This window comes from Sediminibacterium sp. FW305-C-269, assembly GCF_058231045.1.
Genome location: NZ_JBIQXQ010000001.1, coordinates 624,311 through 739,653, shown reverse-complemented (window position 1 = coordinate 739,653; position 115,343 = coordinate 624,311). Strand labels below are relative to the sequence as shown.

Genomic DNA, 115,343 nt, shown 5'->3' with positions numbered 1-115,343 from the left:
TTTCCCGCTGTTTGATGAAATAGGCGTTCTCCGCAAAACGGCAGGCGTCGATGAAAAGCGGGATACCATGTGCCTGGCAGATGCTCCGCACTTCCCGGATATTCTGCATACTCACAGGCTGACCACCACCCGAGTTATTGGTCACGGTGATCACACACAGCGGGATCTTGGCAGCACCTTTCTCCTGTATGAATTTTTGCAGGGCAACCGTATCCATATTGCCTTTGAATGGCGCCGGTATGGATGGATGTTTGCCTTCTTCACAAACCATGTCGATGCCTTCAGCCCCCGAGTATTCAATATTCGCACGGGTGGTATCGAACAGGGTGTTGCTTACCATGTATTTTCCTTTACCACCGAGCAGGCTGAAGAGGATCTTTTCGGCGGCCCTTCCCTGGTGTGTGGGAATGACCAGTGGCAGGCCCGTGATGTCCTGTATCATTTTTTCGAAATGAAAGAAACTGGTGCTGCCGGCATAGGACTCATCGCCCTGCATCATGCCGGCCCATTGGTTACTGCTCATGGCACTGGTGCCGCTGTCGGTAAGCAGGTCTATCAGCACCTGGTCGGCATGAATCAGAAAAGGATTGTAATAAGCCTGCTCCAAAATGGTCACCCTTTCTTCGCGGGTGGTAAAATAGATCGGCTCTACGGATTTGATCCGAAAAGGCTCGATGATCGTTTTCATATGTATCGTTTAGGTGGTATACCTGCGGGAATAACCAGACAGGTATCAATTACCCGCTACAACAAACAGAAGCTGTAAGGCAATAGCGGTGATCCATCAATATTCAGGAGAAAGGCAGTGACATATTTGCGGATGCAATTCACTGCAAAAAGGGGATGCATTCAGGAAGGACGGCTGATGATATTTTTCCAGAGTTGCATAGTGTAAAGTTCCGCAATTTTTGATAATAAAAAATTTTATCTGGCTGTATGGAAGGGTATTGCAGGCTTAAGACTTTTCGGCTGGAAGCCGGGGGATAGGCGTCACTCGGCAGAGCCGAGCGACTGCTCAGAGATGCCTTTGATCTCGGCTGTATAGACGACGACACAAAAAAGCCCGCAAAATATATTTCTGCGGGCTCTATACAGCAAACAAAGATCAGTGTGAATCCCGGGTGACCTGGCTGCCCGAACCTCCTTTCAGGAAATCCATATCGGCCCCCAGGTGTGCCTGCTCCACATGTGTCTGGTAAAGATGCACATATCCGCGGGTCTCCATTTTTTCTTTCAGTTGCCAGCTGGCCCTGCGTTTAGCCAGTTCTTCTTCAGGAACCAGCAGTTCCAGTTTGCGGTTTGCCACATCCAGCCGGATGGTATCCCCGTTCTGCACCAGCGCCAGCGGGCCACCCACGGCTGCTTCGGGAGATACGTGCAGGACCACGGTTCCGAAACCAGTTCCGCTCATTCTTCCATCGGAGATACGGACCAGGTCCGTAACCCCTTTCTCCAGTAATTTTTTGGGCAGGGCCATATTGCCCACTTCGGCCATTCCGGGGTACCCCTTGGGCCCCACGTTCTTTAATACCATGATACTGCTGGCATCTATTTCCAATTCCGGATCATCGATCCGTGCATGGTAGTCTTCGATGTTTTCAAAAACCACCGCTTTACCGGAATGCTGCAGCAGGTTGGTGCTGGCAGCAGAAGGTTTGATGACTGCCCCATCCGGTGCCAGGTTACCTTTGACCACGATGATGCCTGATTCGGGTTTGAACGGGGCAGACAGGGTACTGATGATGGTCCTGTCGTACACTTCGGCCTTGCTGCAGTTCTCACCCATGGTTTTGCCATTCACTGTAATGGCATCGGTATGTATGATCGAAGACATTTCCCTGATCACGGCGGGCAAACCTCCCGAGTAGTAGAGGTCTTCCATATAATTCTCTCCGGAAGGTTGTATGTTGGCGAGTAACGGGATGCCCTGTGAGTGTTTGTCAAAATCATCCAGGCAAAGGTCTACCCCGATCCTTCCCGCAATGGCCAGTAAGTGGATCACAAAATTGGTGGAGCCACCGATGGCCGCATTCACCTTGATGGCATTTTCAAAGGCTTTACGGGTAAGTATCTTAGAAAGCGTAAGGTCTTCTTTCACCATCTCCACAATTCTGCGGCCCGATAACTGGGAGAGCACTTTCCTGCGGGCATCAGCTGCCGGGATAGAAGCATTGTTGGGTAAGGATAATCCGAGTGCCTCTACCATCACAGCCATGGTGGATGCTGTACCCATTACCGCGCAATGACCCTGGGTACGGGCCATGCAGGCTTCTGCCTCTACGAATTCCTCCTGTGTAATCTGACCCAGTTTATGGGCAACATCAAAACGCCATACATCGGATGTGCCAATATCTTTTCCTTTCCAGTGGCCTTTTAACATCGGCCCTCCGGAGATCACCAACGTGGGAATATCCACGCTGCAGGCGCCCATCACCAGAGAAGGGGTGGTCTTATCGCAGCCGCAAAGCAATACCACAGCATCCACCGGGTTGGCCCGGATGGATTCTTCCACATCCATACTCACCAGGTTGCGGTATAACATGGCCGTAGGTTTTACCAGGGTTTCGCCCAACGACATCACCGGAAATTCCACCGGGAAACCGCCAGCTTCCAGCACTCCTTTTTTAACGGCTTCTGCCAGGTCGCGGAAATGCGCATTGCAGGGGGTAAGCTCACTCCAGGTATTACAGATACCTATCACGGGTTTACCTTCAAACATATCCTGGGGTATGCCCTGGTTCTTCATCCAGGCACGGTAAATAAAGCCGTCTTTACCCTTACGGCCAAACCAGTTACGGCTTCTGAGTTGCTGCTCTTTCATGATCGGTATTTCGGAATAGATGGATAAGGGAGAATGATACTATCCTCCGCAGGTTTTCTTCCCGAAAATACTTTTTATTTTCCGGAACCACCGGCTAAGCAGGCTTAAAAGAAGGGCATTAATTGGGTTCCTGCACATGTGTGGGATCTCTCCTGATTACACTACAAGCATAATTACCCGCTACAGAGAGGTTAAGGGTAACGGTATAAAACCCATCCACATTGATGTCGAAATCTTCTCCGTTATAATCAGGTTCAATATACCCTTTATTGTGAATATGCCCAAAGCTGATCGTATTGCCGTCATTGGCCCTGATCCGGAAGGATCCTTTTTTCAAAGGCAGGGTAACCGTCCAGGAAAGGGTGACAGGATTGAACTTCATCACATGATCCACAGAAGCGCTGTCCGGCAACGCCGATCCAAAGATTTCCCAATTCGAGATCTTGGTGTATTGCCAGGTATTGTTATCCGCATTCATCTTAATCCGGTAAACACCCGGACCTTCCCGAAGGGTAAAAAAAGCGCCTCCGAAACCCACTTTATCACTACCGATATAGTAATAGGTCTTTATCGGATCCCATACTTCTGATTTCACCATCAGGAATTGTGGGGTAGGATTACTAAAATTTACAAAACCCTCATACACACCATTACTGGCTTTTGATACGATATGTGGCGCCGTATTCACTTTCCAGTTTTCGTAATTACCCGGTAAATGGATCACATTGGGATAGCTGTAATCCTGGAACCTCAGGTAAGTGGTCACTTTCAGTGCAATGGCGTTCGAGTAAACAGGAAATTTTGAATTGGGCATATCTGCACGAACCCGCAGTTTGATCATATCGGAAAAACCGGCTTCAATCAGTTCTGTCATGTGCTGGTTCAGGTGTTCTACCGTAATATTCAGGCTTCTCTCCCAGGTAGAATCAATGATGGCAGAAGCCATAAAATCGAATTCCACGAGTGAGTACTCCACAGAATACAGGGTTCCGGGGGTAGCTGCCACACCAGTAGGTTCCCAGCTGAGTTGTAAGATACTGTTACTGGCATTGTTCTGCAAAAGGGTCACCTGCGATTGGGAAACATGAAACTCGATGGCATTGTTATTCGTGGCTGTAACATTTACTTCAGGTTCAGGTCGCGTGATTGTTTTCCCGCAGGATAAAAAGAATACAAAAACAGGAAATAAGAAAAGAGGTGCCAGGTAACCAGGTATAATTGCTTTTTTCAGTAATGCGCCTGCCATAATAGATCCCTTGATTTATGGTGTCGTATATAAATAATTTTAAAATAGTGCTTTTATAACAGCATTCGTCCCGTTTTGTTTACCCGGGCTACCTTTCTGGAGGAGTTATCCGGTGTTGAACAAAAAAGCCACTTTGAAGAATCAGGCATATCCCCCAATAGTACCTGCTCTTCTCAGTGGCTGTATCTTCTGCCACCTGCCGGTGGCCCTTGAATTTCAGGTAAATCTAAGGCTGGTTTCGTATTCCTGTGAATAACAGTTGTTATGTTTGTAATTAAAATACAAACGATGACCCAGCTGGAACGTATCCATTTCATCTATACCTTACTGGAAGAAGCTCCACAGACCATTAACCAAATCCATGAGCGGCTGGTGCAGAAAAATGTAGATCTGGGTGCACGTCAGTTATACCTGGACCTCTCCCAGATAGAAAAATACTATCTGCGGAAAGGCGAACAGCTTCTATGCAGCAACGGACAATTCAACCGAAAGACCTACCGATTGGTAAAACCATCTGAAGAGATCAAACTTACTGCCAGGGATATCACTACTTTTCAACTGGCCAGGTCCGGCTCACCCCGGATATTGCAGCAGAACCGGAAAGAATCGATGAGCAAATTCAGGAACGTGTACAAAGAGTTCATCAAGATCAACAGCACATTCTACTCTTTCATGTCCGAAGAGCAGAATACCCGTTCTTTTTTTTACGAATCGGCTTTTGACAATGCTTATGATGACACACTGGATGATATTATCTGGTCGATTGCGAATTACACCATTCTTACCATCAAACAGATCAGCGGCGATGCCACTTCGATTCCTAAAAGACTCCGGTTCCCGATCGCATTCAAACCCTTGCTGCTGATATTTCACCGGGGCAACCATTTTGTTGCGGGTTACGAGAGCGAACGTTCTGTTTTTCTGGCAATCGATATCTCCAAGATCAGGGAGTATTCTCTCACCAAAAAAACCTTCGCTTTCAAAAAACTGGTGGCTTCTTCCAAAGCTGACATACAGAAACGTTTTGGCGTTACGCAGAACATCGATGAGAAGATATATAAGATCGAACTCGAATTCGCCTCACAAACAGGAGAATTTGTCTCTCATTATTTCTGGCACGGCAGTCAGCAGTTCAGGATAATGGACAACGGCAACTGGCTCATGAGCATGGAATGCGGCATCAACCGTGAGTTGCTGGGGTGGATTTTTCAGTGGATGAGCAATGTACGCATCCGGAAGCCCAGGATACTGAATAACCTGTACATGGAACAGTTAGCAAAGATCAATGCAAGCTATGATGAAAGCAGGGTCTTCAGCTATCACAATGTTTTTACAGAACCGTCATAAAAAAGTCATAGATCGGTTTTCCTGTTTTCGTAAAGTGTTTTTCCCGATTGCGGGAGACAGCAGCAGGGTGCGAAAATACCTTCGCATCCTAAAACCAACCTATGTGTAAAAGATTTGTTACCGTATCACTGCTTAGTTTCCTGATTTCCAATGTACAAGCTCAATCTTCGCATATCCCAAAAGATAGTTTTTCACTGAAGCTCAACAACCTGCCTGATATCACCGTGGTAGGTCGTAACAGCAAAAGTGATATTCAGCAGATGCCCGAGATCGTGGGTACTTCTATCTATGCAGGCAAAAAGAACTCGCTGGTGGTACTGGATAATGTACAAGGTAATGTTGTCACCAATAACATGCGCCAGGTGCTGGCCAAAGTGCCCGGCATCCATATCTGGGAAAGCGATCCCAGTGGTATCCAGATCGGTATCGCCGCCCGCGGACTGAGTCCGAACCGCAGCTGGGAGTTCAATGTTCGCCAGAACGGTTATGATATTGCCGCCGATCCTTTCGGATATCCTGAAGCGTATTATAATCCCCAGTTACAGGGGGTACAAAGGGTAGAGATCATTCGCGGACAAGGATCATTGCAGTACGGGCCACAGTTCGGCGGTATGGTAAATTACATTCTCCGCAATGGAAGTGAGATCAATAAACCCTTCGAATTTGAAACGCAACAGACCGTAGGAAGCAATGGCCTGTTCAACTCTTACAATGCCATTGGCGGTAAAAAAGGTAAGATTCATTATTATACCTTCTTTGATCACCGCAACGGTGATGGCTGGAGAGAGAACAGCCGTTATTATACCAATGCGGGTTATGGCACAGTCACCTATTACCTTACACCCAAATTCTCTTTAACCGCCGAAATCATGCGCTCGCATATACGCAGCCAGCAGGCTGGCGGTTTAACAGATGTACAATTCAGTCAGGATGCAAAACAAAGCCTGCGTGCACGTAACTGGTTTGACATCCTGTGGACCACTCCTGCCCTGATTGCCAATTACCAGATCAATGAAACCACCCGCTGGAATACCAAACTGTTTGCCACCATCGGCGACAGGAACAGTGTGGGCTTTACTCCGGCCATCACGGTGAAAGACAGCATCAATGCCGCAACACAGAATTACAATAACCGGGTACTGAATGCAGACAGGTACCGGAACTACGCACTGGAGAGCAGGATCATCACTGATTACCTGTTGGGTAATATGAAGAATACGCTCTCTGCCGGTATCCGTTTATACACAGGAAGCACTTTCCGTCAGTCGAATGGCAAGGGAAGTACCGGTAGCAATTACGATATGCGACCGATAGACACTTATCCTACAGATATCCGTTTCGACTCCCGTAATGCAGCAGCGTTCGCAGAAAATATTTTCCGCATCACTGATAAACTGTTATTGATACCAGGCATCCGTTACGAATGGCTGGAAGGCACTGCAGCAGGGCGCAATGGTTTCACCAGTACCGGAACGCCCATAGAATTACAGAATATCAAAAGAAGCCGCAGCTTTTTGCTGGCAGGCATTGGTAGCGAATTTCATATTGGCAAGGGAACAGAATTGTATGCCAACTATTCACAGGCATACCGGCCCATCCAGTTTGCTAATCTGCAGGCACCACCTTCAACAGATGTGGTAGACCCCAACCTGAGCGATGCCAAAGGATACAATTTTGATCTGGGTTATCGTGGAAAGGTTAAAAGTTTCCTGCAGTTCGATGTAAGCGTCTATTATCTTTCTTACCAGAACCGGATCGGAACCATTACGCCAGCAGGCGCCACTTATCGTCTGATCACCAATGTGGGTAACAGCATCAGCAAAGGTTTCGAAGGCTTTGTGGAATTCAATCCCATCAAAGCATTTACACCCAGCAATACAACAGATATCCTGTTATTCGCTTCCTACAGTTATACCGATGCCCGTTACAGCAACGACCATAAAGATGCGGCCACCAAGGGCAAACAGGTAGAGAACGCACCCAGGAATATCCTTCGTTTTGGTATTTCTGCAGGTTACAAATCATTCCTGCTGACAGGACAGGTAAGTTACAGCGACAAAACATTCAGTGACGCGAACAATACGGTTACCCCAACCGCTAACGCACAGAATGGTTTGATCCCTTCTTATACCATTACCGATATCACCGCTTCTTATAAACTATCGAAAGACCTTTCTATCAAATCAGGCATCAACAACCTGTTCGATACCAGGTATTTTACCCGGAGAGCGGGTGGTTACCCCGGACCCGGTGTGCTGCCGGGAGATGGAAGAACCTTTTTTATCTCTGTTGGAGCGAAACTCTAGATTTGCAAAAAAGAGGCCTTCGGGCCTCTTTTAATTTTCTACCTCTACCACCATTTCAATTTCTACTGCCATATTAAAGGGTAAGGATACCATACCTACCGCGCTGCGTGCATGTTTCCCCACATCGCCGAATACGGCTACCATCAGGTCGGAGAAACCATTGATCACTTTGGGTTGATCGGTAAAACTTTCCGTACCATTTACCATACCCAATACTTTTACGATACGTTTTACTTTACCCAGGTCGCCCACCGCCGCTTTTAAAGTGGCCAACAATGAAATACCGGTGAGTTTGGCTGCCGCGTAACCTTCCTCAATACTCAGGTCCTTACCTAACTTCCCGGTAATATAACCTCCTTTGGTTTTGTCTTCCGGACCGTGTCCCGACAGAAAAACCAGGTTACCGGTACGAACAAACTTCACATAGTTGGCCACAGGGGTACCAACAGCCGGCAAAACGATACCCATTTCCTTCAGCCTGGATTCAGGGGTTTGGGCTTTGGATACCTGTGCTATCAACAGCAGCAAGATGATGGTCAGTGTATTTTTCATATGAGGCGAATTGCGGGATAAGTGGGAATACCATCAGTGTGCTATTCCTGTGCATTTATACATCTTTCTCATCAAATGATAACACCAGCGTGGAAAGAGAGGTCTGCACTTTACGGCAACGCACACCGGCTCTTTCCAGCATCAGCCTAGAAGCTTTCGCCGGATCTGTACTTTCATATTTGTCCGACAGATAGATCACTTCTGTGATCCCCGCCTGGATAATGGCTTTGGTACATTCGTTACAGGGGAATAATGCTGTATAGATCTTGCAACCGCGCAGATCCATTCCAATATTGTTGAGAATGGCATTCAGTTCTGCGTGGCAGACATAAGGATATTTGGTATCCAGGAATTCACCCTGTTTTGACCAGGGGAATTCATCATCGCTGCATCCCAGCGGCAGGCCATTGTAACCGGCACCAACGATCTTGTTCTTATCATTCACGATACAGGCGCCCACCTGTGTACTCGGATCCTTGCTTCTACGGGCCGATAACAGGGCCACACCCATAAAATACTCATCCCAGCTGATATAGTCTTGTCTCTTTTTCAAAATGACAGGTATTGATAACGATGATTACGAATGTAGCATAAAATATCGCTCCTGAAATAGCCAGGTAGTCACAGGATGCCTTTTTTGAAAAGACCGGCAGCATGATCGGCCGCCCTTGCGGTCAATGCCATGTATAGAATGGATGGACTCTGGTTACCGGTGCTTGTCATGCAGGCCCCATCGGTCACAAATACATTCTGGCAATGGTGTAATTGGTTCCACTCGTTAAGCAATGAAGTGGCGGGGTCCTTGCCCATGCGGCAGCCTCCCATTTCGTGTATATCAAGTCCGGGGGGCTGGTGATTGTCGTTAGCCACAATATCATACACCCCCGCCTTCGTAAACATGGCAGTGGTCTGCTCTATGAAATCTTTTACCATTTTATCATCGTTCTCATCATACCCGACCGATACCACCAGCTGCGGGATGCCGTAAGGATCGGTCTTGTCTTTACTCAAACGAACCTGGTTCTCTGCTTTCGGAATGGTCTCTCCCTGCATATAGGCATATACATGCCAGCCGCCTGGTTCCTGCATGGCTTCTTTAAAAGCTGCACCAATGGTCTTCGGGCTGGTAGTGGTATCGAACTTTTCCCGATAGGCACCTGCAAACGTGGTATACCCACCCACAAAATCCGTATCCTTTTTATCCAGATTACGGTAGTTGGCAATAATGGTTTCTGTTGGATTGCGTCCATAAAAATAACGATCCAGATAACCGTCAATACGCCCATTCAGATAGGCGCGGTAATTATGATGACAGATATACTTCCCCAGCAAACCGGAATCATTACCCAGTCCATTGGGGAAACGACCGGAGACCGAGTTCAGCAGGATCAGGTTCGTGTTCAGGGCCGAGGCATTCACAAAAATGATACGGGCGCTGTATTCGGTCACAGCTTTGGTATGTGCATCGATCACGCGAACCGACCTGGCTTTCTGCAGGGTTTCATCGTAGCGGATGGAATGTACCACAGCATCGGTCAGTATGGTCAGGTTCCCTGTTTTAGCAGCCCAGGGTATGGTAGATGATACGGAACTGAAATAACCACCCAGCGGGCATCCGCGCATACAAAGGTTTCGCGATAAACATTGTGCCCGTCCCTGCTCCAGGTGTATCGGTTGTGGTTCTGTGATATGCGCCCAACGGGCATGCACCAGGTGCCTGCCGAATTCCTTGTGCAATACTTCTTTCAGGTGTGCTTCTACACAATTCAATTCAAAAGGTGGCAGAAATTCTCCGTCTGGCATAGAGGCAATACCGTCCCTGTTACCACACACACCAATGAACCGCTCTACATGCGAGTACCAGTCAGCTACATCTTTGTAACGGATGGGCCAGTCGAAACCGTAGCCAAACCGTTGCGGGCCGGTAAATTCATAATCGCTCCAACGCTGGCAGGCTCTTCCCCAGATAAGTGATTTACCGCCCAGCTGGTAACCACGTATCCAATCGAACGGTTTTTCCTGTATATAAGGTTGAATGGCATCTTCTATGAAAAAATGAGCATTGTCCTCTCCAAAACCCGCTGAACGTGTGATCAGCGGATTCTTTTTCCGGAATGCCTGTGTGATGTTTCCCCGATGCGGCAGTTCCCAGGGTGCTTTGTTGGCAGTGGGGTAATCTTTGATATGCTCCACTTTCCTTCCCCGCTCTATCAGCAATGTCCGTAAACCTTTTTCACACAGTTCTTTGGCTGCCCAGCCACCGCTGATGCCTGAGCCGATCACGATCGCATCGTATGTGTTCCCATTGTCTGCCATAACCTGAAAGAAGTGGTTAACACTTCCTGCCAACAAGGTAAAAAAAAACAGGCAAAAAGAATTTTCTGCCTGTTTTATCAAACCAGGAGCCGACTATTATTTATTATCCGACGATCTGATCATCGTTTTTTTCTGGTTGTAATGATCTGCCCGCTGTTCGGCCGTATCGTCCATTTCCGGGCCTTTCAGGATCTTTTTCCAGTCAATGGTGCGCTGGTATTTTTTCATCGCCTTCTCTGTATCAAAGATCCTTTCATCATGTTTCTCCAGCGTATAGGGTGTGTAGTCAGGTTTGCCGGTAAAGAAATCCTGCAGCAGCGATGCCGTTGCATCATACTGGTTCACATAGGGGACACCCAGGATATTATAGATGGTCTTAAGAATAGAACCGAAATTGGCATGCGTGTTACTTACGTAACCGCGTTTTACATACGGACCAGCCATCATCAGCACGGAACGGTGCGCATCTATATGATCCACCCCACCCTGCGGATCATCTTCGGTGATGATCACCAGCATGTTCTTCCAGTAGCGGGTTCTGGAAAGAAAATGCAGGATACGACCCACAGCCAGGTCATTGTCTGCAATAAAGGAATGACGGGAACTATAGCCATCCTCCGGTCTTGCACCAGCAGTATGATCATTCGGCACCTGCATGGTGATCAGTGAGGGCAGTTTTTCTTTTCCCCTGATCCAGCGACGTGTAAACTCGTTCTCAAACTGATCCATCCGGTATTGATCGGGGATATTGGTATTATAACCGGGGTAGCTGGTACTGGTTCTTGTATACAATGCTTTTTGCATAGGCACCATCACACCATGAGCGGCGCCGGTGGCGGTATCGTACCACTCTTCGCGCACATGAGCGGTCTCGTTGGCTTCACCGAAATTGTAGAATGAGATCTTTTTTCTTTCCAGCGCTTCCCATAATCCGCCAATCTCGGCATAGTCTTCCGGGTCCATACTTCCCGTACTTCCGGGGAACCGGCGGCCTGGCGCTTTGGAGAAAATACGGGAAGATTTGCTCACACTCGAATTGGTCTCTACCCATTCATTGGGTATCACTCCCATCATCCAGTGGTGACCATGAATGGATGCATCGCTATCGCAATAAAAATTATCGCTGAAAGCAAACTGTTTAGCCGCTTTGTGGTGATTGGGCGATACCCGGAGGTTTTTGAACCTGGGCCTCAGGCTATCTGGCAGGGTATATTCGCAGTTCACGCCAAACCTGGCCAACGTAGAATCGCCTTTGGCATGGGAAAACTGGCCAAACATTTCATCGTAGGTCCGGTTCTCTTTGGTGATGTATACAATGTATTTTATAGGACTTTCCTTTTCTCCGGGCATAAACGGCAGGGGATTATCGGGATCATTTTGCAATGCGACTTCTTCAAAAGTATTCTGAATAGCTTGCCTGGTATAAGCAGCGAGTGCTTCTTTACCGGGTACTGCGATCTTCTGGAAACTGCCCAGCTGTATATCGCCAATATAGGTTCCCTGCGGGGGTGCTGCAAAGCCGGAACCGCCATTGGGGCCTGCGCCCAGTCCGCGACAGGTGATCACATACAGCTCTTTTTCATCTTCCGATAAGCGGACACGGGTGGGACCCCAGGCTGTAGGTATTAGGCCTTTGGTTTTCCTCGTCTCTACATCGATCACAGCGATGGCATTAAAACCCAGTAAGGCAACATACAGTGTCTTTTCATCTTTACTTAGTGTAATGCCAAATGGTAATAGCCCTCTGAAACGATCGATCCTTTTATCGGTAGTAATGGGTATATGGCCCAATATTGTATGATTTTTGTAATCAATAACAGAGATATTATCATTCGTAGCATTGGTCACATAGGCAAACTGTTTACCTACGGCAATGGAATTAGGACTTGCACCGCCCACCACTTCAGCGTCTTCGATCATTTCTCCCACCTGGTGGCCCGTTTTAAATTTATCGATCACTTTATTGGTAGCAAGATCAATGGTGAATACACTCATAGCTTCTGGGGAAGAGGGGCTTCCTACACCAGGGATTTTTTTCCCATCAATTACCGTTCCGTTAATGGACTCCGGTGTGTTATCACCGTAAGGATGTCTTGCAATCATCAGCGAATCATAATTCTCCCTGGTAGCTCCTGTGATCAGTGGATAAGCATACATACCCACATTGGCCACGAAGGCTGTTTTTTTATCCGAACTGAGCGAGAGTCCAAAAGGCTGACGCCCAACCGGGATAGAAGCCGTAATTTTTTTATCCGTTACATGATACCGAACCATCCTGAAATGTGCACGGTCAAGGATCAACAGTTCATTGCCATTCAATAACAGATCGGAAGTGAAGCTATCTTCAAAATCCTCGGAACCAACTTTCCCGTTCAGTGAAATGGAATCCAACCGTTGTAATCTTTCAATATCATATACGATCACCGCACCATTATCGCCCCCACTCAGGTAAACCGTTCTGGAATCCGATGCAAATGCCACACCCAGAAAGGATCCGTGTGAAAGCGGTGACGGGATCTTTTTATCATAACTCGGAACGCGTGTGTCCTTCAGACTGGCGATATCAATAATGGTGAACACACCATCGTGCAGTGTCACCGCTTTTTTGCCATCAGGAGAAATCGCCATACCGAAGGGATCATGTGTGATGCGGATCAGTTCGCCAGCCGGTGTGAGCAACCGGCCGCTGGGTATTACCGATACCCCTTTTTCATTGATCTTACTATACATATTCCGTCCGGGAACTTGCAGTGTATGCAAGCTTTTCTGCGCCTGTCCGTTATAGGAACCAAGCAGAAAAACAGAGAATAACACAAAAGGGACAGATACAGCAGAACACAGTTTCATATAAATATTGTATTAGTGATCAAATATATTTATCTGCATTGGCATAGACAGTCTGTATGCTGTTGATAAAAAAGAAATAATACAAAAACAACAACACAGCAGACAGTATCCTTTATACTTACTTAATAGTAAGATAACAGTAAGTTAATATTCACACATTCGATTTTGGAACAACTTGCGCCCTCATCAGGGTCTTTAAGAATCCAACCCACAGATTGTTCTTCTATTAACCAAATCAATTTACATGAAACTGCTTAAGCTGGTGCTACTAGCACTACTGTCTATTCCATTTTCACAAGGGACCTATGCACAAACAGCCCCTAAGAGTGAAACCAAAAAACAGGGCAATGTTCAGGTGACTGTATCCGGTACTATCAAAGATGCAGAGACCAATTTGCCCGTAAAAGATGTCACCATCAGTATAGAAGGTAAAAAGGCGCTTGGTACGAGCAAAGAAGATGGTTCTTTCGCCGTATCGGTCCCAACCGGTTCAACCCTTGTTTTTACCATGGTTTCTTTTGCCTCACAACGTTTAACGATTCACGAACAGCTATCTGGAAAAAATATTATGCTGGCAAGAGAATCGAAAGAGCTGGAGAACGTGGTGGTAACCGCATTAGGTATCAGCCGTAAGCAGAAAGCCCTGGGATATTCTGTACAAAGCATCGGTGAAGCCGACCTGAACGATGCGCGTTCCAATAACTGGTCAAGTGCTTTATCCGGTAAAGTGGCCGGATTGAACCTGATCTCTGCCGGTTCCGGTCCGCTCAACTCTACGCGTATCAGCCTTCGGGGTGATGCTTCTATGAACCCGGATGGCAACAATGCCCTGATCGTGGTGGATGGTATTCCCAAAAACAGCACCATGACCAGCTCTGGTGTCAACAACGCATATGGCGCAGGTTCGGGTAATGATATCCCTATCGACTTCGGGAATGGCATTTCCGATATCAACCCCGATGATATTGAAAGCATCACCGTTCTGAAAGGGGCCGGAGCCACTGCCCTGTATGGCAGCCGTGCCGCCAACGGTGCACTGATCATCACTACCAAATCGGGCAATCGGAAAGACAAGGGTATCGGTGTCACCTTCAATTCCAACGCCAGCATCAACACCGTTCTGAAATGGCCCGATTACCAATATGAATATGGACAGGGTACCGGCAAAGCATTGAATACAGCAGGAGAAAAATATTACAGCTACGGCGCTTCTGCCGATGGTGCCAGTACCAGCGGTACTTCCAGTGCTTACGGGCCTAAATTTGATGGCCAGCAATATTTCCAGTACGATCCGGAAAAACAGGGAGCAGGCACCACACGTACCCCATGGGTCCCTTATAAAGACAATATCAAAGGATTCTGGCGCACGGGGTATACCATCACCAATAATATCTCACTGGAAGGTGGTAACGACAAAGGATCTGTTCGTGCTTCACTTACACATAGCAAGAACGAATGGATCATGCCGAACACAGGCTTCGAGAGAATTTCTGCCGCTTTCAGTACCAACTACAGGATCTCTGATAAAATCAAGATCACGGCCAAATTCAATTACACCAACAAACAGAGCGATAACCTGCCCGGTACCGGTTATAATAACCAGTCCATCGCTTATTTCATGATCTTCCAAAACCCGAACGTGGACCTGAACTGGTATCGCGACCGTTGGAAAAGAGGATTTGAGCAGGTTGATCAGATCCACCCGTTCAGTTCATTCATCGATAACCCTTTCCTGATCGCTTATGAGATGACCAACTCAGTGAACAGCAACAATGTGGTAGGTAATATTGCCGCCACCTACCAGGTCACGAAAAAAATAGACCTGATGCTGCGTTCCGGTATCGATCTGACCAGCGAACAGCGCAAACAACAACGACCCTTCAGTACAGCCAACTACCTGAAAGGATATTTCAAACAACAGAATATCGCCGACTATGAAGTGAACTCAGACTTCCTGATCAGCTATCGCGATAAGTTCGGTGCTGATTTTGACTTTACCGCATCTGCTGGTGGTAACGCCATGACACGGAAATACAACCGCCAGGATGCCTATGTGGATGGCTTAGTCATTCCCGGTGTGTACAAGCTCACCAACGGATCCGGTATGCCCATTGTGACTGCCACAGATCGCAACAAACAGGTGAACAGTTTATACGGAATGGCATCACTTAGCTATAAAGGAAAATATTTTATTGACGTGACCGGAAGAAATGACTGGTCCAGCACTCTGCCACTCATGAGCAATTCATTCTTCTATCCATCGGTGAATACCAGTTTCATCCTTAGCGACATTTTCCATTTACCTGCTGCCATCTCTTTTGCCAAAGCCAGGTTCTCGATCGCACAGGTGGGTAACGATACCGATCCCTATAAGACCAAGAAGTATTATGGTACCAGCGAGTTCCCTGCTTCCGGGTCCGTGCCCACCATTTTACCGAATGCCAACTTAAAACCGGAGATCTCCAGCAGTAAGGAATTTGGTTTGGATGTGCGCTTATTCAAAAGCCGTCTGAATTTCGATATCACTTTATACCATAACCTCACTAAGAACCAGATCCTCGAAGTTCCGTTGGATCCTACAACCGGTTATACACGTGCGGTGTTGAATGCAGGTGTGGTAAGAAACAGGGGTATTGAAGTAGTGGTGAGCGGTCAGCCAATCAAGAGCAACCGTTTCAAATGGGTAGCGACCGCTACCTGGTCAAAGAACGAGAACCGTGTTCTGGAACTGGCTGAAGGAATGGATGGCAAACAGGATATTGGCTACGGCGGTAACGCAACCATTCAGGCAAGAGTGGGTGGAACTACCGGCGATATTTACGGGTTTGCCCTGGTTCGTAATAATGAAGGAAAAGTTATTTACGATGCAACGAGCGGATTACCGGTTCGCCCTTCTGACATCTCTTATATTGGCAAAGCTTATGCAGACTGGAAAGGTGGTTTAAAAAATGAATTCACCTACAAAACATTCCGCCTGAGCGTATTGGTGGATGGTCAGTTAGGCGGTATTATCTATTCACAAACGCACCATAAAATGACCGAGCAGGGTAAACTGGTTCATACACTAAACGGAAGAGTCGAAAACTATATCATTGGTGAAGGCGTAGTGTTGGATGCCGCCACGGGCAAATACATCCCGAACACCAAAAAAGTATTACCGGTCGATTACTATACAGAATATTACCGTCGTGCCAACGTAGAAACCAACTCCTTCGATGCCTCTTACCTGAAACTGCGTGAGGTTCGCCTGGAGTACAGTATCCCGGCAACACGTTTAAAGAACAGTGTATTCAAAGGCGCCTCTTTTGCTGTGTATGGCCGCGACCTGTTCATGATCACCAGCTTCCCGATGTTCGATCCGGAAACGGCTTCACTGAATGGTGCTACCCTGTTACCCGGTGTTGAAATGGGTCAGTTGCCTTCTAACAGGACCATGGGTGTTAACCTTACTTTAAAATTCTAATTACTACAATTCGTATGAAACATATTACAAAACTTACCGCGGTTGTTCTCCTGTTCGGCAGCTTACTCAGCTCCTGCACCAAGAATTTTGACGAGATCAACACAGACCCCAACCGTATTGATGCTATCAGTCCGGGAACCCTGATCAATCCCATCATCTATAATGTAGCAGGTTATAACATGCTGCGTTCAGATGATATCACATTTAACCTCATGCAGGTAGCCCTTCCTTTTCCAAGCGCTTCGGGCGGTTTGCACAGGTATGATATTTCAGAAAACGCCGGTAACGGCACCTGGAACACTTACTACCAGTGGCTGAACAATGTGAAAGAAATGTACAACACATCCGTGAAAGCAAGCGATGTGAACTACCAGGCCATCGCCCTTACCCTGAATGCCTGGATGTATTCAAACCTCACAGACTGTTTTGGCGATGTGCCCATGCAGGAAGCCACACAGGGCGATGCAGGTATCCTGCATCCTAAATTCGACACGCAGGAAACCATCTATACCACACTGCTGAAGAACCTCGATTCGGCCAACAACCTGTACAATACCTCCAAATCGATGATCTATGGTACCGAGATCCTGTATGCCAATAATGTGACCAAGTGGAAAAAATTCACGAACTCACTGCGCATGCGCTTACTGCTTCGTCTGTCTAAAAAAGCCAGTGTGAACGCTTATGCACAGCTAAAGACCATGATCGACAACCCGACCAAATATCCGGTGTTCACCAGCAATGATGATGCAGCCGTTTTAAAATTGACCGGCATCACCCCACTCACTTCACCTTGGGGGAGGCCGGTGGATTTTACTTCCTACCGCGCAGCTGGAAAATTTTTCCTCGACAGCCTGAACGCTTTTAACGATCCGCGCAGGGCTAAATTCGCTACGCAGGCAAGAAATGCTGCCGGTTCTGCAAACATTGGTTATATGGGCATTCCAAGCGGCTATACCGGAAGTGAAACACAGTTCAATTACATCCCTTCGAATGTAAACGTATCGCTGGTGACCGCCTCATCCAATTCCGTTACACCTATGATCTGCGTGATCATGCCGTATGCTGAAGTGGAATTCATCAAAGCCGAGGTACAGTTCATGAACAATAACGCTGCTGCTGCCAAAGCCGCTTACGAAGCTGGGGTAAAAGCCGCTATCGAGCAATGGGGCGCTGTAATGCCGGCCGATTATTTCACCAACGCCGCATACGCTTCTGCCACAGCGTATAACGGAACCCTGCATCGCATCATGCTGCAGAAATACTATGCCTTGTTTTTTGTTGATTACCAGCAGTGGTTCGAGTACAGGCGTACTGGAATGCCCGTATTACCCGTCAACGCAGGTATCGTTGGCAAACAAATGCCTACCCGTTTTAAATATCCCATAGCAGTCCGCACCAATAACCCGGATAATTACCAGCTTGCTGTTCAGTCCATCGGCGGCGATCTGAATACGACCAAAGTATGGTGGGAAAAATAAACTGAGTCCTGTTAGTGTTTATTAGTGAAAGCTGTCTCCAAAAGAGGCAGCTTTCTTTTTGCGCAGGCCCGAAATCGTTTTCGCATTTAATTCTGTGCCAGCTCAAAAAGCGTTTTAATTTTAAATTACTCCTTGCTGCCGCATTTATAAAAATGTTCTGTACGCTCACAGTACATCCACACCGATTGCATAACCGTATAAAAAAATTTTATGCCCTTCAAAGCCTTTTCATTGCTGCTGGTCGGCCTGTTACCGATTGCTGCAGCGTATGCGCAGAACAAGACAAAACCCGTTCAACCCCTGCTGGGTTACCGTTCCGTTACCTTACTTACCGTTGAGGGTTATCAATTCAAAGATCTGAACCGTAACGGAAAGCTGGACCCATACGAAGATTGGCGCCTCTCACATGAAGTGCGTGCAAAAGACCTGCTGTCTAAAATGACACTAGAAGAAAAAGCGGGTTTTATGTTAATCAGTACGGCACGGCTAAAGAGCGACAGAGGCGCTTCCATGACAGGCAACAGTGCTTCCTCAACGCCTTCAAGCGACCTGAATGAAGAAGACCAGGTACAGAATAATAATATGTTTACCCGCCGGCCCCTGCAGGAACCTATGATGTCTTCTGTAGGATCTACCAAAGGAGTCACCCAATTTCATCTCCGGCATTTTATTTTCCGTGCCAATGAGAGCGTACGCATTACGGCTGAATGGGCCAACAAATTGCAGGCGCTTTGTGAGAGTGACGGCCTCGGCATACCGGCCATTATTGCCTCTAACCCACGTAACCATATTACCAAAGATGTGGCCATTGGCGCCAGCGTGGGTAGAACTGCTTTTTCAACCTGGCCCGGAGAACTTGGTCTTTCCGCCATGCGTGATCTGAAACTGGTACGCGAATTTGCAGACATTGCCCGGCAGGAATGGGCGGCCGTTGGGTTACGTAAGGGCTACATGTATATGGCCGACCTTAGTACAGAGCCCCGCTGGCAAAGAATTGAAGGAACATTCGGTGAAAATGCAGAATGGGTGGCTAAAATGATCACAGAAATAGTGCTGGGTTTCCAGGGTAAAAAATTGTCAAACAGTTCTGTTGCACTTACCACCAAACATTTTCCCGGCGGCGGGGCAGGTGTTGGCGGGCAAGACCCGCATTTTGAGTGGGGTAAGTACGAACATTTCCCGGGAAAAATGTTTCAGAATAACCTGATCCCTTTTAAGGCGGCCATCAAAGCGGGCACGTCGGCCATCATGCCCTATTATTCCGTTCCGCTGGATACAAAATATGAGAAGATCGCTTATGCCTATAACAAAGCGGTGATCAAAGACCTGTTGCGCGATAGCCTGGGTTTTACCGGCATCATCAACTCAGATACCGGTCCTATTGAAATGATGCCCTGGGGTGCAGAAAACCTGGATATTACCCAACGTTACCAGCGAACACTCGAGGCAGGTGTGAATTTGTATTCGGGCACAGCTGATCCGTCAAAACTGATCGAGACGCTGCGCTCTGGCAAAGTTGACCTGAAACTGGTAGATAATTCTGTATTCCGACTGCTGATGGAAAAATTCAAACTCGGGCTTTTTGAAAATCCCTATGTCGATGTTGAATCTGCAGAAAAACTAGTGGGTAATACAGGGTTCAGACAAAAGGCAGAATTGGCCATGCGCAAGTCCATTGTACTGCTGCGCAATGAGCATAACCTGCTACCACTGAAAGCCAAAACAAAAGTCTATTTCGAATCTTATCTCCAGCAAAGAACGGGGCCTGCTAACAATGTATACCTTCCTGAAGATAACAAACACAACATTGTATTTGTAAAAACACCTGAAGAAGCAGATGTGGTGGTGGTCTGGATTACCCCCGGCTCCAGATCCCTGTTCCAGTCAGATGGCTCTCCCTTATATCTTTCCTTATCAAAAAATTCGGTAGATATTGCGCATATCAACCAGCTCAGTTCCCAAAAACCAACAGTCCTGGCTATCAATTATACCAACCCCTGGGTGATCAGTGAGATCTATAACAAGGATACACAAAAGAACATCAGGGGCGTAATAGCCACATTCGGGACAACTATTGATGCGATTATGGATGTTGTAACCGGCAAATTCAATCCCACAGGTAAAATGCCATTTACCACACCCGTTTCCGAAGAAGTGGTTGACAGCCAATTATCGGATGTACCGGGCTACTTAAAGGGCAGCCATTATGCGCTGTTTAAATTTGATGAAGGAATCAGTTTCAAACGCTGACCATCCATTTCTGACAGCATTTGCAGTATAAATCAGCGTTCAGGCCGATTTCCGTATGAGATGGGTTACTTTTTACTGAATCAGGTATTAAGGGGACACACATCAACCAGACATGATACAGAAAACCTACTTCAAGACAAAAGATTATTGCAAAGTAAAATTTTCATTTGCCATTGAGAACGCTGAAACCATAGAGATCCTTGGTCTGAACAGCGATTGGGAAAATGCGGTTATCATGAGTAAAAAGAAAGACGGCAGCTTTAGCACCGACGTTTCTCTTCCCAAGAACTCACAACATGAATTCAAATACCGCATCAATGCTACCGAATGGATAAATGATCCTACTGCCGACAGCGAAAAACCTAATGTGTTTGGCGGGAGTAATAGTGTGATCTCTTTGTAGGATGCGTTGAATGAGTTGGACTGGTTAAAAGGGTTAAAGGGGTCAAAATAGTTAAAGAAGGTATATGGGTTTGTAAAAGCAGCTTTAACGGTTTAATCATTTTCAACCAGTTTCAGGATAGCTGTATACATCTAACGCTATTTAAGATCAGAGTGGGTAAGTGGCAACTCATTCTTAGGTGAGCAGCAGCCTTTATTTTATCCTTATGCTATTTTAACAGGTTTCGTCCTAAAAGAGCCCCCATTTGCCGCTTCCGCAATCGATTGCGGCGCCTGCTTCATGAAAAATTCCGGATAGCCCGTTCCTTATATATCAGGAATGTCTATATTGTCTTGGTAAGCACTTATGCCTGCCCATGAGGACATTTCAGCAATATTATGCAGAAAACCAATGGCATGGATCCAACCATCCGGCCAATGTTGACAGCGCCGCCTGCCAGCTGGTACTGGTTTTTGGATCGGGGGAACTAGTGACCAGGCTGGACCTTTTTTCTCATATCCGTTCACAATACCCCAATGCAGAGATCGTATCCTGCTCTACTGCAGGAGAGATCCTGGATGATACGGTCTTCGATAAGACCCTTTCCGTTACCGCCATCCAGTTCGAAAAAACCCGTGTCCGAACAGCAGAGGTACAGGTAAACCGCAACAGCAGTAGTCTCGAGACCGGCCGGTCACTCATGAAAGAACTGGACGCAGAGGATCTCGTATCCATATTCGTATTATCAGAAAGCAGTTTTATCAATGGTGGCGAATTGGTAAGAGGTTTTAATGAGAACAATCCCAGGCAAATACCCGTTACCGGCGGATTGGCCGGCGATGCGGAACGCTTTCAGAAAACACAGGTAGGTTTAAATGCTGCAGCCACAGAAGGGAAAGTGGTAGCCATCGGTTTATATAGCCGGCACCTTCTGGTAGCACATAGTTCTTTTGGCGGATGGGACGAATTCGGCCGCGAACGCATCATCACCCGTTCTGAAAACAATATTTTATACGAAATAGATAACCGAAACGCACTTGATCTGTACAAGGAATACCTGGGCCCTTATGCGGAGGAGCTTCCCGGCGCCGCTTTGTTCTTCCCGCTGTCCATGCAGGTAGAGAGCAAGGGTTACAGCCTGGTGCGAACCATCCTCTCCATCAACGAGGAGAACAAAAGCATGATCTTCGCCGGCAACCTGCCCGAAGGAAGCAAAGTGCATTTGATGAAAGCTAATTTCGACAAAATCATCAATGCTTCTTCTGAAGCTGCTACCAGCGTATTGACAACAGCTATCAAGAAAACACCGGAATTGTCCATCCTTGTGAGCTGTGTGGGTCGCAAACGCATCCTGCAGGAACGGACAGCGGAAGAGATCAAAGCCGCCCGAAAAGCGTTGGGACCTGCATGCACGATCACCGGTTTCTACTCCTATGGTGAGATCGCACCCTTTGGTCAGAACAACAACTGCGAACTGCATAACCAGACCATGACCATCACCACCCTCACCGAACTGTAACAATAAATGAGTAACAGTCAGTTGTGCTGATAAATACCTGGCGGCATTCTCATTCATACCATTTTACGACCGCTTATCTTTATCCATAGGGTTGTATTCTGGATCATTTTCCTATTTTCGTTTCCGCAACGACACCACCACATTACAAACTGTCGTTTCTATTTATCAATTCTACGCCGATGAACAGCTAAGCAGAGCTTAGGCAGACATACTTGAATGTTTAGGCTCACCATTCCCCGGTTTCCGTAATGGGCATACATTACTATTGGCAATTCTATTTCTTGTTTTAATTCATTACGTAATGACTGTTGATACAACTACGCATAAGGGCAAAAAGTCTGTCTGGTCTTATCTCAAAGAATCACTCAGAAGCGAACACCAGGATTTTACCAAGGGCAGCATCCGTAAAGCCATTTTCATGCTGGCCATTCCCATGATACTCGAAATGTGCATGGAATCGGTATTTGCCGTCGTGGATATATTTTTCGTGGGTAAACTGGGGCCAAATGCAGCAGCCGCGGTCGGGCTTACTGAATCCTTTTTAACTATTATCTATTCTGTGGCTATCGGTTTAAGTATGGGGGCTACTGCCATGGTTGCCCGCCGTGTAGGCGAGAAACATTACGATGCCGCCGCCAAAGCAGGTGCACAAGCCGCCCTGCTTGCGTTCATAATAACCGTCCTGATCAGTATTACCGGTTTCTTTTTTGCAGAAGAGATACTGGAGCTGATGGGTGCAGATGCGGCTATCGTAGCCATTGGCCACACTTATACCCGCATCATGCTGGCAGGTAATATCGTGATCATGCTGTTATTCCTCATCAATGGTATTTTCCGTGGTGCGGGCGATGCAGCTATCGCCATGCGCAGTTTATGGCTGGCTAATATCTGTAACATCATCCTATGCCCTGTGCTGATCCATTTTTACGGGTTACCCGGTGCCGCTATCGCCACTACCATTGGTCGGGGAATTGGCGTATGTTATCAGGTGTACCATCTGTTCAAAGGAAAAGGCATTATCAAGATCCATTTACGGCATTTTGTGCCCGACTTCTCTTTGCTGAGATCTATTTTCAGCATTGCGTCCACCGCCACCCTGCAGTTCCTGATCGGATCTGCCAGCTGGATTGCCATGGCCCGTATCATTTCAGGTTTTGGCAGCGACGCTATTGCAGGTTATACCATCGCCATCCGTTTGCTCATCTTCTTCCTGATGCCTGCCTGGGGTCTCAGTAATGCTGCCGCCACGTTGGTGGGTCAGAACCTGGGTGCCCAACAGCCTGAACGCGCAGAAAAATCTGTCTGGAAGACAGCGCAGTACAATGCCATTTTTATGGGCATCGTATCTATTCTGTTCCTGACTTCTGCCGAATTTTTTGTGTCGCTGATCAATACAGATCCCGCCGTAGTAAAAACAGCCGTTCAGGCTTTGCGTATTGTAAGTCTGGGTTATGTTTTTTATGGCGTGGGGATGGTCATGATCAACGCGTTCAATGGCGCCGGTGACAGCAGAACACCCACCTGGATCAACCTGTTCTGGTTCTGGATCTTCCAGATACCTTTTGCCTGGCTGTTGGCCAAAGTGTGGAATATGGGTCCTACCGGCGTATTCATTGCTATCGTGGTAACGGAGACCTGCATCACCACTACCAGCGTGATCCTGTTCAAAAGAGGCAGATGGAAGCTGGTTAAGATATAGCGTTGACGGATGGGTGGATCTTTTCACCGCGGAGGCGCGGAGTGCAGGGAGATAACGCAGAGAGAAGCGTCTGCCAATGATTAAAACCAGCCTCGTCGCCGGAATACGAATACCATCCATACAGGAACGATCAGCATCAATCCTACGGCGATGAAGAATCCGTATTGGTGGTGCAGGTAAGGTATGCGGTCAAAATTCATCCCGAAGATGCCGCCGATAACGGTGGCTGGCGCCAGCAGGCAGGTCACAACAGCCATCACTTTCATCACTTCGTTCATCTTCAGGTTTACGTTACTAAGGTAGAGATCCTGGAGGTTCATCATCATATCGCGGTAGTTCTCGGCCAGATCATTTGCCTGTACAATATGATCGTACACATCTTTGAAATACTTGGTGGTCCGTTCTTCCAGCAGATCGCTGTCGCTTCGGATAAACCCGTTGATGAGCTCCCGCACCGGGCTTACATTCCGTTTCAATACGATCAGTTCTTTCCGAAGGTTATTGATCTCGGCCAACGCGCGGGTATTGCTGCTGCGGATGATCTTTTCCTCCAGCAATTCGATATGTTCTCCCAGTTTCTCCATCACCACATAATAATTATCCACGATCATATCGAGCAGCGCATAACAGAGATAGTCTGCATTACTGATCCGCAGTTTACTGTTGGTGATCCTTAATTTTTCCCGGATGGGATCAAACACATCACGGCTGGCATCTTCCTGGAACGATAACACAAAATCCCTGCCCAACACAATACTGATCTGCTCCGTTTCCACTGCTCCTGTTCGCTCATTGAAGTACAACATGTTCAGCAAACAGGAAAGCACCGGGTCCATTTCGTCCATCTTGGGACGCTGCCCCACGCTCAGGATATCCTCCTGTATCAGTACGTGTACCGAAAAATGATTACAGACCGCTTCCACATCTGCCTTGCGGATGCCATCAATATTGATCCAGGTGGTGTGATGGTTGTCTTTAAAAGGGAAACAATCCGTGATGCCTGTAAAGGAATGTTCATGTAAATGCCCCTGCGAATAATCGAACACGCTGACCTTACTCTCTTTGGCTTCTTCCCGCTGCGGAACCACGGTGGGATTCACCTGGAAAATATCCCTTGTCCGACGGGTATTAAACAGCGACGACAGCTTAAAATATTTGAGATACTTATTTTGTGACATACAGGGAAGGTACAAATTATCGATGAGTGGATGAGTGGGTGAGTGGATGAGTGAATGGGAATCAATTTTTTTAACTGCTCACAAACAAAACATTCACTCATCCACTCACCCACTCATTCACTCATTAATTATCTTCGCTCTATGCCGATCCTTCCACAAACCAGTTTCAAAGCTCCGTTCGGGCAATTCAATGGCCACCTGCAGACGATTATCCCAAGCCTGTTCCGGAAAGTGGATTTTACTTACCGGGAAAGGGAAAGACTGGAACTGCCGGATGGCGATTTCGTTGATCTTGACTGGCACCGGACCGGCAATAACAAACTGGTAATCATTACCCACGGACTGGAAGGCGACTCCACACGCCACTACGTGACCGGTATGGCCAAACTTTTTTCTCAGAATGGATTTGATGCACTGGGCTGGAACTGCCGCAGCTGCAGCGGTGAACTGAACCGGCTGCCAAGATTCTACCATCATGGCGATGCAGGTGACCTCGGGCTGGTGATCGGGCACTGTATCCGGAAATATGATTATGAAGAGATCGTATTGGTCGGGTTCAGCATGGGTGGCAGCCTGAGTTTGCGCGCCGTTGCAGAATTCCCGGATCAGGTACCCAACCAGGTAAAAAAAGTGATCGGCTTTTCCGTACCCTGCGACCTGCTGAGCAGCGTTAAGATATTGTCGCAGTCGACAAATAAAATATACAGCTCCCGTTTCCTGCGCAAACTGGGCGAAAAGATCAAAGCCAAATCAAAGATTTACCCGGATATTATCAGTTATGAAGGATATGAGAAAATCAAACACTTCGCCGATTTCGACAACCGTTACACCGCACCATTGCATGGGTTCACTGATGCATTTGATTTCTACAGTAAAGCAAGTGTAAAACCCTTATTGAAAAACATACGGATACCCTCCTTGATCGTTCAGGCCAAAAACGACAGTTTCCTCACACCGGAATGTATGTGTGAAGAGATCATCACCGAACACCCTTTTCTTTTCCTGGAAACGCCTGAACAAGGTGGACATTGTGGTTTCATGGTCCGGGGGTCTGCTGCCTATAGCTGGGCCGAAATAAGGGCGCTGGATTGGGCGTTGCATTAATCAATCCCATTCACTTGTCGCGGCCATTCATTGCTGCAATGGTCATTCGTATATCACCGTAACTGATATCATCCGGTAAATTGTCTTTGATCTGTTTTAAACCCAGTCGTCCAAACTGGCTGGCTGCCGTTTCTATCAGCTCCTGTTTATCAGAAGAAACAAAATCGTTCACATCCAGCTCGCCGGTAGTAATGTAATGGCTGAGATGTGTTTCCACCGTAGTGACAGCCAGCTGTCTTTCCTCAGCGATATCCTGTACAGATTTGCCAGACCGGTACATTTCATAACTGATCCGTTTGGTATCTGATACACGCTCACGGTTGACTGGTGCCCGTTTTGTTTTGGCGGGTTGTTTCAGCTCTATCCGGCTGGCTATTTTATGTGCGATGCAGTAGTCCTGTACTTTTTCAAGAAAAGCCTGCCCGTACTTCTCAATTTTGAACGCACCAAAACCGGAGATCTTTGGCAGATCGGTGCGAACAATGGGTAAATAAGTTGCCAGGTCAAGTAAACTGCTGTCACTGAAGATCAGGTAAGCCGGCACATTCTCCTCATGAGCAATCCGGTTGCGCAATTTTTTCAGTTCTTCGAACAAAGGTTTTTCGTAATCGTGCTGTTGGTAAATCACAGGTTCTTTGGCAATCGTAACCTGTACAGGTGCCGACAGGAACACTTTTTCTCCTTTGAACAAAACAGCATTACTTTTTTCTGTCAGTTTCAATACAGGATATTCTCCTTCTGATTGCTGCAGGTAACCGTAGTACAACAACTCCTTCACATAATGCAACCAGGCTTCTTTTGGCTGGTCTTTACCAACACCATATACCGATAATTTCTTATGCTCTTCACGGATCTTTTCGCCATGGCTTCCCTTCAGTATGTCCACCACATAACGCATACCGAAAGACTGGTTCAGCCTGTATACAGTGCTCAGTATCTTTTGAGCAATCACTGTCTGCTCCTGCAGTTCTGGTTTGTTCAGGCAGTTATCGCAGCTACCGCAATAATCAGGTGCCTGTTCGCCAAAATAAGCCAGCAGGTATTTTCTGCGGCAGCCGCGGGTTTCGCAAAGCTGTACCATCTGATCGAGTTTTTTCAACAGGATCTGCGTCTGTTCCGGATTGTTCTCCACCTGCGCAAAACCTCTGAGCTTTATCACATCACCCGTACTGTAGAACAATATGGCTTCACTGGGTAAACCATCCCGACCTGCGCGGCCGGTTTCCTGATAATACCCTTCGATATTTTTGGGCAGATCGGCATGCACCACAAAACGCACATTACTTTTATTGATGCCCATACCAAAGGCAATGGTGGCCACCATGATGCGGATATCATCTTTCAGGAACAGATCCTGCCGCTCATCGCGGGTGGTTTTGTCTAGCCCTGCATGATAAGCCGCCGCATTAAAACCATCTGCACGCAGGTTCTGCGCCAGGTTTTCTGTTGCCATTCGACTTAAACAGTAAATAATACCACTGTCGCCCTCATGTTCTTTCAGGTACTCCACCAATACCTCGTGGTATCCTTTCTTGGGTTTGATGTGATACGAAATATTGGGACGGTTAAAACTGTTCTCAAATACCTGGTAATCTGTTACCTGTAATTGCTCAATGATATCTTTCTTGGTAAGCGCATCTGCAGTTGCTGTTAATGCAATGACAGGAACAGCGGGAAACTGCTGTTTCAGCTGAGACAATACCCGGTATTCCGGCCTGAAATCATGTCCCCACTGACTGATACAGTGAGCCTCATCTATGGCAAACAAAGAAACCTTACAATCCTGCAGAAAACGCAAAAAGGAAACTTCGCCACCTACCAGTCGCTCCGGCGCTACATACAGCAACTTTAATTCGTTACGCTGCAGTTGTTTCAATATGAACGACTGCTCACCACTACTTTGGGTACTGTTTAAAAAAGCAGCTTTTACGCCACTCAATACCAGTGCATCCACCTGGTCTTTCATTAAAGCGATCAGCGGACTGACCACAATAGTCACGCCCGGCAAACAGAGGGCGGGTACCTGGTAACAAAGACTTTTGCCCCCACCGGTGGGCATCAGTACGATGGCATCTTTCCCCCCAAGCAGCTGCTGTATGACGGATTCCTGGTTATGCCTGAATTCAGTATAACCAAAAACAGACTCCAGCACTTGCCGGGGTGTGGTAATCAAGCAGGTATGAGATGCGTCTGTTTTCATCGGGCTGCAAGATAACATGCAATTGCAGCAATCCATTAGGCATTTATACGCTAAAAAAAAGGGTGTTTTCCCCATTGCATCTGTTCCGGCTATTCTGTTCTTTTACAGTAGCATCCAATATGCCCCGCAGACATCATTACCGTTTCACCAAAAAGCCTGTATCCTATGAAAAACCAATATGTATCCAAGGGGAAGGGGTGGCTCAAAGACTATCCCGACTTCCGCGACCAAACGCCTTTTACTTCAGAACTAACTGTAAAGCAGATCGAACGAGGCATCAGACAACCCGTAAAGAAAATACTGGAAGTACTGGTCCAGGGCAAAACCAGAAAAAAATCGGCCCATACATTTCCTCCTAAAACAGACCTGCGCCAATGGTGTTCACCTATTGAGGACCAGGGGCAGCTGGGCTCCTGTACCGCACATGCTTCTATCGGCCTGTACGAATATTTTGAACGAAGGGCTTTCGGCAAACATATCGATGGGTCGCGGCTGTTTCAGTACAAGGCTACACGTAACCTCTTAAAACAAAAAGAAGACAACGGTGCCTACCTGCGCACAGCTATGGCTTCGATGGCTTTGTTCGGGGTAGTGCCTGAAAAATACTGGCCCTATGATGAAAGCAAAGTGAATGAGGAACCCGGTGCATTTCTGTATTCCTATGCGCAGAACTTCCAGGCCATTTCGTATTACCGGCTCGATGCGGTAGGTGTAACACAGCCGCAACTGCTCAACAGCATCAAAGATCACCTGAGTAAGGGACTGCCTTCCATGTTTGGTTTTACCTGTTATACATCACTCAACCATGCTGAAAATGGAAAGATACCCTTTCCGGACGCCAAAGAAGATACCGATGGCGGTCATGCTGTGATGGCTGTTGGCTATGACGATGGCCTGAAGATCAGTAATCCGCTCAACAAAAACGTAGTTACCGCCGGTGCCTTTCTTATCCGTAATTCCTGGGGAACCAGCTGGGGTGAAGAAGGTTATGGCTGGTTACCTTATGAATATGTACTGAAAGGCATCGCTGATGACTGGTGGACCATGACCAAAGCCGAATGGGTCGATACACACCAGTTTGGTTTATGATACAATACCCCCCTGCCGCTGCAACCGGCATCAAACAAAACGGCTTCCAGTTGGAAGCCGTTTGTGTTAACTGTATTCTGCAAGGTTTACAATTCTCTGATCCAGATATTCCGGTAACTCATGGGGTTACCGCCGTCCATGCCATGATCCTGCAATACCAACGGCTCCTTGTCTTTGTGCGCCGAATATTGGGGTTGGCCGATCCATTCGGTATGTCCTTTGATCTCTACGTTGTTTTGTACCAATACGCCATTGTGTAATACGGTGATGCGTGCCGGCGACTGCAGTTTACCATCCGAGAAAAAACGTGGGGCCGTGAAGATCACATCATAACTCTGCCATTCGCCGGGTTTACGGCAGGCATTCACCAGGGGTGCATACTGTTTATACATGCTGCCCGCCTGTCCGTTCACATATGTGGGGTTATTGTAAGAATCCAGAACCTGTAACTCATATTGTCCCATCAAAAAGATACCGCTGTTACCGCGCGACTGGCTGGCTCCCGCAATGGCAGCGGGTGAGCGCCATTCAATATGTAACTGGCAATCGCCAAAGCCCTGTTTGGTAGCGATATTGCCGGATCCTTTTACTACGGTCAGCGCCCCGTCTTTATCTATCTTCCAGCCAGGCGCTCCTCCTTTTTCTTTTTGCCATTGTGCCACATCTTTCCCGTTGTACAATACAATGGCATCAGAAGGTGCGTCAGCAGCGGTTCTACCCGGCGTTACCAGTTTGGGAACAGGCTCCCAGAATTCTGTTTTAGCAGCTTCCTTTACCAGACTGTCCTGGTTGATCTTTTTTTGTGCTTGTACGCTGCCGGTAACCACCAGTAGCGCAGCAGATAAAATAAGGGATCTTTTCATGTAGCTAATCTATAGATAAATAGCCGGATAATCTGAACTGTGGGTCATTCTCCGGCAAAGAATTTTGCTTTTATACTTTAGGAAGGTGATAGCCGTTATGATATTGTTTTGTCAGGTATTTCTGGTTGATCGCCTCATCCTTGAATCTTTGTTTGGCGGCGTCCCAGAACAGTTTCTGCCCGCTGCGGTAAGCGATATTGCCCATCTGCGAAAAACAAGCGATATCAGAACCGGCCTGGATCGGACAATGGAGGTCTGCTAGTTTCCGCGATTTCACCACATCCACAAAATTGACCCAATGTTTCTCCAGCCCGTTATCCACCGATTTATGGAAAGGTTCTGCCACTTTATTCGCATTTTTCTTTTCTTCCAGCACTTCCCACCCGTTGCGGTTCAGCACCAGTGTTCCGTTGTTACCGATGAAAGCAATACCATGATCCTTTCCATAATTACCGTTACCGATACCCACCGCATGATCCCACACGATATTGAAGCCGTCGAATTCGTACATGGTCATCAGTGTATCCGGCGTTTCATCCGCAGAGTCGGGTTTGGCAAATTTGCCACCCACTGCAGAGATCGCTTTGGGGTCGGCCACTTTCATGCCGATCAGTGCATAATCAAGCAGGTGAACACCCCAGTCGGTCATCAGACCACCTGCATAATCCCAGAACCAGCGGAAGGTAAAATGAAAGCGGTTCGGATTGAACGGCACTGTTGGTGCGGGCCCCAGCCATGAACGATAATCCACTCCCGCAGGAACCGGGCTATTGGGCTTTTTCTCTAGGGGTTGTTTCCAGTCAAGATAACACCAGACTTTCACAGTACGTATCATGCCCAGTTTTCCGCTGTGTACGTAATCAATCGCATCGCGGAAATGTTGCTGACTTCTCTGCCATTGGCCTGCCTGTACCACTTTGTTGTACCGTTTCTGTGCATTCACCATGGCACGGCATTCGCCGATGGAATTACCAACGGGTTTTTCAACATAGACATCTTTACCTGCTTCGCAGGCATGGATCATCTGCAACGCATGCCAGTGATCGGGCGTGCCAATGATCACGGCATCAATATCCTTATTCTCGAGCAGCTTACGATAATCGCTGTATACTTTTACTTTGGCACTGTCTACATTGATCTTGGCCATATCCGCCTTGCGCCTATCGATCACATTCGCATCTACATCGCAAACACCTACCAGGTTCACACCGGGTACTTTAACAGCGGCCGTTACATTTGACCAGCCCATCCCATTAATACCAATAGCGGCCACATTCAGTTGATCGCTAGGAGCGACTGTATTTTTAAAATAGGCAAATGTGGAATGGGAGAATGCGGAACCCAGCAGTCCGCCACCTGCTACCAAAGCGGAGTTCTGTAAAAATTTTCTTCTCGAAGACATCTGTCAGCATAATTATTTGAACAGAAAAATTAAGCAGTTTTCAGCAGAATGTATATCGGGGATGAGAAACAGTTTACGAAATCGATATCGGAAAATCGCTGGAAATAACGGCAACTCCGTAAGAAACGGATCCGGCCGGAGCTGGTTTTGCCAGAATAAGCAAAATGGATTACTGAACGGTGCCGGATGACGGTTTGTTTATTGAAAGGGGTGGTTGTTTCTTTCGGTCTCTGATGAGCAGCATCACAAAAGCATATAAGATCGAGTGATATATTTCGGGTGAAACAATCGTTATTCTTGGTTTTTCCATAATAATGGGGTAAGGAAACGCATTCCTGCAGGTAACAAGTTACACAAAAAGACAGGAGACGTATAATCATACGTCAATAATTTTCGCTATTGCATTGACCTTGTTGTTTCATGACCAACAAGGAAAAAATACTGATCCGTTTTGCCTTGCATCTTACCAGGTTGCGAAAGGAAAAAGGACTCAGCATCCGCCAGCTGGCTGCTGTATCCGGACTGGAATACAGCCAGATACAACGGATAGAAAAAGGTAAAGTGAACTTTGCTTTTTCTACACTGGTAGCACTGGCGCAGGGTTTAGAGATGGATCTGAACGAATTACTGGCTGAATACAGAATTCCGAGAAACTGATCATTTGCTGAAATACCGTGTTTTAACGGTTGTTCCTGTATCCTTTGTTGTATATCTTATCGCTGCGTTTACCGCTAAAAAAACCTCACCCCCAGGTATAAATTCCTAATACAAACCAAAATCAATTGTCGAACTTTCCGCGGCGAGACAACCTCCTATGCTATCTGCAGGAATATTATTAACCTCTGGCGTACCAAACCTTTAAAATCTCGGTTATGTTCAGGAGAAGTATCCGGGTGATGATCGCTGATGATCATCATCTTTTCAGGAATGGCTTACGCGCTCTGTTAGACCAGATCCGCAATGTTGAAGTTGTGGGAGAAGCTGACAATGGACAGGAACTGGTTCGCCGGACAATCGACACTTCGCCTGATATCATCCTTACCGATATCCATATGCCATTGATGGATGGTATCGATGCTGCCCGTGAAATTGCCAGGCGAAAACCAGGTACCGGCATCATTGTTCTGACTGCTTTTAACAAGGAAGAACCCATTCTGCGGATGCTGGAAGCCGGGGCCCTGGGTTATGTACTAAAAAGCGCCGATGATGAGGAAATTGCAGAAGCCATCAGCACGGTATTTCAGCGCAAACCTTATTTCTGCCGCGAAGTGACCGAAAAACTAACGGAGATCGTATCCAGGAATTATCAGTTGCCGCCAGACGCAGACCTTTGTTTCTCCGAACGCGAAAAAGAAATTATCCGGCTCATCTGCCGAGAGTTTACCAGTAAAGAAATCGCCCATAGTCTGAACCTGAGCAAACGAACCGTAGAGGGCCACCGCACCCGTATTATGGACAAAGTGGGGGCCAAGAGTATTGCAGGTATTATCAGTTACGCATTCAGAAGCGGTATCTGTTTCCGGTAACAAAAAGCCCTTCCGGCTTGGGAAGGGCTTATGTAAAGAGGTAACGGTTATCTGTCAATACCCCCAGCTTTTCATGATGCGCAGGTCTTCTTTCACACATTCCAGCGGTGACTTGCCCTGGTAAGATTCCTGTTCAATAATAAAATGCAGGGTACCACCCATTTGTTTTCCCAGGTCGGTGATGGCTTTGGTATTAGCCACTCCCGTTCCCAGGATCGTACTTTCATACCCTTCGCCCATGGCACTTTTTTCTGATTTGATTTCGTCTTTCACATGCATGGATACAAAACGTCCGGGATGTTTTTTAACGATCGCATACGCATCGGCACCGGTACCATATAAGTTACCCATATCCAACTGCTGAGCTACCAGCGATGGGTCGGTATTGTCTAAAATGATGTCGTACACTTTCTGACCATTCAATTCCTGTGTAAACTCGAAATTGTGGTTATGGTATCCAAAACGCATACCTGATTTCTTACAAAGCTCACCGCTTTTATTAAATACTTCCATATAACGGAGCATACCATCGTAGGTCTTACGAAGACCCTCATCCAGCCAGGGACTGATGACCAGCTCCTGACCAACGATCGCCGCATCTTCCACGGTGTATTTCCAGCTGTCGCTGAATTCCTTTTTATCGGCATTCCAATGGTCGCGACCCATTACCGTATGGCCGCTGGGCATTTGCATGCCATGATCTGCCAGGATCTTCTTAAATTCCCTGGCACTGTACCCATAAAATTTACGGTTTACATAATTGGCATGCTCCACATTTTTGTACCCCATTTCAGCCAGGGCTTTCAGAGTACCCAGGGGGTCTTTTTTCATCTCATCACGAACGGAATACAGTTGTACGCCTGTTACTGTTTTAGAAGCGGCGGCAGCAAACAGCTGGCGCGAAAACAAAGAGCCGCCGGCTACAACCAGGGCTGTTTTTTGCAGAAAAGATCTACGGGAATTGTTCATAGGTTTTTTAATAAGGCATGATGCAATCAGAATACAGCATCAATATACGAAATAATCAGCGCAAGATGGCAGGAGAAAACTGAATTTACCATCATTAGCGGCAACGCGCCTATTTTTTCCTTTTAAGGGGATCGAGCAAATAAGCCAGTCCGTTTAATTGTATCACATACATGGTCTCAAGTAAAACCCCCAGTTTCCCCTTTGGAAAACCCTCGCGTTGCATCCACTCCAGGTAATGCATCGGCATATCGCAAATCAGGCGATCCTTGTATTTGCCATAAGGCATCCGTTGGGTTACCAGTTCCAGTAACCATTCAGGATGAGGTTGAGACAGGTCGAAAGGCATGGGGCGAAGATAATCAATGAGTGAATAAGTGGGTGAGAGAATGAGTGAATGGGTGAATGTGATTACTTTGCAGGATGAAAACGGCGAGTATACAGGAGCTGAAACAGGAACTGCAGGCCAGCAACCATCACCAATTGCTGGAACTTTGTTTGCGGCTGGCAAAATTTAAAAAAGAGAACAAGGAGCTGCTCAGTTATCTGCTGTTCGAGGCGCATGATGAAGAAGCTTACCTGAACAGCGTCAAAGAACTGGTAGACGAGGGCTTCACAGAACTACCCAAGCCGAATGTATACCTTACCAAAAAAACACTCCGCAAGATCCTTCGTTTAGCCAACCGGCATATCAAGTACGCCGGATCCAGGCAGGTAGAAGCCGGCTTGCTGATTCATTTTTGCAGCAGAATGAAAGAGCTGGGCTTGTCCAACACAAAAAATCCTGTCTTGAAAAACCTCTACGAAATGCAGTTGAAAAAAATAACAACAGCCATGAAGACGCTGCATGAAGATATCCAATATGACCTGCGGAAAGAAGTCGACAGGTTATAGTTCCTGCATTACAAAACCTGACTCAGCTTTCCTCGTCGAAGAAAAGTTTGTAGTAGTGTTTACCGGTCATTTCATCATATCCCTTTTCAATCAGATCCCTCCGTCCATGGATATATACATGGAAATTCTTGTCGAGCTTTAAAACACTCTTGAACACCCGCTGCTGCTTTTTCACTGCAGAGAGGTGAATATCAAACGCATCTTCAATGGTGACCTGCCTGGCCACTTCATAGGTCTGTTTATACTGCGTAAAACTGTCGATCACTTCCGGGTGATGCAGCACTTCCTCGGCAAACTCATTCAGCTTGAACTCGTCTTTTGTTTTGAAGTATTCCATACTGCGGTTCAGCATGTCAATCTGGTCGCTTTTGTTCACTTCAAATTTCTCTGACAGTTCATTGCTGATGAACAGCTTGCACATACCCAGAGCTGCATCCGTATAATGGTAGCTGTTGGCACAGCGGGTGACCTGCAAAAAATCGTTCACCCAATATTGCGCATCGTTCTGCTTATTAGTGGCATCCACCACGCATGCCACATAGCCTTCGGAACGGTTCTGCTTAAAGACCAGGCAACCCTTATCCAGCTTATTGATATTGATGCCATCTTCTGCGATCACTTCCCAGTTTTCACCGTGGGGAAACACTTTGAGGAACGTTTCCTTGGTCTCACTTTTGAATATACCAATGGCATCGGTATACTCCGTACCAAAGGGTACATTACTAAAATGTACCACATAAAGCTCCCCTTCCTTTACTTTGGCATGGGTACTCTTACTGTACAGGAACTGCGCCAGCTGGGCACTGTACAAAGTGAATTTTTTCGGATCATCGAACAGGTCGCTTACATAACGGTACACTTCATTCATGCCAACATCAGAAAGATGCGTGAATCGATACTGTTCATGTTCATTGAAGGGTCCCAGGAAATACTTGGCCAACATACCCCGAACAATACCGTCGTTCAGGGTAAGCGGGTTGGCCGATAATTTCAGTTCCTCACCCCGTGTGGGATTACCTACTTTATGAACGATTACCTGGTTCAGTTGTACGCTGTCGATACTGGTCATAGGCTGCGAAGATAAAAGTAGTCTTGGGTCGATCGTATTTGTCGTGCAACCTTTTTATAGCCCAACCTACCCCTACAATTTTTTGTGTTGCCGGTAAGCAGACAGTAGCTCTGGGGCCTGCACACCTGTCAGAATACCTGACAATGTTGATTTTTCATACAATCAAATTCGTTTTTCGGCGATAAAAAGTGCAACTTTGCATTGGTTTTCGTATCCACGAAAGCACTATCATCAAATCATTCTCATGTATACACAGATCTGGAGCAAGTATCTTCCTATTATTAAGATTTTATTAAAACGTACTGCTACTGGCGACCAGGTACTGGATCTGAACCGGATCGATTTCGAAAGGGCCGGAAGTGGGCGAAAAGCGGGATATAAGTTTACCATCGAATTCAACAGGGGTCGTGTGGCCAATATTATCAGTGGTTCTGTACTGGCTTCGGATCTCGCTTTTTTGATGCAGGAAGACGCCAACATAAAATCCATCCTGGCCGAGAACCATTTCACTGTTTCCCTCAATACTAAATTCCAGCTGATCCTGAAAAGGGTTCCTGATAATGGGGAATAAGTATAGCTGAATGGCCTGTATCAGGCGTAGTTTACGACAGGACCCGTTTTACCCAACGCTTTTACAGCATCGACCTTACGGATCCGCCATCCAGGGTAATGGTTTGCCCGGTTACATAACGGCTGAGCGGACTAAGCAGCCACAAAGCAAGGCTGGCAAAATCAGATGATAAACCCAATGAACCTACGGGTATCTGGGCAATGGCTTTCTCTCTGATCTCTGCTACAGGCAAACCTGTCTGTTCCGATTTTTTCTGATAAATACGGTTAATAGCGGGGGTATCGTGTGAGCCAGGACCAAGGATATTCAGGGTAACACCCGTTTTTGCGATCTCCTGCGACAGGGTTTTTACCATGCCTACCACGGCCACCCGCAAGGAACTGCTCAGAACCAGGTTCTCAAGCGGCTGTTTTACCGATGAGCTTTCTATATATACCACCCTCCCGTACTGTTGTGCCATCATTTTGGGTACCAGGGCCTGGGTTAACTCCACTTTCCAGCGTAATAGCGAATGGTAGGCATTGTCCCAGTCTTCCAGTGTGGTTTCCAGAACGGTCTTGGCTGGCGGACCTCCCGCATTGATTACCAGGCCATGCAGTTGCCGATCGCCTAATAAGGCTACCAGCTGTTTGATCACGGCAGAATCAGACAGGTCGCCGGCAAGGATCTCAATCTGTGCGGGCGCAACAGCTTGTAATATTTTTAATTTTTCTTCCCCCCTTGCTACAGCAATAATACGGGCGCCTTCGGCCAGCAGTGCTTCTGCAATAGCTTTTCCGAAACCGGATGTAGCTCCGCCGATAATAAACAACTGGTTATGCATCTGTAAGTTCATACACATCATTTTCCTGAAATAAAGGTAGGGAATTGCGGGCGGGAGATAAAGCATGAACGGTAATTGCTCTATCAGCGGAAATGCCTGGTTATGCATGAGATCATTGAAACATAAAATTATCAATACATTTATTGTCACATCATCTTAGTAAACAATATCCATGAGAACCTATATCGTTGACTCATTTACCAAAGAGCCGTTCAAGGGCAATCCCGCAGGTGTCTGTTTTCCTGAAACATTGCTGAGCGAAGAAAAAATGCTGAAAATAGCACAGGAGTTCGGTCTTTCAGAGACCGCATTTGTGCAGCCTGCCAATGAAGCGGACGTTTACAGCATCCGTTACTTTTCACCGAAAAAGGAGATTCCCCTGTGTGGACATGCCACACTGGCTGCTGCAAGGGTCATTTTTAATAGCAGTACTGTCAACGAGATCCATTTTACCACGATCGAGCAATTAGACCTGCTGATCAAACGGCACAACGAGGAGATCACCATGGAATTCCCGGTATACGATACAACTGCAATCAATGTTCCCCGCGCCATGCTGGATGCGCTTGGTCTGCAAGCGATCAGCAATGCTGCATTCAGTCCCAAGAACAAGATCGTACTTTTGGAGATCAACGATGCTGCTCTGCTGGCTGGGTTGCAGCCCGATTATTCAGCTTTGGTGCAATCCTATACAGGGATCAATGGTGTTCTGGTAACTGCTCCCTCCAATACAGCAGACTACGATTACCATTACCGTTATTTCTGGCCCTGGGCTGGCACACAGGAAGACCCGGTAACAGGTGGTGTGCAGACTTTTCTGGCCAAATACTGGTCGGTAAGGTTACAGAAACGACAGATGAAAGCCTTCCAATCATCAGCCCGGACTGGTTATATGCATATTGATCTGCAAACAGATAAAGTATTGCTGACAAGCCAGGCTGTGATTGTTTTAGAGGGTCGCTTAGCCTGTGCAGCCCGCTGAGATTGCCACACAATTATCAGGTAATTCAGTAACCCCGGCTCTTATTCGATTATTCCAAATCTTCAGGATTATTGTTGTAACTTCAATTTCAGAATATCCCCTACACCAGAACCACTGCCCGATAGAAAGGAATCTCTTTTTTCAAAACCCAGCCGTTCCTGCTATGACCGGTGTAACTATGCAATTGAAGGAATTGGGCAAAATACTTGCCCTATTAAATAGTACAGAACCCATGCCCGTGCTGTTTTTGGGGCATGGCAGTCCAATGAACGCCATTGAAGAGAATGAATTTGTTGCAGGTTTCCGTAAAGCAGGCCAGAGCCTCCCCAGGCCCAATGCCATTCTCTGTATTTCGGCCCACTGGGAAACCAGGGGGACTTTTGTAACCGCAATGGAACAGCCCCGGACCATTCATGATTTTGGTGGTTTTCCGCAGGCATTATTTGAGGTGCAGTATCCCGCTCCGGGTTCTCCGGAACTGGCGAAAGAAACGGCTGAACTCATTACCCAAACAAAAGTAGGACTGGATCAGACATGGGGACTTGATCATGGCACCTGGAGCGTGGTAAAACATCTCTATCCCAAGGCAGATGTTCCGGTAATACAGATGAGTCTCGATTATACCCAGGGTGCACAGTACCATTATGATCTTGCGAAAGAACTGGTTTCGCTGCGTAGAAAAGGAGTGCTGATCATTGGTAGTGGTAACATGGTTCATAACCTGCGTATGGTTGCCTGGGATAAAATAAACAGTTCGGGGTTTGCTTACGACTGGGCAATAGAAGCGAGCGAAAAAATGAAAACTTTTATCAACAACGGGGATCACCGGCAACTGATCAACTACCAATCGCAGGGCAGAGCTTTCGATCTGGCCATTCCATCACCGGATCACTACCTTCCTTTACTGTATACCCTGGCATTGAAACAGGAAAAAGAGCCTCTTAGCCTGTTCAACGACAAAGCCGTTGCGGGATCACTTACCATGACATCGGTGAAAATAGGTTAAACAGGCAGTAGCGAATGATACACTGATCTTGAGTTACGGGATGCCAATCCACATTTTTAGAAATTTATAAAACCGGAGTCTTTCCCCATTATAAATCATCACTACCTTTCTCCAATACCGGTATGGCCGGTTATATGTCCGATAAGTTAGCAGGTTAGCATGCACAGAAGAGAATAAATACAGTATGCCACCAACAAACATTTCGAATGATTACCCAGACCATAGCTGACGATTTTAATCGATGACGCGCCATACACTGTAAGTATAATTGCCGGCATAGCCTAACTCAATACTAACAGCATAGAGACCTGAACGGGTAACAGGAATAGGAGGTGCCCCATATTCTGGCGACCGGTCAATGGGCAAAGCATCTCCCATATCTGTAGCAGGATTGCGATTAATTCTGAAATGCAGGCTGCCCTCTTGCAAATAAAAATGACTATGCCATACTAACTGCGCAGAGTCGATCAACATAAGATCATGCTCTTTCTGATCCATGAAAGCTGTTCCGACAACAGAGATGGCATGAATTTTCAGTGCAGACCATGTCATGGTACGGGTATTCACCAGCAGTTTGTATATACCCTGCTCATCTCCTAAAGAGATCTGTCTGGTAACCGGCGCCAATTTGTGATTGCCGCCATCGCCATAGTATCCATCCGACCAATCGTATCCTTTAGCCAGAAGAAAATAGGTGTCTGAAGCAGAAAAATGGATATACCCTTCATACTCGCCATTATTTGTCGGGCTCACTACCTGTGGGGCAGAAGGGATATACCAGTTCTGGTAATTGCCGGGCACGTATAACAGATTAGGATAAGCATAACTTATCATCTTCTTATACGTACTTACCTTCATAGCCAAAGGTTCGCTATAGATTACAGTACTCCCTCTTGATACGAGTGTGGCTTTTAACCTCACTTCCAGTTCTACCAGTGTGCCCAGTTCGGCCAGTTGACTCAGTAAAATATTGAAATCGTATTGTGTGAATATGGCCAGCAGTTCATCTGATATGGCTACTTCTACCATATCGGAAAAATTCTTACCCTTTAGGGAGAACTGGAGCGCATAATTCTGATCGTGCGGATTTTCGTTAACTGCATTCCAGGTAAACCTGACCGAATGTATGGCGGCATTAGCGGGTAACAGCTGGAGGTAAGAAACATTTACACTTAAAGATAGCACCTCCTCTGTTTTCATTTTCAGAGAAGTATCTGAGAGTGGGCTGCTTTTGGAACAGCTCAATACGCACACCCAGCACAAGACACCCAAAACGGGCCGGAAATTCATTGCACGATATTGTTCCTTAAAGTTACTAAATATTTTGCGGCAGTTCTGCCAATAAATCGACATTCTTATACCTGCAAGCCAGCACTTTAAACGGGGGGTCCTGCCATAAAGGGCGCAAGCGACAGAGTGGTTGCTTACATGGTTACACCAAGTATCCTGGCAAACTTTTTCAGTTCAGCCACTTCATCATTACTCAGTGTTTCATTGTTGGCATATTTGGCCTGCAGAAACAATACTCTTTTATGTTCCGGATATTGGGCCAGTATGGCACTGATGTATTTACCCACTATTTCATCTTTCTGGTAAATAGGTGATATTACAACCGGCTCCACGGGTTTGTAACGGGTAGGCATCTTCAGAATGATGGCTTCCAGTGTTCCCAGCCAGTTGGGGGGCATATCTTTCACCTTCTGTGCTTTAGACAACAAACCCTGCAGTTGTTTTTTACTCAGGCTGCCCCTTTCTTCATATTGATGCATCAGGCTCATTACAAACAGTGCGTCCGGATTATGCTCATACAGAGCATCCAGGATCCTGGCTATAATATCTATTCCGTCTTTTGGCTTATACATACTAACAACAAACGAATGTACTATTCCGGCAGCAGATTTTTACATAGCGTTTCAATACAACAAGGGGCTCGCAGTTATTAACCACGAACCCCTTGCCGGAATTATCCGGTTTCGGATGAAGATAATTACCAGATAGTCTTCACCGCTACCAAATTACCACTGACATCAAATGCCACACAGTAACGGGTATTGTTGGCATCGATCACAGCTATATACCCTTTCAGTGTACCAGCTACGGTTACACTAAATGCCTTATCCAATACATAATTAGGATATGTGTTTGCCAGGTAGTTTTGCGCTGCAGCTGGCAGCGTAGCATCTGCGATCACAGGTTTTTCTCCGGGAGCTGGCAAACTTACCCTGCTTACAAACACACCTGTGCTGCTGAAAAGGGTAGCATAAATACCGCCATTCTTAGACAATACCAGGTAACCGCCTCCTGCTTTCTGAAATGCTTTTACCAGTGTATCTGCTGTATAATTGGCATTCAGGTACGTGGTGATGACAGTTGGTAAAGCACTCAGAGAAATGGTGTCTTTGTGAGGTAAGCCACGTTTTTCAAAACGTCCACCCCTGTGCCAGCCATCTCCGTCAATATCGCCTTTCTCACGCTGCTCAAGCACTTTCACCAATGTTCCATCGGTTTTGAACTGCAGACCTACGGGTTTACCGTTGAGGTTGATGATTACCACATATCCTTTCACCGCATTCTGGGTATCTTTTACCGCAAACGCTTTTACAAAGCTGTATCCGCTATAATTGGTATTAAGATAAGATTGAATCGCTGCAGGCAGATCCGCTGCCGCTACAGAATCTCGATGTAGCCCTCTTTCACAATTGTGTATCACATATACCGAATCGGTGGTACCGGATCCGGCAGTGGTAGTGGTTTCACCTCCGTTTGTTGATACGGCAATGGTTGATGAGGTAGATGTGGTTGCTACTACCGCATTCTGCCCCGCACCGGCACCTGATAGCTCCTTTTTACAGGATATGGCCGCCATGGTCAGGAATAATGATGCTGCGATATACGTATAGGTTGTTCTGAATTGTTTTTTCATGTTGGTTGTTTTTGATCAGTTGTCTGTTATTGGTTCTCCCGGCTCTTCATAGCATTCAAACATATTAATGTACGTTAACCCCCTATTTTCAACTGACAGAACAGAAGGTATAATTTATAAATCCCTATCACTTCCACCGACGGAAGTTTCATGGAGAGAGGTATTACAAAAATGCGAACTGGTTGCCGGGCAGGAGTAAGATCTGCATCATTCCGGTTGTTACAACAAGCAACTTCCCAGTATGCCGGATATACCGACGTGGACAGCGGTTTTTGAATTTTTTTTGTTTGTAGTGTCTGATACGCAGCAACAACCGGTTCCGGCGCAGAATTCCATACCAAAGACATGTCGGGCATATAATGCGATTGGCTGAGGATGAGAAGCAGTTGTATGAACCCGGCAAATAAATACATGTATCAAATCAATTATAGAGGCTTACCATTTCTGAATGGTCTTTCCGGGAGATTGGATTTCGGGAAAAAGTATCAACAGGGATACCGTGTGTAGAATAGCGTTTAGGTGTTTACTTTACCTGAACAGCTATGATATTAATAGATACACAGAGAACTGTGTGTGTTATCAAAGAAATGTTAAAGCGTTGGGGTAATCGTATGCTGATCCAGACCGGTCTGTAACAGCCGGCAGGATGCCCGTTTGTATCCTTGTTATTTATTTGTCAGGAAAGAGAAAGAGACGTATCATGATTTATTGAACCGATTCTTTTTTTCCCAGCCATCGGGTCAATCCTTTCTTGATGGCTTCACCGATTTTTTGCTGATTGGCAGGATCTCGGAGAAAATCGTAGCTGACACCGTTATCACCGATCTCCAGTAATACGCGGACAGGGGCTTTGTTCACGTGTTCATCCAGACTGTAAAAAGAAAGTTTACCGGTAGCAGCACAGCGGTAGTCATTACGCCCGGTGGTACTGTCGAGTAATACGCCCCGGTTCTCCAGGGTTGTTGCTTCAGCAATAGATGCGATCAGCGTAGCGGCCAGATCGCGGTTCTCAGCTTCATGTGCATCGCCATAATGTATATATCCCCATACCGCATGCCTGCGCGTGCCGCCATTGTTATGCACGGCAATGAATACATCGGGATTTCTTTTGTTTGATTGTTTGAGTTCCCAGGCATATCCCGAAAGTTTTCCATCAACTACGGCCGAAGTATGCGCAACCATGGTATTACTGCCACTGTCCGCATTGTGTACATCCTTTCTTCCCAGGCTCCACACTTTATATTCCTTGAAAAAAGGCGCTGTGGCCATGGCCGCTTCTGCAATACCGTTACAGACCGCCGCTTCACTGAAGTTTTTGCCGGTATTGGTCTGGTGCGAGGGTTGCCATACGATAACGGTTTTTTTACGCTTAGGGGCTGAAGCGATGCAGACGGTCAGAAGCAGGAGAACGGTCAGCTTTTTCATGTTAGGGATTTGAGGGTACAAAATACAAATCCTGCCATTTCTATAGCAGGATTTATAAAAATAGCTTCCGGCTCTTTTCATTACTCGAGTATGCCGGCAGCCCAGCGAAGCTGGTAACTGGCGGTAAGGTATTTGATCCGTAAGGCGGTTTGTTTCTGCAACACTTCCAGCAATTTACTTTCCCTTGCATTCACCAGAAAAAGGCTGCTCTCGCCCTGTGAAAATTTCAGCTCTTCGTTCCGAAGCAACTGGCGGTAATTTTCCTGCAGGTTACTGGCCAGCTGCCATTGCTGTAACAACTGGCTGCTCTCATTCTGGTAATAACGGATCTTGTTTTCCAGTTGCCAGCGTTTACCGGTCAACTCCAGTTGCGATTCTTTCAGTTTGATCTGCGCCTTCTTGTAATCTCCCCTTCCCTGGCGCAGGAAAAGCGGTAACTGCACATTTAGACCCCATTTATAATTGTTCTGCAAGTAGGCGGCATCCCAGCTTTTGATAAAGTTGTATTCCTTGCTCAGCACATTCGCTTTCAGGCTCACATAGGGCAACAGGCCCTGGAATTTGAGCCGCTTTTCCGTTTCCATACTGTTGACCTTGAACTGTGCCGATTTCAATAGTGGATGTTGCTCCAGCACTGCGCCGATATTTTCTTCCAGCACGGATACACTTTGTTGCAGAGTAAAATAGGTGGTATCTGGCAGCAGGTTGGCGGGCAGGTTGTACGCTGTAGCATCATCCTGCCATAAAAAATATGATAAGGATATGGCTGCATTATTCAGTTTCTGCAATGCTTCCGCCTGCTGTAAGCGGTACTGCTGCAGTTGTGTGTAAGATTCTACCGTATCCATGACTGACCGGTCTCCATTGATAAAGGCATTTCTTACCAGGTTTTGTCTTCTCACTGCATTCTCAACAAAAGCGCTATAGATATGATACAACTGATACGCTCCTGCCCATTGCCAGTATTCTGTATAAGCATCAAGCAACAGGTTATTCAGGATATTTTTTCGGTCCTGTTCGCTCTGGTTCTGCAATATTCTGGCCTGCTGCAATGCAGCTCGCCGTTTATCGATCAGCAGACCATTACCCAGCGGGATTTCTATACCCAGATAACTGGACCTGCCCCGGGTGATCTCAGGAGAAAGCTGGTCGCCTCCATTATTTTCTGTTCCGGCACGCAGGGTGAAGGCCGCCGCCGTGGGTATCTCTATCTGTGGATTCGTATAATAGTAGTAATTCTTGCCATCGAAGGTCTTACGACTCGCATCCATCTCCAGCGTGGGGTCGAATGCGCCGCGTACAGATTGTAATTCTGCCTCTGCCCTGTTTACCAGCAATGCGGCCTGTTTGGCCACAGGATGGTTTTTGCGCACCAGCTCCATCAGCGCTTCCGGTGTCAGGACCGATCTTTTTTCCTGGGCGGCAAGGGTGATTCCCATTGCCAGTAGCACCAGCGTACACAGGAATTTATTTGCTTGCATCTTTCTGTTTTGTTTCAGTAGCCGATTGATAATATTCCGGAGGGAATCCATTGATGTTCCTCCACAGCTCATAGTAGATCCGGACGTCTTTCAAAAGAGCGATCGCATTGGCACCGCCACCTATGCGTAATTGTTTGGGCCAGGGTTTATCGGTACTGTCCTCAACCACCAAAGCCCTGAACTTACCATTCTTGCTCACTTCTGTCTCCACGGCAGCCACTGTACCGCCAAAGGTCCCGTAACTGTTTTGTGGCCAGCCGCTGAAAACAATGGCCGGGAACCCGTCAAATACGAACCGGACTTTCTGGCCGATGGACACCAGGGGAAGATCCATCGGGTCTACATACATTTCTACGGCATACTGTACTTTATCCGGCACTATCTGAACGATCATTTCACCTTCCTTCACCATTTCGCCGATACCGGCTTTTTTAGCCTGTATCACCTGGCCACTTTGTGGCGCACGTAAATAATACAACTGGTTCCTTGCATCGTAATTGGCGTACAGGTTCTGCAGTTTGGACAATTCGGCTTCCGTACCGGCCACATTGGAAAGCGATGCAAATTTTTCTCCTTCTGCTTTTGAGATCTTATCCCGGTACTCCTGCTCCACACTGTTCTTTTCGATCAGGAGATTCGTCATCTCCTGTTTGGCCTGGAGAAATTTGTTCTGTGCAGAGATAAGCTTGGCCTGTGCATTCTGGAAATTCATCCTTCTTTTCTCCAGTTCCGTCAATGAGATGGAACCGCTATCATACATCAGCCTGGCCGCATCTATCTGGCGTTTGTACACGGCCAGCTCGTTGGTTACAGCAACCAGGTCAGTACTATCGCTTATGATCTTTAATTGCTGCTGACCCAGTTTATTATCCAGCGAACGCAGTTTCAGTTCCTTGCCCTGCAACAAAGCAGTTACCTGTGTTTCCGCTGTGGCGGCCTTGTTACGGTAATTTTCGATGCTGTTCTTTTTGGCACTGATCTGCTCCTGTGTACGGTCGAGCAATTGCGGATCCAGGTATTCGATCTTGACCTCCCCCAGCTGCAGCAGGGTATCGCCCTCTTTCACGTAATCACCTTCTTTCACGAACCATTTGATCACGCGACCGGCAATGATGGTATTCAGTTCCTGTGGCCGCTGTTCCTGCCGCAGGGTGGTAACCGAACCTCTGGCCCTTATATTCTGTGTCCATGGCAAACAAAGTATCACAAGCATCAATAACAGGGTACCCCAAAGCCATTTTTTAACCTGGCTGGTCCTGGATATATGGTACACTTTGCCAAACGAAGAGAGGCGGTCTTCTGCTGCACGTTCTTCGATATTGCTATTGATATAGTTCTCCATATTTACTTGCGGATTTCTATTTGTCCATCATACAACTCCAGTACTTTATCATAAATGGCCATATCGGTATCCCTGGTGGAAATGATGATAACGGTACTGGTGATCTCTTTGCGCAGGTATGCGAGCATGGTTGTTTTCTGTTCAGGACTCAGGTGCTGGAAAGGTTCTTCCAGCAGCAAGAGACGACTTTTACCCAGCAGCGCACGGGTAAGCAAAATGTGCTGACGGGTGCTTTGGGGCAATCGCTTGCCCAACGGATCAAGAATAGTCTCTAACCCCTCCTTGTTAGATTGTATGAACTCTATCAGGCCGGTTCTTGATGCCAGTTTCAGGATATCCTCAATTGCAATGCGCGTATCACCCATGGTGATATTATCAAGCAGACTGCCATGAAAAATATCCTGTTGGTTCAGCAATACGCCCGTTTGTGAACGCAGGGAAGAAAGCTGGTAATTACCTATGGGGAGACCATCGATCAGCACTTTCCCATCAAAATCCTGGTAGGCACCGGTCAATAAACGCAGCATACTCGATTTTCCGGAGCCGGATACACCACTTACCAATACCATTTCCCCGGGATTGATCTGGAAACTGGCTTTGTTTAAAACCTTGTCAGTATTAGGATAACCAAATACCACTTCGTCAAAATCAATGCGGACACCCTTTCCGTTATCGGGAAGTTCTATATGCCCTTCTTTTTCTGTCAAAGCCTGCGTTACAAGATTCATTTTTTCAATAGAAGTGAAACTGTCATAGATCTTATCCAGGTTGTTGATCAGTTTTTCTACGGATGCAATGATAGAAATGATCACAATATCTGCAGCGATGAACTGCCCGATATTGATTTCCTGGTCTACCAGCAGGAGGGCCCCAACCAGCAGCATAGCAGCCGTGATCAACGTTTTGAAACTGATAAAACTCCAGGCCTGCATAAGCAGTATCTTGAAATATCCCGTACGGGCAGCCAGGTAACCGCTTATCAACGCATCGGTCTTACGGATATGGATAGAGCTGTTCCGGGCATACTTGAACGACTTGATCATCCTTGCCATTTCCTGCAACCAGGCTGCCACATGGTATTTATAATCACTGGCTTCAAGCGAAGCACTGAAACCACGCTGCGAAGTGAAGCGGAGAATGAGCAGGATACAGGTCAGCAGGATGGCCCCAAAAGCGATGAACACGGGATGGTAAAAAGAAAGCAACATCAGGCCCAATAAGATCTGTATCACAGAGGTCGGGATATCCAGTAATATCTTCTCGATACCTTTCTGAAGTGAAGGGATCTCGAAGAACCGGTTGACCATTTCGGGCAAATGGTACTGATCCAGTTTTTCCACGTTCAGTCTTGGTAACCGGTCACTGAATTCCAGGGCATACCGCAGAAAGATCTTCTGCTTCAGTTTCTCGATCAGTTGCAACTGCCTTACCTGCAAAAGCCCGCTCAGGAAGGTCCCGGCCACCACCAGGATGATCAGTACCACGATGGAGGTGGACAGGGACCCTGCCATTACAAAGCTGATGATGGTCTGTATACCGAGTGGCAAAGACAACTGTACCAGGCCGGCCAAAATAGCGAACACGTAAATTGCGCTGATGTCTTTCCGGTCAAGATGAAGCATCGACAGGAAATTGCGGAATACCTCACCGGCTGAACGGTATTGGGGTTTAGCCATAACAGAACTGTTTTCCTATTTGCCGTTTTGAAAAAATGGCTGCCACTTACAACGCTTGGTTTGAAGAATTGTTTGTTTTGGGCAAAAAAAATTAAACATTTATTGCGTCAGAGGCGCGGCAAGGCTCAGTTCCAAATGGGCATGAATATCCACCATCTCTTTGCCGCTTTCCCGGATCCGCTTCAGGATACTGCGAAGCGTATCCTGAAGTGCCACGATCCGTTTCTCCGCATGCTGGATATTCTCTTCAGAAAGGTACTGCATGTGGATCTTACGGTGATGATAGTCGATCTTCACCTGAAAAATATCCGTAAGTATCTGTTCCGCATCTTTAGCGGGAAAACGACCGCTGATTAATTCCAATTCCATACTGTTTGTTGTTTTTGGGTTTATGAATCGGCTCAATTTGCAAAGGACCCTATTGTCCCTGTGCAGCCGTATATCCTGCTATGCCGTCAAAAGTGTAGAGGTTTTCTGTTTTAATGATCTCCAGTCCATGGGCATTGACCGCCTGCAGGGCTTCCATCACCTCTGCATAACTGACCGGTTCGCTATTGACGTTTTTAAAACGACAGCGCCAATGATCGGTACAGAATGTTTCCGGGAAACCTTCGGGCCAAACTTTTGTGCCCCTGTTGGTGATCATGGACAGTACCAAACGTCCCTGCGCAGCTTTGTTCAGCTCCGCAGCCAGCAGGTTGGCATCCCGCTCGCGGAAATGAAGAAAGATATCTACACCTACCAGTTCCTTTTTGGCAGGGGGCTTTGGGGTATACTTGATCTTAAACCCGGTTGCCTCGCGTGTAAAAACAACAGGACGCAGGGTGGTTGGTCGCTGCCCCAGCCTTTCGATCACCGCATCGGCAAACTCGCGGGTGCCCACCTTCTGTTTCGATACAGCCTCGGTGTATATATCTGCTGTATGAATGCCGTCCTCCAGTGTTTTCAGCCAGGCATTGTGAATGGTTTCCGCCACCTGTTGCTGACCAATATGTACCAACATCTGGATAGCGCCCAATAACAAACCGGAGGGATTGGCCTGGTTCATTCCCGCCAGTCGTGGGGCCGAACCATGTATGGCTTCGAACATCGCAAAATCCTCACCGATGTTGGCGCTACCGGCCAGGCCTACAGATCCAGTGATCTGAGCAGCCACATCACTCAGGATATCTCCATAAAGATTGGGCATTACGATCACATCAAAATTTTCAGGGGTGTCAGCCAGTTTGGCCGCTCCAATATCTACTATCCAGTGCTCCTTCTCTATTTCCGGGTACTCCTGTCCGATTTCCAAAAAAATCTTATGGAAAAGGCCATCGGTCATTTTCATGATATTGTCCTTACTGAAGCAGGTTACTTTTTTCCGGTTATACGCTTTCGCATATTCGAACGCGTAGCGGATGATCTTTTCCGTACCCGGACGGGAGATCAGTTTCAGGCACTGCACCACTTCATCCGTTTGCTGGTGTTCGATACCGGCGTACAGGTCTTCCTCGTTCTCACGTATGATAACCACATCCATCTTCGGATGTTTGGTCTTCACAAACGGGTCATAGGAAACGCAGGGGCGGATATTGGCGAACAGTCCCAGCACTTTTCGCGTGGTCACATTCAGGCTTTTGAAACCGCCGCCCTGTGGTGTGGTAATGGGTGCCTTCAAAAATACCCGGGTCCTGCGCAGGGAATCCCAGGCCTGGGGTTGAATGCCTGCAGAATTGCCTTCCAGGTACACTTTTTCCCCGATCTCGATTTCCTCGATATCCAATTGGGCGCCGGCGGCTTCCAGTATGCGCAGCGTGGCATCCATAATTTCCGGGCCGATTCCATCGCCTCTGGCAATGGTAATGGCAGTTTTCTGATTTGTTTTCATGCCGCAAAAATGCGGGGGTTCATCTATATTCTTTTATTTATATTTACTATAATAACCATAAACATTATTTATGAATTACACCCTGCATCAATTGCGTGTCTTTTCGGTGATAGCGGAGAAACAAAGTATTACCAAGGCCGCCGAAGAGCTGAACATGACACAACCGGCAGCATCCATACAGCTAAAGAAATTACAGGATCAATTCGACATTCCTCTAACCGAGACCATCGGCCGCAAAATCTTCATCACAGACTTTGGGATGGAACTGTACCGTATTGCACAACGCGTCCTTTCAGAGATTGAGACCATTCACTATCAATCGCAGAGTTATCAGGGGATTCTTTCGGGAAAACTGCGCATCTCCATAGTGTCGACAGGCAAATATGTAATGCCGTATTTTTTACGTGATTTTCTGAAAGCCAACCCTGGCATCGACCTGGAGATGGATGTGACCAATAAGAGAAAAGTGATCAGCAGCCTGGAACAGAATGAAGTGGATTTCTCGCTGGTATCCGTGGTGCCGACCCACATCGCCATTCATGAAGAGATTCTGATGCAGAACAAACTCTACCTGTTCGGTCCCGGCAAGGATACCATCGACACCAAAGGCAAGAAGAATGCGGAACTGTTCAAGCAGCTCCCCCTTATTTTCCGAGAAGAGGGATCGGGCACCCGTTTTGCCATGCAGCAATATTTTCACCAGGCACATATCAGGCCCAAGATCAGCCTATCCCTTACTTCTACCGAAGCGGTGAAACAGGCGGTGGTGGCAGGATTGGGTTACTCCGTTCTATCGATCCTCAGCCTGAAAAACGAACTGAAACAGAAGGAAGTGAAAGTGATCCCCGTTAAAGGATTCCCGCTACATTCGGAATGGCGGATAATCTGGCTCCAGAAAAAACAGCTTTCTGCTGTTGCACAGGCCTACCTCCAGTACCTCCAAAAAAATAAAGCAGGCATCATCAAACAACATTTTTCCTGGACAGCCGCATATTAAACTGATTACATCTTGCTCATATCATGTCCTGCCATTGGGTTAGCACCTTTCTGGAAGATATATTCACTTTGCAGCAGGTAGGCTCCCGATATGACCACAACATCGCCGGAGCGTAAGCCAGACCTGATCTCTATCCTGTCATCTGTTTCCAGTCCGGTTTGCACCATCAGCGTCTTGAATGTCTTTTTACCCGTACGAACCCAAACCGTTGCGCCATTCCCGTCGCGGATCACCGCATCGATGGGTAATGTGAGCGTTTTGTGTGGTATGCTTTTTAATACCACATACGCCGACATACCGGGTTTTAACTGGTTACCCGAATTGGGGATCGCCACCCGGATCAGGTTGATCCGCGTATCTGGGTTGATCTCTGGATTGACAAAACCGATGGTACCCCTGATCTCCAGTCCGTCAAAATCAGGAAACTGAACAGTTGCAATACTGTTTCTGTTGATATCAGCCATCTGCGAAGTGTATACCTGCGCCTCTGCCCACAGGCTGGAAAGATCGGCCAGTTTTACCAGCACACCTCCTTCCATCACATAATCACCTTCCCTCGTTTCCAGGCTGGTGATAGTACCGGATACCGGACTGTAGAAAGTGGTAATACTGCTTGCTTTTTTCTGTTGTGCCAATTCCTGTATTTGTTTATCAGACATGCCCCATAACAATAGTTTATTCTTCGCACTTTGCAGCAGCTGGTCAAAATTCATCATGGTTTCATTGATGAACACTTTTTTTCTTTCCAGTGCCAGCAGGTATTCCTGTTTGGCATTGTTCAGCTCTTCGCTGTATAAATCATACAAAGGCGCGCCTTTTCTAACAAAATCTCCCACATTTTTATAATACAGTTTCTCCACCCTGCCCATTACTCTCGCACTGACCGAAGAAGCTTTCATCTGGTCAAAGTTCAGTGTGGCGGTAAGCACCAGTTTGTCATCAATAGTACCGTTACGGATGGTGTCTGCATGAATATTACCCAGCTGTAGCTGCTGTTCGCTCAGCTCAATCTCATCGTGACTGCTGCCATTCTTCTTTTTAACAGGTGTGAGATCCATCTTACAGATCGGGCACTTTCCAGGTTTGTACTCTTTTACCTGTGGATCCATTGAACAAGTATAATAGGTATCTGAGTCTGCTATAACAGACGCCGTCTTGTTCTTACAGGCCACAACTGCCAGTAACAGGAAAACCAGGAGGAATGATGTACGCATATTCAGTTTTTTACTTTGATAAAGCTTTCGCTATCCATTAAATATTGTGCATTGGCAGCTACAGAATCCTGCACACTGAGCCCGTTCAATACCTGTATATGCTCCTTATGCATGATACCGGTGCTGATCCTGTGTGCCTTAAAACCGCCTTTCACTTTTTCAAATACCACTTTGTCAAGCCCCAGTGAAAGAACTGCTTCTTTGGGCAGCCAGTATGCCTGTCGGGTATTGCCGTATATGGTGGCGCTTACCTGGCTGCCAATGGGTATCCTGAGAGCGCTGTTATTGAAATACACGCGGGCAGTCAGTGTTTTACTGTCTTTCCGGTAAAAGGGTTCCACATAATCCAGCGAGGCCTGGAAACCTTTGCCAGGTAATGTTTCCGGTACAATCGTCACTTTACTGCCGATCCTTACCAATGCCTGGTTCTCACCGTAGATGTTTAATACCGCCCAGGCCCTTGCGGGATCATAAACCGTGAATACGGATTTTCCCTTCTGCACATACATGCCCTCTTTCAAAGAAAGTTCTTCGGTAATGAGTGAAATATCTTTCATGACCCCTGTTTCCCTTTCTTTACCCATCGCACCCGCATTGGCGGATTCGTGTATATGCCCGTTGTAATTACTGTACACCGTTACCGTCATTAAGGGTTTTTCTTCGCGGATCAATTTTTCCAGTTGTGCCGCATCCATCCCCAGCAACAATAGTTTTTCTTTGGCGGCTTCGATGATGTTCCTGTTTCCCGGATCGTTCCTGAGCAGGAACAGTAAGTTCTGCTGCGCGGTAAGTAATTCCGGACTGTATACTTCCATGATCTTCTCTCCCTTCCTGATCTTCTGGTAACGGTAACGAACGTAAAGCTTTTCGATACGTCCTGAAACCCTTGCTGAAATCGTACCCTCCCTTCTTGTATCATAAGTGATCATCCCCAACGCCCTGATCTCTATCTGCTCCTGTTTCTGCTGCATCACGGTTACGGGTAAAGAAGAAACCACAAACTCATTGGTAGGTTTCAGCAAGGCATCCAATTCTACATGCTCCTGCTGGTGTCCGCCGGTCTCTTTTTTTACCAGGTTCATACCACAGATAGGGCAGGAACCCGGCTTATCGGACTTCACGTCGGGGTGCATAGGACAGGTGTATACCGATTCAGCAGACGCATCGTGCTGGTGTTGCTCCGGTTTAGCAGTTTCCATTTTAACCAGGTCCATGCCACATTTAGGGCAGGTACCGGGTTTGTCGCTGAAAACAGAATCCTGTGGCATCGGGCAGGTATACACCGGTTGGCTTACCGCGGGATGCACCTGTCCGTTTGCAGTGCTTTTCTCTTTTCGATCCTGACAGGCCGCAACAGCCAGCAGTACCAGTGATAAAATCAGTAGTCGTTTCATTTGTTTTCAATTATCCTTTCCAGTGATACCTGTGTCCTGAGCGCCTGGTTCAACAATTCAATGTATTCCAGCTGGCTCATATACAGGGCTTCCCATGCGTCGTACAACATGAACAGTTCCTCGGTGTTCTGCTCATAGGCCAACTGCATGGTTGAAAAATTTTTCTGTAAGGCCGGTAAGATATTCGTCTCATACAGCTTCAGCTGTTTGGTTTTCAGCACCAGTTCATTACGCATACCATACGCCATACCGCTGTATTCATTCACCATCATTTCTTTCTGCGACTGTAAGGCACTAGCTTTCCATTTCAGACTTTCGATATTGGCCTTATTCATTTTTGATGACCAGTTTGTCAGCGGCAGTTTCATCATGCCCATTAATGAGTATTGCATGGGAAGTCCACCAAAACCAAACATGTGTTCATACCGGATCCCGAACTGCGGGCGCAGGCTTTGTTTTTCGGTTTCCTGTTTCAAGTAGGTAAGGTCTATATCCCGGTCGATCGCTTTCAGATCGCTTCGGTTGCGATAGAACAGGGTGCTGTCGAAAACCATATCATCATACCCATTAATCCGGTAATTGGTATCGATGGCCAGGTCAGCCATAGCTTTGCGTCCCATCAATGTATTCAGGCGAATCTTTTTTTCGGTGATCTCACTCTCGTACATGAGCTGCATGTTCTTGATATTGCCCAGTGCCGCCTTGGCTTTATAGTAGGCACTTATCTTCTCCATTCCATTTCGGTAACGGATCTCTGCATTTTTGATCATGAAATTCAGCAGCTTCTCATTCTGACCCAGGATGTTCAGTTTTTTCTCAAGAATGATCCACTCGTAATAGAACTGTTTGGCATCGTTCACCAGTTCGTTCAGGGTGGCATTCTTTTTTTCTTTTTCTACCGAAGACATGGTTTGCATATACGCTGCATCTGCCTGTTGCTTTTTTTTGTTCGGAATCATCTGCTGGCCGCCAAGCATATACTGGCCCATCCCGTTGCCCATATCCGATTTTTTCCAGTAGGACGGATTATACGGAACCATCCAGAGGCCGGTGGAGAATTCCGGTGGCATCCAGCTTTGGGCGCCTTTGGCAGCTTCATCCATAGAACGGATCTCCTGGTTGTACATTTTAACCACAGGATGCGAAACGGTGATACTGTCGATAACAGCAGCCAGTTTCAGGGTCTGCGCCCGACCGGCAGTAACCAGCAGCAGCGCAAACAATACGAGGTATGTTTTATTCTGTAACATCGATCAATTCAATTTTACCTTTGCGTTTAAGTTCTCTTTCTTTGATGATCTCAAAAACCACCGGCGTGATCAGCAATACATAAATAGTAGAACTGATGGTTCCGCCGATCAATGGTATGGTAATGGGTCGCATGATATCGCTACCCACACCGGTTGACCATAAAATAGGGATCAGTCCAAACAGACCGACCGATACGGTCATCAGTTTGGGTCTCAATCTCTTCACAGAACCTTCCACCACAAATTCACGTATAATGGCCGGTGTCAGTGTTGCCCGCGAGTTGCCATATTTTGCTACCATATTCTGCATGGCTTCGTTCAGGTAGATCGTCATCAGCATGGCCGTTTCTATAGCCATACCGAACAGGGCGATGAAACCCACTGCCACAGCCACCGATAAATTCACACCGTAGTGATACACCATGAACACACCGCCGATCAGTGCAAAAGGAACAGTGATCATGGTAACGATGGCTTCTTTGATGGAATGGTATGTAAAGTACAATACCATAAAAATGATTAGGATCACGATCGGCATGATCAGTGTGAGTGTCCGGTTGGCGCGGATCTGGTTTTCCCATTGTCCGCTCCATTCCAGGAAATAACCCTTGGGCAGTTTGATCATCATCTGGTTCAGCTTTTCCTGTGCTTCGGTAACCGTGCTGCCCAGGTCACGCTCGCGTACATTGAAGAGCACCGTTCCACGCAGCAACGCGTTCTCCGAATTGATCATTGGCGGACCATCGCTCAACCGGATATCTGCAACAGCTTCCAGCGGAACGGGACCGAAGTTCATGGTCTGCACCGGTAACCGTTTCAATGCCTGCATATTGTTCCTGAAATCCTGTCCATAACGGGCATTCACAGAAAATCGCTGGCGGCCTTCAATGGTAGTTGTCAGTTTCATGCCGCCCAGCGCACTTTCCACCACGGTGTTCACATCATCCACACTCAGACCATACCTGCCGATCTCTTCGCGTTTTACTACTATATCAATGTACTTACCTCCGGTAATGGGTTCTACATACAGGTCTTTTACTCCGTCAATTCCTTCGAGGTGTTTTTTGATGGTCTGTGCAAATACATAAATGCTGTCGAGATTCTGCCCATACACTTTGAGGCCCACATCGGTACGGATGCCGGTTGAGAGCATGTTGATTCGGTTGATAATGGGCTGCGTCCATCCATTGGTCACACCCGGTATCTGCATTTTGGCATTGAGCTCGTTGATGATACCATCTTTGGTGAGTCCCTTGCGCCATTCGTGCCGTGGTTTCAGCAGAATGATGGTCTCGATCATACTCACCGGCGAATTATCCGTTGCCGTATTGGCCCGGCCTGCTTTACCCAGTACATGTGATACTTCCGGAACAGAACTGATCAGTTTATCCTGTACCTGCAACAAACGTTTGGCTTCGGCATTGGAAACATCCGGCAGGGTAACCGGCATGAACAGGATGGAACCTTCATCCAGCGGAGGCATGAATTCAGAGCCCATTTTGGTCATCATGACCACTCCCGCCGCTAAAGCCACCAGGTTCACTGCCAGAACGGTCTTGCGCCAGTGCAGGCACCATTGCAGAATCGGCATGTATATCCGCTCCAATGTCCTTGTGATGGGATTGAAGGATTCCGGCTTCAGGTTCCCCTTCAGAAAATAGGAGATCAGCACCGGCGTCAAAGTAATGGCCAGGAAAGCATCTACCAGCAGGATGAAGGTTTTTGTCCAGGCCAACGGATGGAACATCTTACCCTCCATACCCGTCAAAAGGAATACCGGCAGGAAAGAAGCGATCACAATGATCGTTGAATAGAACACGCCCGGCCCTACCTGTTTTGAAGACCTTTCAATGATCTCCATTTTTTCTTCAGGGCTCAGGGGATCTTTATTTTTTTTGAACCAGTTTGTCATGAGTTTACATTATTTGATGACTGCCTTTTTACTGCCTGTGCTTCACTGATGTGGCGATAGGCATTCTCTACCATCACGATCCCATCATCCACCACCACACCAATGGCCAGTGCAATCCCGGTGAGCGACATGATATTGGACGAAATACCAAAAGCCTGGAGCAGAATAAAGCCTACCGCTACAGAAATGGGAAGCTGTATCAGGATGATGAGTGCACTACGCCAGTGAAACAGAAAAATGATCACGATCAGTGATACCGCGATCATCTCTTCGATCAGCGTGCCTTTTACCGACTCGACCGCTTCTTCGATCAGCGTACTTCTGTCGTAAGAGGTTTTCAGCGTTACACCCTCGGGCAAACCTTTTTCCACTTCCTTGATCTTGGCCTTTACAGCTTTGATCACCCGGTCGGCATTCTCGTTGTAGCGCATCACCACGATACCGCCTACCACTTCTCCTTTTCCGTCCATATCAAAAATGCCGAGACGCAGGTCACCTCCCATCTGTACGGAACCCACATCCCTTACCCGAACCGGGATACCATTGTAATTACCCAGTGCAATGTTCTCGATGTCTTCCTTGTTCTTAATATAACCCAGGCCCCGGATGATGTATGCCATATCGGCCATCTCAAACTTTCTGCCTCCCACATCGTTGTTATTGGCTTTCACCTTGTTCATCACATCCATGAGGGAGATGTTGTAGTACTGCAGTTTTACGGGGTCTATCACCAGCTGGTACTGCTTTTCAAAACCGCCGAACGATGCCACTTCGGCCACACCCGGTACGGTCTGCAGGGCGAATTTGATGTACCAATCCTGCAGGGCCCGCTGTTCACCCAGATCCATCTTGGGTGCATCCAGGTGGTACCAGTAGATATGTCCCACCCCGGTGCCATCGGGCCCCAGCGTGGGTGTGACTCCCTGCGGCAGCAGGCGCTGGGCAAAATTCAGTCGCTCCAACACACGCGTGCGGGCCCAGTAGATATCAACATTGTCTTCGAAGATCACATATACAAAACTCATCCCGAACATAGACGAGCCGCGTATATTCCTGATCTTGGGTATACCCTGCAGGTTGCTTACAAGCGGGTAGGTGACCTGGTCTTCGATCACCTGTGGACTGCGCCCCATCCATTCGGTGAAAACGATGACCTGGTTTTCACTGAGATCGGGTATGGCATCGATCGGATTCTGTTTAACAGAATACAGACCCCAGGCAAACATGCCTGCTGCTGCCAGCAGCACGATCAACCGGTTGCGCAAAGCCAGTACGATTATTTTTTGAACCATGACGGTAATTTTCCGGTTTCCAATAACTGGGTATTATCCCTTTTTCTCTTTCAAAGCCATGCCGCATTTAGTACATTTGCCAGGTTTATCGCTGGTTACGTCCGCATGCATGGGGCACACATAGGTGGCGGCACTTGTCTTTTTATTCTCTTTCAAAGCCATACCGCATTTGGAACATTTGCCGGGTTTATCACTGGTAACATCAGCGTGCATGGGGCATGAATAAGCCGCTTCTTTTTTATTTTCTGTCAGGTTCATACCGCATTTGGAGCATCTGGCGGGTTTGTCGCTGGTAACATCAGCATGCATAGGGCAACTGTATTTTTTGGTGTCCTGTGCAAATACGATTACAGAAAGGATAGTGAAAGCTGCCATCAAAAGCATTTTAAACTTCTTCATTGTTTTGATTTTATAAATGGTGAATAAATACAGGAACATTGGGGCCATAGAAATGCCCAAAGCCCGGCAAATCTTTGCCCGGCTGCTCAGAAGGATACGATATTAAATACGGAAAACGCGGTTACTCAAATAAACCGCTACGCTGCTTTCGGGAGGCGCGTTACTGGTGGGATTTTCTTCTGTTACAGAAGAGAAGCAGATGACAGGCGCCTGAAATACAGAAACAGGAACAGCGGTAGCTACCAGCTGCATGGATTGGTAAACAGACTCAGCTGTTTTCTGGTCGATGGTTGATTTAACCAGTTTCTGTTCGTCTTTACAGCAACCTTTTTTGTTCTTCTTTTCGGTCTTGGCCATGCCGCATTTGCCGCAGGCTTTCCCTTTCTGCTGTGTCAACTCCCAGCCATAGGCCTTACCCATACAGTAATGCATGTGCATGGTGATCCCGGCACTGGCGCCGAATTGTACAAAGGCTAATATGAGGACAAACAGCTTTTTCATGTACTAAGACCAGACAAAAGTAGCAGTAATATTCCGTAAATTTTGCTAAAATTCCACACGAACGGCTCAAAACGGCTGATGGCAGGCAGGCTATCGGTTGAGACATAAGCTACTTAGCGAGTCCTTTTCCTATAATACCCCCACTCACCTCCAGGGTAGTGCCATGTACCGCTTCGTTCTCTATAATGAAGCGAACCGTGTTCACGATCTCTTCCGTTTTTACCAATCTGCCCAGCGGAATATCGGCTATAATCCGGTTCAATATATCCGGCTGGATAGATAGCAGCATGGGTGTTTCTACATATCCTGGCGCTATAGCAGCCACCCGAATATTGGTAATACCTCTTGCATGAAATTCGCCTGCCAGAATTTTGGGCCAGAGTGCAATAGCAGCTTTAGCAGATGCATAGTTCAGTTGTCCCAACTCACCACTTTTGTTAATAGATGAAATCGGAATCAGCACACCTGGCCAGTGGTGATCCGTCATTTGTATAGCAGCTTCTCGCAGGGTAAGGAATACACCCGTTAGGTTAACATCCATTACCTGTTGCCATTGTTGGGTAGTCATGAACTTTTTCACTTTCCCCGTTTCCTTATCCGGTGTAATCAAAAAAGCATCACGGATAATACCGGCACAAGCCAGTACAATATTGATAGATCCGAAACTAGTAACAGCAAACTGCATCAGTGCACGTACAGATGTTTCGTCGGTTACATCACAAGACATAAAATCTGCCTGTTGGCCTGCCGCAAGGATCTTCTCTTTAACGGTTTGCAATTTTGCTTCGTCCCTGTCTGCCAATATCACTTTAGCTCCCATGGCTGCCAATGCAACCGCTACTGCTTCACCGATACCGCTGGCAGCACCTGTAATCACTGCTACCGAATTAGCTGTTTTCATGTTCGTATTATTTAAAAAAGAATTCTTTAATAGCCAGTACAATCTGTTGCGCGCCCTCTCCGTACAACATGGTCTGGTGGTTTCCCGACACAGCCACATAACGGCAGTTTTCCATTCCGTTCACTGTTTCCATAGCCAGGTCAGCTGGTAACAAAGCGGCATCCATTGTATAAATACCGGGTGCATTAATCAGTATCGAAGGTTTTTTGTTTTCCTTAATCAGTTCTGCCCAGGGTTCTCCCAGACTTCCTTTCAGTACCGCTTCCATCATGTGTTCTGGTTTGCTGCGTGGCGTAACGGTACCATCAGCAAGGGTGTAGATATCGGCTTCATAATAACTTCGCATAGTCTCATCCCAGAAACTGAGATAGGGAGCCTGTTTTACTTTGTCGAGATAGGCATCAAATGAGGCGAACCGCTGTCCCAGTCTGGCCATTGCCGGACCCAGCATTTCCTTTGTTTTGGGATGCATGTTTACAGCTGCGTCCATCAATATCAGTTTCTCCACCCGCTCAGGGAAATATGCCGCGAGGTACAATGCCAGAAAGGCACCGAAAGAATGTCCGCAGATAACCACCTGTGTTACCTGCCTGTGATCTAACAGTGCAATGATATCTGCTGCATGCTCTTTCATGGTATAACCTGTAGCAGGCTGATCGCTGAGGCCACGTCCACGGAGATCAACCGACAAAATATGAAAATGATCGCCCAATCCGGCGGCCAGCAGGCCGTCGAACGTATGTGCATTGGCGGTTAAGCCGTGTAATAATAATAACAACGGCCCACTGCCTTCGTTATCCAGATAATGAAGCCTGATACTGCCCGTATCTGCCCACTTACTAACGGTTTTCATACTGTTTTTTGAGTTCATGTTTTAATACTTTGCCTGCTACATTCCGGGGCAGTTCATCAAGGATCATGATATCATTCACTTTCTGAAAACGGGCGTCAATATGATCGTTCACCCATATTTTGATCGTCGCTGCGTCCGCCTCCATCGTTTTCAACACAATAGCGGCCACCGGCGTTTCTCCCCATTCACTATGTGCCACACCAAATACCGCTACATCTTTTACAGCAGGATGTTTGATAACAACTTCCTCAATATCTGCCGGGTACACATTCACGCCACCGGAAATGATCAGATCTTTTTTACGTCCTGTGAGATAGAGAAAACCCTCTTCATCCACATAACCCAAGTCGCCGGTATACAACCAGCCATTACGCAGCGCTTCTTTTGTTTGTGTTTCGTTTTTATAGTATCCATCCATCAATAAGGGCCCTCTGCCCACGATCTCGCCGATAGTACCACTGGATACAAGTTCTCCGCTTTCATTGCAGATCTGCATATCCATAAAGGAAGGCGGATAACCCACGCTTCCTGTTTTGCGGGCCGCATCGGTTTTATCCAGTATGGTCATAAACCCTTCTGTCAATCCATAGAGTTCATAAAACACACCGGGTAACCTTTGATTCAGTTCCTGCTTATGTTCAAGTAATAAAGGAGCACCTACAGAAAGAATGTATTCAATAGATGGCAATTGCTGTTTGCAGAATTTCTCCTGCTGTAAACAGGCAATGATCTGCGAAGGAACCAGGATGGTATGCGTAACCGATTCTGTTCCGATATCTGTAATTACCTGGTGCGGGTCAAAATGATGTTGCAGCACATAGGTGCAGCCCAGAAACATCGCCGGCATCAGTGTTAAAAAAGAGCCATTAAAAATGATTGAGCCGGAATGCATGACAACGCTTTCAGGTGTCATCCGGTAACTATTGGCAAACAGCGAGCCATATAAAGCACGAACAGCATGTGAAATCACGATGCCTTTGGGTAAACCCGTTGTACCACTACTGTAAATAATATTGTACGGGTCGGAGCCGGTTACCACTTCTACATCAGGTTCTGTGACAGGTTGTGCCGCCTTCAATGTGTGATACGACTGCCAACCGCTTATTCCGGAGTCATTAATCAGCCAGTAATTATCTGCTACAACTTGTGTAACATGGTTTTTAATTTCTGTTACATACCCGGCTGTTTCGCAGTTAGTGATAACCAATTTGGTGTCGGCATTATTAATCAGGTTGGCCAGGCCCGCACCGCGTAACAGAGGACTGAGAGGTACCGCTACTGCCCCCATTTTGGCGCAGGCCCAGTAGATCTCCCACAATTCTATACAATTGGGTAATATGGTGGCTACTTTATCTCCTTTGCATACGCCAGCCTGCTGCAGGGCCCCTATCAGCTGGTTCACATTGGCATTCAGTTCGGAAAAAGTTTGCCGTTGCTTACCACAAATAATTGCTGTTTTCTGTGCCTTATATTTCGCATGCCGGGTAAGCCAGTGTTGTATCGTAAGGTCATCGCTGTACATGTCTCTCTTATTTAACAAAGAGGGTGGCACCCCTTATGGAGTACCACCCGTCAATCTACCATTACAAGCTATTTTTTCTTATTGGGAATATGCGCTTTCAGTTCTATCGAGAGCAGGCGTCCGATAGAAGGAGAACCCACAAATTCTTTTTGTGTCACATTAAACAGGTTACTGATACCTGCACCAAGACTTAACTCGCTGTTCAGTTTGACACCGGTACTGATATCGATAGTGGTAAATCCGCCCAGCGCACCCCAGTCAAAATTCTTTACATAATACCGGGGCGTATTATTCAGCGGGTTAATGCCGCCATATACAACACCTCTTTTGCCTGCACCTGCCTTGGTGCCGATCTGGTTCCCGCTGTAGAGATCATAAGATGCCACATAACGGAGTGAAATATTCAGGAACATTTTGCCTTTGGCAATGTTCTGGAAGCTGAGTGTAGAAGAAAAACGGTTGGTAGCCGTGTTCAGGCTTTTTTCTTCGAGCGACACATATCCATCCCTATTTGCATCGTTCTTGATATTCTCGTCTGTGATATCACTACCGAACCAGGAATATTTCATGGCCAGGCTGATATCATCTGTGAAATAATAATTCACACCCAGGTCAACACCATAGGAAGAAACTTCGCCATAATTAAAGTAAGTAGAGAATGCTGCACCTGCCAGTGTACCTGTTCCCGAAACGGTTCCCGGTATCAACAAACCTGCTGTTGGAATGCCGATGCTGCCTACGCTTAATGCACGACCTCCTACGGTAATGGCCGGACTCAGGAAATTCAGTGTTTTACCATAATATCCATTGATATCGATGTATAATTTTTTACCTACGGTTCCTTTATAGCCCAGTTCCCAGGTACTAATCTGTTCGGGTTTCAATGGTACCGTGGTGGCAACAGCTGCCGGATCGTTTACATTGGCACCGTTGGGAATATATTTCACCCCATCTCCGTTACCAAATACCAATCCGAATACACTCGCTCGCTGAAACAGGATAATGGGCGCCGCAAATGCTTTACCCCAGGTAAGACGAATACTTCCGCCCGGAACTCCTTTTACAAGGGCCACTTTAGGAGAGAACATATTCTTGAAAAGGCTGTGATGATCCAGCCTGGCAGCCGCCACCAGTTTAAAATCGGCTGGCAATGTTTTTTCCAGCTGCAGGGCCCCTCCATACTGGGTTACTTCTACTTTCTGGGTAGCATCGGCCAGACTGGTTCCAAATGTTTTGGGATCATCTTTCTGGTAAGAAGCACTCAACACCATATTCAGACCCGCTTTGGTAAAATTGTTATTATACTGTGCTTCTGCATTTAATCTTTTAGATTCTTCTTTGAACATATTTCCAAGTCTGGTAGCAAAAGCTTCTGCCTGGTCGGGATACAATTGGCCTGCTGCAGCATACAAAGGACTGGTTGGGTCCGTAATAGTACTATGTGTACGGTTCCAGAAATCACGGGTATATCCTGGTATACCATAAGAAGTTCCCACATTGGTCCATGTTTCATACACCTGTGCAAAAAAACGTGGGCTCACATAACGCAGCTGCAGGTAGGAGAATTTCCAGTCTCGGATCTGGTTGCGACCGGTATTGTTTACACTCAGGAAATTATTATTACTTCCCCCATAAGAAATAATCAGGTCTGATTTAGATGATACGGCATAATACAGATCGGCCGTACCACGTACATGTTTAAACTGATAGCTGGGAATTCTTTCAGGAATGGCCAACGCCGGTCCATACACAGAGCCACCTGCATAAATACTGTCGTGAAATTCAAAATCCTTCCCGGTCGTATACTCGCCAGTAAATTTATAGGCCCATTTCTGATCAATCTTATTGGCTGTTCGGAAACGGGAAGTAAACACATCCTGGTTACCGGCGCCAATGGCAATATCCGTTCCCTGGTATTTACGCGGATCTTTGGTAATGGTATTGGCAATCCCATTATGTGCGTTCGGACCGTACAAAGCAGAGTTAGGACCGAGTACAATTTCCAGTCTCTCAACATCTTCTTTAATCACTGTATTCATAATGCCTGAGGGTAATCCACTACCACCAGCCATCATACTGTTACGACCATCTGTCATCTGCAGAATTTTGGCATTAAAGGCATTGTTAAAACCACGAGCATTAAAACCCACACCTGTTACGCCGGTTCTGATAAATTCAACCCCCTGGATCTTGGAAGCAAGTTCTCCGATATTGAAAGAGGAGGTTTGTGCAAAATCCCTGGCCGTAATTACACTGATGGTAGCCGGAGCCCGCGTAATCTTTTCCGGACGCTTGGATGCACTTACAACTACTTCATCACCTCTTCCTACGGTTGAGGTAAGACCGATGGTGAGATTGTCTCCTGCCTCGGCTGTTTTTTCTACATCACCATAACCCACGTAAGAAAAAACAAGGATTACTTTACCTTTTTTAGAGAGCGCAAGTGTGAAGTTTCCTTCATCGTCGGTATAGGTACCTGCCCCTGTGGCTTTCAGCATTACGCTGGCACCAGCCAATGCCTGGCCCGTTTTCCCGTCGGTTACCCGTCCGCTGATCTTAATGCCTTGGGCCATCACAGCAGCCTGCACCAAGAGCAGACATAAGAGTACTGGCAATCGTTTCATGTTATTGTTTTTTAGGTTGTAGAATTCAGAAACCGGATTGTTTTATTCGTAAAAAATTTGTCACCGCTTCATTGAGCACTTCGGGTTTTTCGTATTGCAGCAGATGTCCGGCTTCCGGTATCATCCTGATGCTACTGCCCCGAATAGATTTTGCCATTGCCGCCACTGCTGATACGGTTAAGGAAGGATGTAAAAATTTATTCGGAATCAAGGCATCCTGCTCTCCAAAAAGCACCAATACTGGTTGACTGATTTTTTGCAATTCCTCCGTTACCGGATGAGCCAGCATTCCTTTCACACCCATAGAAACCTGACGACAATACGCTTCAAATTCTACACACTGTTTCAGCGAAATCCTTTCTTTTATCAACAATTCTGCAGCATCGGTCATCCGGAAAAAGTTGGCTCTGTAGCTTTGGGTAATCGCCGCACTATCCTGAGCCATATAAAAAGCGGCAGTTGCATAACCGGTTAATATATTGGCTTCTGCGTCCGTAAACGTTTCCAGCCCGGCAGGAGCCACCAATACCAGTTTATTTACAAGTGAAGGATACTTCAAAGCCAGTATCATACTTACCTGCCCGCCCATGGAATGACCCATTACGAACGCCGTTGGTATCTTTAGTTTATGCAGCAGTGATGCTATCACATCTGCATAAAAATCCAGTTGGTTAGCGGCGTCTGTTCTCTCGGCAGTACTGCTTCTCCCATAACCCGGGAGGTCTACCGCAATACAGCGGAATTTTTGGGAGAGTGTTTCTATATTCCTTTTCCAATGAGAAGCATTACCACCCAACCCATGGATCATGATAATGGTTTCTCCTTTACCCGCCTCCACGTAATTGATCTGCAATGAATCAAGTTGTACCTGTTTGGCAGTAAAACCATAGGAAGGCACACATTGGGCCGGCAGCTTTACTGCAGACAGAAGAAGTAGCAGGATGAGTATCTGTTTTTTCATGCAGCTGCCAATTTGGTTTTTGGTTTCAGTGCATAATATAAAACAAGACCCACAACCAACGAACACAGAATCGCAATTGCTGCTGCCACACCTGGATTACGGGTGCCGCTGTGCATATATGGTGTTAGTCTGCCATAGTATACTGCAAAATGCAATGATACGGCTGTAATACTGGCGGCGATAGCTGCTGTTCGTGGCACATCCTTCAGAAAAATACCGAAGAGTACCGGCACAAAAGCTCCGCAGAAATAAGCATACACGCCATTCTGGGCAAAGATGCCCACACTCAGATCAGGTTTCAGCAATTGCTGGTACGAGATATAGATAGACACCACTGCCATCAGTCCGATTACTATCCGGTTCATCACCAGCTCACTCATGATACCGCCCGATTTTTCAGGTTCGCGAATGAGTCTGTTACCGGTGAGTGGTTTAATAATATCAGAGGTAAACGTTGTACTCAGTGACTGGATCAATCCTTCCAGCGTAGCCATACCCGCAGAGATCATTCCCAATACCAGAATGATGGCGATGTATACCGGAAAACGGCTCACTACAAAAGTGCCCATCACCCCATCCAAAGGAATAGCCTGGCCATGTAACTGCAGATTGGGAAACAGGATGCGGGCATATAACCCCACAAACACTACCATAAAGAACAAAGCTTGCGCCAGAATAGCCACCGTAAGAAAACGGTTCAGGTCTTTATCGTTCTTTAATAGAAGGGAACGGGTAAGAATATGCGGTTGACAAACAATGGCGGTTCCCACTACCAGCTGGCAGATTACTACTTCGAAAAAATCCCGGAATAGTGGACTGGCAGGATTAAAGGGTTGTGCCAGTACCGGGTCTATGGCTGCCAGTTTACCCAGAAAACCATGTACTCCTTCCGAAAAATATTCATACCCGGAAGTAAGCAGAATCACAGCCACCACCAGTTTGAGAAAGGCTTGTACTGTATTAGTATATACCATGCTGTTAGCTCCGCCAAACATCATATACGTAAACGTAAATACCACTACCCCAATCAATGTAGGTAATACCTCCAGGTTTAAAGAACGGGAGATCACTTGTGTAAGTCCTACACAGATCATGACAATAAATGCGATCATTAATAAGGAAAGAAATCCGAAGAACAGGGCAAAACCACTGCTTTGGTAACGGATACCCATCCACTGGGCAATGGTACGGGCGTTTACCGACTGACCATATTTACGAAACCGGCGCGATAAGATAGCCAGCGAAACCAATGTGCCGATAGGCAAAAAAACAGCCATAGACAAAAACCCACTCACCCCATAGTAAGCCACAAAACCAGGATTGATGATAAAGGTAGCGGCACTGCTCATTGAAGCTGCCAGCGAGAGACCGAGAAAAGATGGAGAAAACTGAATGCTGCCCAGCGCAAAATCTTTCATGTTACGCGTTTGTAAGGCCCCGCGTATAACGAAGAAAACAATAGCACTTATATATAAAAGCAGGGCAATCCAAATAGCGGATACCATGCCCGGACTGGCAATCTGGTTCATAAGCAATCGTTACATTGAAAATATCTTCTTACAACAAACAATTAACAGCTTACTTGCCAGCATAGCTTTTTTAGGGGTGAACAGCCTTTTCTGTAAGGTGAACGTATTTTTCAGAGAAAGGAAAGACGGCTCATCAGTTTTTCCCTATAGGTTTTCCCAATAGGAATCCGCTGGCCTGTGATTACCAGATTATCTTCTTCAATCGCTTCTATTTTGTCCAGATTAACAATATAAGAGCGGTGCACCCGGAGAAAACAGGTAGCAGGAAATTTTTCTTCCACTGCTTTCAGGCTGGTATTAAGTAAATATGTACCGGTGGCCGTACATACCAATGCGTAAATATCAGAAGCTTCTACCCAGCGTATATCTCTGAGTAGGATCTTTTCCAGGCGGTTCTTTGTTTTTACGAAAATACTGTCATCAATAGTCAGCCCTTCTTTTAGTGGCGGTGTAGGATCTTTGCGCTGGGCTGCATTGTGAAGGGTGATTTCAATGGTAGAATATAAAGTTTCGGCTTTCACCGGTTTAACCAGGTAGGCATAGGGTTCGGTCAGCTTGGCTTGCTCGATGGTAGTAGAATCGGCCAGAGCCGTGAGAAAAATGAAAGGCACCTGGTATTGCCGTTTGATCTCCCGGGCGGTATCGATGCCTGTCATTTCTCCGCTTAACCCTATATCCAGCAAAATGATATCTGGTTTGAGTTCCGGGATTTTTTTCAGGGCATCCTCTCCTGCATCAAAATTACCCACCACTTCAAAACCCAGATCGTTTAACGAAAGAGTAATTTCTTTCGCTATGATCCAGTCATCCTCTACTAATAAAATTTTTATTCCTCCCATTGCCTAAATTTACTTGAAATAATTCTTTCTGAAACATAGCCTGTTCATATTCCTTTTCAGTTGCTGCTTACTACCTTTATCTGCACAGGTAACCACAGTTCCCTTTAACGGGAAGCCGATTACCATTAGCCATGAAAGCCTGCATTGGCAGGAATCTGAAGGAAGTGATGGCCCGGTTTATACCACTTTATTCACCCTGCAAAATACAGCTGCATACGACCAGGACTTAGTGATGGGTTTTCCAAAAAGCGGTTTTATTACCGTGGTGATAGATGATGGTAAGCAAAAACAGCAATTGGTCACCGGTTCCCTCCTGCCCTTACACAAACGGAATCACCCTTCTAACAGCAATGTGGTCAGATTTATCCTTCCCCGTAATACCGTATATACAATTAGGATATTTAACAACGCGGTGTACAGTATCTATCAACCCCAAAAAGCAGATATCAGTCTACAGCCTACCACCGGCTTTGAACAACAGGATACCCGAAGACTTTTCTGGCAGGGCATTTTTCTAGGTACAATCCTGGTAATGGCTTTGTATAACCTGTTTATTTTTTACGGAGTGAGGGATGTGAGTTATCTCTATTATGTATTAAGTATTGCTGGATTGGGTCTCTACCTTGCTTTTTATTACGGTTTCGGAATTGAATATCTCTGGCCCGGTTTACCGCGATGGGACACTTTCTGTTATACCATCATTGTTCCTTTTACCAACCTGGCCCGGTTACTATTCACCAAAAGTTACCTGCTTACCAACTCGTTAATGCCGAGGTTGAACAGGCTCATTAATCTGCTGATTGCCGCATGTGGTTTACTAATGATTACCGGTATGGCTACCTTCTTAGCAGATATTGATTATCTGGATTCGCTGATCGTGGCAGTAGGTTTGATAGGAACCCTGGTATTGATACTGATGCTGGTGGCCGGACTGGTAGCTTATTACGCAGACCGTTATGAACCAGCCAAATATTTTATTACCGCTAATGCCCTGCTGGTAATCGGCGCCATACTTTTTATCCTGCGCGAAATGGGATGGGTGGAAGATAATTTTTATACCCGCTATTTTGTGCAGATTGGTTTTGTGATACAGGTGATTGTTTTTGCACTGGGTCTGGCCAGCCGTTACAACCAGACACGCCAGGAACTTGCAGTGCAAAGAATTGAAAAAGAAAGGATTGCACTGGAAGTGGAACGCGAGAAAAAACAGATGATTGAACAGCAGAAACAGGAATTGCAGATACAGGTAGAACAGCAGACGCAGGACCTGAAGCAACAGAACATTACACTGGAAAAAACCATATATGAACTGGAGGATTCCAAAAACCAGTTATCGCAGCTGAATAGTGTAAAAGATAAACTTTTTTCTATCATCTCACATGATCTGCGAAACCCACTGGCTACCATGCAGTCTTTTCTCAAACTCATTACACAGCACCATGAAAAACTGAATGAAGAAGAAAAAAAGAAGCTGGTAAAAGAAGCCCAGGGATCCCTCGATTACCTGAACGAGTTACTCTATAACCTGCTGCAATGGAGCAAGAGCCAGATGCATCTGCTCGAGTTTAAGCCTGAAGTACTGCTGGCCAAAACAGTGATCGAAAAAAATATCCGTCTCTTATACCTGCAGGCGCATATGAAACAGGTACAGATCAATCCCAGCCTGGATGAAAAACTGACTTTGTTTGCCGATAAGGAAATGCTCGATTTCATTATCCGTAACCTGCTCAGTAATGCAATTAAGTTCAGCCATAAGAACAGTCATATAGAAATAGAAATCAGACAACTTCCCGGTGCAGTGGAAATCAGGGTGATTGATGAAGGAGTGGGCATGAGCGAGGAGACCAAACAACAGCTGTTACAGGCCAGCCTGAGTAATTCGCGCAGGGGTACTGCCAAAGAGCGAGGTACCGGCCTGGGCTTGCTTATATGTAAAGAATTTATTGCCCGCCATGGCGGCGAGTTCAACATAGAGCAACGGGCCACCAGGGGAAGTATCTTCAAAGTAACCCTGCCCGTATAAGCATTTTTTCTATTTGTGTAACCTGATGAAAATCATCTTTTGTAAAGACAGCAAATTTTAAATTGCTGCAGCCGCATGCGTTATTACCCCCATGATGGCGCCCTTCTATGAATAACACAGTTGTTCCCCTCTCCAAAAGAACTGCCTTTTCGGCCCACACCATTCTGTATTGGCATATTATTCAAGCATTGGTATGGCTGATAGGCGCTGCTATGTTACTAAGCCTGTTCCTGCTGCCCAAACTGGGTCTGCTGGTCTTCTGGAACATCCTGATTCCCGTGGCGCCTGCTTTGTTTGTCTTGGCGGCCGGCATCTGGCGTAATATTTGTCCGTTGGCCATCACTAACCTCTTACCCAGGCATTGGGGGCTTTCGCAAAGAAAAAAACTCAGCGCCAAACAGCTGGGCATGTTGAACCTTGCCAGCGTTCTGCTGCTGTTCAGTATTGTGCCGCTTCGTCACGCTGTTTTTAATACCAATGGCGTTGCTACCGGTTTGTTGATCATTTCATTGGCCTCTATGGGTGTGGTACTAGGGTTCTTTTATGAATGGAAAAGCGCCTGGTGCTCCGGTCTTTGTCCGGTTCATCCGGTTGAGAAACTGTATGGTAGCAATGTAGCTTTCAGTGTTCCCAATGCACACTGCGATAAATGCATGAACTGCGTGGTACCCTGCCCGGATTCTACACCTAATATTCATCCGACAGCCTCTGTAAAGACCATCTACCATAAACTCAGCGGCTGGCTTATTGTGGGCGGGCTCCCTGGTTTTATCTGGGGATGGTTCCATGTACCGGATAACCAGTACGTCGCTGGTATCAATGCATTTCCGGGTGTATATGCAATGCCGTTGATGGGCATGCTGCTTACTTTATCCATCTATGCCATTTTTGTGGAACTGATCATTCCTGGTCATGCAAGAAAATTGAGTGGGCTGTTTGCAGCAGCCGGAGTATCCTGTTATTACTGGTATCGCATACCTGCTTTATTGGGTATGGGCAGTTTTGAAGACGATGGTCTGCTGATTGATCTCAGCGCTTCCCTTCCTTTCTGGGTGGTGCGTGGCATTACCGTTGCAACAACCCTGTTCTTCGTTTACTGGCTGGTGATCCGTCCTTCCAATAAACACAGCTGGGCTATCCGGCCACCCTACGCCGGTAAACCCCTGCAATAATAACCGCGCCTTTACGTTTTTGCGGGAACATAGGCTCGCAAAAACGTAAAGGCGCAGATTTATTTTTAAACACTCCTGTTTACCTGTCCTGCATCGGGTACTATCTGACGGAAAGCATGAGAGCCGGAAACTATTCCGGCTCCCCTGTTGATACCCGGCGAATCTCACTTACGCCTTTACTTTTCCATACATAACGGCTGCCTGTGCTGCTGCCAGTCGCGCAATAGGTACGCGGAATGGTGAGCAACTGACATAGTTCATACCGATACGATGGCAGAATTTAACACTTTCCGGATCACCCCCATGTTCTCCACAGATACCCACTTTCAATTTGGGTTTGGTTTTCCGTCCGCGCTCTGTTCCGTCTTTGATCAGTTCTCCTACACCTTCCTGGTCAATGGTCTGGAAAGGATCGTCCAGCAAAATTTTCTGGTCCATGTAATTGGGTAAGAATCCGCCTACATCATCCCGGCTGAATCCAAAACTCATCTGGGTAAGGTCATTGGTACCAAAGCTGAAGAAGTCGGCTTCGATCGCCATCTTATCAGCCATCAGTGCAGCCCTTGGTATTTCTATCATGGTACCATAGAGGTACGGGATGGTTTTCACTTTCATTTTCTCACACACTTCTTTGTATACCCTGTCAACGATGGCTTTCTGGTGTGTAAGCTCGTTCACGGTACAGGTAACCGGCACCATGATCTCTGGAAATGCTTTTTTACCTGCTTTCACCAGCTCTGCTGTTGCTTCCAGTATGGCGCGTATCTGCATTTCGGTGATCTCAGGATAACTTACTCCCAAACGTACGCCACGGTGACCCAGCATCGGGTTGTTCTCGTGTAAGGCCAAGACCCTTCTGCGTAATACGCTCATGCTGATACCGAGTTCCTTGCTCAGCTGGTGCAGCTTCTCTACATCATGTGGTACGAACTCGTGCAGTGGGGGATCAAGCAAACGGATGGTCACCGGGTTGCCCTTCATCACCTGCATGGTGTCTTTGATGTCTTTTTTCACAAACACAAATAACTCATTCAGCGCTTTTCTTCTCTCGGGTTCTGTCTTACTCATGATCATCTTACGCAGCAGGAACAGGGGCTGCTCACTGCCTTCGCCATAGAACATGTGTTCTGTTCTGAACAATCCAATACCTTCTGCACCGAATGCCATGGCCTGTGCCGCATCCTGTGGTGTTTCTGCATTGGTACGCACACCCATCAGTTTGGTCTTGTCTACCAATGCCATCAGGTTCTGGTATGCTTTGTTCTTGTTCAGGTCTATTGCCACAAGCGGTATACCACCTTCATATACCAGTCCCTTGGTTCCGTTCAGGGTGATCACATCACCTTCTTTTACTACAGTACCATTTTTGGATTTGAAGGTCTTGGTGTCCGCATGTATTTCAATATCGTTACATCCTACGATACAGCATTTACCCCAACCACGGGCAACCAGTGCAGCGTGTGAGGTCATACCACCCTTGGTGGTGAGGATCGCTTGCGACTTGTGCATACCATCCACATCTTCGGGAGAGGTCTCTTCACGCACCAGGATCACTTTTTCTCCCTTACGTGCCCACTCTACGGCTTCTGCAGAAGAGAACACCACGCGACCCTGTGCACCACCCGGACCTGCAGGGAGGCCTTTGGCAATGGGTTTGGTAACCGCTTCCACTTTGGGATCAAGCATGGGCAACAGCAGTTCTACCAGCTGGTTAGGTGCTACCCGCATGATGGCTGTTTTAATATCAATCAGTTTCTCGCTGTACATTTCTGTGGCCATCCGAACGGCAGCAACACCATTGCGTTTACCTACACGGCACTGCAGCATATAGAGTTTACCTTTTTCAATGGTGAACTCGATGTCCTGCATGTCTTTATAGTGTTTCTCCAGGCGCTGCTGGTACTGATCCAGTTCTTTGTACAGTTTGGGCATCAGTTTTTCCAGCGTATCGAGGTTGCGGCTATGGTCATTTTTAGAATAGGCATTGATGGGTGCGGGTGTTCTGATACCTGCCACCACATCCTCGCCCTGTGCATTCACCAGGTACTCGCCGTAGAATTTGTTTTCGCCGGTTCCCGGGTTACGGGTAAACGCCACACCGGTAGCACTATCGTTACCCATATTACCGAACACCATCGCCTGCACGTTCACTGCAGTTCCCCACTCATCCGGAATTTTTTCAATGCGGCGATATTCTATGGCACGTTTACCATTCCAGCTGCCGAATACACCGCCGATACCACCCCAAAGCTGTTCCAGCGGATCTTCGGGGAAGGGTTTACCCAACACTTTTTTCACGGTTGCCTTAAAATCCTTCACCAGTGCTTTCAGTTCCGGAACAGTAAGGTCCGTATCGGAAGTATAGCCCTGCTTGTGTTTGATGGACTCCAGTTTTTCATCCAGCACTTTGCGGATGCCTTTTCCGTTCTTGGGTTCAATACCACTGGCTTTTTCCATCACCACATCGGCATACATCATCACCAGCCTTCTGTAAGCGTCATATGCAAAACGTTCATCGCCTGATTGTTTAATGAGGCCCTGGATCGTTGTATCATTCAAACCGATATCCAGTACCGTATCCATCATACCCGGCATACTGCGGCGGGCACCGGAACGTACAGAGAGCAGGAGTGGATTATCAGGATCACCGAATTTTTTACCGGTTATTTTTTCAATAGAAGCCAGAGCAGCATTCACCTGTGCCTGCAGCACGGAAGGATACGTGCGTTTATGGTCGTAATAATAGGTACACACTTCCGTAGAGATGGTAAATCCCGGAGGTACGGGCAGTTTCAGTTTGGGATGGCCCGCCATTTCGGCCAGGTTTGCACCCTTACCACCCAATAAGTTCTTCATGGATTCATTTCCGTCGGCCTTGCCGGCGCCAAAAAAATAGACGTATTTCTTTGTGGTACGCTTCTTTGTCATATAGTACATTTTAATAGTCTAAAATTAGACAGCTATCCTGCGCCGGGTTATGACAATTGTCATGCTGTAAACTGTATTTTATCAGGTTGCGGTCATACCACTACCGCATTTTCAGGGTAAAATGGGTGAGTTATGATTTCTCGCTTTGATAGTGTGAGGATTGGATCAGTCAAGTCTTTTCAGTCCCAGGCCGGGTTGTTGCAGGCTGTGGAGATAACCTTCTTTCAGCATAAAACCTCCGCTGACCAGGTCTTTGCTGAGGTCAAAACTGCCATCAAGATCGATATAACGGGTATGTGGACAGGAATACGCCACATGCAGTGCCGCACTGATGCTTACGATACTTTCATCATTACAGCCCCAGAACAAACCGATACCGGCGGGCTCGGCAATGGTGGCGATATTGCGGGCGCCAAGTATGCCGCCGCATTTCATCAGTTTGATATTGAATACACCAAAGGGCTGCGGCAGCTGTGCCAGGCGGATCGCGGTAGCTGCATCCAGCAGGCTCTCATCGGCCACCAGCTGTTTTCTGTCAGTATCCGCAAATGCCAACAATGCGGCTTCCTGGCCGGAAGGCAGGGGCTGCTCTATCAGTTCCAATGCCAATGAGCGGGTATTTTCCAGGAATTTTTTCAAGGCAGTACTGTCGTATCCCTGGTTGGCATCTACACGGATCTTCATTTTACTGCCAAAAGCCTGGTGCAATAAGGTTACTCTTTCTATGTCCGCATCCACATCTAATCCGGTTTTGATCTTGAGGATACGGAAGCCCTGGGCATGGTAAGCTTTCGCCTCTTTCAGCATTTCTTCCGCAGGTTTGATGCCGATAGTGACAGACGTTAACAATGCCTGTTGCTGCTGTCCGTAAAAAGACAATACCGGAATACCCAGCCAGGTGCAGAAAGCATCGTGTAAAGCAATATCGATAGCGGCCAGCGTACCCGGTAAATGCGGGAACAATTTGTCGGCTTCTCTGATCAGCTGCTGAAAACTGCGGATATCCTTGCCTTTCAGCAGGTCCTGTACCTGAACCGACTGCAGGTTGGCAAAACTGAGTGCCGGCGTTTCGCCCACCACTTCTTCAAAAGGATTGGCTGAGCCGATGCCTGTCATGCCGTTCTCCAGCGTTATCTCCAGGAAAACGATCTCCGCATGCGAACAGGTATTGTAGGCAATGGTATAGGGTTTGGTAAGGGGCAGTTGCTCTATCCAGGCGCGGACCGCTGTTATCTTCATACGGTTTTTGTTTTCAGGTGTGAGCGCAGAACAGGAATAACGGGTTCCACCCCTTCTTCCAACGGCAGCAGCACGGGTATGCCCAGTTCTTTTTCATACGCACGCTGAAAAGCAAATGCTTCCTCACGTGTACAATGCGAAGTATTCAACGCCAGTGCAATCACTTCCGATCCATATGCTTTGATCAGCGCCACTTCTGACCGTACCGATGGGATCTCTCCCCACTCGGGCAGGTGTTCAAAGTGGATACGCTTGGGTGCATGTACCAGCACCACCAGTTTGGCGTTGCCCGATACCAGGAACTCTGAACCGCAGGGACCACTGGGATTCCGCAGGGCAGACTGGCCTTCCAGCAGTATCAGCTCTGCCTGCGTTTCTTTCCAGCAGCTCACAATAGCGTGTTCTATTTCACCGGAGATGAAATCGTTCAGCGTGGAGTCGAAAACAAATCCATACTTACCTCCCTGCAACCAGCCGGTTTGCCCGGTGTAGATCATTTCGGCATGTATGCCTTCTTTGGCACAGGCCTGGCGTATCATACGGCAGGTGGTTCTTTTACCCATAGAGCAATCGGTTCCCAGTACGGCCAGTATGGGTGCTTTCACACTGAATATCTCAGCGGTCCAGAAATGCAGGTCCTCGCGTTTTTTGGGACGGCGTATATCCGTTAAGCTGACACCATGTTCTTTGGCCAATGCCACCAGTTCGGGTTTATCATTCAGGTAATCGTGCAATCCGTTCACAATAGAAACCCCGTTTTTGATGCAGGTGCTGATGATCTGCAGGAATACCGGCGGCAAAATTCCGCCCACCGTGGCCACGCCAACAATACAGTAATCGATCTTACCGGCTTTCTGCAAAGCCTCTTCTGCACTGGCATAGATAGGCATGTTCCTGTTTCGGCCATCCAGCATTTCACCGGCATCTTTACCCGCATGCATGCTGTCGATCATACCCGCTATACGGAATCGTTCTGTTCCGCGGATCAGTCCATGTGCTGTTTTCGCATCGTCTGTGTGTAACATACCCTCTGTGATCACAAGGGCGCTGGGTAAATTCCTCTCTGGCATTGGTTGTCTTATTTTCTTTCTATGAACATACCCGGATAACGGCGGGTGCTTTGTTTGTTTTGATAGACCATTTCTCCATTCACCCACACCCGTTCAATACCATCCGATAAAGCTGCCGGATCCTGTATGCTGGAGCGGTCTTTTACCGTGGCGGGGTCAAGCAAAACCAGATCGGCAAAATAACCCGGTGCTATCTTTCCCCGGTTGGCAATACCAATATGTTGCGCTGCGAGTAAGGTCATTTTACGGACCGCTTCTTCGAGTGACAGTAATTTTTTGTCACGCACATAATGGCCCAGCACACGGGTAAAGGAACCAAAAGCGCGTGGATGGCCACCGATGGAGCCGTCGGAGCAGATATTGGTATGTTGCCAGGCCAATAAGCTGCTCACATCTTCATCCGCCATCGATTTACCCATGATGGTTTCCACACCGGTAACACCAGGATGATCTTTCTTATACGCCTCTGCCTCAGCAATCAGTGAAACCAGTGTTTGCGCAGGTGTTTCCTGACGCATAGCGGCTATGGCAGCGATCGTTTTGCCTTTGTATTGGGGATTGGGTGCATACCGGAACAGGATCGATTCATTGGGATCGAATGTATGTTCCACCGCAAAAGCTGCACTCTGCAGGTTGTCGTAATCTGTTTTGGGAAACAATACTTTCAGTGTACTGTTCCAGAAATCATACGGATAACAATCGGCTGTTATGTGAATGCCCTCTGCACGGGCTTTTTCCAACCTTGCCAGCAGACCCTGGGCTTTACCCCAATCGTCTTTCAGCGCGATCTTGATATGTGATACCTGCACCGGTAACTTTGCTTCACGACCGATCAGGATGATCTCTTCAATGGCCTGTTTCAGTTGTACGTCTTCGCTGCGGATATGGCTGGTGTAGCGGCCGCCATATTGTGCCGTGGTCTTCGCCAGCGCTACCAGCTCATCTTTCTCCGAAAAAAAAGCACCGTCATATTCCAGGCCGGTAGAGAGGCCCAGTGAACCTTTCTGCATTTCCTTAGCGAGCAGTACACACATTTTCCGGATCTCTTCAGGACTGGCTTTGCGATGCAACTCTTTTTCACCCATCACTTCTTCACGTAAAGAGGTCTGACCGGTATACGTGGCGATATTCACCGCAACCGATTGCGCTTTCAGTTGCGTATGGATACTGTCGATGGGACTGCCTTCACCATCCTGCCCCGCAACAATCAGTGTCACACCCTGGTTCAGGGCGGCTAGTGCTTCCGGCTGTGAGCGGAAAGAACCCAGCAGGTGACTATGTGTGTCGATAAAACCCGGCGTGAGCGTTTTGCCCTTGCCATCTATCAAAAGCTCGCCAGGCAAGGGTTTGAGCGTGCCTACAGCAATGATCTTTTTGTTTTGGATACGCACCGAAGCTTTTTGGGCTGCCACACCTGTGCCATCGATCACCCAGACATTATAGATCAGCTGAGAAACAGGTTTGGCTTCTTTTTCAGTTGCGACAAGTCTCTGCATCGATGCTATGAAAAAAGATAACAGTAGTAAGTATTTCATCTCCGGTGCATTATATAAGCTGAGTGACGCGCTTAATTTCACTAAAATAAGAAGTATATGTTCATAAATATTCACGTTTTTGCGCAAAGCATCTTTAATTTAGGGCCACTATGACTGCAGAGGAGCAAAGGCTGAGAGCAAACAGCACCAGGAAGATCCCCCTGGAACAATGGGGACCCTATTTATCAGAAAGGCAATGGGGTACCGTACGGGAAGACTATAGCGAAAATGGCGATGCGTGGAATTATGTACCCTTCAGCCATGCACATGCACGCGCATACCGCTGGGGTGAAGATGGCCTAGGTGGTATTTCCGACTTCTTCGGAAATCTCTGTTTCTGCGTAGCGCTCTGGAACGGGAAAGATACCATCCTGAAAGAAAGACTGTTCGGCCTTGGCAATAACGAGGGTAACCATGGAGAAGATGTAAAGGAACTGTACTATTATCTGGAGAACCTGCCCACACATTATTATATGCAGATGCTGTACAAGTATCCGCAGCAGGCATTCCCTTATCAGGAGCTTATTAAACAGAATAAACAACGTAGCAAACTGGAACCCGAGTACGAGATCCTGGATACCGGCATCTTCCAGGACAACGAATATTTTGATGTACTGATCACGTATGCCAAAGTGAACAAAAAGGATATCGGGATCCGCATCGAGATCACCAACCGATCGGCAAATGATGCACCCATCACGGTTCTGCCCACACTCTGGTTCTTTAACCGGTGGCAATCGCGGGGACTGGACAAGAAACCTGTGATCAAATCCATTGACGACAATTGTATGGTGAAAGCCAAACATGAACGGCTGGGTTCCTACTATTTCTATTACCCCCAACCTAAACATGCTTTTTTCACCGAGAACGAGACCAATACAGAAAAACTCTTTGGCAAGAAAAATGAATCCATTTTTGTAAAAGACGCTTTTCACGATGCCATCATCCACAACAAGAATGTGGAAGCGCTGAACCAAAAAAAGAGTGGCACTAAGTTTGCACCCGTATACGAATACCAGGTCAAAGCCGGTGCCACCGAAACCCTGTACCTCCGCTTGAGCGATGTACAGATGGAAACCCCTTTTACCAAAGGTTTTACCGATATTTTTGACCAGCGCAAACAGGAGACCGACGAATATTATAACCGTATCCTCGCAGCCGATATCAGCGATGACCTGCGCAATATCCAGCGACAGGCACTGGCAGGCCTGCTCTGGAGCAAACAGTATTATTATTACGATGTGGAACGCTGGCTCTCTGAACCTGATGGCATTGCCCATGTAGGCGATGAACGCGGCAGGGGGCGTAACCACGACTGGCAACACCTCAAGAACCAGGACATCATTCTCATGCCCGATAAGTGGGAATATCCCTGGTATGCCGCCTGGGACCTTGCTTTTCACTGCGTACCCATGGCCATGGTAGATCCTGTGTTTGCCAAACACCAGATACTGCTGGTGATGCGTGAGTGGTACATGAAACCCGACGGACAACTGCCCGCCTACGAATGGAACTTCAGCGATGTGAACCCGCCGGTACATGCTTGGTCTGCACTGCAGGTGTACCAGATCGAGAAAAACAAAAACGGTAAGGGCGATATCAGCTTCCTGAAAAAAGTGTTCCACAAACTGATGATCAATTTTACCTGGTGGATCAACCGGAAAGATCCCAACGGGAACAATATGTTCGAAGGCGGTTTTCTTGGTCTCGACAATATCGGCGTATTCAATCGCAGCATACAGTTGCACAGCGAAGCCAAACTGGAACAGGCCGATGGCACCAGCTGGATGGGCATGTACGCACTGAACCTGATGGATATGGCACTGGAAATAGCCATGGAAGACGAAGCTTTTGAAGACAGCGCCACCAAGTTCTTCGAACATTTCGTACTGATCGCGGAAGCACTGAACCTGCTGGGCCTATGGAACGAGGAAGATCAGTTCTTTTACGACACACTGGGCCTGCCCAACAACACCACCATCCAGTTGCGCATACAATCGATCGTAGGATTGACTTCCCTGTTTGCCGTATCAGTGATCGAGAAAAAAATGCTGACCAAACTGGAGGATTTTACCAAACGCATCACCTGGTTCGAACAGTACCGGAAAAAGAATAAAAAATTCTGGCCCAACGAAGAGATCGCAGATGAGGACAGGATGCTGATATCACTGATACCCAAGAACAAACTCATCGCCCTGCTGAAGAGGGTGTTGAGCGAAACTGAATTTTTATCAGAAGGAGGTATCCGCGCCCTATCCAAATACCACGAAAAGAACCCTTACTCTGTAACGATCGAAGGGCAGGTATATTCGATACAATACGATCCGGGTGATTCCACTTCTGATTTCTTTGGTGGCAACAGTAATTGGCGGGGACCTGTGTGGATGCCCATCAATTACCTCATCATCCAGAGTATCAAAAAGTTTGGCGAGTTCTACGACGGATCATTGAGCATTGAATATCCTACCGGATCGGGTGTGTACATGGACCTGAAACAGGTAGCCGCAGAACTGGCCAAACGAGTGACCAGTCTATTTGAACTGGATGCGCAGAACCAACGCAAACTGCACGGCGACCAGAACTGGTTTTATAGCAGACCCGAAAACAAAGACCTGGTGCTGTTCTACGAATATTTCCACGGTGATAGTGGCAGGGGCCTGGGTGCCAGTCACCAAAGCGGTTGGACCAGTCTGATCGCACAACTCATTGCCGACAGGAAAATGCCGGAAGACTGATAAAACAGGCGGTGAACGCTTCAATCATTAACTTTATTCGTGGTAATCAACAAAACGGCAAAAAGATGGATAACAGGAACAACCAGACCGACCCTGCAGCAGCCAGGTGGAATGAACGCTACCGCAATGAAGCATTTGCTTACGGAGAAGAACCGAACCTGTTTTTAAAAGAACAATTATCCAAATTGCCTGCCGGAAAAATACTGTTCCCCGCCGAGGGTGAAGGACGGAATGCCGTTTATGCGGCCAAACAAGGCTGGAACGTTGCTGCCTTCGACATCAGCCAGGAGGGCAAGACAAAAGCCATGCGGTTGGCAGAAAAAAATAAAGTAACCATCCACTATATCGTTGGTGACTTGCAGATGCTGGATTTTAAAGAGGAACAGTTCGATGCCATTGCCCTGATATTTGCACATTTTCCGCCAAATCTCAAATCGCTCTATCATACAACGCTCAGCAAATACCTGAAAAAGGGTGGAACCATCATCTTTGAAGCGTTCAGTAAAAAACACATTGACTATGTAACCGCAAACGGAAAAGTGGGCGGACCAAAAGATATAGACACTTTGTTTTCTGTAGAAGAAATCAAAGCTGATTTCCCGAGTTATGAGATCCTGGAATTAACCGAAAAAGAAGTTGAACTGCACGAAGGACTGTTTCACAATGGTACAGGCTCTGTGATCCGCTTTGTAGGAAGAAAACAATAAACTCATCACTGCAGGATCTTTTCACCGGTTCGAAAAAATTTTTCTCGCAAGGACAAATAAGAGCAGTATAGATCCCATCCTTCCTTTTCTTTTTTCTTTGTTTCTCTTATTAAAACATCCCGCAGATTCAGTTACTCCGCTGATAGCGGGATGTTTTATTTCAATAAAAGCTAAAAAAGAAAAAGAGAGCTTTGCTAATAATCGTGGTATTGCGCCTTCGCGAGAAAAATTTGCAAACCAAAGTGCAATGATGCGAGAAGGGAACGGGCTGGCATATGCAAACTGCCGGTGAATGAGTAAATTACAGCCCTCAACACACTGCATGAAAAAAAGATACCAGGTTCTGTTCGTTCTTTCTCTTTTATCTATGATCACGTTCCTGGACCGCATCGCGCTCTCATCTGCCAGCAGTTCCATCATGGATGACCTGCAGATCAGCACCGTACAGTGGGGTTGGATCATGGGCATGTTCACCCTGGCCTATGGTCTGTTTGAGATACCCACTGGCTGGCTTGGCGACAGGATCGGCGGTAAAAAAGTGCTGATACGTGTGGTACTCTGGTGGTCTTTCTTCACTGTACTTACCGGTTTCTCTACGGGTTTTACCATGTTGCTGATTGTCCGTTTTTTGTTCGGTATGGGTGAGGCAGGAGCATATCCCAACACATCCATTGTATTAAGCAAATGGTTTCCCGTACTGGAGAGGGGGCGGGCACAATCAATCATCTGGGGTGCATCACGCATTGGTGCGGCATTGACTCCTTTCCTGGTAATCCCCTTACAGCAATCATATAGCTGGCATATTTCCTTTTATGTGTTGGGCGCCATCGGTATCATCTGGGTCATTTTCTGGATGTTCTGGCACAAGGAAGAACCTGCTCAATGCACATCCATCAGCAAAGAAGAGCTGGGCCATATTCTTGCCAACCGAGACTTGCCGCTTGATCCGCATGAAAGCAAAAACAGTACATGGAAACAGCTGTTCCGATCTGCCAATATCTGGTTCCTCTTGGGAATGTATTTCTGTTATGCTACCGGCACTTATTTTTTTCAGAGCTGGTTCCATACTTACCTGCAAAAAGGCAGGCTGATACCGCAGGAGAACCTGATCTGGGCCTCATCATTGCCATATATACTGGCAGCCCTGGGCTGTTTGGGAGGTGGCTGGCTAAGTGATAAAGCCTGTTTACGCTATGGCAAAAAATGGGGAAGAAGGATCGTGCCACTGATTGGCCTGTTTATCGCAGGGTTCTGTATGATCGGCGCTTCATTGGTGCAGGATAACCTTACAGCCATTATTGCGCTGGCAGTGGGCATGGCCTGCATGGATGTGACCGCTCCCGTTGCCTGGGCCGTAGCCATGGACCTGGGTGGCAATAAAAGCGGTGCTGTTTCCGGATCCATGAATACGGCAGGATTAACCGGCGCTTATCTCAGTACCATCCTGTTTGGTTATCTCGCTTCCAACTTTGGATATTACTTACCTGTGTTACTCATTGGCATTATCGTCATCACCGGCGCCTTTCTCTGGTTGCGGATAGATGCAACACAAAAATTATAACCGGCTCCATGCCTGTTAAAAAAAGGCTGCGATGAACCCTCATTCATCGCAGCACATTCCAAAATCATTCTATCATTCTATCATCCTATCATTCACTCATTAAATCCTATAATACTGCTCCCAGCCCTTCCTCGGAGGCAATCCCACCAGCATATCGTTTGCGATTTTATTATTGGTGATTTTTTTGGTTTTCCTGTCGATCTGAATAGTGGTATTCAGTTTCTGCGCCATCACACCCAGTGAGAACACCTGGCTCAACGGGCCCGCCACTGCAAAGGGTGAACGTGTTTTCTCTTCACCCATACAGGCTTTGAGGAAGTTAGCGTAATGATTGGACGGACTCTCAGGAACAAACGGCAGTTTAGATTCCATATCCTTTGCTTTTGCTTCCGGAATAATAGACAGTGTTCTGCCATGCGATCCTCCCGCAAATGTGAGGTCTTTACCATAAATGATCTTACCCGGATTCAGTTTTTTGGCTTCGATCTTTCCTGAACTGGGTGGCGGAATATTGGCATCCAGTCCGGGGCCCCTGTAGCCGTCCGGTAAGGGTGGCAGGTTGTTCACACCATCGTACCAGGTAATATCGCAGGCCGGCATTTTACCCCGCGCGGGGAATCGGAACAGGATGGTAGAAGATTGCGGGAAGAAGAAAGAGTTGTGTCCTTCTGCTTTCAGCATCTGCACTTCATAGGGCAGACCCAGATCCAGGAACTCATGTGCGGTATCGATCAGGTGTGCGCCCCAATCGCCAAGGGCACCCATACCAAAGTCGTACCAGCAGCGCCATTGGCCATTGATATAATCATGGTTATAATCGTGCAGTTGAGTTACGCCATGCCAGGTATCCCAGTCGAGGGTGGCGGGGATGGCTTCTTTGGGTGGATACTGTTTAATATTGGTATCCCAGCCGTGCCAGCGGCGGCCGCTGTTCATGTGTGCGGTTATGGCGGTCACATCTTTGATGATACCAGCTTCTGTCCAGGCTTTGAACTGAAAATAATTGGCTTCCGAATGTCCCTGGTTACCCATCTGTGTTACCAGTTTCGGATTTTTCTGTGCAGCTTTCATCATCAATTCCACTTCGTTGAAAGTGCGGGCCATCGGTTTTTCTACAAACACGTGTTTACCCAATCCCAATGCCATCATCGTGATGGCAAAATGCGAATGATCAGGCACGCCTACGGCAACCGCTTCTATCTGGTTACCCATTTTATCGAACATGGTACGGAAATCCTGGAATCGGGGTACATCGGGAAACTGCTTCAATACAGCCTGTGTTTGGGGTGCCCCCATATCCACATCGCAAAAAGCCACAAACTCGGCCAGGCCTGTTTTGGCAAAGGACATAACATCGGAACCTCCCTGGTTACCAATGCCCACACAGGCCAGTTTTACTTTCTGACCAACTGCAAAATTGCCGGCAGCTTTAGTGATCATCGAAGGAACAGCAGAAGCGGCAGACAGAATAGCTGCCTGCTTCAAAAACGAACGACGCGATTTTTGAGAGGGTTTCATGGTACAAGCAATTAATGAGTAATGGATAACCCTACTAATGTACCACAAAGCCAAGGTGCTACCCGCACCCACCACAAAGAAGTTACGAAAACGATGGCGGAAAAAAACTAAATCCCCCAAAAAAACAATTCTATCATTCACTCACCCACTCATTCACTCATCCACTCATTGTTATTTCTCCTTATCTTTAAAGACATCTATCTAACGCATATGAAATCCCCAAAATCAAGCGCACTTTCACGAAGAAAGTTCCTGCGCAACACCGCCACCGTATTGGCCGGTTTCAGTATTGTTCCCCGTCATGTTCTGGGCAGAGGTTTCCTGGCCCCAAGCGATCAGCTCACAAAAGGTATCATTGGTGTGGGCGGCATGGGCCGCGGACATATTCCCTATGCCGGTACACGCGTAGTAGCTATCTGCGATGTGGATAAGAACCACCTGTCGCAGGCTGCCGGCATGATCGGCAATGGTGTGAAAACCTTTCACGATCATCGGGAACTGATTGCGCTTCCCGAAGTGGATATTGTGCATATTGCCACTCCACCTCACTGGCACGGCATCATGGCCATTGATGCGGCCAAAGCCGGTAAAGATATCTGGTGCGAAAAACCCATGACCCGAACCATTGGCGAGGGCAAACGGGTAGTGGAAGCCGTACAACAGTACAAACGCATGTTTCGCCTGAATACCTGGTTCCGTTTTGAAGATAATTTTTACGGCATGAACACCACAGTGAAACCCATTAAAAAACTGGTGGAATCGGACATGCTGGGCTGGCCACTTACGGTGACCGTTAGCAAGACCACCGGTTTCGACTGGAAATTTTACTGGGTAGGTAAAACACAGCTGGAAACACAAACTGTTCCTGCGGAACTGGATTATGATCGCTGGCTGGGACCTGCACCTTTCAAACCCTATAATGCACACCGCGTTCATGGCACATTCCGTGGTTACTGGGATTATGATGGGGGCGGACTGGGCGATATGGGACAACATTATATAGACCCCATCCAGTATTTTCTCGGAAAAGATGCTACCAGCCCGGTACTGGTGGAAGTGGATGCCGAACAACAACATCCTGATGCCTGTGGTACGTTCCGGAAAATCACCTTCACGTACGATGATGGTTGTAAGATCATTCTCGACGGGGAGGCCAAAGACCCCAATGCGGCTTATATAGAAGGTCCTAAAGGAAAATTGTATGCCGGGTTCCGTTCAGACATACCCAACCTGAAAGAGACACTGGCGTTGCTGCCCGATCCGGAGCCGCAGGTCACCAATTTCCTGGACTCGGTAAAATACAGAACACCGTTTGCCCTGAACGAATCGAATGGTTTCCGCTCCTGCACCATCATCAATATGGGCAAGATCGCTTTACAGCTCGGACGTTCTCTTCGGTTTGATCCGGTCAGCCAGACCTTCCTCAATGACGAAGAAGCCAACCGCATGATCGATCCGCCGATGCGTGCGCCATGGAGTATCTGATTATAGTAAAATTATATTCACCGCGGAGTCGCAGAGAAGCGGAGTCTACACAGAGAGATCCTGCGTAAACTCCCCGCCCTCCCCACCTCTGCGGTGAAAAAAACATAACCAACCATATGAAAAGAATTCTTTCCGCTCTTCTCTTCCTGATCAGCTTTACGCAGCTCACTGCACAAACGGAAGATGTGCAAGCGATTATTCAACCCTTCCCTTACCAGAAAACAGAAGAGGTCGCTACCGCACTTACCAGTATGCAAAACTGGAACAGCAACCAATGGAACCAGCTGTTCGGTCTGCTGGATGATGATTCCCTGAAACTGAAAGCCAGTTATGCACTAAGCGCCTACACACACCAATCGGCTACAAACAGCGCTCAAAAAACACAAACGGCAACAACCCTGGTGGCCGGGCTGGCAAAAGTAAAGTCCTATTATGCCAAAGAGCTCATCATCAAATACCTGTCTTTATTAGGTGATGATGCAGCTGTAAAACCGCTGAGCAAACTCCTGTCAGACAACGAACAGGCCGATAATGCAGCACGTGCATTGGTCACGATCCATTCTCCGGCAGCCATGGCGGCTCTGCAGAAAGCGCTGGCCAAAGCAAAAGAGCCCAACAGGAAATACATCGAAACCGTTCTGCACTTTAACAAGCAACCGTTACCACCAATCAAAGCTGCCGCGGCTGTTCCTGTTGACAGGCAAAATCCCGTTCAGCAATTACTGTCACTGCAAAACCAGTTAGAGACTGCAGCCGATCCCATCCGTAAAAAAAGAATCCTCAACCAGGTATCTCGTATCCCGGGCATCAGCTCTTTTGTGCTGGTAAGTGGGGCTTTGTCTGACAAGGAAGTAGCGACCGATGCGGCACGCATACTTGCACAATTGGCCCTGAACGATCAACATATCCGTGGCCCCCTGGTACGTGCTGAATTGGAAAAAGCCCTGCCGCTGATCAAAGGAGAAGACAGTGCCATACTGGTAAAGAAACTGACCGCACATATCAAAGCCATGCCTTTTGATTTTGGCTTCGTATCGCTATTTAACGGAAAAGACCTGAGTGGATGGAAAGCACTGGTGGGCAACCCCATTCTGCGGGCCAAAATGCCTGCCGATTCATTGACTGCCGCACAGAACATCGCCAATGAGAAAGCAAAAAATGACTGGATCGTAAAAGATGGGCTGCTGGTATTTATAGGTCATGGTGACAATCTCTGCACCGAAAAAAAATACGGTGATATAGAAATGTTTGTCGACTGGAAGATCACCGAAAAAGGGGATGCCGGTATTTACCTGCGGGGCAGTCCGCAGGTACAGATCTGGGACACCAGCCGCCGCGAAGTAGGCGCACAGGTAGGTTCCGGCGGTTTGTACAACAACCAGAAAAATCCAAGCAAACCACTGGTAGTGGCCGATAATAAAATTGGTGAATGGAACCGTTTTCACATTATCATGAAAGGAGAACACGTAACGGTGTACCTGAACGGGGAGCTGGTGACCGATAATGTGGTGCTGGAAAACTACTGGGACCGCAAGCAACCCATTTTCCCTAAGGAACAACTGGAACTGCAGGCACACGGAACCTATGTTGCCTACCGTAATATTTACGTACGGGAATTACCTACAGATTACACAACTCCCTTAAGCGAGGAAGAAAAGAAACAGGGCTTCAGTTCCCTTTTTGATGGGACCAGCCTGGAGCAATGGACAGGTAATACCACGGGATATGTGGTGGAAGAGGGTAATATAGTTGTACATCCCGAGCTCAGCGGTGGTAACCTGTATACAAAAGAGGAATATGCAGATTTCAATTTCCGTTTCGAGTTTCAGTTAACGCCCGGCGCCAACAATGGCCTGGGTATCCGCACACCACTGCAGGGCGATGCGGCTTATGTGGGAATGGAATTGCAGATACTTGATAATGAAGCAGAGATCTACAAGAACCTGCAGCCCTACCAGTACCATGGTTCCGTGTATGGAGTGATCCCGGCCAAAAGAGGTTTTCTGAAACCCACCGGCGAATGGAACCAGGAAGAAGTGATCGTAAAAGGCTCCAAAGTAAAAGTGATCCTGAACGGGGAAACCATCCTGGATGGCGACATTAAACAGGCTTCTGCCAATGGCACCATGGATCATAAGGAACACCCCGGCCTGCAAAGAACGAGCGGCCACATTGGCTTCCTGGGTCATGGCGATGTGCTGCGGTTCAGGAATATCCGGGTGAAAAAGCTATAACACCCTCAAACTCTCTTTAACTGCGCCTTTGTGTCCTTGCGGGAAATTTTGCTAGCAAGAACACAAGGGCGCGGTTGTTTTTGTTCGGGTAGGATGGTATCTTACTAAACAAATCTGATACCATGCCGATACAACGATATACACCAAAAATGCTTGCCCTTATCCGGATCATTACAGGTATCTTATTTGTGTATCATGGTCATGAAGTATTTGTGTTTGACCAGATGAAGAATTATACGCAATGGCTTAGTGACATGCATTATCCTTTGCCGGCTTTATTTGCGTATGCAGGCAAAACAGCTGAACTGCTGGGAGGTCTTTCCCTGGTGTTGGGAATATGGGTTCGCCTGTTTATGATTCCGCTGACCCTTACTTTATTGCTGATCAGTTTTACCATGGGGCATGGCAAAATACTGACCGAGGACCAGCATCCTTTTATATCAGCTTTACTGACCTCCGTATTCTTTTGCCTGGGAAGCGGCGACTGGAGTCTTAACAACAGACTACAGAAAAAATAAACAGGCTTTATTTTGTATCCCGCACACAGCGGAAGCCGAGGTGGTTGGTGCCCATTTTCCAATCGCCCTTACCACGAGAACCCACAACATAACGGGAACAATATTCATCGCTGCAAAGAAAGGACCCCCCTTTCTGCACCTTTTTAACAATACCGGGTTCTGTAGGATCAAAACTATCCGGCGGTCCCTGCGGGTCAACAATAGGCATACCTTTTCGCACCAGTGTGGTATAATAATCTGCGCGGTACCAATCTGAGCACCACTCCCATACATTGCCGGCCATATCATATAAACCATACCCGTTCTTTGGATATTGTTTTACGGGTGCAATACCTTTATATCCGTCTTTCCCTGCATCTTTTGAAGGGAAGCTTCCCTGGAAAGTATTCGCCATATAGCGGCTGGCCGGTCTGAACTGGTTACCCCAGGCAAAAGTGTTCTCTTTCAACCCGCCCCGTGCGGCAAACTCCCATTCGGCTTCCGTGGGTAACCGTTTACCAGCCCAGCGGGCATAGGCCATCGCATCTTCCCAGGCAATATGTACCACGGGATAATTCTCTTTTCCTTTAATGCTGCTTCCTGCACCGAAGGGCTGACGCCAGTTGGCGTTCTTACGGTATTCCCACCATTGCAGGTAATTGTCCAGCGGAACTTCATGAGCGGGTGGTGCAAATACCGCAGAGCCTGGAACCAGTAATGACGGATCGGCGTTCGGGAATTCCGCTGCAGTGGGCGCAATCTCTGCCACTGTTTTATATCCTGTGGCCTGCACAAACTTCTCAAACTCGGCATTAGTCACTTCGTGTTCATCCATCCAGAAAGCTTTTACCTCTACGGTATGCACAGGCAGGGCATCAGAAGTCAGCCCGGGTGTGGCACATAACGATTCATTGGCTGCAGGCGTACCCATACGGAACTTGCCGCCGGGGATCCATACCATACCCACAGGTTTCTCCGCCCGGGAAACGGCTGACGATTGTTTTTTAATACCTGGCTGCATGGCCTTACTATGATACACAAAAGCCACCGGTAAAGACAGCAGCACTATCAGGGGAGAAACAGAAGAACGAAACATGTTTAAAATTACAGAAAAGCTCCCTTGCTTTTGAAAGAGATAACAAACGTTTCCCTAATTCACATAAACACTGCATCATCACTGGTATTCAAAAAAAATGATGCCCGGCAAAAACCAGGCATTATTTGTTTAATCGGGGGGGATATAGAGATAAGCTGTAGGTCAAATCATTCATCCGGACCAATAACCGATTCGTACGGAGAGCAATGTATTAACTATTTATACCTCTTTTTAATTCGGCTGATTAATTGATATTAATTGACGAAATGTTTATTTTCAGCTATTCTTCCTTCTGTTTATCCGTTTTTCGGGAAGCGCTCACCCGAAGACCTTAACTTGTTGGTTCATTAGTCATACTTTTTATGAACTTACAGATCAGGTCCCTTCAGCATATCGGCATCCCTGTTACAGACTTTACCGAATCGGAATTATTTTACCGGAAACTGGGCTTCACCAACGTGATGGATGCCGGTTTTGCACACAATGGCGGTAAGGGCCGGGTGGCGATGATGCAGCTGGGTCAGCTCATACTGGAACTATACCAGTTACCCGAGCAGGAACTGGCTGCAATCCGCAACAGGAAAAACGGTCATATCGATCATATTGCTTTTGATGTGGCGGATATTGATCAGACTTTCACCGAAATCAAAAATGCAGGATTCGAAGTACTTGAACCGGCACCTGTTTTTCTGGCGTTCTGGAAGAATGGCTGTAAATACTTCAACATTACCGGACCCGATGGTGAGCGCCTGGAGTTTAACCAGGTATTGTAACCGGCAGCGACCTTTTAGCCGGCCTGGTAAACGATCTTTCCTTTCACCATCGTCATCCCGATATTGATGGCATCGTCGAAGAGGAGCAGATCTGCATCTTTCCCCTTCTGCAGGGAGCCTTTTACATCATCCACTCCCATGATTCTTGCCGGTGTTGCTGTGATCATTTGAATGGTATCAGGGAGAGAACAGTTCGCCATTTCCATCATGGTTCTTACCAGCCTGTCAGCCGTAGCCACACTGCCCGCAAATGCGGTTCTGTCAGGCAGTTTGGCCACACCATCTTCCACCAGAACAGGTAAGCCATTTTTGATACCTCCCAGGACACTTTCTGTTACCTCAGTTCCTGCTGCCCGCATAGCATCGGTGATGAGCGCTGTCCGTTCCTTACCCTTACTCTTTACCACCAGCTGCAGCAATGGCGCAGGCAGGTGCACGCCATCGGCAATGATCTCAACATCCATCTCATCCAGCAGGTATGCTGTTTCTACCACGCCGGCATATCGGAAAGCATTACGGCGGGTGACACCAGACATGGCCGAATAAAAATGTGTGGCCAGGTTATACCCGTTCTGAAAGGCTTCGAGTGCCTCTTCATACACAGCATCCGTATGTGCCATGGCTGCCACCACCTGCTGGGAGCGTAGGTATCGCCCGAATGCAATGGCTCCCGGTAATTCCGGTGCAGCACTCCAGCGTTTTACAGAAGGGTATTTTTCCAGTATCTCTTTGTATTCCGCAGGATCCGGGTTACGGATGTATTTGGGATCCTGGGCTCCCCGCTGACTCATGGCAAAATACGGACCCTCCAGATGCATGCCTATGAATGAGGCGCCTGAAACATTGATTTGGTTGGCCGCATCATAAGCATTCAATGTTGCCAGCAGGTCTTCCTTCTCACTGGTCAGCGTAGTAGGTAACATCGCCGTAGTACCATGTTTGGCATGCAGGTTCGCTACCTGTAAAAATGCTTCTGTAGTGCCATCCATAAAATCATAACCACCCCCACCATGCACATGTATGTCGATAAAACCGGGTGAGATATATTGACCTCCGGCATCAATCAGGGTTGCATCGGCAAAATCCACTTCAGTTGCTTCCACAGCCACAATACGGCCATCTTCAATCAACACTGTACCCCACGGAAGAATTCTGCCGGGAAGGATAACTTTACCATTGAATATTTTGAAACGTTGTGCCATACATGATTAAGGTTTCCACCTCCTGATACGGTGACCGTATACTGCATAAAATACAAGATACAGATAACAGGGCAAGAGTACCCAGTAAGCCGTACGTACATCAAAAAGATCAGCCATCCATCCGTACACCAGCGGTAAGATAGCGTTACCACAAAGTCCCATGATCATTACCGAAGCCCCTATCTTGGTGAACTTACCCAGACCGTCCAGCGCCAGGGGCCAGATACCCGCCCATACCAGCGAATTGGCCAGTCCCAGCAACACCACAAACCAGATAGAAATATCTGCCGTATGTCCGAGAAAATGTACCTGTCCGTTGGCAAAAACGATCAATAAGGTCAGTAAGGTTCCCAGCAGCGTACAGAACCTGAGTGCATTTACCTGGCTCACATACGCCGGGATACAGATAATGCCCAGCACATAACCACAGATAGTAGCGGCCAATGTATAGGAAGGGAAGGTTTTGGCTTCCATCAGCGGTATCTGCATAGAGTTGGCATAACCGATAATGGTATCTATGGCAATCACCTGTGTCCCCACATGCAAAAAAATACCAATGGCCCCCAGTACCAGGTGCGGGAAATCGAAAATGGTGTTTTTACCCGTATTGGCAGCCGCCAGTTCTTCGCTTTCGTGTTCGGTATCAATTTCCGGCAAAGGAGAGAACCGGACCAGGAAACCCAATGCCAGTAATACCGAACCCACACACAGGTAAGGAACCATCACACGCCTTACCAGCTCATCCAATGCTGTGGCTTTTTCTGCTGCACCCATACTGCCCAGTTCTGCAAATAGATGGGTATCGGTGGCTTTTAAGATTACCGCAGCAAACACCAGTGGTGCAAGAATACCGGCACCCTTGTTAAAGATACCCATGATGCTGATGCGCTGTGCCGCACTTTCTTTGGGACCCAATACCGTGATATACGGATTGGCCGCTGTTTGCAAAACAGCCAAGCCGGCACCGATAGTGAACAGTCCCATCAGGAAAATTTCATACGTCCGCGTTAACGCAGCAGGAACAAAAATGAATGCCCCCAACGACATGATCCAGAAACCTGTCATCATGCCTTTTTTAAAGCCGGTTCTCTTTAACAGGTAAGACGCTGGCACCGACATAATAAAATAAGAGATGTAAAAAGCGAATGTAACCAGGTAAGCCCTGAAATGAGTCAGCTCACAGGCGATCTTGAAATACGGTATCAGGATCGCGTTCACCCAGGAAACAAACCCGAAAATAAAAAACAGGATGCCAATGATAAAGATAGAGACCTGTGTTTGCCGCTTCGACAAAGAACTTACCTGCACAACAGTTTTTGGATCACGCATGATGTAATTTGTTTTCTTATGAGAGCCGGTCCCCGGTTTTCCAAAGAGGCCTGGTTATTTTGTTTTCTTACTGGTTAACAGGGAGGCAGACGCTGTATCAAGATAAATGGAACAGTTGGTATGATTCCGCAGAATGCTGGCGGGGTATCGGTTGCTGATCGGTTTTTCCAGGCAGTTCCTCACCGCTTCAGCTTTTCTTTGGTCCGGAACAGAACAGATGATCTGTCTGGCTTTCATGATCTGGTGTATCGACATGCTGATGGCCTGCCTGGGTACATCGTTCATGGTTTTAAACCAGCCTTCGTTAAACTGTTGTTTACGGCAGGCCTGGTCCAGGTCTACAATGATATACGGATCCCGGGTGTCAAAATCAGCCGGAGGATCGTTGAAAGCCAGATGTCCGTTTTCACCAATACCTACCAGGGCAACGTCAATACGGTGGCGCCGAAGTAAAGCATTGAGACGTTTACATTCTTTAATAGGATCATTCTCCCCGTTGATCAGGTGCGCTGCTTTCAGCTTCGGCACTTTATCCAGAAACCTTTCTTTCAGGTATTTCCGGAAACTGGCTGGAGAAGTGATGGGAAGACCAATGTATTCATCCAGATGAAACATGGTTATTTGTGACCAGTCGATACCCGGTTCTGCAATCAGCCGGTTCAGTGTTTCAAACTGACTGGTGCCTGTTGCCAGAATAATTTTGGCCTGTCCTTTTTTAGCGATCGCTTTTTTAATGGCAAGCGCTGCTTCTTCACCGGCAGAATTACCCAGCGAAACGGGATCCTGCAGGTGATGTACCCTGATAATTTTTGTCAGACTCATACCCTTAAAAATATTTTTTTGCGATACAGGATATAGAGGAATACCCATTTTACCAGTATCATACACAAACTCAGTGTTACCAGGTTATACGGCTCGCCAACCCATTCGGTCAGCCATTGAAAAAAACCATTGACCGTATATCTCCAGTTGATGAATTTTCCGGAGATATAAATGAGGATCGAGTTCATACCGATCACTTTCAGAAAAAAAGCCCAGCGCTGGTAACCCAGAACATCTATCACATAATAAAACAGGGACATCAGCAGTAAGCTCAGGCCGGTGGTATGCATGACAAATGAGCTGGACCACATGTTCTTGTTAATAGGAAAATCAAGATTCCATACCTGCGCGATCAGCAGACACACACCCCCCACCAACGCCATCATCCAGGCTTTCTTTTGTTTGGTGATTTCCGGTTTCTTCAAATAAATACCGGTAATAATGCCCGCCAGCGCCGTACTCACGGCTGGTATATTATTGAAGAAACCAACCGTATCATGAATACCCAGTGACAATTTTCCCGGCAACAGGCTGCGGTCTACATAGGAGGCAAAATTACCTTCCATAGTTAGATCACCCGGAGGGAAACCCGGTGCAGACGTGAATTTTAAGATGAGCCAATAACCGATAAGTAAACCGGCGAACCAGGCAAACTGCAGTTTTTCTCTGGCATAGATATAGATGATATTGGCCAATACATAAGCAATACCGATCCTTCCCAATACGCTGGAAAAGCGGATATCAGCCAAAGGACGCAATTGCAGACCATTGTTAAACACCAGTCCCAGCAAAACCAACAAACAACCTCTTTTCACCACTTTCAGCATTACCTGTCGTCTGGTTTTCCCTTCCGATAAAGAACGGCCGATGGAATAGGGCGTCGATACTCCCGCCAGGAAAAGGAACAATGGGAAAATAAGATCATACACATGAAACCCGTTCCAGGAAGGATGTGTGAACTGGGTTGAAAGAGACTGCCAGAAGGGTGTTCCTGTGGCTTTACCCATCTGGTGAAAAAACTCATCAGCTCCGATGATCCAGAACATATCAAAGCCACGCAAAGCATCCAATGAATACAAACGCTGACTGATAAATTTTTCACCGGCTTCGTTAGTTGTCATGCATTTGGGTTTTAACTATCCATTCATTATCCTTCCTTACCCTCCTTGTCTCTTGCTCCTTGTTTCTTGTCCCTTTCATCTTTTCACCGCAGAGCCGCAGAGGACGGTGAGTTTACGCAGAGTGATAGAAACAATTCATCATTCCTTGTTCATCATTCCTTGTTCATCATTCCTTGTTCATCATTCCTTGTTCATTATTCATTATTCCCTTCTTATCTACACTTTCGGTTCCCATCCTTTTTCATACTCGCGGCTCCAGTATTTCATGGCGACAGAATCATTGAGGATATGGCCGTTGGTTGGGTCGGTATGCAATGTGCGGCCCGTGCGTTGTGCAATATTGCCCAGCTGTACCAGCAACGTGCTCTGGTGACCACCCACGATATCGGAATTCAGGGGTGTTCCTTTTTTGATGGCATCAAATAAGTTCTGGATATGGTATGCATCCAGTTCCTGTGCAGGGTCCGATACATTACGCGCATCAATATTCTGGGTGTTCTTTACTTCTTTTACCAGTTTGTTTTTCAAGTCGTGAATCTTGTAAGAGTTCCCACTTTCAATGGTGAGCGACCCGTTCTCCCCGTAAAAGATCACGCCTACACTGCTGCCTTCTACATTCCGGCTGTTACAGCTGCGGCCTTCCCAGCTGATCATTCCTTTATCTCCGAAAGAAAGATTGATGACCTGCGTATCGGGTGTTTCCCAATCGTCCTGGTAACGGTAGCGGCCTCCGGTAGAATTTACACTGGTAGGATAGGTAACACCCAGTCCCCATCGTGCCAGATCAACCATATGAGTACCATTGTTTAAAGCTTCGCCTGTTCCCCAATGCCAGAACCAGTGCCAGTTATAGTGTATCAGGTTATCGCGGTAGGGCCTGCGTGGCGCCGGTCCCTGCCATAGGTCGTAATTAAGCCAGTCGGGTACTGCCACTTCTTTGCCTTTGCCGATAGACGGCCGGTTATTGGTATACCAGGTTTTGGCATAGTAGGGTTTGCCGATCACTCCTCCATGCAGTTCTGCAATAGCGGCACTCACATTGGGCCAGGAACGACGCTGGTTACCCATTTGAAGTACCCGTTTATGTTTAGCTGCCGCTTTTACAAGCATTTCACCTTCATTGGGGTTATGGCTGCAGGGTTTTTCCAGGTATACGTCTTTTCCGGCAGCGCAGGCCAGCAGGGCGGCAGGCGCGTGCCAGTGATCCGGTGCAGTAACAATGAGCACGTCCACATCCTTATCCTCCAGGGCTTTTCTGAAATCGGGCGTATCCTTCGGCCGTTTCTGTTGTATGCTCTCTATGGCAGCGATACATTTGGTGCTGGCCCTGCTGTCTACATCGCATACATGCAGCACTTCGCAGTTATGCTGTGAGGCAAAATTTTTACCAACCGCCAGGCCACGGCTGTTCACACCCATACAGGCTACCGCTATTTTATCATTAGCGCCAATAATATTTCGGTAGCTACCGGCACTGAAGCCCTGCAACACCCCACCAAACGAAAAAGCCACCGAGCCCATGGAAGCTTTTTTAATAAAGTCTCTGCGGGAATTATTCATACTTAATGGTTTTAAACAAATCATTCGCTCATTCACTCATTGCCCCATACACATCCGCCAACACAACCGCTTTGCCACCATTGCGCCTGCTTTCATCTGCTGCTTCCATGAATGTGTATATTTCCAGGGTTTCTTCAGCACTCACCGGGGCAATGCCGGTCCTGAAAAACCGGATGATCTGGTCGAGCAGGTTGTCATACCCTTTAAATGGCCCCAATACCAGGTTCCCTTTTTCTCCATAGGCTGTTCCGCCATATTCGTGTTTGCCCGTACGCGTTCCGCGAAAAGTGCCGGTACGGCCATCGGACCAGGTTCCCACTACAATATCGGTATCGGGGGTATTTACACGTACCAGTTCTTTACAACCCATACCCATTACCGTATACAGAATCTCTACGCCATGAATTCCATACCAGAACAGATCGGGATGTGTTTTTTCGAGGGTGGCCGGACTATAGGTATCAGCCCCCAGCACTTTGCCGATCCTGCCCTGCGCCACTTCCTGTGCGGTTTCCATATAACGGAGCGAGGAGGAGGAGAACAGGGGTACTTTGTGTTTTTTAGCTGCCGCATAAATAGCGATAGCATCACGGAGCGATCCGGCTACGGGTTTGTCGATAAAAAAAGGTTTTACCGCTTTGATCACCTGCATGGCCTGTTCCAGGTGTGGCCGGCCATCGTTTGTTTCCAGTAAAATATAATCAGATTTGCTTAGCAGCTCTTCCACAGAAGACGTGATCTCTATACCCAGTTTCTTTATTTCTTCGGTATAACCGGGTATTCGTTTTACAGAAGATTCTATATCAGCACTCCCCCTGGGATAAGCCGTAGAAACCGTAAAGCCCTGGTAGGACGGCGAAACATTCGGCCCATTCAACGCTTTGGCAAAAGCAATACTATGTGATGTGTCTAAACCGATAATACCGATGCGTTTGGGATCCCCATCGGCCCCGGCTGCAAAAACACCAGAGACTTTACCGAGTAAACCAGCACCAAGCGCTGTATGGGTGGCATAACGGATAAAGCGACGACGGGGCAGTTGTTCGTTCATAGCAATCGGGATAATTAATCAGCCAATAAAATACGAAGAAGAACCTGAATAAAATGGTATTGGGCAGAGAAAACGAACGCAAACGATTTCGTACAGGGAGAGAAATAACTGCCTGCCGGGAAAAGCATTGCTTTTGAAATATAAATAAAACCGATAGTTCCCTGAGTATTGTTGTAAATTTATAAGACAATAGCAGATACCATGAGGTTATCTCTGACCATACTGTTTACCTGCTCTTTTTTTCTGGCATACACACAGTCGGCTACCGAAATCATACGGAAAGCAGATGAAAAAATGCGTGGCAAAACCTCCCAGGGTGAACTGATCATCAGAACCACCCGACCCAGCTGGAGCCGTGAAATGCGGATCCGGTCCTGGATGAAGGGTAACGACTTTGCACTACTGTTGGTGCAGTCTCCCCCGAAAGATAAAGGCATCGTATTCCTGAAGCGTAAAAAAGAAGTATGGAACTGGATGCCCATACTCGAACGCATCATCAAACTGCCGCCCTCCATGATGACCAACAGTTGGATGGGTACCGATTTCACCAATGATGACCTGGTAAAAGAATCTTCTGTTGTGGACGACTACCAGCACCGGTTACTGGCAGACACCACGATTGACGGGAAAAACTGCTACCGGCTTGAACTGATCCCCAAACCCAATACGGCCGTTGTATGGGGCAAACTGCTGGTGGTGATCGATAAAAAGGATTTCCTGGAACTCTACACAGAGTTCTTTGATGAAGAAGGCAAACTTACCAACACCATGCGCGGATATGATATCAAACTGATGGACGGGCGCTTGATACCCACCCGCATTGAAATGATACCTGCGGATAAAAAAGGACATAAAACAGAAATCATTTACCTCTCTGTGCAGTTTAACCGGAACATAGACGATACCTTTTTCTCTATCGAGCGGATAAAACAATTCAATTAAGATGTGGATCTTACAGCTGGCATGGAAAAACCTCTGGCGAAACCGCAACAGAACTACCATTACGATGGCATCCATCTTTTTTGCCGTTGTCTTATCCGTGCTGACCAGCAGTATCAAAACGGGAGTCTTCGACAACCTTATCAAAAACATGGTCAGTTTCTACTCGGGTTATATACAGATACACAAACAAGGCTATTGGGACGAACAGATACTCGACAATAGTTTTGAAAATTCCGCAGCCCTTGAAAAAAAACTGTTGCACGATACACGTATCACCGGTATCACCCCAAGGTTAGAATCTTTTGCGCTGGCTTCAGCAGGAAATATTACCAAGGGTTGCCTGGTAGTGGGCATTGATCCGCAGAAAGAAGACAGGATCACCCGGCTTTCCAACAAACTGGTTGCAGGAGAATACCTGCAGGCAGGAGATAATACCGTACTGGTGGCTGAGGGACTACTAAAAAGATTACAACTGCAACTGCATGATACCCTGGTACTGATTGGACAGGGTTACCATGGCGCCACCGCTGCCGGGAAATACGTGATCGGCGGCGTAGCCAAATTCGGTTCGCCGGACCTGAACGACCGGCTCCTGTATCTGCCGCTTGCTGCCGCTCAGGTGCTGTTCGAAGCTCCGGGTATACTTACCTCCTATGTGTTATCTATACAGGACCCCAAACAGGTGAACATGATCAGTACAGACACCCAGCAACTGGCAGGGAACGGATACGAAGTGATGAGCTGGGAACAGATGATGCCCGACATCAAACAACACATCAAAACCGATAGCTCCAACATGGTGGTAATACAATTGATCCTGTACCTGCTGATCTCTTTTGGCATTTTCGGCACTTTGCTGATGATGATGGCAGAACGCCGTTTTGAACTGGGTATGCTGGTAGCTATCGGCATGCGAAAAAGCAAACTGGCTTTATTACTCCTATGCGAATCGATCCTGACCGTGCTGGCGGGTTGTCTGTTGGGGATACTGGCCAGTATGCCCCTCGTGTGGTACCTGCAGAAACACCCCATCCGCATCACCGGCAATGCCGCCAAAGCCTATGAACGGTTCGGGTTTGAAGCCATTTTCCCAACCTCAACAGACAGCATCCACTTTATCAACCAGGGCCTGATGGTTTTGCTGATCGGACTGGTGTTATCCTTATATCCTGTGTTAAAAGTGATCCGTTTAAATCCTGTCATCTCCATGAAAAAATAAAACCATTACCGTGATATTCAGAATTGCCTGGCGTAACATATGGCGTAACAAAATCCGCAGCCTCGTTATCATGCTTTCGGTAGCGATCGGGCTTTTTGCGGGTATTGCTGTACTGGCGCTGTACAAGGGTATGATGAATGGCCGCGTAAGGACCGTTATCTATTCGGAAACCGGTCATATTCAGCTCCACCACAAAATGTTCAAGAATGATTATGAGGCCCGGTTCGTCATCAACGACGCTGAAAAACTGCTGCAGGAACTGCAGAAAAACAGTGCAGTAAAATATATTGCCGGCAGGACCATCACACAGGGTATGCTGGCCACCACTACTGGCAGCGCGGGTGTACAGATCAATGGCATTGACCCGGCCATGGAAAACCAAGTATCCGGCCTGTTGCAGAAAATCCGGTTGGGAAAAGGGTTTGAGCCCGGCAAAAAGAACCAGGTGCTTGTCGGTAAAAAACTGGCCGACAAAATGAAACTGAACCCCGGAGGTAAACTGGTACTCACTTTCACCGATGCAGACGGCAATATCATCTCGGCGGCTTTCCGCGTGGCCGCTATTTACCAGTCTGAGAATACTCCGATGGATGAACGCAACGTATACGTACAAAGATCCGAACTGAACCAGATGCTGAATATTGGTAATGATGCACATGAGATAGCCCTCATACTTCAACAGGATGCCGCAACCCTGACTGCCACACAACAACTGCAGCAACAATATCCCGACCTGTTGGTAGAGCCCTGGCAAAATCTTTCGCCCGAAACAGAACTGATGATCGATACGGTGGATATCACTTCCTATATCATCATCGGTATTATCCTGTTCGCTTTGGCTTTCGGTATTGTGAACACCATGCTGATGGCCATACTCGAACGTACACAGGAGATCGGGGTGATGATGGCGCTGGGCATGAACCGGCTCCGTTTGTTCCTGCTGGTATTCCTGGAAACCGTTTTCCTCACCCTGATCGGCACACCAATTGGTCTGGGCATTGCCTGGATCGTAACCGGTTACTACCACCAGAACGGCCTGAACCTGGAAAGCATGGGCAAAGAAATGATGAGCAATTTTGGTTTCAGCACGCTGATCTACCCGGAATTTCCCACAGAAAAACTGGCAGGTATCATGGGCATCGTTTTATTTACGGCTTTGGCATCCTGTATCTATCCGGCGCTGAAAGCCCTGCAGTTACGACCAATAGAAGCATTACGAAAATAAAATCATGATCACCCAAAATAACCGGCATGAGTACCGTAATTGACGCACATAATATTTCCAAGATCTATAATAAGGAAAACATTCCCGTGTATGCCATCAACAATGTACACCTGCACATTAACCAGGGAGAGTTCACCGCTTTGGTAGGACCCTCCGGTTCGGGCAAGACCACTTTGCTGAACCTGATCGGCGGACTGGACACACCCGATGAAGGAAGGATAGAGATCAACGGCATTGATATAACGGCTATGAGTCCCAACAAACTCATCGATTTTCGTTTACAAAATATCGGTTTCGTATTCCAGTCATTTAACCTGATACCGGTGCTCACCGCCAGGGAGAACGTAGAGTTCATCATGCAATTGCAGGGTATCGATAAATCGGCGAGGGAGGCACGCATCCAAACACTGTTCAGGCAGATCGGCCTCGAAGACAAGATGGATAGTCGTCCTTCACAGTTATCCGGTGGTCAGCAACAACGCGTAGCTGTAGCACGCGCGCTGGCTTCAAAGCCGCAGTTCGTGCTGGCCGATGAACCTACGGCCAACCTTGACACCGCATCCGCCTCGAACCTGCTCGATATCATGGCACTGCTGAACAAGGAAGAAAACATCACTTTCATCTTCTCCACCCACGATGCCAGGGTAATCGAAAGGGCGCGCCGCGTGATCACACTGGTAGACGGACGCATCACATCCGATACCGCAAAAGTGGATACACATGTACAGCATTAAGTGGCTTTTCATACTATTGTTTTGCAGCTGTTACCAGATTCTGATGGCACAGGATTCCTTATCGGCCACCCATCAGAAAATAAGTTTCAACGGATACGTCAAAAATCTCTCTTCCTATTCGATCGACAAACTGGGCCACCAGAATACATTCGGCAACCTGGTGCATAACCGTTTCAATGTAAAATGGAAACCCGCCGCCGTCATCAGTTTCGCCGCCGAACTGCGTAACCGGGTATTCTGGGGCGACCAGGTCAGCCGCATTCCCGATTTTGCCGGTCGCCTCCGCAATAGTAATGAAGCATGGAACCTGCAGAAAGCCTGGATCAGTAATAACAATCTGGTCTTCCATACCAATGTAGAGCGGTTATATGTAGACCTGAAAAAAGAGAAATGGCAGGCACGCATCGGCCGCCAGCGCATCAACTGGGGCATGGCCACCCTCTGGAATCCAAACGATATTTACAACGCCTATAATTTCCTAGACATCGACTATGAAGAACGACCGGGATCCGATGCCATCAGCCTGCAACACAAACTCTCTGATTTTTCACATATAGAGTTTGTGTACAGCAGCAGTGGTAAGCAGAAACAGATCGCCGCTGCACGCTATTTCCTGAACAGATGGAGCTATGATCTGCAGTTCATCTCCGGTATCTACCACGGAACCGCAACGCTCGGTATGGGTTGGGCAGGCAGTATTCAAGAGACAGGCTTTAAAGGCGAAGCACAATATTATTTCGCCGGGAAAGACTCGGCCAGTCAACTGAACCTGACACTGGCGCTGGACCATGCTTTCAAACACGGGTGGTACCTTACTGTTGGCGGACTGTACAACAGCCGTGGATTAAACCGGAACCTGAATAACCCCGGCGAATTAAATCTCAGCCTCAGCTCCAGAAATCTTATGCCTGCGCGGTTTAGCTGGTTGTTGGCAGGACGCAAAGAAATCAGTCCGCTCAGCTCTGCCAGCTGCACCATTGTATACTCACCGCAGCTTGACCTGCTCATTCTGTCGCCGTCCATCAGTTATAATATCTCCCCTCAATTGGATGCCGATCTTATCTGGCAATCCTTTTTTCTCCGTTACCAGGGCAGCTTCCAGGGATTACAGGATATCGGGTACCTGCGTTTTAAATGGAGTTTTGGTTGGTAGGGGTAAACAATGACAGAGAATTTACAAAGACACAGGGTGATGAGATGTAATTTTGCGTGATTTGTGAATCGTGAGTGGTGAGTGGTGAATAGGCAGAGAATCAACACTGACGACTCACGACTGACGATTCACAAATCACAATTCACCTGTAAATAAGATATATGCAATCATTACAAAATAAGACCGCAATCATCACAGGGGCGGGGAAAGGAATTGGGCGGGCGATAGCGCTTGCGTTGGCCAACGAAGGGGTAAACCTGGGCCTGGTAGCTCGTACAGAAAAAGACCTGCAGGCGGTAGCACAGGAAGCTGGCGCCCTGGGGGTAAAAACGGCAGTGGCCTCTGCGGATGTCAGCGATATCAATTCGGTAAATGCTGCCGTGGCAAAGATCCGGCAGGAACTGGGGGCCATTGATATCCTCATTAACAATGCCGGCACCGCGGCATTCGGAAAGTTCCTGGAGCTGACACCCGAGCAGTGGGAGAACCAAATTAAAGTGAACCTTTTTGGTGTATACTATACCACCCGCGCCGTATTGCCCGAAATGATCGAAAGACAGACCGGCGATATCGTGAACGTATCCTCCACCGCCGGTTTAAAAGGCGCACCGGTTACCAGTGCCTACAGCGCTTCTAAATTCGGATTGATGGGTCTCACTGATTCTTTAATGCAGGAAGTGCGCAAACACAATATCCGCGTAACCGCACTTACCCCGAGTACCGTGGTGACCGATCTGGCCAAAAGCGCCAACCTCATTAACAACAACGAAGACCGGGTAATGCACCCCGAAGATTTTGCAGAACTGCTGGTTGCCCACCTGAAACTGAACAGAAGAGTGTTTGTGAAAGATGCTTCTATCTGGTCTACCAACCCGTAAGTAAATCAACCAACTTCCTCACCCGCTTGCCTAAAACACCTTGTGCGAATTTTATACAAGGATGTTAGGCAAGCGGAGAATTTGACTAATTGATCCCTTATTTATTTACCACGTAACTTGTATCCAGCTACACAAAGCCGCACGTCAGCTCACCAACAACCCCCTGTTTCTGAATGATTATGAAATGCTAACGCAAACCCTTCGGGTCGCTGGATATGAAAACGGCTCCTTTTGAAGGAAATCTCTCCTGTTTCTGGTCGAGCAAATAAAAGTTTGTCTACCCTTTTCGATAGGTACCAGCCTTCGTGTAATCGCTAAACAGATTCGCTACTGTTCAGAAACTTCGTTGTATAAGGGTTATCTCCAGTGCCTGATTACACGACATTCATCGAATACCCAATGTAATAAACCCGGTTGAGCTGCAAGGGGGGTGTTTTTCCCCTATAAAATCAGGTATAAATACCCTATGAGAAAAAATTCCAAGTTGTTAAACTCGCAGTATTCAATTCATTTTTAAAAAACCAATCCTATGCCACAAAGCAACAAGATCTCCGGCACCCTCAGCGCTGGTGATAAACAGACCATTCTGCAGCAACTGGCTGTCATTCGCCAGCAACTCAGTCCTGTACTACTGTTTAACCTTACCCCCGATGACCGGGCAGGCATGGCCAAAATGGGTGATAAAAGCCTGGCTTTTGTACAAAAAGCGCTCGATTATGCCCAGAAAAACAGCGCTTTGGTACCTACGTACCTGGATGTTAGCGAAGCCAGCAAAGACCTGGCCCTGGTTACTGACCTGCGTGAGGTTGCACGTGAATTAAACGCTTTATGCCAGGCCGTTGAAGACACCCTGACCATGGCCGGAGCCGAAGCCTATGAGGCTTCGCTCATTTTCCATGCTTCGGTAAAAGGGGCCAGCCGCAACAATGTGGCTGGTAGTCAGGCTATTTATGAAGACTTGGTGAAACGTTTCCCGCGTGTTAGCCGTAAACAAGCTGCTACCACGCCTGCCTGAGTGCCCTGCAGCAGATATCAACAGAGCCACAGGGCACTTTTAGTGAGCTGCGGCTCACTGGTACTGAGCTACAGCTCTCCCAAACAGAGAAATGGCTCTGTTTGGGAGAGCTGTTTCTTTGTTAAACAGGGCCATTCCTCACATTATGCGAGACGCAGGGTTGTTTACACGGGCAGTGGCTCTCCCTTTATTGATCCTGTATTCAAAACCTTATCATATTTCTGAACGCTGAACCATCGGTGAGCAGTTATAACCGGAACACCAACTGCACTTCACCATACGAATGCGGATCGGCCTGGGCAAATTCTTTGGTGTTGCTATGCTGCGCCAGGGTAACCAGTAACCGGGGGGTATACCAGGAAACACCCACGCTGCTGCTGAATACATAGCGCGACATGTCTTTATGAGTCACTTCGCCCTCTTTCAACGGTGTGTTCCCGAAATCGGTACTGAACATTTTGTTTTTCAGCACATACGTTAGCTCCGGTCTTGCAAAAAAGTAGAAACCGGATCTTTTATGGAACAGTTCGGGATGTACCTGAAAACTGCCTTCATTAAAATTAAAGTCACTGTTGCCTATTTTCAGCTCGGTGCCCATGGTAAGCCTGTTGAAGATGGTGCCAAATTCGGTCCCGGCAAACGAACTGATTTTAATTCGGTTTTGAGTTACCAGTGCGCGTTGATAGTTCAGCTCAAACTGCAACAGCTGGCCCATATTCAATTCATAATCGCAACCCTGCGGTACGCGGTAATGGATCCATTTATGCACGGCCGTTTGTACCTCCCTTGCTCCGGAGTTCCGGCCTGTTGATCCGGATGAGACCTTATACGTAACTGCCGAAAGCGCGTTCTTGGCGATCACGGAACGGCTGTACGTAAAATACAATAAGCCCGTATACGGATAATCCCTGTTGGTAAGGTGCAGGTTGGAGATATCATCCGGTGTAAATAATTTCTGGTTGACAGACAGGTTCTGGATAACCCGGGGATTCTCTTTGTTCACCAGCGTAAGTCCCACAAAGATCCCGGCAGAATAGTACCGGTCTGTACCCTTGCCCCTGTAGTTGAGGAAATCGTTCTCTGTTTTAAAACTGAGATAACTCAATTTCTGGGTGTGGGCCGCTATATGAAAGAATAAAAAAAAGAAAAGTAACAACTGTTTCATAACCCTGTATTTTACTACAAAGTTCTTCTGCAGCAGGAGCAGTAACCAATAACCTAGATTAAGAAAACAGGTTGTTATGTGTTATTGGGAACGCAATAACTGTGTTCTCATTTTACTGAGGAACTCGGGCGTAACACCAATATATTCCGCAATCAGCTTCTGCGGAATTTCATTGATAAGAGAGGGGTACAGATTGCAGAAATTTTCGTAGCGCTGTCTGGCTGTAAGGCTCATATTATCAATCAATCTTTGACGGCTTCCTACCAGCGAATTCTCAGTAAGTATTCTGAAATATCTTTCCAGCTTGGGCACCTGGTCAAAAAGATCAAGCTGATCCTTTCTGCTGAGCAGGGCTATCTCGCTATCCGTAATAGCTTCTACTGTCAGGTAAGCGGGTTTTTGTGCAATAAAACTATACATATCGGTGATCCACCACTCGGCAGGAGCGAACTGCAGGATATGTTCAAAACCATTATCGTCTACCGAGTAGGAACGCAGGCAACCCGATAAAACAAATGCGACATCTTTTGCCACCTGGCCTTCCTGTATGATGGCTTTTTTTCTTTTCAATACCACTTGCCTGACTTTGGAAGAAATCAGATCGCACTCTTCTTTAGTCAAAGAAATGTGCCTGCTTAGATTGGTTATGACGTTGGTGCAGGTCATAGGCAAATATACAGATTTATACAGCGGCGCATGATTGTCGTGTATCGGATACTCTACGTAATGCATACTAAAATTTATATTGTGTGGTAACGCCAAAAACAAAATGTTTTTTCCGGCACTTACTGTTTTCAGGTAATACAGAGCCTGACAAAACAAGTTTCTGGTTCCTCGTCAATAATAACAGAACAGAATAAAACCTGTTGCACCGTTTTGTGTGTACCTTTATCAAAACACTTCCTATGTCCAACATCCAATTGATCATAGAAGAGCGCGCTGCCAATATCGGCAACTTCCTGGTGGGCCGTTTACTGCCATTCAGGGAAAAAAGAATGGTGGGTCCTTTCATCTTCATCGACCATATGGGTCCCACCAAAATGAGCGAGCGGGAGAATTTTGATGTACAACCGCATCCGCATATTGGTTTGTCTACCCTTACTTTTTTATTCGACGGCTCCATCATGCACCGGGACAGTATCGGCAATGAAATAGAGATCAAACCCGGCGAAGTGAACTGGATGACTGCCGGAAAAGGCATCGTACATTCAGAGAGAACACCGGAATACCTGCGTCATTCAGAAAAACACATGCACGGGCTTCAGATCTGGGTGGCATTACCCAAAGAGCTGGAAAACATGGAACCCAATTTTGCGCACGTTGATAAGGACCATATTCCTTACTGGATGGATGGAGATGTGAGTTATAAACTGATTGCCGGTGAAGTATTCGGCAGAAGATCGCCCGTGCCCGTATACAGCAAACTGTATATGCTGGAGATCAAAAGCAGCACGCGGCAGACCATCCATATCGGTCATGAACTATATGGTGAATCGGGACTCTATATTTTGGAGGGGTCGGTTGAAAATGAGGGTAACCGCTATGAACCCAAACAGATCCTGGTGGCCAAAGAAAGCAAACTCTGCAGTTTTACAATCGAAGCCCATACCACCGTTTACCTGTTTGGTGGCGAACCCCTTCCGGAAGAAAGGTTTATTGACTGGAATTTTGTTTCCAGCAGCAAAGAAACGCTTGCAACGGCCAGGCAGAACTGGATCGATCAGAAATTTCCCAAAATAACGGGTGATGATATTGAATTTGTTCCTTATCCTACACGTATAAAACCTTAAACATGGACAAAGTATCTTCTTCCATAGCAAAAGAACTGTATAAAATTGAGATACAATCTCCCAGTGGTAACCGGGTGATTGCAGATGAACCCATCGATAAAGGAGGCCAGGATCTTGGTTTCTCCCCCAAAGAGTTATTGATCGCCGCACTGGCCGCCTGCACCAGTGCCACCCTGCGCATGTATGCCGACAGAAAACAGTGGGACCTGCAGGAGGTGAAGATTGACCTGGACCTGGACAGGAACGACAGTGAGAACAAAACCTATATCAACCGCACGATCCAATTGATCGGAAACCTGGATGAGGAACAGCGTGCAAGACTATTAGATATCGCCAATAAATGTCCTGTTCACAAAATATTGAGTAATCCTATCGATATCCATACCACATTATTACCGGTGAGCTGATTAGTGATAAAGGTTGGTCCGCAACAGGTCAATACAATAATCGGTGATCCAGGCACCGGCCACATCCACATAAACAATATTGGGTCTGTTCTGCCGGTTAATGATCCCTTCTTTGATCCATTCATTCAGTTTTACCGGCAACCATTTATTGCCTTCGATCGAGTGATCGATAATGCTTTTATTCTTTCGGATCACATTAGCCAGCAGCATAACCCCATTCACCAATGGGTTGATTTTTTCGTCCTGAAATTCATTACAGATCACCGGTGCTTCATCGGCACTTTGTGTTATCTGCCAGTCGAGGCGGACCAGGTCATTTTTATTCAGGGTATTATTCAGCGAGATAAAAAAGTTCTTTTCCTTTTCGATCAGTTCATTCATCTTATTGGTAGCTGCATAGGCCCTTCGGAAATTGATAAAAGCGGTTGATGTATCTGTAATCGAACAGCTGGGAAAGCGATGATCGGTTTGGTCGGGTATCTCAAAGCTCAATATCACTTTACCGGCCAGCTCTCGTAAAGGCACATCACCGATCGTGATTGTATTGGCAACATAGATATGGTCTTGTCCGATCCAGTGTATCAGGCTGTCCTTCAAACCGGCCAGCGGTGTTTCCTTTTCACAGAAATGGCTGAATGTGGCCATCACGATCTCCTGCGGATTGGTTTGCAGGAATTTTTTGATGGCGGTCGCTATCGGATACAATCTTTCGCCAAAACCGCCACCCAGCGCTTCGTCCATGCAGTCGGAAGAACAATGTTTGGTGTACAGCATTTTATTAAATGTGCCGATACGCAGGTCGAACATACGGATACCACTATTCAGCTGGCTCTCTATATTCAGTTGCTGCGTAAGTGTGTTACACTCGTTGATGGTTCCTTTCTGCTGGCCTCCGGTAGCGGTTAACACACTCATGCCTGCATCGTGTGAGCCGGGTATCACGATATCCTTCAGTGTTTTGTTGCTGGTAGGTGGTTGTAACACCTGCTCCATCCACCTGGCAGGCTGGTAGGCAGAAAAATTACTGAGGTATAATTGGCGGTCCGGGCCTGTATAGGCCATCAGGAAATTATTCGCATCCACTTTACAGACCGATACCGGAAGATCTGTGGTAAAATATGGGGGCAGTTCCGTGTGTCCACGCGGACTGGCAAAACCCGCCCCCATTTTATAATACAGGCGGTTATCCTTTTTATATCCACGCCAGATATAGAACAGTTGATCAGAATTGTAGACCTGGTGCACTACCGGCGATACCTGCGTCTGTGAATTGCCTTTCGGTTTTGCTTCGGACCAGCTGTTCCGGGTTGCATCATAATCAGCAAAAAACAGCTGATCATTTTTTCCCTGCCAGCAAAAGCGTGCTACGTTGCTATTGATCGCCGTTACATGCGGGTAGTTCCTGGATCTTTCCTGTGGTATCTTATGAGGGTCGGTCGCCTGCAGCAATCCGTTTGCATCCACCCGGAACAATGCATATAATAAGGTCTCTTTGTTATCAGCATGTGTAGACAAAACCAGCTGTTCTCCCAACGCAGCACCATCGATCCCCAATGCAACTTTAATGTGATCTGTGAACAGGATCTCATGGATAGCTGAAGGATCAAACCCCTGCTCTTTTGTACGGACCAGGTATTGGATCCTTCCTTTGGGATTGATCCAGAAAAGGTATAGTCTGTCATGAAAAGGTTGCAGCAGGGGAGCGAAGGAAGAAGCCGACTCCGTTATGCGGATCACAGGTGCAGCAGCATTGGTGTCGTATTGTTTTCCCAGGTCGCTGAGCAGGATATTTCCGGTTGATCCGGCTTCTTTCCAGGCAATGAAATAGTTGCCCTCAAATCCAGTGATACTGGGCTCCCGGTCCGTTTGCTGATCACCAAAAATTTTAGCGGGCCTTGTAAAACTCAAGCCTTGCGCAATTGACGTTTTCTGAATGAAGAACGCCGATAAAATGAGCAGGATATGAACAATTTTAACCAACTTTGTCATAGCATTTATCAGTGAACTTTCACCTATTAAGTTACTGAAAAAAAGTCTCTCACGTTATAAATTCTTCGCCATGTTGAGAAAATATCTACTGGCTGTTCTGTCCCTCCTTTTCTCTTCAGCCTGTCTCACACAAGACGCCAATTACTGGTCAAACGCTTACGGACCCGGAGGTTTTATGTCGCCTGGTGCTGTTATCGCCAAGAATGGCGACAGCGGTGTTTTGTTTTACAATCCTGCATTGCTGGCTTTCAACACCAAAAATGCTTCCAATATCAGCGGCAGCATCTATAATTTTCAAACCACCAAGTTTAACGATGGTGCGGGATTAGGACTCGGCTTAAAAGCTACGTCAACCTATATCCTTCCGGTGATCGCCTCCAACACCATCTACCTGAAACTAAAGAAACCCATCACGCTTGCCTATGCCATTATGAATACTCCGGTGATGAAATTCAGCGCCTCGCAACGGAGAGATGGTATGGTAAACGTTCTGGATGAATCGATCAGCATGGGCAATGAGTTTTATGTGGGTCAATATGTGCACGCCAACACGGTAGATGAAACAACAGGATTACTGGCAGTTGGCAAATCCTTCTCTAAAAAACTGGCATTGGGCGTTTCGTTCGGTTTCACCAACCGTAGGCAGGAGTTTCATCACAACCTTACACTCAGCGTACTCAGTAATGACGCGTCGATGGGATTAGACCAGCGACTGGTATCAATTGAAGAGTATTATCTCGTGCACAGCAACGTGTTCAACCTGGGTATCAAAGCAGGCCTGTCTTACGAACTGGCTCCCAAACACCACCTGGGTCTGCTGGTGACAGCCCCATCCATTCACCTTTCCTCAAAAGCTGACCTGCTGGTACAATACAGCATCAACAATCTTCCGCTGGGTAATAACAAAGAAAAATTCCTGATCGCGAACAGCAAACAAACCAAACTGGCTTCCCGGTGGAAGACGCCTTTGAGTATTGCGGGTGGATATACCTATGATTACGGAAAGGGTAACCTGTATTTTTCAGCTGAATACTTTACGCGTATCGCCGAATACAGTGTTATCATACCCCGGAACGACTATTTTATCCGTCCTGATACAGGTATTGGCAAAGAGTTCACATCATCCATGATGCAGTTAAAGAACCTGAACAAATCGATCCTGAACTTTTCTGTCGGTGTCAGTTTTCCGCTCAGGGAAAGGATCACGGGTTATCTTTCTCTCAGAACCGATTATAATTATTCCGATACACGCAAGTTCCAGAATGAAGATGGCTACCGATCAAACACGGCTACCTGGGATATTTATCATATGCAGGTAGGGACCAACTTTAAAAAACGAAAATTTAACCTCAGGGCCGGACTGTTACTGTCCTATGGAAGAAAAAGTCAACTGGAACAGATGGTCAACTTCGACGATCCCTCTGTTGAAAACAATCTGGAAGGAAGTCTTAAAAAGACCAGTGCCACCCGTTTTGCTACAGGCTTGATGCTGGCTTACATTCATAATTTCTGACAGGGTACTGAAAGCAGATACCTGAAAAGAACAAAGGGCGCAGAAAACTCTCTGCCTCCTTTGTTCTTTTCACATCCACCTCCAACAACCGAAGAACTACTGTACGATCAGCCTTGCATTCATGCAGGCTTCGTCCAGCAGGTTGCTCAGCTGTTCAGATATGGTCGCCATTCCGCCCGACGTGTTCCAGGTATTGGTGAAGGCAACCACAGAAATATCTGCATCCGGGTCAGATACCATCCTGGATAAATATCCTTCGTGTGCGCCATTATGACCCCAACCCAGGTTGGGAACATAGAAAATACCACAGGCATACCTGCTTTCACCCAAAGGTCCGGAAGGATAGATCTTTAATACATTGTTCACGGTATTCAGGCTCAACACACCTTCGCCCCGCATCAGTTTTCGGATAAACCTGCAAAGATCATCCGGCGTAGTGATCAGGTTGCCCTCAGCAATATTCCCTGAAATATTTGAATTGGTGCACTCTTCCAGTGCCGGCATGTAATAATAGCCTTTAGCATAGGGCTGGGGTAATAAACGGTCTGTGCCCGTATACGGCATAGAAGAGTGATCTAGTCCCATCGGTTTGATGATCCGGTCTGTTACAAACTGGTTGTACCCCATGCCGGAAACTCTTTCAATAATTTTTCCCAGGATAGAATAGCCGGTATTGGAGTACTTGTGTTTTACCCGTGGCGCAGCATAAGATATCTGGCAGGTTGCCACCACACCCACCAACTCGTCAAAATTGAAATTATGGTTGGGATCGGTTTCCTGGATAAATTCGAGGTAACGCTTCCCTATATATGGTACAGCCGCCGTAACAGTTACCGGTATGGAATCATTGGTTACATCATACACGCCGGCACTGTGTTGCAACAGGTCACGGATAGTGATCTGGTCCCGGTACGGGATATTATACTGAAGGTTCAGCGGAACATAGGTCATTTTGGTGCCGGGGATCGTATCAATGATCTTTGCATCCACATTCAGTTTGCCCTCCTGTGCCAGCAGCAGTATCGCTGTTGCCGTAAATGCCTTGGTATTACTTGCTGCACGGAAATGGATCTGATCCGTTGTGCCGGCTTCCATACCGGATGATACAAAATAGGAACCGTTCTTAGAAATCACTTTCAACGCAAGGCCTCCCGGATAACCCGGATATTTAGCCTTATATTTTGTCATCATCAGGTCTACAGAAGACTGTAGCTTTTCCTGTAATAATGTTTCGGCTGCTGGTTCGGTCAGGGTCTTCTTGGTACAGGAAAACAACAAAGCCCCCCCGATCAATAGTGTGCTGAACAGCACAAAGAACTTTTTCATGACACATCGGTTTATAACAGGGTTATCGCAATATGCATACCCTGTCAGACCTATGAATTTACTTGATAACCTGCCGGTAATCAATGACATTCGTCATTGAATCGGCATACAGGATTTAGTAACATTATAGCTTACCTGCTGTCCGTAAACAGGCAACCAACTTTGCAGAAAATCAGGGATGATACAGTTGCTGGATCTTTCTACGGTTCCCTACAATCCATACGATATCGTCCCACTCCAGCCTCGTATGAGAGGATGGGTTCAGGATCCTTTCTCCTTTCCGTTCAATACCTACTACCAGTCCGTCAGTCTTTTCACGGATACCCGATTCGCGTATGGTGAGTCCCTTCAATCTGGTATGTTCATCTACCAGGATCTTATCCAGTTCCACCAGCCCTTTTTCGTCGGTGGCGCCCTCCTCAAACGGAACGATCAGTTGGCTGAAAGCCAGTAACTGCTGGTCCGTACCAATCACGCCAATATTGTCAAAAGGAAAGATCTGTTCGGTCCTGGATGGAGCAAACTTGGCGATATTACCCCGCTCAATAAATGCCACATTGATCCCGTATTTTTCACGCCATTGTAGCTCTTCCAGGGTCTTACCGATAAAATCCGCATGCGGACTGATCACATAACTTGTCAGGTGGGCATCCCAGGGAGACAGATAACTTTTGGTCCTGTTCTTTTCAAGCTCTTCTTTTTCGTGCAGGTTCTGCAGAAAACGGTCCTCGATACGGTGATAGAACACCTGCAATCGCTGACGGAAAATAACACCCACGATGATCATCACCAAAAAGGTTCCTGCAATGGTCACCGGAAGACTGAACAACTGCCGAAGCAGGAATCCGATCAGCAAAACGGTAATGATATTACGCGCGATCTCGATCATCACCAGCGGTCCTTTGCTGTATTTCTGGTCAAGCCACAAAGAGGCATACGTGCTTTTTTTCATTTTCTTCACTGAAATACCCCAGATAAACGGGGCCATCGCAATCAATCCAACTACTGCACAAATGATCTTAGTGACCAATAGATTCCCGATATAATCATTCAGGAAGGGTTCGGCAAATTTCACAATCAACAGGATCATGGCGATCATGATAACCCCATTCAGTATGATGGTTTGCAGATAAAACCGCAACAGCTTGCGCCAGTTGTTCTCAGTTTTGATGATCTGTGAGCTACTGCTATAAGTCTCCAGTGAGTTGATCCATTTAGGTGGCAGTATTTTCAAAAGCAGGTTGTACAGCGGTTCCGCCAGTTTAATCATATACGGCGTGGTGAATGTGGTGATCACCGAAACACCCACCGCAATCGGATACAGGTAAGAACTGGTCACATTAAATGCCACGCCCATGGAAGCGATGATGAACGAGAACTCGCCGATCTGCGACATACTGGTTCCGGCCTGCACCGCCTGTTTCAGGGAGCGGCCGGCAAACAGGGCGCCGGTGCTTACAAAAATGGTTTTACCCAGTATCACCGTAGCCGTGAGGATCAACACCGGACCCGCGTATTCCAG

91 protein-coding genes (2 of these 91 running past the window's edge) are annotated in these 115,343 nt (G+C 47.1%); 36 read left to right on the top strand and 55 right to left on the bottom strand.

Going from position 1 to position 115,343, the window contains the following annotated elements; translation table 11 throughout:
- From ACH3Y6_RS03160 to ACH3Y6_RS03150, 3 genes are all read right to left on the bottom strand, one after another.
- A protein-coding gene (locus ACH3Y6_RS03160; RefSeq protein WP_490834123.1) for a tryptophanase crosses the window boundary here: on the bottom strand, positions 1-688 show its 5' portion. Its footprint begins 686 nt before the window's first position; 688 of the gene's 1,374 nt are visible here — the first part of the coding sequence; its start codon is at positions 686-688; its stop codon lies off the left edge, out of view.
- Positions 689-1,105: 417 nt separating this feature from the next.
- Positions 1,106-2,821 carry an IlvD/Edd family dehydratase gene (locus ACH3Y6_RS03155; RefSeq protein WP_490834122.1) on the bottom strand — a complete coding sequence of 572 codons (1,716 nt, stop codon included), beginning with the start codon at positions 2,819-2,821 and terminating at the stop codon, positions 1,106-1,108.
- 118 nt (positions 2,822-2,939) lie between these two features.
- Entirely contained in the window at positions 2,940-4,067 is a 1,128-nt protein-coding gene (locus tag ACH3Y6_RS03150) for a SusE domain-containing protein (protein WP_490834121.1), read from the bottom strand.
- 264 nt (positions 4,068-4,331) lie between these two features.
- Here ACH3Y6_RS03150 and ACH3Y6_RS03145 point away from each other — a divergent pair, with 264 nt between their 5' ends.
- Positions 4,332-5,414, top strand: coding sequence for a WYL domain-containing protein (locus ACH3Y6_RS03145; protein ID WP_490834120.1), 1,083 nt, complete (start codon positions 4,332-4,334; stop codon positions 5,412-5,414).
- Between the two features lie 101 nt (positions 5,415-5,515).
- Positions 5,516-7,720, top strand: a complete 2,205-nt coding sequence (locus ACH3Y6_RS03140) for a TonB-dependent receptor family protein (protein ID WP_490834119.1) — start codon at positions 5,516-5,518, stop codon at positions 7,718-7,720.
- Between the two features lie 30 nt (positions 7,721-7,750).
- Here ACH3Y6_RS03140 and ACH3Y6_RS03135 read toward each other — a convergent pair whose 3' ends face one another.
- The 4 genes from ACH3Y6_RS03135 to ACH3Y6_RS03120 all read right to left on the bottom strand — a co-directional run bounded on the left by ACH3Y6_RS03135 (position 7,751) and on the right by ACH3Y6_RS03120 (position 13,435).
- The gene (locus ACH3Y6_RS03135) at positions 7,751-8,272 is read right to left on the bottom strand and encodes a RidA family protein (RefSeq protein WP_490834118.1); all 522 of its coding nucleotides are present in this window, start codon (positions 8,270-8,272) and stop codon (positions 7,751-7,753) included.
- A 55-nt stretch (positions 8,273-8,327) separates the two neighbouring features.
- Positions 8,328-8,825 carry a deoxycytidylate deaminase gene (locus ACH3Y6_RS03130; RefSeq protein WP_490834117.1) on the bottom strand — a complete coding sequence of 166 codons (498 nt, stop codon included), beginning with the start codon at positions 8,823-8,825 and terminating at the stop codon, positions 8,328-8,330.
- A 68-nt stretch (positions 8,826-8,893) separates the two neighbouring features.
- On the bottom strand, positions 8,894-10,588 hold the full coding sequence (locus ACH3Y6_RS03125; RefSeq protein WP_490834116.1) for a GMC oxidoreductase: 1,695 nt from the start codon (positions 10,586-10,588) through the stop codon (positions 8,894-8,896).
- Positions 10,589-10,684: 96 nt separating this feature from the next.
- Complete coding sequence (locus ACH3Y6_RS03120; RefSeq protein WP_490834115.1) at positions 10,685-13,435, bottom strand: bifunctional YncE family protein/alkaline phosphatase family protein; 2,751 nt, start codon at positions 13,433-13,435, stop codon at positions 10,685-10,687.
- 244 nt (positions 13,436-13,679) lie between these two features.
- On the opposite strand from ACH3Y6_RS03120, the gene ACH3Y6_RS03115 reads away from it, so the two are divergent.
- The 6 genes from ACH3Y6_RS03115 (at position 13,680) to ACH3Y6_RS03090 (ending at position 24,229) form a co-directional block, all read left to right on the top strand.
- Positions 13,680-16,898, top strand: coding sequence for a SusC/RagA family TonB-linked outer membrane protein (locus ACH3Y6_RS03115; RefSeq protein WP_490834114.1), 3,219 nt, complete (start codon positions 13,680-13,682; stop codon positions 16,896-16,898).
- Between the two features lie 14 nt (positions 16,899-16,912).
- The gene (locus tag ACH3Y6_RS03110; protein ID WP_490834113.1) at positions 16,913-18,379 is read left to right on the top strand and encodes a SusD/RagB family nutrient-binding outer membrane lipoprotein; all 1,467 of its coding nucleotides are present in this window, start codon (positions 16,913-16,915) and stop codon (positions 18,377-18,379) included.
- 210 nt (positions 18,380-18,589) lie between these two features.
- On the top strand, positions 18,590-20,629 hold the full coding sequence (locus tag ACH3Y6_RS03105; RefSeq protein ID WP_490834112.1) for a glycoside hydrolase family 3 protein: 2,040 nt from the start codon (positions 18,590-18,592) through the stop codon (positions 20,627-20,629).
- 112 nt (positions 20,630-20,741) lie between these two features.
- Positions 20,742-21,032: an isoamylase early set domain-containing protein gene (locus ACH3Y6_RS03100; RefSeq protein WP_490834111.1), complete on the top strand. Its 291-nt coding sequence runs from the start codon at positions 20,742-20,744 to the stop codon at positions 21,030-21,032.
- Positions 21,033-21,387: 355 nt separating this feature from the next.
- The gene (locus ACH3Y6_RS03095; protein WP_490834110.1) at positions 21,388-22,530 is read left to right on the top strand and encodes an FIST signal transduction protein; all 1,143 of its coding nucleotides are present in this window, start codon (positions 21,388-21,390) and stop codon (positions 22,528-22,530) included.
- A 301-nt stretch (positions 22,531-22,831) separates the two neighbouring features.
- The gene (locus ACH3Y6_RS03090) at positions 22,832-24,229 is read left to right on the top strand and encodes an MATE family efflux transporter (protein ID WP_490834109.1); all 1,398 of its coding nucleotides are present in this window, start codon (positions 22,832-22,834) and stop codon (positions 24,227-24,229) included.
- Positions 24,230-24,309: 80 nt separating this feature from the next.
- Here ACH3Y6_RS03090 and corA read toward each other — a convergent pair whose 3' ends face one another.
- Positions 24,310-25,407 (bottom strand): magnesium/cobalt transporter CorA, encoded by a 1,098-nt coding sequence (gene corA, locus ACH3Y6_RS03085; protein WP_490834108.1) that lies wholly within the window; start codon positions 25,405-25,407, stop codon positions 24,310-24,312.
- A 141-nt stretch (positions 25,408-25,548) separates the two neighbouring features.
- Here corA and ACH3Y6_RS03080 point away from each other — a divergent pair, with 141 nt between their 5' ends.
- Positions 25,549-26,511 (top strand): YheT family hydrolase, encoded by a 963-nt coding sequence (locus ACH3Y6_RS03080; protein WP_490834107.1) that lies wholly within the window; start codon positions 25,549-25,551, stop codon positions 26,509-26,511.
- Between the two features lie 10 nt (positions 26,512-26,521).
- Here the strand turns inward: ACH3Y6_RS03080 and recQ are convergent, their stop codons facing one another.
- The gene (gene recQ / locus ACH3Y6_RS03075; RefSeq protein WP_490834106.1) at positions 26,522-28,711 is read right to left on the bottom strand and encodes a DNA helicase RecQ; all 2,190 of its coding nucleotides are present in this window, start codon (positions 28,709-28,711) and stop codon (positions 26,522-26,524) included.
- Positions 28,712-28,876: 165 nt separating this feature from the next.
- On the opposite strand from recQ, the gene ACH3Y6_RS03070 reads away from it, so the two are divergent.
- Positions 28,877-29,800 (top strand): C1 family peptidase, encoded by a 924-nt coding sequence (locus ACH3Y6_RS03070; RefSeq protein WP_490834105.1) that lies wholly within the window; start codon positions 28,877-28,879, stop codon positions 29,798-29,800.
- A gap of 86 nt (positions 29,801-29,886) precedes the next feature.
- Here ACH3Y6_RS03070 and ACH3Y6_RS03065 read toward each other — a convergent pair whose 3' ends face one another.
- Together ACH3Y6_RS03065 and ACH3Y6_RS03060 are read right to left on the bottom strand one after the other, a co-directional pair.
- Positions 29,887-30,663 carry a 3-keto-disaccharide hydrolase gene (locus tag ACH3Y6_RS03065; RefSeq protein WP_490834104.1) on the bottom strand — a complete coding sequence of 259 codons (777 nt, stop codon included), beginning with the start codon at positions 30,661-30,663 and terminating at the stop codon, positions 29,887-29,889.
- A 70-nt stretch (positions 30,664-30,733) separates the two neighbouring features.
- The gene (locus ACH3Y6_RS03060; RefSeq protein WP_490834103.1) at positions 30,734-32,065 is read right to left on the bottom strand and encodes a Gfo/Idh/MocA family protein; all 1,332 of its coding nucleotides are present in this window, start codon (positions 32,063-32,065) and stop codon (positions 30,734-30,736) included.
- A 420-nt stretch (positions 32,066-32,485) separates the two neighbouring features.
- Here ACH3Y6_RS03060 and ACH3Y6_RS03055 point away from each other — a divergent pair, with 420 nt between their 5' ends.
- Both ACH3Y6_RS03055 and ACH3Y6_RS03050 read left to right on the top strand, forming a co-directional pair.
- Positions 32,486-32,722, top strand: a complete 237-nt coding sequence (locus tag ACH3Y6_RS03055; RefSeq protein WP_490834102.1) for a helix-turn-helix domain-containing protein — start codon at positions 32,486-32,488, stop codon at positions 32,720-32,722.
- Positions 32,723-32,937: 215 nt separating this feature from the next.
- The gene (locus ACH3Y6_RS03050; RefSeq protein WP_490834101.1) at positions 32,938-33,591 is read left to right on the top strand and encodes a response regulator; all 654 of its coding nucleotides are present in this window, start codon (positions 32,938-32,940) and stop codon (positions 33,589-33,591) included.
- 54 nt (positions 33,592-33,645) lie between these two features.
- On the opposite strand, the gene ACH3Y6_RS03045 is transcribed toward ACH3Y6_RS03050, so the two are convergent.
- Positions 33,646-34,560, bottom strand: coding sequence for a sugar phosphate isomerase/epimerase family protein (locus ACH3Y6_RS03045; RefSeq protein ID WP_490834100.1), 915 nt, complete (start codon positions 34,558-34,560; stop codon positions 33,646-33,648).
- Between the two features lie 109 nt (positions 34,561-34,669).
- Positions 34,670-34,906 (bottom strand): DUF3820 family protein, encoded by a 237-nt coding sequence (locus ACH3Y6_RS03040; protein WP_490834099.1) that lies wholly within the window; start codon positions 34,904-34,906, stop codon positions 34,670-34,672.
- Positions 34,907-34,980: 74 nt separating this feature from the next.
- Here ACH3Y6_RS03040 and ACH3Y6_RS03035 point away from each other — a divergent pair, with 74 nt between their 5' ends.
- Complete coding sequence (locus ACH3Y6_RS03035) at positions 34,981-35,451, top strand: hypothetical protein (RefSeq protein WP_490834098.1); 471 nt, start codon at positions 34,981-34,983, stop codon at positions 35,449-35,451.
- A 22-nt stretch (positions 35,452-35,473) separates the two neighbouring features.
- On the opposite strand, the gene ACH3Y6_RS03030 is transcribed toward ACH3Y6_RS03035, so the two are convergent.
- Positions 35,474-36,520: a nucleoid-associated protein gene (locus ACH3Y6_RS03030; RefSeq protein ID WP_490834097.1), complete on the bottom strand. Its 1,047-nt coding sequence runs from the start codon at positions 36,518-36,520 to the stop codon at positions 35,474-35,476.
- A gap of 244 nt (positions 36,521-36,764) precedes the next feature.
- Between ACH3Y6_RS03030 and ACH3Y6_RS03025 the strand changes: the two genes are divergently transcribed.
- A complete protein-coding gene (locus ACH3Y6_RS03025; protein ID WP_490834096.1) occupies positions 36,765-37,091 on the top strand; it encodes a hypothetical protein in 327 nt (108 codons plus the stop codon).
- Between the two features lie 61 nt (positions 37,092-37,152).
- Here the strand turns inward: ACH3Y6_RS03025 and ACH3Y6_RS03020 are convergent, their stop codons facing one another.
- Complete coding sequence (locus ACH3Y6_RS03020) at positions 37,153-37,926, bottom strand: SDR family oxidoreductase (protein ID WP_490834095.1); 774 nt, start codon at positions 37,924-37,926, stop codon at positions 37,153-37,155.
- 160 nt (positions 37,927-38,086) lie between these two features.
- Here ACH3Y6_RS03020 and ACH3Y6_RS03015 point away from each other — a divergent pair, with 160 nt between their 5' ends.
- Complete coding sequence (locus ACH3Y6_RS03015) at positions 38,087-38,896, top strand: PhzF family phenazine biosynthesis protein (protein ID WP_490834094.1); 810 nt, start codon at positions 38,087-38,089, stop codon at positions 38,894-38,896.
- Positions 38,897-39,128: 232 nt separating this feature from the next.
- Complete coding sequence (ygiD, locus tag ACH3Y6_RS03010) at positions 39,129-39,902, top strand: 4,5-DOPA-extradiol-dioxygenase (RefSeq protein WP_490834093.1); 774 nt, start codon at positions 39,129-39,131, stop codon at positions 39,900-39,902.
- Positions 39,903-40,136: 234 nt separating this feature from the next.
- Here ygiD and ACH3Y6_RS03005 read toward each other — a convergent pair whose 3' ends face one another.
- The 9 genes from ACH3Y6_RS03005 to ACH3Y6_RS02965 all read right to left on the bottom strand — a co-directional run bounded on the left by ACH3Y6_RS03005 (position 40,137) and on the right by ACH3Y6_RS02965 (position 50,619).
- Positions 40,137-41,102 carry a SusE domain-containing protein gene (locus ACH3Y6_RS03005; protein WP_490834092.1) on the bottom strand — a complete coding sequence of 322 codons (966 nt, stop codon included), beginning with the start codon at positions 41,100-41,102 and terminating at the stop codon, positions 40,137-40,139.
- Between the two features lie 224 nt (positions 41,103-41,326).
- Entirely contained in the window at positions 41,327-41,764 is a 438-nt protein-coding gene (locus ACH3Y6_RS03000; RefSeq protein ID WP_490834091.1) for a hypothetical protein, read from the bottom strand.
- A gap of 125 nt (positions 41,765-41,889) precedes the next feature.
- On the bottom strand, positions 41,890-42,825 hold the full coding sequence (locus ACH3Y6_RS02995; RefSeq protein WP_490834090.1) for a PepSY-like domain-containing protein: 936 nt from the start codon (positions 42,823-42,825) through the stop codon (positions 41,890-41,892).
- A gap of 705 nt (positions 42,826-43,530) precedes the next feature.
- Positions 43,531-44,250 carry an N-acetylmuramoyl-L-alanine amidase family protein gene (locus tag ACH3Y6_RS02990; protein ID WP_490834089.1) on the bottom strand — a complete coding sequence of 240 codons (720 nt, stop codon included), beginning with the start codon at positions 44,248-44,250 and terminating at the stop codon, positions 43,531-43,533.
- Positions 44,251-44,330: 80 nt separating this feature from the next.
- The gene (locus ACH3Y6_RS02985) at positions 44,331-45,731 is read right to left on the bottom strand and encodes a TolC family protein (RefSeq protein WP_490834088.1); all 1,401 of its coding nucleotides are present in this window, start codon (positions 45,729-45,731) and stop codon (positions 44,331-44,333) included.
- Positions 45,718-47,073 (bottom strand): HlyD family secretion protein, encoded by a 1,356-nt coding sequence (locus tag ACH3Y6_RS02980; protein WP_490834087.1) that lies wholly within the window; start codon positions 47,071-47,073, stop codon positions 45,718-45,720. The genes ACH3Y6_RS02985 and ACH3Y6_RS02980 overlap by 14 nt, the downstream gene beginning before the upstream one ends.
- A gap of 2 nt (positions 47,074-47,075) precedes the next feature.
- Positions 47,076-48,749, bottom strand: a complete 1,674-nt coding sequence (locus tag ACH3Y6_RS02975) for an ATP-binding cassette domain-containing protein (protein ID WP_490834086.1) — start codon at positions 48,747-48,749, stop codon at positions 47,076-47,078.
- Positions 48,750-48,848: 99 nt separating this feature from the next.
- Positions 48,849-49,118 carry a hypothetical protein gene (locus ACH3Y6_RS02970; protein WP_490834085.1) on the bottom strand — a complete coding sequence of 90 codons (270 nt, stop codon included), beginning with the start codon at positions 49,116-49,118 and terminating at the stop codon, positions 48,849-48,851.
- A gap of 49 nt (positions 49,119-49,167) precedes the next feature.
- On the bottom strand, positions 49,168-50,619 hold the full coding sequence (locus ACH3Y6_RS02965; protein WP_490834084.1) for an NADP-dependent isocitrate dehydrogenase: 1,452 nt from the start codon (positions 50,617-50,619) through the stop codon (positions 49,168-49,170).
- A 70-nt stretch (positions 50,620-50,689) separates the two neighbouring features.
- On the opposite strand from ACH3Y6_RS02965, the gene ACH3Y6_RS02960 reads away from it, so the two are divergent.
- On the top strand, positions 50,690-51,616 hold the full coding sequence (locus ACH3Y6_RS02960; protein ID WP_490834083.1) for a LysR family transcriptional regulator: 927 nt from the start codon (positions 50,690-50,692) through the stop codon (positions 51,614-51,616).
- A 5-nt stretch (positions 51,617-51,621) separates the two neighbouring features.
- On the opposite strand, the gene ACH3Y6_RS02955 is transcribed toward ACH3Y6_RS02960, so the two are convergent.
- From ACH3Y6_RS02955 to ACH3Y6_RS02890, 14 genes are all read right to left on the bottom strand, one after another.
- Positions 51,622-52,830: an efflux RND transporter periplasmic adaptor subunit gene (locus ACH3Y6_RS02955; protein ID WP_490834082.1), complete on the bottom strand. Its 1,209-nt coding sequence runs from the start codon at positions 52,828-52,830 to the stop codon at positions 51,622-51,624.
- 2 nt (positions 52,831-52,832) lie between these two features.
- On the bottom strand, positions 52,833-54,224 hold the full coding sequence (locus ACH3Y6_RS02950; RefSeq protein WP_490834081.1) for a heavy metal-binding domain-containing protein: 1,392 nt from the start codon (positions 54,222-54,224) through the stop codon (positions 52,833-52,835).
- A complete protein-coding gene (locus ACH3Y6_RS02945; protein ID WP_490834080.1) occupies positions 54,221-55,474 on the bottom strand; it encodes a TolC family protein in 1,254 nt (417 codons plus the stop codon). Before ACH3Y6_RS02945 ends, ACH3Y6_RS02950 begins: the two co-directional genes overlap by 4 nt.
- Positions 55,461-57,386: an efflux RND transporter permease subunit gene (locus tag ACH3Y6_RS02940; RefSeq protein ID WP_490834079.1), complete on the bottom strand. Its 1,926-nt coding sequence runs from the start codon at positions 57,384-57,386 to the stop codon at positions 55,461-55,463. Before ACH3Y6_RS02940 ends, ACH3Y6_RS02945 begins: the two co-directional genes overlap by 14 nt.
- The gene (locus tag ACH3Y6_RS02935) at positions 57,383-58,678 is read right to left on the bottom strand and encodes an efflux RND transporter permease subunit (protein ID WP_490834078.1); all 1,296 of its coding nucleotides are present in this window, start codon (positions 58,676-58,678) and stop codon (positions 57,383-57,385) included. The genes ACH3Y6_RS02940 and ACH3Y6_RS02935 overlap by 4 nt, the downstream gene beginning before the upstream one ends.
- Before the next feature lie 33 nt (positions 58,679-58,711).
- Complete coding sequence (locus ACH3Y6_RS02930; protein ID WP_490834077.1) at positions 58,712-59,077, bottom strand: heavy metal-binding domain-containing protein; 366 nt, start codon at positions 59,075-59,077, stop codon at positions 58,712-58,714.
- 102 nt (positions 59,078-59,179) lie between these two features.
- On the bottom strand, positions 59,180-59,578 hold the full coding sequence (locus ACH3Y6_RS02925) for an HYC_CC_PP family protein (protein ID WP_490834076.1): 399 nt from the start codon (positions 59,576-59,578) through the stop codon (positions 59,180-59,182).
- Between the two features lie 109 nt (positions 59,579-59,687).
- A complete protein-coding gene (locus ACH3Y6_RS02920; protein ID WP_490834075.1) occupies positions 59,688-60,479 on the bottom strand; it encodes an SDR family oxidoreductase in 792 nt (263 codons plus the stop codon).
- Positions 60,480-60,486: 7 nt separating this feature from the next.
- Positions 60,487-61,332: an alpha/beta fold hydrolase gene (locus tag ACH3Y6_RS02915; RefSeq protein ID WP_490834074.1), complete on the bottom strand. Its 846-nt coding sequence runs from the start codon at positions 61,330-61,332 to the stop codon at positions 60,487-60,489.
- Entirely contained in the window at positions 61,319-62,854 is a 1,536-nt protein-coding gene (locus tag ACH3Y6_RS02910; RefSeq protein ID WP_490834073.1) for a class I adenylate-forming enzyme family protein, read from the bottom strand. The genes ACH3Y6_RS02915 and ACH3Y6_RS02910 overlap by 14 nt, the downstream gene beginning before the upstream one ends.
- Before the next feature lie 68 nt (positions 62,855-62,922).
- Positions 62,923-65,478 (bottom strand): TonB-dependent receptor, encoded by a 2,556-nt coding sequence (locus ACH3Y6_RS02905; RefSeq protein WP_490834072.1) that lies wholly within the window; start codon positions 65,476-65,478, stop codon positions 62,923-62,925.
- Positions 65,479-65,503: 25 nt separating this feature from the next.
- A complete protein-coding gene (locus tag ACH3Y6_RS02900; RefSeq protein WP_490834071.1) occupies positions 65,504-66,439 on the bottom strand; it encodes an alpha/beta fold hydrolase in 936 nt (311 codons plus the stop codon).
- Entirely contained in the window at positions 66,436-67,968 is a 1,533-nt protein-coding gene (locus ACH3Y6_RS02895; RefSeq protein ID WP_490834070.1) for a sodium:solute symporter family transporter, read from the bottom strand. Before ACH3Y6_RS02895 ends, ACH3Y6_RS02900 begins: the two co-directional genes overlap by 4 nt.
- A 110-nt stretch (positions 67,969-68,078) precedes the next feature.
- Complete coding sequence (locus tag ACH3Y6_RS02890; RefSeq protein ID WP_490834069.1) at positions 68,079-68,807, bottom strand: LytR/AlgR family response regulator transcription factor; 729 nt, start codon at positions 68,805-68,807, stop codon at positions 68,079-68,081.
- 232 nt (positions 68,808-69,039) lie between these two features.
- Here ACH3Y6_RS02890 and ACH3Y6_RS02885 point away from each other — a divergent pair, with 232 nt between their 5' ends.
- On the top strand, positions 69,040-70,830 hold the full coding sequence (locus tag ACH3Y6_RS02885; RefSeq protein WP_490834068.1) for a sensor histidine kinase: 1,791 nt from the start codon (positions 69,040-69,042) through the stop codon (positions 70,828-70,830).
- A 107-nt stretch (positions 70,831-70,937) separates the two neighbouring features.
- On the top strand, positions 70,938-72,002 hold the full coding sequence (locus ACH3Y6_RS02880; protein ID WP_490834067.1) for a hypothetical protein: 1,065 nt from the start codon (positions 70,938-70,940) through the stop codon (positions 72,000-72,002).
- Positions 72,003-72,170: 168 nt separating this feature from the next.
- On the opposite strand, the gene ppdK is transcribed toward ACH3Y6_RS02880, so the two are convergent.
- The 4 genes from ppdK to ACH3Y6_RS02860 all read right to left on the bottom strand — a co-directional run bounded on the left by ppdK (position 72,171) and on the right by ACH3Y6_RS02860 (position 78,735).
- Positions 72,171-74,930 (bottom strand): pyruvate, phosphate dikinase, encoded by a 2,760-nt coding sequence (gene ppdK / locus ACH3Y6_RS02875; RefSeq protein ID WP_490834066.1) that lies wholly within the window; start codon positions 74,928-74,930, stop codon positions 72,171-72,173.
- 165 nt (positions 74,931-75,095) lie between these two features.
- Complete coding sequence (locus tag ACH3Y6_RS02870) at positions 75,096-76,169, bottom strand: mandelate racemase/muconate lactonizing enzyme family protein (RefSeq protein ID WP_490834065.1); 1,074 nt, start codon at positions 76,167-76,169, stop codon at positions 75,096-75,098.
- Positions 76,166-77,239 (bottom strand): N-acetyltransferase DgcN family protein, encoded by a 1,074-nt coding sequence (locus ACH3Y6_RS02865; RefSeq protein ID WP_490834064.1) that lies wholly within the window; start codon positions 77,237-77,239, stop codon positions 76,166-76,168. Before ACH3Y6_RS02865 ends, ACH3Y6_RS02870 begins: the two co-directional genes overlap by 4 nt.
- A gap of 8 nt (positions 77,240-77,247) precedes the next feature.
- A complete protein-coding gene (locus ACH3Y6_RS02860; protein WP_490834063.1) occupies positions 77,248-78,735 on the bottom strand; it encodes an N-acyl-D-amino-acid deacylase family protein in 1,488 nt (495 codons plus the stop codon).
- Positions 78,736-78,884: 149 nt separating this feature from the next.
- Here ACH3Y6_RS02860 and ACH3Y6_RS02855 point away from each other — a divergent pair, with 149 nt between their 5' ends.
- From ACH3Y6_RS02855 to ACH3Y6_RS02845, 3 genes are all read left to right on the top strand, one after another.
- Positions 78,885-81,509 (top strand): MGH1-like glycoside hydrolase domain-containing protein, encoded by a 2,625-nt coding sequence (locus ACH3Y6_RS02855; RefSeq protein WP_490834062.1) that lies wholly within the window; start codon positions 78,885-78,887, stop codon positions 81,507-81,509.
- Between the two features lie 65 nt (positions 81,510-81,574).
- A complete protein-coding gene (locus ACH3Y6_RS02850) occupies positions 81,575-82,216 on the top strand; it encodes a class I SAM-dependent methyltransferase (protein WP_490834061.1) in 642 nt (213 codons plus the stop codon).
- Positions 82,217-82,538: 322 nt separating this feature from the next.
- Positions 82,539-83,777 (top strand): MFS transporter, encoded by a 1,239-nt coding sequence (locus tag ACH3Y6_RS02845; RefSeq protein ID WP_490834060.1) that lies wholly within the window; start codon positions 82,539-82,541, stop codon positions 83,775-83,777.
- A gap of 99 nt (positions 83,778-83,876) precedes the next feature.
- Here the strand turns inward: ACH3Y6_RS02845 and ACH3Y6_RS02840 are convergent, their stop codons facing one another.
- Positions 83,877-85,295, bottom strand: a complete 1,419-nt coding sequence (locus ACH3Y6_RS02840) for a Gfo/Idh/MocA family oxidoreductase (protein ID WP_490834059.1) — start codon at positions 85,293-85,295, stop codon at positions 83,877-83,879.
- A 210-nt stretch (positions 85,296-85,505) separates the two neighbouring features.
- Here ACH3Y6_RS02840 and ACH3Y6_RS02835 point away from each other — a divergent pair, with 210 nt between their 5' ends.
- The 3 genes from ACH3Y6_RS02835 (at position 85,506) to ACH3Y6_RS02825 (ending at position 89,532) form a co-directional block, all read left to right on the top strand.
- Entirely contained in the window at positions 85,506-86,780 is a 1,275-nt protein-coding gene (locus tag ACH3Y6_RS02835; protein ID WP_490834058.1) for a Gfo/Idh/MocA family oxidoreductase, read from the top strand.
- Between the two features lie 116 nt (positions 86,781-86,896).
- On the top strand, positions 86,897-89,014 hold the full coding sequence (locus tag ACH3Y6_RS02830) for a 3-keto-disaccharide hydrolase (protein ID WP_490834057.1): 2,118 nt from the start codon (positions 86,897-86,899) through the stop codon (positions 89,012-89,014).
- 122 nt (positions 89,015-89,136) lie between these two features.
- Positions 89,137-89,532, top strand: a complete 396-nt coding sequence (locus ACH3Y6_RS02825) for a DoxX family membrane protein (protein ID WP_490834056.1) — start codon at positions 89,137-89,139, stop codon at positions 89,530-89,532.
- 7 nt (positions 89,533-89,539) lie between these two features.
- On the opposite strand, the gene ACH3Y6_RS02820 is transcribed toward ACH3Y6_RS02825, so the two are convergent.
- Entirely contained in the window at positions 89,540-90,607 is a 1,068-nt protein-coding gene (locus ACH3Y6_RS02820; RefSeq protein ID WP_490834055.1) for a formylglycine-generating enzyme family protein, read from the bottom strand.
- Positions 90,608-90,969: 362 nt separating this feature from the next.
- On the opposite strand from ACH3Y6_RS02820, the gene ACH3Y6_RS02815 reads away from it, so the two are divergent.
- Positions 90,970-91,380 (top strand): VOC family protein, encoded by a 411-nt coding sequence (locus ACH3Y6_RS02815; RefSeq protein ID WP_490834054.1) that lies wholly within the window; start codon positions 90,970-90,972, stop codon positions 91,378-91,380.
- Positions 91,381-91,394: 14 nt separating this feature from the next.
- Here ACH3Y6_RS02815 and nagA read toward each other — a convergent pair whose 3' ends face one another.
- The 6 genes from nagA to ACH3Y6_RS02785 form a co-directional block, all read right to left on the bottom strand.
- Positions 91,395-92,582: an N-acetylglucosamine-6-phosphate deacetylase gene (gene nagA, locus ACH3Y6_RS02810; RefSeq protein ID WP_490834053.1), complete on the bottom strand. Its 1,188-nt coding sequence runs from the start codon at positions 92,580-92,582 to the stop codon at positions 91,395-91,397.
- Positions 92,583-92,588: 6 nt separating this feature from the next.
- Entirely contained in the window at positions 92,589-93,911 is a 1,323-nt protein-coding gene (locus tag ACH3Y6_RS02805; RefSeq protein WP_490834052.1) for a sugar MFS transporter, read from the bottom strand.
- Positions 93,912-93,965: 54 nt separating this feature from the next.
- The gene (locus ACH3Y6_RS02800) at positions 93,966-94,733 is read right to left on the bottom strand and encodes a glucosamine-6-phosphate deaminase (RefSeq protein ID WP_490834051.1); all 768 of its coding nucleotides are present in this window, start codon (positions 94,731-94,733) and stop codon (positions 93,966-93,968) included.
- On the bottom strand, positions 94,730-95,854 hold the full coding sequence (locus ACH3Y6_RS02795; RefSeq protein ID WP_490834050.1) for an acyltransferase family protein: 1,125 nt from the start codon (positions 95,852-95,854) through the stop codon (positions 94,730-94,732). The genes ACH3Y6_RS02800 and ACH3Y6_RS02795 overlap by 4 nt, the downstream gene beginning before the upstream one ends.
- Before the next feature lie 216 nt (positions 95,855-96,070).
- On the bottom strand, positions 96,071-97,414 hold the full coding sequence (locus ACH3Y6_RS02790) for a Gfo/Idh/MocA family protein (protein ID WP_490834049.1): 1,344 nt from the start codon (positions 97,412-97,414) through the stop codon (positions 96,071-96,073).
- Between the two features lie 28 nt (positions 97,415-97,442).
- Positions 97,443-98,465: a Gfo/Idh/MocA family protein gene (locus ACH3Y6_RS02785; protein WP_490834048.1), complete on the bottom strand. Its 1,023-nt coding sequence runs from the start codon at positions 98,463-98,465 to the stop codon at positions 97,443-97,445.
- Positions 98,466-98,666: 201 nt separating this feature from the next.
- Here ACH3Y6_RS02785 and ACH3Y6_RS02780 point away from each other — a divergent pair, with 201 nt between their 5' ends.
- The 7 genes from ACH3Y6_RS02780 (at position 98,667) to ACH3Y6_RS02750 (ending at position 105,631) form a co-directional block, all read left to right on the top strand.
- Positions 98,667-99,407, top strand: coding sequence for an outer membrane lipoprotein-sorting protein (locus ACH3Y6_RS02780; RefSeq protein ID WP_490834047.1), 741 nt, complete (start codon positions 98,667-98,669; stop codon positions 99,405-99,407).
- Between the two features lies 1 nt (position 99,408).
- A complete protein-coding gene (locus tag ACH3Y6_RS02775; protein ID WP_490834046.1) occupies positions 99,409-100,626 on the top strand; it encodes an ABC transporter permease in 1,218 nt (405 codons plus the stop codon).
- 10 nt (positions 100,627-100,636) lie between these two features.
- Complete coding sequence (locus ACH3Y6_RS02770; protein ID WP_490834045.1) at positions 100,637-101,851, top strand: ABC transporter permease; 1,215 nt, start codon at positions 100,637-100,639, stop codon at positions 101,849-101,851.
- A gap of 26 nt (positions 101,852-101,877) precedes the next feature.
- A complete protein-coding gene (locus ACH3Y6_RS02765) occupies positions 101,878-102,585 on the top strand; it encodes an ABC transporter ATP-binding protein (protein ID WP_490834044.1) in 708 nt (235 codons plus the stop codon).
- 43 nt (positions 102,586-102,628) lie between these two features.
- Positions 102,629-103,738, top strand: coding sequence for a hypothetical protein (locus tag ACH3Y6_RS02760; RefSeq protein ID WP_490834043.1), 1,110 nt, complete (start codon positions 102,629-102,631; stop codon positions 103,736-103,738).
- Positions 103,739-103,899: 161 nt separating this feature from the next.
- Complete coding sequence (locus ACH3Y6_RS02755; protein WP_490834042.1) at positions 103,900-104,616, top strand: 3-ketoacyl-ACP reductase; 717 nt, start codon at positions 103,900-103,902, stop codon at positions 104,614-104,616.
- A 529-nt stretch (positions 104,617-105,145) separates the two neighbouring features.
- The gene (locus tag ACH3Y6_RS02750) at positions 105,146-105,631 is read left to right on the top strand and encodes a hypothetical protein (protein ID WP_490834041.1); all 486 of its coding nucleotides are present in this window, start codon (positions 105,146-105,148) and stop codon (positions 105,629-105,631) included.
- Between the two features lie 247 nt (positions 105,632-105,878).
- On the opposite strand, the gene ACH3Y6_RS02745 is transcribed toward ACH3Y6_RS02750, so the two are convergent.
- Positions 105,879-106,796 (bottom strand): lipid A-modifier LpxR family protein, encoded by a 918-nt coding sequence (locus tag ACH3Y6_RS02745; protein WP_490834040.1) that lies wholly within the window; start codon positions 106,794-106,796, stop codon positions 105,879-105,881.
- A gap of 81 nt (positions 106,797-106,877) precedes the next feature.
- Positions 106,878-107,417, bottom strand: a complete 540-nt coding sequence (locus tag ACH3Y6_RS02740) for a Crp/Fnr family transcriptional regulator (RefSeq protein WP_490834039.1) — start codon at positions 107,415-107,417, stop codon at positions 106,878-106,880.
- Positions 107,418-107,701: 284 nt separating this feature from the next.
- Between ACH3Y6_RS02740 and ACH3Y6_RS02735 the strand changes: the two genes are divergently transcribed.
- Both ACH3Y6_RS02735 and ACH3Y6_RS02730 read left to right on the top strand, forming a co-directional pair.
- Positions 107,702-108,586: a pirin family protein gene (locus tag ACH3Y6_RS02735; RefSeq protein WP_490834038.1), complete on the top strand. Its 885-nt coding sequence runs from the start codon at positions 107,702-107,704 to the stop codon at positions 108,584-108,586.
- Between the two features lie 2 nt (positions 108,587-108,588).
- The gene (locus tag ACH3Y6_RS02730) at positions 108,589-108,993 is read left to right on the top strand and encodes an OsmC family protein (RefSeq protein WP_490834037.1); all 405 of its coding nucleotides are present in this window, start codon (positions 108,589-108,591) and stop codon (positions 108,991-108,993) included.
- Here the strand turns inward: ACH3Y6_RS02730 and ACH3Y6_RS02725 are convergent, their stop codons facing one another.
- Entirely contained in the window at positions 108,994-110,901 is a 1,908-nt protein-coding gene (locus tag ACH3Y6_RS02725) for a PI-PLC domain-containing protein (RefSeq protein WP_490834036.1), read from the bottom strand.
- A 151-nt stretch (positions 110,902-111,052) separates the two neighbouring features.
- Between ACH3Y6_RS02725 and ACH3Y6_RS02720 the strand changes: the two genes are divergently transcribed.
- Positions 111,053-112,495 (top strand): hypothetical protein, encoded by a 1,443-nt coding sequence (locus tag ACH3Y6_RS02720; protein ID WP_490834035.1) that lies wholly within the window; start codon positions 111,053-111,055, stop codon positions 112,493-112,495.
- A 96-nt stretch (positions 112,496-112,591) separates the two neighbouring features.
- On the opposite strand, the gene ACH3Y6_RS02715 is transcribed toward ACH3Y6_RS02720, so the two are convergent.
- Positions 112,592-113,821, bottom strand: coding sequence for a serine hydrolase domain-containing protein (locus ACH3Y6_RS02715; protein WP_490834034.1), 1,230 nt, complete (start codon positions 113,819-113,821; stop codon positions 112,592-112,594).
- Between the two features lie 172 nt (positions 113,822-113,993).
- Positions 113,994-115,343 carry the 3' portion of a monovalent cation:proton antiporter family protein gene (locus ACH3Y6_RS02710; RefSeq protein WP_490834033.1) on the bottom strand. The gene runs 876 nt beyond the window's last position, so only the last 1,350 of its 2,226 coding nucleotides appear in the window; its start codon lies beyond the right edge, outside the window; the stop codon is at positions 113,994-113,996.

What these genes read in the sequence shown, in the direction of transcription:
- ACH3Y6_RS03155 (WP_490834122.1), bottom strand. Translation starts at nt 2,821, where the DNA reads ATGAAAGAGCAGCAACTCAGAAGCCGTAACTGGTTTGGCCGTAAGGGT.
- ACH3Y6_RS03150 (WP_490834121.1), bottom strand. Translation starts at nt 4,067, where the DNA reads ATGGCAGGCGCATTACTGAAAAAAGCAATTATACCTGGTTACCTGGCA.
- ACH3Y6_RS03145 (WP_490834120.1), top strand. Translation starts at nt 4,332, where the DNA reads ATGTTTGTAATTAAAATACAAACGATGACCCAGCTGGAACGTATCCAT.
- ACH3Y6_RS03140 (WP_490834119.1), top strand. Translation starts at nt 5,516, where the DNA reads ATGTGTAAAAGATTTGTTACCGTATCACTGCTTAGTTTCCTGATTTCC.
- ACH3Y6_RS03135 (WP_490834118.1), bottom strand. Translation starts at nt 8,272, where the DNA reads ATGAAAAATACACTGACCATCATCTTGCTGCTGTTGATAGCACAGGTA.
- ACH3Y6_RS03125 (WP_490834116.1), bottom strand. Translation starts at nt 10,588, where the DNA reads ATGGCAGACAATGGGAACACATACGATGCGATCGTGATCGGCTCAGGC.
- ACH3Y6_RS03120 (WP_490834115.1), bottom strand. Translation starts at nt 13,435, where the DNA reads ATGAAACTGTGTTCTGCTGTATCTGTCCCTTTTGTGTTATTCTCTGTT.
- ACH3Y6_RS03115 (WP_490834114.1), top strand. Translation starts at nt 13,680, where the DNA reads ATGAAACTGCTTAAGCTGGTGCTACTAGCACTACTGTCTATTCCATTT.
- ACH3Y6_RS03110 (WP_490834113.1), top strand. Translation starts at nt 16,913, where the DNA reads ATGAAACATATTACAAAACTTACCGCGGTTGTTCTCCTGTTCGGCAGC.
- ACH3Y6_RS03105 (WP_490834112.1), top strand. Translation starts at nt 18,590, where the DNA reads ATGCCCTTCAAAGCCTTTTCATTGCTGCTGGTCGGCCTGTTACCGATT.
- ACH3Y6_RS03100 (WP_490834111.1), top strand. Translation starts at nt 20,742, where the DNA reads ATGATACAGAAAACCTACTTCAAGACAAAAGATTATTGCAAAGTAAAA.
- ACH3Y6_RS03095 (WP_490834110.1), top strand. Translation starts at nt 21,388, where the DNA reads ATGAGGACATTTCAGCAATATTATGCAGAAAACCAATGGCATGGATCC.
- ACH3Y6_RS03090 (WP_490834109.1), top strand. Translation starts at nt 22,832, where the DNA reads ATGACTGTTGATACAACTACGCATAAGGGCAAAAAGTCTGTCTGGTCT.
- corA (WP_490834108.1), bottom strand. Translation starts at nt 25,407, where the DNA reads ATGTCACAAAATAAGTATCTCAAATATTTTAAGCTGTCGTCGCTGTTT.
- ACH3Y6_RS03080 (WP_490834107.1), top strand. Translation starts at nt 25,549, where the DNA reads ATGCCGATCCTTCCACAAACCAGTTTCAAAGCTCCGTTCGGGCAATTC.
- recQ (WP_490834106.1), bottom strand. Translation starts at nt 28,711, where the DNA reads ATGAAAACAGACGCATCTCATACCTGCTTGATTACCACACCCCGGCAA.
- ACH3Y6_RS03070 (WP_490834105.1), top strand. Translation starts at nt 28,877, where the DNA reads ATGAAAAACCAATATGTATCCAAGGGGAAGGGGTGGCTCAAAGACTAT.
- ACH3Y6_RS03065 (WP_490834104.1), bottom strand. Translation starts at nt 30,663, where the DNA reads ATGAAAAGATCCCTTATTTTATCTGCTGCGCTACTGGTGGTTACCGGC.
- ACH3Y6_RS03060 (WP_490834103.1), bottom strand. Translation starts at nt 32,065, where the DNA reads ATGTCTTCGAGAAGAAAATTTTTACAGAACTCCGCTTTGGTAGCAGGT.
- ACH3Y6_RS03055 (WP_490834102.1), top strand. Translation starts at nt 32,486, where the DNA reads ATGACCAACAAGGAAAAAATACTGATCCGTTTTGCCTTGCATCTTACC.
- ACH3Y6_RS03050 (WP_490834101.1), top strand. Translation starts at nt 32,938, where the DNA reads ATGTTCAGGAGAAGTATCCGGGTGATGATCGCTGATGATCATCATCTT.
- ACH3Y6_RS03045 (WP_490834100.1), bottom strand. Translation starts at nt 34,560, where the DNA reads ATGAACAATTCCCGTAGATCTTTTCTGCAAAAAACAGCCCTGGTTGTA.
- ACH3Y6_RS03040 (WP_490834099.1), bottom strand. Translation starts at nt 34,906, where the DNA reads ATGCCTTTCGACCTGTCTCAACCTCATCCTGAATGGTTACTGGAACTG.
- ACH3Y6_RS03035 (WP_490834098.1), top strand. Translation starts at nt 34,981, where the DNA reads ATGAAAACGGCGAGTATACAGGAGCTGAAACAGGAACTGCAGGCCAGC.
- ACH3Y6_RS03030 (WP_490834097.1), bottom strand. Translation starts at nt 36,520, where the DNA reads ATGACCAGTATCGACAGCGTACAACTGAACCAGGTAATCGTTCATAAA.
- ACH3Y6_RS03025 (WP_490834096.1), top strand. Translation starts at nt 36,765, where the DNA reads ATGTATACACAGATCTGGAGCAAGTATCTTCCTATTATTAAGATTTTA.
- ACH3Y6_RS03020 (WP_490834095.1), bottom strand. Translation starts at nt 37,926, where the DNA reads ATGAACTTACAGATGCATAACCAGTTGTTTATTATCGGCGGAGCTACA.
- ACH3Y6_RS03015 (WP_490834094.1), top strand. Translation starts at nt 38,087, where the DNA reads ATGAGAACCTATATCGTTGACTCATTTACCAAAGAGCCGTTCAAGGGC.
- ygiD (WP_490834093.1), top strand. Translation starts at nt 39,129, where the DNA reads ATGCCCGTGCTGTTTTTGGGGCATGGCAGTCCAATGAACGCCATTGAA.
- ACH3Y6_RS03005 (WP_490834092.1), bottom strand. Translation starts at nt 41,102, where the DNA reads ATGAAAACAGAGGAGGTGCTATCTTTAAGTGTAAATGTTTCTTACCTC.
- ACH3Y6_RS03000 (WP_490834091.1), bottom strand. Translation starts at nt 41,764, where the DNA reads ATGTATAAGCCAAAAGACGGAATAGATATTATAGCCAGGATCCTGGAT.
- ACH3Y6_RS02995 (WP_490834090.1), bottom strand. Translation starts at nt 42,825, where the DNA reads ATGAAAAAACAATTCAGAACAACCTATACGTATATCGCAGCATCATTA.
- ACH3Y6_RS02990 (WP_490834089.1), bottom strand. Translation starts at nt 44,250, where the DNA reads ATGAAAAAGCTGACCGTTCTCCTGCTTCTGACCGTCTGCATCGCTTCA.
- ACH3Y6_RS02985 (WP_490834088.1), bottom strand. Translation starts at nt 45,731, where the DNA reads ATGCAAGCAAATAAATTCCTGTGTACGCTGGTGCTACTGGCAATGGGA.
- ACH3Y6_RS02980 (WP_490834087.1), bottom strand. Translation starts at nt 47,073, where the DNA reads ATGGAGAACTATATCAATAGCAATATCGAAGAACGTGCAGCAGAAGAC.
- ACH3Y6_RS02975 (WP_490834086.1), bottom strand. Translation starts at nt 48,749, where the DNA reads ATGGCTAAACCCCAATACCGTTCAGCCGGTGAGGTATTCCGCAATTTC.
- ACH3Y6_RS02970 (WP_490834085.1), bottom strand. Translation starts at nt 49,118, where the DNA reads ATGGAATTGGAATTAATCAGCGGTCGTTTTCCCGCTAAAGATGCGGAA.
- ACH3Y6_RS02965 (WP_490834084.1), bottom strand. Translation starts at nt 50,619, where the DNA reads ATGAAAACAAATCAGAAAACTGCCATTACCATTGCCAGAGGCGATGGA.
- ACH3Y6_RS02960 (WP_490834083.1), top strand. Translation starts at nt 50,690, where the DNA reads ATGAATTACACCCTGCATCAATTGCGTGTCTTTTCGGTGATAGCGGAG.
- ACH3Y6_RS02955 (WP_490834082.1), bottom strand. Translation starts at nt 52,830, where the DNA reads ATGCGTACATCATTCCTCCTGGTTTTCCTGTTACTGGCAGTTGTGGCC.
- ACH3Y6_RS02950 (WP_490834081.1), bottom strand. Translation starts at nt 54,224, where the DNA reads ATGAAACGACTACTGATTTTATCACTGGTACTGCTGGCTGTTGCGGCC.
- ACH3Y6_RS02945 (WP_490834080.1), bottom strand. Translation starts at nt 55,474, where the DNA reads ATGTTACAGAATAAAACATACCTCGTATTGTTTGCGCTGCTGCTGGTT.
- ACH3Y6_RS02940 (WP_490834079.1), bottom strand. Translation starts at nt 57,386, where the DNA reads ATGACAAACTGGTTCAAAAAAAATAAAGATCCCCTGAGCCCTGAAGAA.
- ACH3Y6_RS02935 (WP_490834078.1), bottom strand. Translation starts at nt 58,678, where the DNA reads ATGGTTCAAAAAATAATCGTACTGGCTTTGCGCAACCGGTTGATCGTG.
- ACH3Y6_RS02930 (WP_490834077.1), bottom strand. Translation starts at nt 59,077, where the DNA reads ATGAAGAAGTTTAAAATGCTTTTGATGGCAGCTTTCACTATCCTTTCT.
- ACH3Y6_RS02925 (WP_490834076.1), bottom strand. Translation starts at nt 59,578, where the DNA reads ATGAAAAAGCTGTTTGTCCTCATATTAGCCTTTGTACAATTCGGCGCC.
- ACH3Y6_RS02920 (WP_490834075.1), bottom strand. Translation starts at nt 60,479, where the DNA reads ATGAAAACAGCTAATTCGGTAGCAGTGATTACAGGTGCTGCCAGCGGT.
- ACH3Y6_RS02915 (WP_490834074.1), bottom strand. Translation starts at nt 61,332, where the DNA reads ATGAAAACCGTTAGTAAGTGGGCAGATACGGGCAGTATCAGGCTTCAT.
- ACH3Y6_RS02910 (WP_490834073.1), bottom strand. Translation starts at nt 62,854, where the DNA reads ATGTACAGCGATGACCTTACGATACAACACTGGCTTACCCGGCATGCG.
- ACH3Y6_RS02905 (WP_490834072.1), bottom strand. Translation starts at nt 65,478, where the DNA reads ATGAAACGATTGCCAGTACTCTTATGTCTGCTCTTGGTGCAGGCTGCT.
- ACH3Y6_RS02900 (WP_490834071.1), bottom strand. Translation starts at nt 66,439, where the DNA reads ATGAAAAAACAGATACTCATCCTGCTACTTCTTCTGTCTGCAGTAAAG.
- ACH3Y6_RS02895 (WP_490834070.1), bottom strand. Translation starts at nt 67,968, where the DNA reads ATGAACCAGATTGCCAGTCCGGGCATGGTATCCGCTATTTGGATTGCC.
- ACH3Y6_RS02890 (WP_490834069.1), bottom strand. Translation starts at nt 68,807, where the DNA reads ATGGGAGGAATAAAAATTTTATTAGTAGAGGATGACTGGATCATAGCG.
- ACH3Y6_RS02885 (WP_490834068.1), top strand. Translation starts at nt 69,040, where the DNA reads ATGGGTTTTCCAAAAAGCGGTTTTATTACCGTGGTGATAGATGATGGT.
- ACH3Y6_RS02880 (WP_490834067.1), top strand. Translation starts at nt 70,938, where the DNA reads ATGAATAACACAGTTGTTCCCCTCTCCAAAAGAACTGCCTTTTCGGCC.
- ppdK (WP_490834066.1), bottom strand. Translation starts at nt 74,930, where the DNA reads ATGACAAAGAAGCGTACCACAAAGAAATACGTCTATTTTTTTGGCGCC.
- ACH3Y6_RS02870 (WP_490834065.1), bottom strand. Translation starts at nt 76,169, where the DNA reads ATGAAGATAACAGCGGTCCGCGCCTGGATAGAGCAACTGCCCCTTACC.
- ACH3Y6_RS02865 (WP_490834064.1), bottom strand. Translation starts at nt 77,239, where the DNA reads ATGCCAGAGAGGAATTTACCCAGCGCCCTTGTGATCACAGAGGGTATG.
- ACH3Y6_RS02860 (WP_490834063.1), bottom strand. Translation starts at nt 78,735, where the DNA reads ATGCAGAGACTTGTCGCAACTGAAAAAGAAGCCAAACCTGTTTCTCAG.
- ACH3Y6_RS02855 (WP_490834062.1), top strand. Translation starts at nt 78,885, where the DNA reads ATGACTGCAGAGGAGCAAAGGCTGAGAGCAAACAGCACCAGGAAGATC.
- ACH3Y6_RS02850 (WP_490834061.1), top strand. Translation starts at nt 81,575, where the DNA reads ATGGATAACAGGAACAACCAGACCGACCCTGCAGCAGCCAGGTGGAAT.
- ACH3Y6_RS02845 (WP_490834060.1), top strand. Translation starts at nt 82,539, where the DNA reads ATGAAAAAAAGATACCAGGTTCTGTTCGTTCTTTCTCTTTTATCTATG.
- ACH3Y6_RS02840 (WP_490834059.1), bottom strand. Translation starts at nt 85,295, where the DNA reads ATGAAACCCTCTCAAAAATCGCGTCGTTCGTTTTTGAAGCAGGCAGCT.
- ACH3Y6_RS02835 (WP_490834058.1), top strand. Translation starts at nt 85,506, where the DNA reads ATGAAATCCCCAAAATCAAGCGCACTTTCACGAAGAAAGTTCCTGCGC.
- ACH3Y6_RS02830 (WP_490834057.1), top strand. Translation starts at nt 86,897, where the DNA reads ATGAAAAGAATTCTTTCCGCTCTTCTCTTCCTGATCAGCTTTACGCAG.
- ACH3Y6_RS02825 (WP_490834056.1), top strand. Translation starts at nt 89,137, where the DNA reads ATGCCGATACAACGATATACACCAAAAATGCTTGCCCTTATCCGGATC.
- ACH3Y6_RS02820 (WP_490834055.1), bottom strand. Translation starts at nt 90,607, where the DNA reads ATGTTTCGTTCTTCTGTTTCTCCCCTGATAGTGCTGCTGTCTTTACCG.
- ACH3Y6_RS02815 (WP_490834054.1), top strand. Translation starts at nt 90,970, where the DNA reads ATGAACTTACAGATCAGGTCCCTTCAGCATATCGGCATCCCTGTTACA.
- nagA (WP_490834053.1), bottom strand. Translation starts at nt 92,582, where the DNA reads ATGGCACAACGTTTCAAAATATTCAATGGTAAAGTTATCCTTCCCGGC.
- ACH3Y6_RS02805 (WP_490834052.1), bottom strand. Translation starts at nt 93,911, where the DNA reads ATGCGTGATCCAAAAACTGTTGTGCAGGTAAGTTCTTTGTCGAAGCGG.
- ACH3Y6_RS02800 (WP_490834051.1), bottom strand. Translation starts at nt 94,733, where the DNA reads ATGAGTCTGACAAAAATTATCAGGGTACATCACCTGCAGGATCCCGTT.
- ACH3Y6_RS02795 (WP_490834050.1), bottom strand. Translation starts at nt 95,854, where the DNA reads ATGACAACTAACGAAGCCGGTGAAAAATTTATCAGTCAGCGTTTGTAT.
- ACH3Y6_RS02790 (WP_490834049.1), bottom strand. Translation starts at nt 97,414, where the DNA reads ATGAATAATTCCCGCAGAGACTTTATTAAAAAAGCTTCCATGGGCTCG.
- ACH3Y6_RS02785 (WP_490834048.1), bottom strand. Translation starts at nt 98,465, where the DNA reads ATGAACGAACAACTGCCCCGTCGTCGCTTTATCCGTTATGCCACCCAT.
- ACH3Y6_RS02780 (WP_490834047.1), top strand. Translation starts at nt 98,667, where the DNA reads ATGAGGTTATCTCTGACCATACTGTTTACCTGCTCTTTTTTTCTGGCA.
- ACH3Y6_RS02775 (WP_490834046.1), top strand. Translation starts at nt 99,409, where the DNA reads ATGTGGATCTTACAGCTGGCATGGAAAAACCTCTGGCGAAACCGCAAC.
- ACH3Y6_RS02765 (WP_490834044.1), top strand. Translation starts at nt 101,878, where the DNA reads ATGAGTACCGTAATTGACGCACATAATATTTCCAAGATCTATAATAAG.
- ACH3Y6_RS02760 (WP_490834043.1), top strand. Translation starts at nt 102,629, where the DNA reads ATGGCACAGGATTCCTTATCGGCCACCCATCAGAAAATAAGTTTCAAC.
- ACH3Y6_RS02755 (WP_490834042.1), top strand. Translation starts at nt 103,900, where the DNA reads ATGCAATCATTACAAAATAAGACCGCAATCATCACAGGGGCGGGGAAA.
- ACH3Y6_RS02750 (WP_490834041.1), top strand. Translation starts at nt 105,146, where the DNA reads ATGCCACAAAGCAACAAGATCTCCGGCACCCTCAGCGCTGGTGATAAA.
- ACH3Y6_RS02745 (WP_490834040.1), bottom strand. Translation starts at nt 106,796, where the DNA reads ATGAAACAGTTGTTACTTTTCTTTTTTTTATTCTTTCATATAGCGGCC.
- ACH3Y6_RS02735 (WP_490834038.1), top strand. Translation starts at nt 107,702, where the DNA reads ATGTCCAACATCCAATTGATCATAGAAGAGCGCGCTGCCAATATCGGC.
- ACH3Y6_RS02730 (WP_490834037.1), top strand. Translation starts at nt 108,589, where the DNA reads ATGGACAAAGTATCTTCTTCCATAGCAAAAGAACTGTATAAAATTGAG.
- ACH3Y6_RS02720 (WP_490834035.1), top strand. Translation starts at nt 111,053, where the DNA reads ATGTTGAGAAAATATCTACTGGCTGTTCTGTCCCTCCTTTTCTCTTCA.
- ACH3Y6_RS02715 (WP_490834034.1), bottom strand. Translation starts at nt 113,821, where the DNA reads ATGAAAAAGTTCTTTGTGCTGTTCAGCACACTATTGATCGGGGGGGCT.